This window comes from Pseudoalteromonas sp. 2CM28B, from assembly GCF_023161935.1.
On sequence record NZ_JALNTH010000012.1, the window covers coordinates 1 to 115,343 of the forward strand.

Annotated in this window: 102 protein-coding genes and 4 pseudogenes (1 of these 106 running past the window's edge); 36 read left to right on the forward strand and 70 right to left on the reverse strand. The window is 39.5% G+C overall.

The features are described 5' to 3' along the window. Positions 1–733: 733 nt before the first annotated feature. Complete coding sequence (gene katG / locus MTN96_RS16515) at positions 734–2,914, reverse strand: catalase/peroxidase HPI (RefSeq protein ID WP_248532247.1); 2,181 nt, start codon at positions 2,912–2,914, stop codon at positions 734–736. A gap of 632 nt (positions 2,915–3,546) precedes the next feature. On the opposite strand from katG, the gene MTN96_RS16520 reads away from it, so the two are divergent. Continuing rightward, on the forward strand, positions 3,547–4,431 hold the full coding sequence (locus MTN96_RS16520; protein WP_069439065.1) for a tetratricopeptide repeat protein: 885 nt from the start codon (positions 3,547–3,549) through the stop codon (positions 4,429–4,431). On the opposite strand, the gene MTN96_RS16525 is transcribed toward MTN96_RS16520, so the two are convergent. The 5 genes from MTN96_RS16525 to MTN96_RS16545 all read right to left on the reverse strand — a co-directional run bounded on the left by MTN96_RS16525 (position 4,428) and on the right by MTN96_RS16545 (position 9,133). Next, positions 4,428–4,748 carry a hypothetical protein gene (locus tag MTN96_RS16525; RefSeq protein WP_248532248.1) on the reverse strand — a complete coding sequence of 107 codons (321 nt, stop codon included), beginning with the start codon at positions 4,746–4,748 and terminating at the stop codon, positions 4,428–4,430. The genes MTN96_RS16520 and MTN96_RS16525 overlap by 4 nt on opposite strands. A gap of 9 nt (positions 4,749–4,757) precedes the next feature. Then, a complete protein-coding gene (locus MTN96_RS16530; RefSeq protein ID WP_248532249.1) occupies positions 4,758–5,459 on the reverse strand; it encodes a nuclear transport factor 2 family protein in 702 nt (233 codons plus the stop codon). 90 nt (positions 5,460–5,549) lie between these two features. Then, on the reverse strand, positions 5,550–6,293 hold the full coding sequence (locus tag MTN96_RS16535; protein ID WP_036983620.1) for a ferredoxin--NADP reductase: 744 nt from the start codon (positions 6,291–6,293) through the stop codon (positions 5,550–5,552). 855 nt (positions 6,294–7,148) lie between these two features. Then, positions 7,149–7,850, reverse strand: a complete 702-nt coding sequence (gene deoD / locus MTN96_RS16540; RefSeq protein WP_036955453.1) for a purine-nucleoside phosphorylase — start codon at positions 7,848–7,850, stop codon at positions 7,149–7,151. A 65-nt stretch (positions 7,851–7,915) separates the two neighbouring features. Beyond that, positions 7,916–9,133: a phosphopentomutase gene (locus MTN96_RS16545; protein WP_069439061.1), complete on the reverse strand. Its 1,218-nt coding sequence runs from the start codon at positions 9,131–9,133 to the stop codon at positions 7,916–7,918. Positions 9,134–9,325: 192 nt separating this feature from the next. Here MTN96_RS16545 and udk point away from each other — a divergent pair, with 192 nt between their 5' ends. Next, on the forward strand, positions 9,326–9,955 hold the full coding sequence (gene udk, locus MTN96_RS16550) for a uridine kinase (protein WP_008110733.1): 630 nt from the start codon (positions 9,326–9,328) through the stop codon (positions 9,953–9,955). Between the two features lie 17 nt (positions 9,956–9,972). Continuing rightward, the gene (locus tag MTN96_RS16555; protein WP_069439060.1) at positions 9,973–11,196 is read left to right on the forward strand and encodes a NupC/NupG family nucleoside CNT transporter; all 1,224 of its coding nucleotides are present in this window, start codon (positions 9,973–9,975) and stop codon (positions 11,194–11,196) included. 495 nt (positions 11,197–11,691) lie between these two features. Here MTN96_RS16555 and MTN96_RS16560 read toward each other — a convergent pair whose 3' ends face one another. The 13 genes from MTN96_RS16560 to MTN96_RS16620 all read right to left on the reverse strand — a co-directional run bounded on the left by MTN96_RS16560 (position 11,692) and on the right by MTN96_RS16620 (position 22,948). After that, positions 11,692–12,450 carry an ABC transporter substrate-binding protein gene (locus MTN96_RS16560; RefSeq protein WP_248532250.1) on the reverse strand — a complete coding sequence of 253 codons (759 nt, stop codon included), beginning with the start codon at positions 12,448–12,450 and terminating at the stop codon, positions 11,692–11,694. 363 nt (positions 12,451–12,813) lie between these two features. Further along, a complete protein-coding gene (locus tag MTN96_RS16565; protein WP_008467029.1) occupies positions 12,814–13,023 on the reverse strand; it encodes a cold-shock protein in 210 nt (69 codons plus the stop codon). A gap of 260 nt (positions 13,024–13,283) precedes the next feature. Next, complete coding sequence (locus MTN96_RS16570) at positions 13,284–13,997, reverse strand: hypothetical protein (protein ID WP_248474830.1); 714 nt, start codon at positions 13,995–13,997, stop codon at positions 13,284–13,286. Further along, on the reverse strand, positions 13,994–14,734 hold the full coding sequence (locus MTN96_RS16575; RefSeq protein WP_036983615.1) for a hypothetical protein: 741 nt from the start codon (positions 14,732–14,734) through the stop codon (positions 13,994–13,996). The genes MTN96_RS16570 and MTN96_RS16575 overlap by 4 nt, the downstream gene beginning before the upstream one ends. Next, positions 14,721–15,074: a cupredoxin domain-containing protein gene (locus MTN96_RS16580; protein WP_248532251.1), complete on the reverse strand. Its 354-nt coding sequence runs from the start codon at positions 15,072–15,074 to the stop codon at positions 14,721–14,723. Before MTN96_RS16580 ends, MTN96_RS16575 begins: the two co-directional genes overlap by 14 nt. Next, positions 15,067–16,368, reverse strand: a complete 1,302-nt coding sequence (locus MTN96_RS16585) for an ATP-binding protein (protein ID WP_248532252.1) — start codon at positions 16,366–16,368, stop codon at positions 15,067–15,069. Before MTN96_RS16585 ends, MTN96_RS16580 begins: the two co-directional genes overlap by 8 nt. 62 nt (positions 16,369–16,430) lie before the next feature. Beyond that, on the reverse strand, positions 16,431–17,090 hold the full coding sequence (locus tag MTN96_RS16590; protein ID WP_013462838.1) for a response regulator transcription factor: 660 nt from the start codon (positions 17,088–17,090) through the stop codon (positions 16,431–16,433). A gap of 11 nt (positions 17,091–17,101) precedes the next feature. Further along, positions 17,102–17,749, reverse strand: a complete 648-nt coding sequence (locus tag MTN96_RS16595; protein WP_248532254.1) for a hypothetical protein — start codon at positions 17,747–17,749, stop codon at positions 17,102–17,104. Between the two features lie 13 nt (positions 17,750–17,762). Next, the gene (locus MTN96_RS16600) at positions 17,763–18,533 is read right to left on the reverse strand and encodes an SDR family oxidoreductase (RefSeq protein WP_248532255.1); all 771 of its coding nucleotides are present in this window, start codon (positions 18,531–18,533) and stop codon (positions 17,763–17,765) included. After that, positions 18,530–19,219: a TenA family transcriptional regulator gene (locus tag MTN96_RS16605; RefSeq protein ID WP_248532256.1), complete on the reverse strand. Its 690-nt coding sequence runs from the start codon at positions 19,217–19,219 to the stop codon at positions 18,530–18,532. Before MTN96_RS16605 ends, MTN96_RS16600 begins: the two co-directional genes overlap by 4 nt. Further along, the gene (locus MTN96_RS16610) at positions 19,212–20,690 is read right to left on the reverse strand and encodes an AMP-binding protein (RefSeq protein ID WP_248532258.1); all 1,479 of its coding nucleotides are present in this window, start codon (positions 20,688–20,690) and stop codon (positions 19,212–19,214) included. The genes MTN96_RS16605 and MTN96_RS16610 overlap by 8 nt, the downstream gene beginning before the upstream one ends. Next, the gene (locus tag MTN96_RS16615; RefSeq protein WP_248532259.1) at positions 20,687–21,340 is read right to left on the reverse strand and encodes a thermostable hemolysin; all 654 of its coding nucleotides are present in this window, start codon (positions 21,338–21,340) and stop codon (positions 20,687–20,689) included. The genes MTN96_RS16610 and MTN96_RS16615 overlap by 4 nt, the downstream gene beginning before the upstream one ends. A gap of 87 nt (positions 21,341–21,427) precedes the next feature. Beyond that, positions 21,428–22,948 carry a sensor domain-containing diguanylate cyclase gene (locus MTN96_RS16620; protein ID WP_248532260.1) on the reverse strand — a complete coding sequence of 507 codons (1,521 nt, stop codon included), beginning with the start codon at positions 22,946–22,948 and terminating at the stop codon, positions 21,428–21,430. Positions 22,949–23,251: 303 nt separating this feature from the next. Between MTN96_RS16620 and MTN96_RS16625 the strand changes: the two genes are divergently transcribed. From MTN96_RS16625 to MTN96_RS16635, 3 genes and pseudogenes are all read left to right on the forward strand, one after another. Next, positions 23,252–25,063 carry a glycoside hydrolase family 3 protein gene (locus MTN96_RS16625; RefSeq protein ID WP_248532261.1) on the forward strand — a complete coding sequence of 604 codons (1,812 nt, stop codon included), beginning with the start codon at positions 23,252–23,254 and terminating at the stop codon, positions 25,061–25,063. A 1-nt stretch (position 25,064) separates the two neighbouring features. After that, positions 25,065–25,799, forward strand: coding sequence for a 5-oxoprolinase subunit PxpA (locus tag MTN96_RS16630; RefSeq protein ID WP_036983606.1), 735 nt, complete (start codon positions 25,065–25,067; stop codon positions 25,797–25,799). 154 nt (positions 25,800–25,953) lie between these two features. Then, positions 25,954–27,971, forward strand: a pseudogene (locus tag MTN96_RS16635) (prolyl oligopeptidase family serine peptidase). Positions 27,972–28,667: 696 nt separating this feature from the next. On the opposite strand, the gene MTN96_RS16640 reads toward MTN96_RS16635, so the two are convergent. After that, positions 28,668–30,269, reverse strand: coding sequence for an isocitrate lyase (locus MTN96_RS16640; protein ID WP_248532262.1), 1,602 nt, complete (start codon positions 30,267–30,269; stop codon positions 28,668–28,670). 239 nt (positions 30,270–30,508) lie between these two features. On the opposite strand from MTN96_RS16640, the gene MTN96_RS16645 reads away from it, so the two are divergent. After that, on the forward strand, positions 30,509–32,686 hold the full coding sequence (locus MTN96_RS16645) for a malate synthase G (RefSeq protein WP_248532263.1): 2,178 nt from the start codon (positions 30,509–30,511) through the stop codon (positions 32,684–32,686). A gap of 91 nt (positions 32,687–32,777) precedes the next feature. Here the strand turns inward: MTN96_RS16645 and MTN96_RS16650 are convergent, their stop codons facing one another. The 4 genes from MTN96_RS16650 to MTN96_RS16665 all read right to left on the reverse strand — a co-directional run bounded on the left by MTN96_RS16650 (position 32,778) and on the right by MTN96_RS16665 (position 38,095). Further along, positions 32,778–33,503: a YebC/PmpR family DNA-binding transcriptional regulator gene (locus tag MTN96_RS16650; RefSeq protein WP_036983603.1), complete on the reverse strand. Its 726-nt coding sequence runs from the start codon at positions 33,501–33,503 to the stop codon at positions 32,778–32,780. A 776-nt stretch (positions 33,504–34,279) separates the two neighbouring features. Further along, a complete protein-coding gene (locus MTN96_RS16655) occupies positions 34,280–34,903 on the reverse strand; it encodes an HAD family hydrolase (protein ID WP_036983602.1) in 624 nt (207 codons plus the stop codon). 250 nt (positions 34,904–35,153) lie between these two features. Beyond that, positions 35,154–35,648 (reverse strand): DUF6702 family protein, encoded by a 495-nt coding sequence (locus MTN96_RS16660; protein WP_069439048.1) that lies wholly within the window; start codon positions 35,646–35,648, stop codon positions 35,154–35,156. 2 nt (positions 35,649–35,650) lie between these two features. Beyond that, complete coding sequence (locus tag MTN96_RS16665; protein WP_069439047.1) at positions 35,651–38,095, reverse strand: M1 family metallopeptidase; 2,445 nt, start codon at positions 38,093–38,095, stop codon at positions 35,651–35,653. Positions 38,096–38,499: 404 nt separating this feature from the next. Here MTN96_RS16665 and MTN96_RS16670 point away from each other — a divergent pair, with 404 nt between their 5' ends. The 4 genes from MTN96_RS16670 (at position 38,500) to MTN96_RS16685 (ending at position 44,363) form a co-directional block, all read left to right on the forward strand. Beyond that, positions 38,500–38,736, forward strand: coding sequence for a hypothetical protein (locus MTN96_RS16670; protein ID WP_069439046.1), 237 nt, complete (start codon positions 38,500–38,502; stop codon positions 38,734–38,736). Positions 38,737–38,802: 66 nt separating this feature from the next. Next, on the forward strand, positions 38,803–40,050 hold the full coding sequence (locus MTN96_RS16675) for an exonuclease SbcCD subunit D C-terminal domain-containing protein (protein ID WP_069439045.1): 1,248 nt from the start codon (positions 38,803–38,805) through the stop codon (positions 40,048–40,050). Continuing rightward, positions 40,047–43,697, forward strand: coding sequence for an AAA family ATPase (locus tag MTN96_RS16680; RefSeq protein WP_248532264.1), 3,651 nt, complete (start codon positions 40,047–40,049; stop codon positions 43,695–43,697). The genes MTN96_RS16675 and MTN96_RS16680 overlap by 4 nt, the downstream gene beginning before the upstream one ends. A 9-nt stretch (positions 43,698–43,706) precedes the next feature. Then, positions 43,707–44,363 carry a class I SAM-dependent methyltransferase gene (locus tag MTN96_RS16685; protein ID WP_214551865.1) on the forward strand — a complete coding sequence of 219 codons (657 nt, stop codon included), beginning with the start codon at positions 43,707–43,709 and terminating at the stop codon, positions 44,361–44,363. Between the two features lie 102 nt (positions 44,364–44,465). Here MTN96_RS16685 and MTN96_RS16690 read toward each other — a convergent pair whose 3' ends face one another. From MTN96_RS16690 to MTN96_RS16700, 3 genes are all read right to left on the reverse strand, one after another. After that, positions 44,466–44,675, reverse strand: a complete 210-nt coding sequence (locus MTN96_RS16690) for a cold-shock protein (RefSeq protein WP_036983594.1) — start codon at positions 44,673–44,675, stop codon at positions 44,466–44,468. A 184-nt stretch (positions 44,676–44,859) separates the two neighbouring features. Next, positions 44,860–45,069 carry a cold-shock protein gene (locus MTN96_RS16695; protein ID WP_008463923.1) on the reverse strand — a complete coding sequence of 70 codons (210 nt, stop codon included), beginning with the start codon at positions 45,067–45,069 and terminating at the stop codon, positions 44,860–44,862. 290 nt (positions 45,070–45,359) lie between these two features. Continuing rightward, a complete protein-coding gene (locus MTN96_RS16700; RefSeq protein WP_013462814.1) occupies positions 45,360–45,812 on the reverse strand; it encodes an Lrp/AsnC family transcriptional regulator in 453 nt (150 codons plus the stop codon). A 114-nt stretch (positions 45,813–45,926) separates the two neighbouring features. Here MTN96_RS16700 and MTN96_RS16705 point away from each other — a divergent pair, with 114 nt between their 5' ends. Then, on the forward strand, positions 45,927–46,571 hold the full coding sequence (locus tag MTN96_RS16705) for a LysE family translocator (RefSeq protein WP_036983592.1): 645 nt from the start codon (positions 45,927–45,929) through the stop codon (positions 46,569–46,571). 14 nt (positions 46,572–46,585) lie between these two features. Here MTN96_RS16705 and MTN96_RS16710 read toward each other — a convergent pair whose 3' ends face one another. Both MTN96_RS16710 and MTN96_RS16715 read right to left on the reverse strand, forming a co-directional pair. Further along, positions 46,586–47,122: a hypothetical protein gene (locus tag MTN96_RS16710; protein WP_036983591.1), complete on the reverse strand. Its 537-nt coding sequence runs from the start codon at positions 47,120–47,122 to the stop codon at positions 46,586–46,588. A gap of 1 nt (position 47,123) precedes the next feature. Then, entirely contained in the window at positions 47,124–47,579 is a 456-nt protein-coding gene (locus tag MTN96_RS16715) for a YaiI/YqxD family protein (protein WP_008110780.1), read from the reverse strand. A gap of 68 nt (positions 47,580–47,647) precedes the next feature. On the opposite strand from MTN96_RS16715, the gene MTN96_RS16720 reads away from it, so the two are divergent. Further along, positions 47,648–48,181: a lipocalin family protein gene (locus tag MTN96_RS16720; RefSeq protein ID WP_036983590.1), complete on the forward strand. Its 534-nt coding sequence runs from the start codon at positions 47,648–47,650 to the stop codon at positions 48,179–48,181. A gap of 205 nt (positions 48,182–48,386) precedes the next feature. On the opposite strand, the gene MTN96_RS16725 is transcribed toward MTN96_RS16720, so the two are convergent. The 4 genes from MTN96_RS16725 to MTN96_RS16740 all read right to left on the reverse strand — a co-directional run bounded on the left by MTN96_RS16725 (position 48,387) and on the right by MTN96_RS16740 (position 52,115). Continuing rightward, entirely contained in the window at positions 48,387–48,728 is a 342-nt protein-coding gene (locus MTN96_RS16725; protein WP_016899981.1) for a DUF3325 domain-containing protein, read from the reverse strand. Continuing rightward, positions 48,725–50,314: a PepSY domain-containing protein gene (locus MTN96_RS16730; RefSeq protein WP_069439040.1), complete on the reverse strand. Its 1,590-nt coding sequence runs from the start codon at positions 50,312–50,314 to the stop codon at positions 48,725–48,727. Before MTN96_RS16730 ends, MTN96_RS16725 begins: the two co-directional genes overlap by 4 nt. Then, positions 50,311–50,655, reverse strand: a complete 345-nt coding sequence (locus MTN96_RS16735; RefSeq protein WP_069439039.1) for a hypothetical protein — start codon at positions 50,653–50,655, stop codon at positions 50,311–50,313. Before MTN96_RS16735 ends, MTN96_RS16730 begins: the two co-directional genes overlap by 4 nt. An 890-nt stretch (positions 50,656–51,545) precedes the next feature. Further along, a complete protein-coding gene (locus tag MTN96_RS16740; RefSeq protein WP_248532265.1) occupies positions 51,546–52,115 on the reverse strand; it encodes a short-chain dehydrogenase in 570 nt (189 codons plus the stop codon). Positions 52,116–52,286: 171 nt separating this feature from the next. Between MTN96_RS16740 and arfB the strand changes: the two genes are divergently transcribed. After that, positions 52,287–52,700, forward strand: a complete 414-nt coding sequence (gene arfB, locus MTN96_RS16745; RefSeq protein ID WP_033103213.1) for an alternative ribosome rescue aminoacyl-tRNA hydrolase ArfB — start codon at positions 52,287–52,289, stop codon at positions 52,698–52,700. Between the two features lie 119 nt (positions 52,701–52,819). Here the strand turns inward: arfB and MTN96_RS16750 are convergent, their stop codons facing one another. From MTN96_RS16750 to MTN96_RS16775, 6 genes are all read right to left on the reverse strand, one after another. Next, positions 52,820–53,869: a DUF2955 domain-containing protein gene (locus tag MTN96_RS16750; RefSeq protein WP_248532266.1), complete on the reverse strand. Its 1,050-nt coding sequence runs from the start codon at positions 53,867–53,869 to the stop codon at positions 52,820–52,822. Positions 53,870–53,880: 11 nt separating this feature from the next. Beyond that, positions 53,881–54,945 carry an HlyD family secretion protein gene (locus MTN96_RS16755; protein ID WP_036983582.1) on the reverse strand — a complete coding sequence of 355 codons (1,065 nt, stop codon included), beginning with the start codon at positions 54,943–54,945 and terminating at the stop codon, positions 53,881–53,883. A 2-nt stretch (positions 54,946–54,947) separates the two neighbouring features. Continuing rightward, positions 54,948–55,424, reverse strand: a complete 477-nt coding sequence (locus MTN96_RS16760; RefSeq protein ID WP_069439037.1) for a MarR family winged helix-turn-helix transcriptional regulator — start codon at positions 55,422–55,424, stop codon at positions 54,948–54,950. A 280-nt stretch (positions 55,425–55,704) separates the two neighbouring features. Then, positions 55,705–55,893 carry a hypothetical protein gene (locus MTN96_RS16765; protein ID WP_248532267.1) on the reverse strand — a complete coding sequence of 63 codons (189 nt, stop codon included), beginning with the start codon at positions 55,891–55,893 and terminating at the stop codon, positions 55,705–55,707. 288 nt (positions 55,894–56,181) lie between these two features. Next, on the reverse strand, positions 56,182–57,078 hold the full coding sequence (locus tag MTN96_RS16770) for a spermidine synthase (RefSeq protein WP_214551869.1): 897 nt from the start codon (positions 57,076–57,078) through the stop codon (positions 56,182–56,184). Beyond that, positions 57,071–57,691, reverse strand: a complete 621-nt coding sequence (locus MTN96_RS16775; protein ID WP_024602440.1) for a fused MFS/spermidine synthase — start codon at positions 57,689–57,691, stop codon at positions 57,071–57,073. Before MTN96_RS16775 ends, MTN96_RS16770 begins: the two co-directional genes overlap by 8 nt. A gap of 76 nt (positions 57,692–57,767) precedes the next feature. Here MTN96_RS16775 and MTN96_RS16780 point away from each other — a divergent pair. Beyond that, positions 57,768–58,298, forward strand: a pseudogene (locus MTN96_RS16780) (TonB-dependent receptor plug domain-containing protein); the annotation flags it as partial. A 225-nt stretch (positions 58,299–58,523) separates the two neighbouring features. After that, positions 58,524–59,132, forward strand: a complete 609-nt coding sequence (locus MTN96_RS16785; protein WP_248532269.1) for a hypothetical protein — start codon at positions 58,524–58,526, stop codon at positions 59,130–59,132. A 291-nt stretch (positions 59,133–59,423) separates the two neighbouring features. Here the strand turns inward: MTN96_RS16785 and MTN96_RS16790 are convergent, their stop codons facing one another. Beyond that, positions 59,424–61,505, reverse strand: a complete 2,082-nt coding sequence (locus tag MTN96_RS16790; RefSeq protein ID WP_069439033.1) for a TonB-dependent hemoglobin/transferrin/lactoferrin family receptor — start codon at positions 61,503–61,505, stop codon at positions 59,424–59,426. A gap of 137 nt (positions 61,506–61,642) precedes the next feature. On the opposite strand from MTN96_RS16790, the gene MTN96_RS16795 reads away from it, so the two are divergent. The 4 genes from MTN96_RS16795 to MTN96_RS16810 are packed head-to-tail and all read left to right on the forward strand — an operon-like array spanning position 61,643 to position 65,002. Continuing rightward, positions 61,643–62,452 carry a hemin ABC transporter substrate-binding protein gene (locus MTN96_RS16795; RefSeq protein WP_069439032.1) on the forward strand — a complete coding sequence of 270 codons (810 nt, stop codon included), beginning with the start codon at positions 61,643–61,645 and terminating at the stop codon, positions 62,450–62,452. After that, positions 62,449–63,501, forward strand: a complete 1,053-nt coding sequence (locus MTN96_RS16800; protein WP_024602445.1) for an iron ABC transporter permease — start codon at positions 62,449–62,451, stop codon at positions 63,499–63,501. Before MTN96_RS16795 ends, MTN96_RS16800 begins: the two co-directional genes overlap by 4 nt. Beyond that, positions 63,498–64,286 (forward strand): heme ABC transporter ATP-binding protein, encoded by a 789-nt coding sequence (locus tag MTN96_RS16805; RefSeq protein WP_248532270.1) that lies wholly within the window; start codon positions 63,498–63,500, stop codon positions 64,284–64,286. The genes MTN96_RS16800 and MTN96_RS16805 overlap by 4 nt, the downstream gene beginning before the upstream one ends. Beyond that, a complete protein-coding gene (locus tag MTN96_RS16810; protein WP_248532271.1) occupies positions 64,283–65,002 on the forward strand; it encodes a HugZ family protein in 720 nt (239 codons plus the stop codon). The genes MTN96_RS16805 and MTN96_RS16810 overlap by 4 nt, the downstream gene beginning before the upstream one ends. 66 nt (positions 65,003–65,068) lie before the next feature. On the opposite strand, the gene MTN96_RS16815 is transcribed toward MTN96_RS16810, so the two are convergent. After that, positions 65,069–66,049, reverse strand: a complete 981-nt coding sequence (locus tag MTN96_RS16815; RefSeq protein ID WP_248532272.1) for a ChaN family lipoprotein — start codon at positions 66,047–66,049, stop codon at positions 65,069–65,071. Positions 66,050–66,154: 105 nt separating this feature from the next. Between MTN96_RS16815 and MTN96_RS16820 the strand changes: the two genes are divergently transcribed. Beyond that, on the forward strand, positions 66,155–66,574 hold the full coding sequence (locus MTN96_RS16820; RefSeq protein WP_214551874.1) for a hypothetical protein: 420 nt from the start codon (positions 66,155–66,157) through the stop codon (positions 66,572–66,574). 38 nt (positions 66,575–66,612) lie between these two features. Here MTN96_RS16820 and MTN96_RS16825 read toward each other — a convergent pair. From MTN96_RS16825 to MTN96_RS16835, 3 genes and pseudogenes are all read right to left on the reverse strand, one after another. Next, a pseudogene (locus MTN96_RS16825) lies at positions 66,613–66,900 on the reverse strand (GNAT family N-acetyltransferase); the annotation flags it as partial. A gap of 204 nt (positions 66,901–67,104) precedes the next feature. Further along, entirely contained in the window at positions 67,105–67,257 is a 153-nt protein-coding gene (locus MTN96_RS16830; RefSeq protein WP_374275438.1) for a hypothetical protein, read from the reverse strand. A gap of 158 nt (positions 67,258–67,415) precedes the next feature. Then, positions 67,416–67,916 carry a lactoylglutathione lyase family protein gene (locus MTN96_RS16835; protein ID WP_248474907.1) on the reverse strand — a complete coding sequence of 167 codons (501 nt, stop codon included), beginning with the start codon at positions 67,914–67,916 and terminating at the stop codon, positions 67,416–67,418. A gap of 104 nt (positions 67,917–68,020) precedes the next feature. Here MTN96_RS16835 and MTN96_RS16840 point away from each other — a divergent pair, with 104 nt between their 5' ends. Next, the gene (locus MTN96_RS16840) at positions 68,021–68,887 is read left to right on the forward strand and encodes a LysR family transcriptional regulator (RefSeq protein ID WP_248532273.1); all 867 of its coding nucleotides are present in this window, start codon (positions 68,021–68,023) and stop codon (positions 68,885–68,887) included. A gap of 37 nt (positions 68,888–68,924) precedes the next feature. Here MTN96_RS16840 and MTN96_RS16845 read toward each other — a convergent pair whose 3' ends face one another. The 3 genes from MTN96_RS16845 to MTN96_RS16855 form a co-directional block, all read right to left on the reverse strand. Continuing rightward, positions 68,925–69,419 (reverse strand): hypothetical protein, encoded by a 495-nt coding sequence (locus MTN96_RS16845; protein WP_248532274.1) that lies wholly within the window; start codon positions 69,417–69,419, stop codon positions 68,925–68,927. Between the two features lie 117 nt (positions 69,420–69,536). After that, positions 69,537–69,986: a heparan-alpha-glucosaminide N-acetyltransferase domain-containing protein gene (locus MTN96_RS16850; RefSeq protein WP_248532275.1), complete on the reverse strand. Its 450-nt coding sequence runs from the start codon at positions 69,984–69,986 to the stop codon at positions 69,537–69,539. After that, the gene (locus MTN96_RS16855) at positions 69,970–70,320 is read right to left on the reverse strand and encodes a hypothetical protein (protein WP_248532277.1); all 351 of its coding nucleotides are present in this window, start codon (positions 70,318–70,320) and stop codon (positions 69,970–69,972) included. The genes MTN96_RS16850 and MTN96_RS16855 overlap by 17 nt, the downstream gene beginning before the upstream one ends. Positions 70,321–70,449: 129 nt before the next feature. Between MTN96_RS16855 and MTN96_RS16860 the strand changes: the two genes are divergently transcribed. Together MTN96_RS16860 and MTN96_RS16865 are read left to right on the forward strand one after the other, a co-directional pair. Next, on the forward strand, positions 70,450–70,599 hold the full coding sequence (locus MTN96_RS16860) for a hypothetical protein (protein ID WP_248532278.1): 150 nt from the start codon (positions 70,450–70,452) through the stop codon (positions 70,597–70,599). Then, a pseudogene (locus tag MTN96_RS16865) lies at positions 70,535–70,669 on the forward strand (IS982 family transposase); the annotation flags it as partial. The gene MTN96_RS16860 and the pseudogene MTN96_RS16865, both read left to right, overlap by 65 nt. A 200-nt stretch (positions 70,670–70,869) precedes the next feature. Here the strand turns inward: MTN96_RS16865 and MTN96_RS16870 are convergent. Together MTN96_RS16870 and MTN96_RS16875 are read right to left on the reverse strand one after the other, a co-directional pair. Continuing rightward, positions 70,870–71,910, reverse strand: coding sequence for a methionine synthase (locus MTN96_RS16870; protein WP_248532279.1), 1,041 nt, complete (start codon positions 71,908–71,910; stop codon positions 70,870–70,872). A gap of 31 nt (positions 71,911–71,941) precedes the next feature. Continuing rightward, on the reverse strand, positions 71,942–72,916 hold the full coding sequence (locus tag MTN96_RS16875) for a DUF1852 domain-containing protein (RefSeq protein WP_248532280.1): 975 nt from the start codon (positions 72,914–72,916) through the stop codon (positions 71,942–71,944). 463 nt (positions 72,917–73,379) lie between these two features. On the opposite strand from MTN96_RS16875, the gene MTN96_RS16880 reads away from it, so the two are divergent. Then, positions 73,380–74,189, forward strand: coding sequence for a sulfite exporter TauE/SafE family protein (locus MTN96_RS16880; RefSeq protein ID WP_248532281.1), 810 nt, complete (start codon positions 73,380–73,382; stop codon positions 74,187–74,189). Between the two features lie 187 nt (positions 74,190–74,376). On the opposite strand, the gene nhaR is transcribed toward MTN96_RS16880, so the two are convergent. Continuing rightward, positions 74,377–75,270 (reverse strand): transcriptional activator NhaR, encoded by an 894-nt coding sequence (gene nhaR, locus MTN96_RS16885; RefSeq protein WP_138627309.1) that lies wholly within the window; start codon positions 75,268–75,270, stop codon positions 74,377–74,379. A gap of 109 nt (positions 75,271–75,379) precedes the next feature. Here nhaR and MTN96_RS16890 point away from each other — a divergent pair, with 109 nt between their 5' ends. After that, the gene (locus MTN96_RS16890) at positions 75,380–75,691 is read left to right on the forward strand and encodes a hypothetical protein (RefSeq protein ID WP_036983562.1); all 312 of its coding nucleotides are present in this window, start codon (positions 75,380–75,382) and stop codon (positions 75,689–75,691) included. 433 nt (positions 75,692–76,124) lie between these two features. Beyond that, on the forward strand, positions 76,125–76,412 hold the full coding sequence (locus MTN96_RS16895) for a helix-turn-helix domain-containing protein (protein ID WP_138627308.1): 288 nt from the start codon (positions 76,125–76,127) through the stop codon (positions 76,410–76,412). A 35-nt stretch (positions 76,413–76,447) separates the two neighbouring features. Here the strand turns inward: MTN96_RS16895 and drt2 are convergent, their stop codons facing one another. From drt2 to MTN96_RS37045, 4 genes are all read right to left on the reverse strand, one after another. After that, positions 76,448–77,728 carry an antiviral reverse transcriptase Drt2 gene (gene drt2, locus MTN96_RS16900; protein WP_138627307.1) on the reverse strand — a complete coding sequence of 427 codons (1,281 nt, stop codon included), beginning with the start codon at positions 77,726–77,728 and terminating at the stop codon, positions 76,448–76,450. Between the two features lie 591 nt (positions 77,729–78,319). Continuing rightward, positions 78,320–80,656 (reverse strand): S9 family peptidase, encoded by a 2,337-nt coding sequence (locus tag MTN96_RS16905; RefSeq protein WP_248532282.1) that lies wholly within the window; start codon positions 80,654–80,656, stop codon positions 78,320–78,322. 134 nt (positions 80,657–80,790) lie between these two features. After that, positions 80,791–81,204, reverse strand: a complete 414-nt coding sequence (locus MTN96_RS37040) for a substrate binding domain-containing protein (protein WP_308200652.1) — start codon at positions 81,202–81,204, stop codon at positions 80,791–80,793. 32 nt (positions 81,205–81,236) lie between these two features. Next, entirely contained in the window at positions 81,237–81,689 is a 453-nt protein-coding gene (locus MTN96_RS37045; protein WP_282452061.1) for a LysR family transcriptional regulator, read from the reverse strand. Between the two features lie 151 nt (positions 81,690–81,840). Between MTN96_RS37045 and MTN96_RS16915 the strand changes: the two genes are divergently transcribed. After that, on the forward strand, positions 81,841–81,990 hold the full coding sequence (locus MTN96_RS16915) for a hypothetical protein (protein WP_248532283.1): 150 nt from the start codon (positions 81,841–81,843) through the stop codon (positions 81,988–81,990). Positions 81,991–82,298: 308 nt separating this feature from the next. Here the strand turns inward: MTN96_RS16915 and MTN96_RS16920 are convergent, their stop codons facing one another. From MTN96_RS16920 to MTN96_RS16940, 5 genes are all read right to left on the reverse strand, one after another. Then, positions 82,299–83,096 (reverse strand): class III extradiol ring-cleavage dioxygenase, encoded by a 798-nt coding sequence (locus MTN96_RS16920; RefSeq protein WP_214551880.1) that lies wholly within the window; start codon positions 83,094–83,096, stop codon positions 82,299–82,301. 104 nt (positions 83,097–83,200) lie between these two features. Continuing rightward, positions 83,201–84,670 (reverse strand): DNA recombination protein RmuC, encoded by a 1,470-nt coding sequence (gene rmuC / locus MTN96_RS16925; protein ID WP_248532285.1) that lies wholly within the window; start codon positions 84,668–84,670, stop codon positions 83,201–83,203. 590 nt (positions 84,671–85,260) lie between these two features. After that, positions 85,261–88,407 carry a DEAD/DEAH box helicase gene (locus MTN96_RS16930; RefSeq protein ID WP_248532286.1) on the reverse strand — a complete coding sequence of 1,049 codons (3,147 nt, stop codon included), beginning with the start codon at positions 88,405–88,407 and terminating at the stop codon, positions 85,261–85,263. A gap of 425 nt (positions 88,408–88,832) precedes the next feature. Continuing rightward, positions 88,833–89,795 carry a transcriptional regulator gene (locus MTN96_RS16935; RefSeq protein ID WP_036983557.1) on the reverse strand — a complete coding sequence of 321 codons (963 nt, stop codon included), beginning with the start codon at positions 89,793–89,795 and terminating at the stop codon, positions 88,833–88,835. Between the two features lie 15 nt (positions 89,796–89,810). Next, positions 89,811–91,049, reverse strand: a complete 1,239-nt coding sequence (locus MTN96_RS16940) for an AAA family ATPase (protein WP_036983556.1) — start codon at positions 91,047–91,049, stop codon at positions 89,811–89,813. A 771-nt stretch (positions 91,050–91,820) separates the two neighbouring features. Here MTN96_RS16940 and MTN96_RS16945 point away from each other — a divergent pair. Further along, the gene (locus MTN96_RS16945) at positions 91,821–93,035 is read left to right on the forward strand and encodes a hypothetical protein (RefSeq protein WP_013463357.1); all 1,215 of its coding nucleotides are present in this window, start codon (positions 91,821–91,823) and stop codon (positions 93,033–93,035) included. Positions 93,036–93,098: 63 nt separating this feature from the next. Here MTN96_RS16945 and MTN96_RS16950 read toward each other — a convergent pair whose 3' ends face one another. After that, complete coding sequence (locus tag MTN96_RS16950; protein ID WP_008464472.1) at positions 93,099–93,974, reverse strand: DNA replication terminus site-binding protein; 876 nt, start codon at positions 93,972–93,974, stop codon at positions 93,099–93,101. 590 nt (positions 93,975–94,564) lie between these two features. Here MTN96_RS16950 and MTN96_RS16955 point away from each other — a divergent pair. Next, positions 94,565–95,914, forward strand: coding sequence for a class II 3-deoxy-7-phosphoheptulonate synthase (locus MTN96_RS16955; protein ID WP_171034713.1), 1,350 nt, complete (start codon positions 94,565–94,567; stop codon positions 95,912–95,914). Positions 95,915–96,049: 135 nt separating this feature from the next. On the opposite strand, the gene MTN96_RS16960 is transcribed toward MTN96_RS16955, so the two are convergent. Then, positions 96,050–96,859: a pyruvate, water dikinase regulatory protein gene (locus MTN96_RS16960; protein WP_008108730.1), complete on the reverse strand. Its 810-nt coding sequence runs from the start codon at positions 96,857–96,859 to the stop codon at positions 96,050–96,052. A 154-nt stretch (positions 96,860–97,013) separates the two neighbouring features. Here MTN96_RS16960 and ppsA point away from each other — a divergent pair, with 154 nt between their 5' ends. Then, complete coding sequence (gene ppsA, locus MTN96_RS16965) at positions 97,014–99,389, forward strand: phosphoenolpyruvate synthase (protein WP_008108727.1); 2,376 nt, start codon at positions 97,014–97,016, stop codon at positions 99,387–99,389. Positions 99,390–99,439: 50 nt separating this feature from the next. Here ppsA and MTN96_RS16970 read toward each other — a convergent pair whose 3' ends face one another. Continuing rightward, the gene (locus tag MTN96_RS16970; RefSeq protein ID WP_248532287.1) at positions 99,440–99,658 is read right to left on the reverse strand and encodes a PGPGW domain-containing protein; all 219 of its coding nucleotides are present in this window, start codon (positions 99,656–99,658) and stop codon (positions 99,440–99,442) included. Positions 99,659–99,802: 144 nt separating this feature from the next. On the opposite strand from MTN96_RS16970, the gene MTN96_RS16975 reads away from it, so the two are divergent. Further along, complete coding sequence (locus tag MTN96_RS16975) at positions 99,803–102,850, forward strand: FAD-binding and (Fe-S)-binding domain-containing protein (RefSeq protein WP_248532288.1); 3,048 nt, start codon at positions 99,803–99,805, stop codon at positions 102,848–102,850. A 74-nt stretch (positions 102,851–102,924) separates the two neighbouring features. On the opposite strand, the gene MTN96_RS16980 is transcribed toward MTN96_RS16975, so the two are convergent. Then, entirely contained in the window at positions 102,925–104,121 is a 1,197-nt protein-coding gene (locus MTN96_RS16980; protein WP_248532289.1) for a sodium:proton antiporter, read from the reverse strand. Then, positions 104,121–105,332, reverse strand: coding sequence for a tyrosine-type recombinase/integrase (locus MTN96_RS16985; RefSeq protein WP_248532290.1), 1,212 nt, complete (start codon positions 105,330–105,332; stop codon positions 104,121–104,123). The genes MTN96_RS16980 and MTN96_RS16985 overlap by 1 nt, the downstream gene beginning before the upstream one ends. Positions 105,333–105,469: 137 nt before the next feature. On the opposite strand from MTN96_RS16985, the gene MTN96_RS16990 reads away from it, so the two are divergent. Then, positions 105,470–106,033 carry a YSC84-related protein gene (locus MTN96_RS16990; protein ID WP_036984047.1) on the forward strand — a complete coding sequence of 188 codons (564 nt, stop codon included), beginning with the start codon at positions 105,470–105,472 and terminating at the stop codon, positions 106,031–106,033. A 751-nt stretch (positions 106,034–106,784) separates the two neighbouring features. On the opposite strand, the gene MTN96_RS16995 is transcribed toward MTN96_RS16990, so the two are convergent. From MTN96_RS16995 to MTN96_RS17010, 4 genes are all read right to left on the reverse strand, one after another. Further along, the gene (locus MTN96_RS16995; RefSeq protein ID WP_248532291.1) at positions 106,785–107,831 is read right to left on the reverse strand and encodes a patatin-like phospholipase family protein; all 1,047 of its coding nucleotides are present in this window, start codon (positions 107,829–107,831) and stop codon (positions 106,785–106,787) included. Between the two features lie 94 nt (positions 107,832–107,925). Next, the gene (locus MTN96_RS17000) at positions 107,926–109,332 is read right to left on the reverse strand and encodes a sodium:alanine symporter family protein (RefSeq protein WP_248532292.1); all 1,407 of its coding nucleotides are present in this window, start codon (positions 109,330–109,332) and stop codon (positions 107,926–107,928) included. Between the two features lie 126 nt (positions 109,333–109,458). Continuing rightward, a complete protein-coding gene (gene ctlX, locus MTN96_RS17005) occupies positions 109,459–110,370 on the reverse strand; it encodes a citrulline utilization hydrolase CtlX (protein ID WP_138561530.1) in 912 nt (303 codons plus the stop codon). Beyond that, positions 110,367–111,449, reverse strand: a complete 1,083-nt coding sequence (locus MTN96_RS17010) for an ornithine cyclodeaminase (protein ID WP_248474654.1) — start codon at positions 111,447–111,449, stop codon at positions 110,367–110,369. The genes ctlX and MTN96_RS17010 overlap by 4 nt, the downstream gene beginning before the upstream one ends. A 164-nt stretch (positions 111,450–111,613) precedes the next feature. Here MTN96_RS17010 and MTN96_RS17015 point away from each other — a divergent pair, with 164 nt between their 5' ends. From MTN96_RS17015 to MTN96_RS17025, 3 genes are all read left to right on the forward strand, one after another. Then, positions 111,614–112,045: an Lrp/AsnC family transcriptional regulator gene (locus MTN96_RS17015; RefSeq protein ID WP_069439756.1), complete on the forward strand. Its 432-nt coding sequence runs from the start codon at positions 111,614–111,616 to the stop codon at positions 112,043–112,045. 75 nt (positions 112,046–112,120) lie between these two features. Beyond that, complete coding sequence (locus tag MTN96_RS17020) at positions 112,121–112,831, forward strand: AraC family transcriptional regulator (RefSeq protein ID WP_138561526.1); 711 nt, start codon at positions 112,121–112,123, stop codon at positions 112,829–112,831. 150 nt (positions 112,832–112,981) lie between these two features. Continuing rightward, the gene (locus tag MTN96_RS17025; protein WP_248532294.1) at positions 112,982–113,839 is read left to right on the forward strand and encodes a DMT family transporter; all 858 of its coding nucleotides are present in this window, start codon (positions 112,982–112,984) and stop codon (positions 113,837–113,839) included. Between the two features lie 72 nt (positions 113,840–113,911). Here MTN96_RS17025 and MTN96_RS17030 read toward each other — a convergent pair whose 3' ends face one another. Beyond that, positions 113,912–114,907: a patatin family protein gene (locus tag MTN96_RS17030; RefSeq protein WP_069439753.1), complete on the reverse strand. Its 996-nt coding sequence runs from the start codon at positions 114,905–114,907 to the stop codon at positions 113,912–113,914. Between the two features lie 224 nt (positions 114,908–115,131). Next, positions 115,132–115,343, reverse strand: partial view of an LLM class flavin-dependent oxidoreductase gene (locus MTN96_RS17035; RefSeq protein ID WP_036984037.1) — the final stretch only. It continues 781 nt past the right edge of the window; the window shows 212 of its 993 coding nt (coding positions 782–993); its start codon lies off the right edge, out of view; its stop codon occupies positions 115,132–115,134.

Here is a 115,343-nt window from a genome sequence, read left to right on the forward strand (position 1 = left end):
GGGTTCGGGGTTCGGGGTTCGGGGTTCGGGGTTCGGGGTTCGGGGTTCGGGGTTCGGGGTTCGGGGTTCGGGGTTCGCCAAAATTATGCTTAGTATTAATTAAAACGCAATTAGTGATTTATTTACCACTGAAGGTTATGAGGCGCTGCATTTTACCCGCGCCTCTCAGCCCGTTGCCCGTTGCCCGCAGCTCGTAACTTTCAAATAATATAAAAAAAGAAGCATTGCTGCTCCTTTTTAAATTTTACTTAGGCCTAGGTCATTAAACACAAAAACGCGGGGTAAACCCGCTGCTACGTGGTGATAATTCTTGGTAGCAGCGATTTTATATCGCGTCAGACCTAGGTCATTAAACACAAAAACGCGGGGTAAACCCGCTGCTACGTGGTGATAACTCTTGGTAGCAGCGATTTTATATCGCGTCAGGCCTAGGTCATTAAACACAAAAATGCGGGGCAAACCCGCTGCTACGTGGTGATAATTCTTGGTAGCAGCGATTTTATATCGCGTCAGACCTAGGTCATTAAACACAAAAACGCGGGGTAAACCCGCTGCTACGTGGTGATAATTCTTGGTAGCAGCGATTTTATATCGCGTCAGACCTAGGTCATTAAACTATACCCGCGCCTCGCACCTCGCACCTCGCAGCTCGTAACCTTTAACCTTTAACCTTTAACCTTTAAATAATATAAAAAAAGGAGCATTGCTGCTCCTTTTTAAATTTTACTTAGGTTTATTTAATATCAAACCGGTCGGCGTTCATCACTTTTACCCATGCGGCGACAAAGTCGTGTACAAAACGAGTTTTGTTATCGTCTTGAGCATAAAACTCTGCCAATGCACGTAAAATTGAGTTTGAACCAAACACTAAATCAACCCGCGTAGCCGTGTACTTGGTTTTACCGCTTGCGCGATCAACTATGTTGTACTCGCCTTTAGCTGCAGGTTCCCAGCGGTTGTTCATGTCGGTTAAATTAACAAAGAAGTCGTTACTCAGTACGCCTACGTTGTCGGTAAATACGCCATGCTCACTATTGCCATAGTTAGTGCCCAGAACACGCATACCAGCTAGTAACACGCTCATTTCTGGTGCGGTTAAGCCCATTAATTGGCTGCGCTCCAGTAATAGCTCCTCAGCGGATACAGCGTAGTCTTTTTTCAACCAGTTTCTAAAACCATCATGAATTGGCTCTAATGGCTCAAATGACTCGGCGTCGGTCATATCATCAGTTGCATCGCCACGCCCTGGGACAAATGGTACGGTTACATCAACCCCGGCCTTTTTAGCGGCTTGCTCTACTGCAGCGGTGCCGCCAAGTACAATTAAATCGGCCATACTTACAGGCTTAGTTAAACTCGCTTGCAGTGTTTCAAGTGCGCTAAGTACTTTAGCTAAACGCGCAGGCTCGTTACCTTGCCAGTTATTTTGCGGAGCAAGGCGAATACGGGCGCCATTTGCACCACCACGGTGATCGGAGCCTCTATAAGTACGTGCGCTATCCCATGCGGTATTAATTAAGTCGGTTTCACTTAATCCACAATTAAGTAGCTTCGCTTTTAAATCGGTTATTTCAGCGTCGCTTAGGGTGTAATTAACTGCAGGAATAGGATCTTGCCAAATTAAATCTTCACTGGGTACATCGGCGCCCAAATAACGTGATTTTGGCCCTAAATCACGGTGGGTTAACTTAAACCATGCGCGGGCAAATACGTCAGTAAAGTACTCAAAATCGTCATTAAAACGCTCAATAATTTTACGGTACGCTGGGTCGAGCTTCATTGCCATGTCGGCATCGGTCATTATTGGGTTTAAACGAATCGATGGGTCTTCCACATCGACGGGTTTATCTTCTTCTTTAATATTAACCGGCTCCCACTGATGAGCACCAGCAGGGCTTTTGGTTAGCTCCCACTCGTAATTAAGCAGCAGTTTACAATAACCGTTGTCCCATTTAGTTGGGTAGGTTGTCCATGCGCCTTCAATACCTGAGGTCATGGTATCGCGGCCAATGCCACGGGTTTTATGGTTATTCCATCCAAGGCCTTGCTCGTGCACATCGGCAGCTTCTGGCTCTGGGCCTAAGTTTTCTTCTTTGCCGTTACCATGCGTTTTACCTACTGTATGGCCACCGACCGTTAGCGCTGCGGTTTCTTCATCGTTCATTGCCATACGTGCAAAGGTTTCGCGCACTTGTTCTGCGGTTTTAAGTGGGTCAGGTTTACCATTTACCCCTTCTGGGTTTACGTAAATTAAACCCATTTGCACTGCCGCTAATGGGTTTTCCATGGTATCGGGTTTATCAACTTGGGTATATCGCTCATCACTTGGCGCAAGCCATTCTTTTTCTGCGCCCCAATAAACGTCTTTTTCTGGATGCCAAATATCTTCACGGCCACCGGCAAAACCAAAGGTTTTTAATCCCATTGATTCGTACGCCATATTACCGGCTAAAATAATTAAATCGGCCCATGAAAGCTTGTTGCCATATTTCTTTTTAATTGGCCATAATAAACGGCGCGCTTTATCTAGGTTGGCATTATCTGGCCACGAATTAAGTGGTGCAAAACGTTGATTACCGGTACCACCACCGCCTCGACCATCAGCTAAACGGTACGAGCCCGCAGAGTGCCATGCCATACGGATCATCAGGCCTCCATAGTGCCCCCAATCAGCTGGCCACCAAGGTTGGCTTTGAGTCATTAAATCTTTTAAATCGGTTTTAAGTGCTTCTAGGTCGAGTGAATTAAACGCGTCGGCGTAATTAAAGTCGCTGTCGTAGGGGCTGGTTTTGCTATCGTGCTGATGAAGAATGTCTAAATTAAGTGAGTTTGGCCACCAATCTGTATTGGTCTTTTCGGTTGTAGTATTACTGCCGTGCATAACCGGGCATTTACCCGCTTTATGATTATCCATATTGAGCTCCTTTTTAAATATAAGTAAAAACGCCCATGCTTACTGCTTTTGGCATTCACCAATTGGGAGCGCTATTATTTTAATGAATGACGTTTATGGTTTCTGCTTATTCAATATACGTGTAGCTGATTTGATACGCTAGGGAAAAGTAATGCTTTAAAACGATTAATCTCATTTATAAATATGATGATGCTGCCAGCGGTGTGCTTAATATTAAAACTTTTTATAAAATAGATGATCGTTATTAAAAATAGCCACGTAATGTCCGCTGAAGGGTTTGAAAGTGACTTAGGTTTTCTTAAGTGCACAGTGGAATACCCCCCTTCGCCATGAAATTATAGTTATAAAAGGTGTATAAGTTACTTATGCACCTTTATTTCTTTCTAATTTTTATCTATTTGAATTTAGTTAAGTAAAAATTCAGGTAGGCAAACATACAATAGCACCTATCTCCTATTATTCCCTTGATATGTTGATGTAGTTTTTTCCAGCCCACCTTGGGCTGGATTTTTTTGCCTGTAATAAAAGATTTTTGAGTTAATTCCAGCTTCCCTATCCTCACCCTAGTACCAATGATGTGCGCATGTTAAAGTTAACAAAGCGATTAACTAATTTTTTAACTAGGCATATCAATGCGTTTTTATTTTTTACTATTTATTGTATTTAGTGGTGTTTTTTCATCTGCGGTGCAAGCTGCTGATAAAAACACCGCAGCACTCAACGAGCAACAACAGCGTGAATTAGCACAGCTAGAAGCCCCTTTGTACAAACCATTACTTGAACGTTATATTCTCGACGAATTAAAGTCGGTACGCCAAGATCAACAAAAACTGCGTGAAGACGTGACCAAACAAGTTACGCATGCACAGTTAGACACCGCCGATCGGGCGCTTACCTACACCACAGATACCATTAATAATGTATTTTTTATTATTACCGCCACCGCGTCTATTTTGGTTTTAGTAGGTTGGAACTCGTTACGTGATGTAAAGAACAAAGTAGAAGATATAGTAAACACCCGAGTGAGTGTTATTACTGATGAATATGAAGATCGCTTGAAAATATTAGAAGAAAAACTGCGAGTACGCTCTGAAGAAATACTCAGTAACCAAGAACGCATATCAATCACTAATGAAGTTCATTCGTTATGGATGCGAGCCAACCTTGAAAGTGATATTGCGAATAAAATTGAAATATTCGATGAAATTTTAAAACGTAAACCAGAAGATGTAGAAGCCATTGCCTACAAAGCGGATGCTTTACTAGAATTAAATGAGACTGAGCAAGCTATTGAGCTGTGTAATCAAGCAATTGATATAGATAGCGACTATGGTTACGCATACTGGCAGCGCGCCTGTGCGTATGCTTTAACGCATGAGCATGCAGATGCTCTAGCCGATATAAAAATGTCGCTTGAATACTCACCCAACTTACGAAACGAGCTACTTCATGAAAGTGCCTTTGCCAGCCTGCATGATAACGATAGTTTTAATGCCATTGTTTCAAACGAAGCTTAGCGTTTAAAGTATAAGTCTATTGCTTTAGTGAGCAGCTCGTCGAGCTGCTCTTCAAAGTCTTCTATGTTGATTTCAAAATGATTTAAATACGCTTTAGCCTGCACTTGAGATAAGTTGCGGTTTTTAACGCTGTATTGCCGCTCATCTTTTTGCTTGTCGTATCGAGGTAAAAATAATAACTGCGCATAATAAGGCGACTTAATATGCTTGTTCGCAAAGCGACAAAAGTCTTCAATGTGGCCTGCGCCATCAGGGCCTAAACAGCCGGGCTCTACACGATACATTACACGAATTTTTTTCTCGTCACTTAGCTGCATAATTAAGAATTACCTAAAAAATAAAACCCTAACCACTTTACCATCTTTGATCTGATAACTTGATATAAGCTCTGAACGTTTATCTATAACGTTCGCATCCGTTGAACAGGTTTCTGACAGTTCATGGTCTATTACAATATCACCATGCACAATACGCTTGATTGGTGATGAGTGCAGACACTTAAGTTTTTTAAACATAATGCCATAACGCGCTATTAGTTTTTCTTTACCTTTAAATAATAGCTCATTCGGGAAAATATAAAACTCAACATCTTCATCATACATACGAATAAATTCTTCAATGTTACGCGCGTTGTAAGCATTTACTAATTGCTCAACAACAGCCAGTGACTCGCGCGACTGTTTTGCTTTGGCTTGTTGCCTTGCTGTGAGTGCTTCTTTTGCTTGTGTAACCGCTTGCTCAGCTTGCGCAACAGCTTGTGCTTTATCTACTTTACTTTTAGGCTGTTCAACCGGCTTTGTTGATTCGCTGCCAAGTACTTGAGAGTCATCGGCTTTAACTTTCTCAACAACTGGCTTTTTTGGTGTATTAGCCTCTTGGCTTAATGTATCAAGCGCGTCTTGTTGTTGCGCTGCATTTTTTTGCTGTGTTTGTTTAGTCTCGTTCAGCGATGTTGATTGCTCTATAGCATGACTGTTAAATGTGAAAGCGGCCAATAAACAGGCACAAATAATAAATAAAGATTTCATGGATTTCCTAAGTACGAAGACTAAATACAATTAAAGCGCAACATAGCAAATTTTACCCTCATGAGATAGTTATTATAACGTTATAGCTCGCTACCAATACTGCTCAACCGTGATATGTCCCGGCTCTTTTCGACGATTACGCTTATAATTTTGAGCCAATAATAACTCTGTGGTGTCTTTAACCATTTGCGGATTACCACACAGCATAAATTGGGCGTTATTTGGTGTAGCGTATAACCCCACGTGCTCATATAAAGCGTTGTTTTCAATCACAGTGGTAATTCTGCCTGCTAAGCCTTGTAAAGGCATCTCACGGCTAACAACCGGAATATAGTTCAGTTGACTAGGGTGTGATTTTATTAGTTTGTTAATAAGCTCCTGATAACTTAAATCGCTATTTTGCCGTACCCCATGCACTAAGTTGATATGTTTGTATTTTTGCCATACCTCACTTTGCTGCAATATAGATAAAAACGGGCCAATGGCGGTGCCGGTGCTAAGCATCCAAAGTTGTTCACTCGCTGGCACTTCGTCAAGGGTAAAAAAACCGCTAGCACGACGCTCCATTAGTACAGTGTCACCTGGGGTAAGTTGTGCTAAATGCGATGACAATTGGCCATCGACTACATTAATTAAATAAAATTCTAAATTTGGATCATCTGGTGCGTTAACATACGAGTAAGCACGAGCAATGCGTTTTTCACCGTCCATAATAGAGAGCTTTGTAAATTGCCCTGCTTTAAACGGTTCTACATCGGCGTTAACCGTTAAGCTAAATAACGATTCATTCCACCATTTAACTGACTTTACTGTGGCATCAATCCAATTAGACATAATTACTCCAGAGTGTAAAACGTGTTTTAGCTATCAGCTAAAACTTTAAAGTGGTTCATTTTAAAAGCAAGTTTTATAACTTAAACATTAGCATTAAGTTATAAATACTGACAGGGAAATTAAATTGGAAGACAGCGAGCTTCGAGTGACGAGCTTCGAGTGGCGAGCTTCGAGTGGCGAGCTTCGAGTGGCGAGCTTCGAGTGGCGAGCTTGTGTAGACATCAAACTGGTAGCAGCGGGTTTACCCCGCGTTTATTTACTCCATAATTTTTAACCTGACGCGATATAAAATCGCTGCTACGAAAGGCACTTACTGCTAAAAACAATTTTTCACCACAGAGGGTTCCGAGGCGCTTCGCGCTACACAGAGGTGAATTGGTATTTTTTTTAAGCATTTCTCTGTGAACTCAGTGTTCTCGGTGGTAAATACATATCTGACGCGATATAAAATCGCTGCTACACCCTGATAGTTGCTTTTTCCTCTAAAAGCGCAGCGTCTCTTCGCCCTCTTTGTCAAAATTCACTAAAACTGTTTGAACAAAGAGAAGGCTACGGGTTTCGAGTATCGAGCTGCGAGCTACTGCTAAAACCTTTAACCTTTAACCTTTGACCTTTGACCTTTAACCTAGAACCTGAAACCTAGGAACATAAAGCCCGTAGCTCGAAGCTCGGTGCTGGCACCTAAATTCAGGCATAAAAAAAGCCGCATAAAATGCGGCTTTGCGGGTTTAGTCTCACTTCACTTTGGGCGTGTCTCCAAAACTTAGTGAATACGTTACCAAGGAACTGTTGTATTTAACCTGAACTCTGGATAGTAAATCTCTTAACCAAAGTTCAGGTTAGTTAAATAGTTAATTAAATTGACTCTAGGGCAATTTTAACCATTTCGTTGAACGTGGTTTGACGCTCATCTGCAGGTGTTGCTTCGCCGGTGATTACATGATCACTAACGGTAAATAATGCCATTGCTTTTGCGCCGTATTCTGCTGCTACGCCGTATAAGCCAGCTGTTTCCATATCAACAGCGAGTACACCTAGTTTGTCTAGATCTTTATAAAACGTGTCGTCTGCTTGATAAAAAGTATCGGTAGTAAATACGTTACCTACTTTTGCATCGATACCTAAATCTTTAGCTGCATTTACGCCGTTTAAAAGTAATTCAAAGTTAGCTATTGCAGCAAAGTCAGTACCACGAACGCGGGCACGATTTACGTTTGAATCTGTGCTTGCACCTTGTGCAAAAATCACGTCGCGAATTTTAATATCGCTTCCGATACCACCACAGGTACCTATACGAATAATATTTTTAACGCCAAAACTGACAATAAGCTCACGAGCATAAATTGACATTGAAGGAATGCCCATGCCAGAACCCATAATGCTCACTGGCTTACCTTTGTAAGTTCCAGTAAAACCGTACATGTTACGTACGCCGGTTACTTGCACTGCATCATCTAAAAAGTTTTCAGCAATATATTGTGCGCGTAGCGGATCGCCTGGCATTAATACTGTTTCGGCAAAATCACCTACGTTTGCACTGATATGCGGAGTACTCATCGATTGTTTTCCTTTTGTTTGGCTAAAAGCCCTATTACTTTAAAAATAGCGAGCGTATTTTTAAGTTACTTAACTGTGTTCAGCTTATCAATAAAGCCATCACCATATTCTAACGCTTCAAGGTTAAACCATTGTGCAAGCGTTTGGCCAATATCGGCAAAGCTATTGCGTTCGCCCAGCGGGGTATTTTTCATCCCTGGCTGATAGGCAATAACCGGCACATATTCACGGGTGTGCTCAGACCCTGGAAAGGTCGGGTCACAGCCATGATCGGCGGTGATCATTAATAAATCATCCGACTTTAATTGCGCTAAAATAGTGGGTAAGTAATCATCAAATTCTTTGAGCGCTTTCGCATAGCCAACAGGATTTCGGCGGTGACCAAACTTTTCATCAAAATCAACTAAATTGGTAAAAATCAAACTGTGATCCGGCGCAGTCGCCACCACTTCGCTGGTTTTTTCTAGCAAGTTAATTAACCCTGGCGCTTTATGCTTTTGGGTAATGCCTTGATGCGCATAAATATCTGAAATTTTACCAATACTGATAACTTCGCCACCGTCTTTTGCAAGTACATCAAGCAATGTTGGCGATGGCGGTAATACTGAATAATCACGACGATTACCTGTTCTGGCAAAATCTTGATTATTAGAACCCAAAAATGGCCGCGCAATCACTCGCCCTATATTCATTTCATCAAGCAGCGCCCGTGCGATTTCGCAAACTTGATAAAGCTTCTCTAGGCCGAATGATTCTTCATGCGCGGCTATTTGAAACACACTGTCAGCTGAGGTGTAACAGATTGGTTTACCTGTTTTTACGTGCTCTTCACCTAGCTGCTCTAAAATCGTGGTACCTGAGGCATGGCAATTGCCTAAAATACCCGGAATACCTGTGCGAGCAATAAACTCGTCTACAAATTCTTGTGGGAAACTCGGCTGTGTTTTAGGGAAGTAACCCCAATCAAATAACACTGGCACGCCTGCCATTTCCCAATGACCCGATGGCGTGTCTTTACCGCTTGAAAGCTCTTTTGCGTAACCCCATGCACCTTGTGGTTTATGTCGCTCAGCAACTAAACAGGGTTCTTTACCAGCGGCTTCACATGCATCCACTAACCCTAATTTTGAAAGGTTAGGAAGCGAAAGCTTACTGCCAGTCTCGTCATAATATGCCTTGAGTAAATGTGCGAATGTATTAGCACCAACATCACCAAATTTATCTGCATCGGGTGCTGCGCCAATTCCTAAACTATCCGCCATTAAGATAATTGCTCTTGCCATTGTGACCTCACATCTGTTCTAGGTGGTTACTTTATCTGCTCTTCGAATTTTCCGTACAGGACATAAGTCCTGTTTCATAAAACCTAAACATTATAAATTTGCACTCTTAAGCGAAGCAAAAGAGATTAATCGTGTCTTTTTTGCTATTGTGATCTACCAACAATATATCCTTCTGTGTGGGTGAGAACTTTAGTGACACGAACTATTATAGCTATTGCAGGCGCATCGGCGTCCGGCAAATCTCTATTTAGCCAAACTATTTACAATGAATTGGTAAATGAGCTTGAACCAGGCGCTATCGCCATTATTGAAGAAGATGCTTATTACAAGGATCAATCGCATTTGCCGATGGCACATCGTACGCAAACGAATTACGACCATCCTGATGCATTTGAACACGAACTAATGCTTGAGCATTTAACACAACTTCGTAATGGCCACTCTGTTGAAGTACCAACTTATGATTATGCCCAACATACACGCAGCGATAAAACGCGCCGTGTGGCTTCGGCTAAAATACTCATTGTAGAAGGTATTTTATTACTGAGCGATAAAGCGCTTAATAAAGAATTTGATATCAAGGTGTTTATAGATACGCCATTGGATATTTGTTTAATGCGCCGAATGCAACGCGACATGGAACAAAGAGGCAGAACATTACAATCTGTTGTTGAGCAATATCAAGCAACTGTTAGACCGATGTTTTATCAATTTATTGAGCCTTCAAAGCATAACGCTGACTTAGTTGTGACTCGAGGCGGTATGAATCGCGTTGCGATTGATATTATAAAAAGTAAAATAAAGTACATTTTACAAGAATAACAACGGGAAACGTTTGTATGACAACATTTATGAGCTTAGTAGGCATGCTAGTGCTACTAGGCATCGCTTTTGCGGCCTCAACTGATCGCAAAGCAATAAAACTAAGAACCGTGGGTATCGCATTTTTAATGCAAGTCATTATCGGCGGTTTTGTACTTTTTTTTGAAGCAGGCAAAAATGTATTAGCGAGTATGTCTCGCGCCGTTTCATCGGTTATTGGGTATGCCAACGATGGAATTGGCTTTTTATTTGGCCCATTAGCATCGCAAGATACACTTGGGTTTATTTTTGCCATTCAAGTATTGCCAGTGATTGTGTTTTTCTCAGCACTTGTTGCTGTGCTTTACCACCTTGGCATTATGGATTGGGTAATTAAAATTTTAGGCGGTGGTTTACAAAAATTATTGAAAACCTCTCGCACCGAGTCGCTTTCAGCCACCGCAAATATTTTTGTTGGCCAAACTGAAGCGCCACTCATTGTTAAACCGTTTATTGCAACCATGACCAAATCTGAGTTATTTGCCGTAATGGTAGGTGGTTTGGCAACCGTAGCAGGCTCTGTAATGGCTGGTTACGTAATTATTGGTGTAGACCTTAAATATTTAATTGCAGCTAGCTTTATGGCAGCACCGGGTGGTTTCTTAATGGCAAAAATGATAGTGCCAGAGACAGAAACACCTAAAGATGATTTAGCCGATATAGATTTAGGCGACGACAAACCGGTTAATGTTATTGACGCAGCAGCATCAGGCGCAGCAAACGGTATGCACTTAGCATTAAACGTAGGTGCCATGCTTTTAGCATTTGTTGCACTGATTGCGTTATTAAACGGTTTATTAGGCGGTATTGGTGAGTTGTTTGATTACCCTACATTAACGCTACAAGAAATTTTAGGCTACTTGTTTGCCCCTGTTGCATGGTTACTCGGTGTACCGTGGAATGAGGCAATTTTAGCCGGCAGCTTTATTGGTCAAAAGTTAGTAGTAAATGAGTTTGTTGCTTACTTAGACTTTATAAATTATCGCGATACGTTAAGTGCGCATACACAAGCAATTGTTACCTTTGCCTTGTGTGGCTTTGCTAACTTATCATCGATAGCCATTTTACTAGGTGGATTAGGCGGTATGGCGCCTAGTCGGCGAAAGGATATCGCACGCTTAGGGCTCAGAGCAGTGTTAGCAGGATCTATGGCTAACCTTATGAGCGCAGCAATTGCTGGGTTTTTCCTCTCGCTAGCTTAGAAACTTAATGAGACGATCCAACTGTTGCAAAACAATAGGATAGCGCTTTAAGGGGTTAAAGCACTATCTGACTTGAACGATACTTCACCAAGGGCCGCAAGGCCCTTTTATCGTTTTAGCCCCCCTACTTTAAACCCTTTTAATATCTTCGTTAATTCTCACGTTCTCTCTACGATTAATACCAATTCGCTTAGTTAAGTAGTCTATTTTGAGGCTGGAAAACGCATTGATCGCAAGGCAGAAAATTGGCTATTTAGTTGTTCTCGGCAATTGCTCCTGCATTGCTCTACCTTCTGCATCCATGCAGTCGTAAATGAGAATTTTTTAACGCAGGTAGCGACACGTTTACCCCCGTAAAATGATTAAGTACTATTGCGGATTGGTATAAATTCAGCACAGGCAAAGTGTTAAAGTCATCAGAAAAAGTGGCCCAGAGGCTAACTAACTAGCGGTGAAATGCTATGCGTTCAACTATGATGTCGGATAGCGATGAATTTAATTTTTAACGTAACGGTTAATATAAGGTTTATACTCAGATTCAGCTTTAAGTTGCTTTAATGCTTGATTAAAGCGTTTTACTACCACAGGTGAAGCGGCTTTATTAAAGCCAATATAGTTGCCTTTAAGTTCATCCACATTAATTTGCTTGAGCTTCACCACGTCATCCCTAGAGTACCCAAATGGCTCAGTTTGATGATCAATAGTAAAGTCAGAGCCAATAATTAAATCGATGCGTTTTTTAAAAAACAATCGCATAAATGAGTCAGCTTCACTAAACAGTAGTAAGTTTTTATCGGTAACAAACCCAAGTCGACGCACCAGCATTTCATAAATGTCGCCTCGCACTATGCCCAACGAGTAGTTTTTAGCTTGTGATATATCATTCATCACAATATGGTCGCTGGTTTTTAATTTAAAAAAGTAGGTTTGGCTCGATACCAAAGGTCCCACCCATTCAAAAAGAGGAATACGTTCTTGCGTTTTTGCTAGAGAAATGATGGCTGAGTGTGGGTTATTTTGCACTAACTGGTAAGCACGCTTCCAAGGTAACATAATAAATTCGCACTCTAGTGCGGCACGATCACAAGCGTCTTTCACTATGTCATGATTAATACCCGCTAGCTGTCCAGCTTCATTTTGAAAATTGTAAGGGGCAAAGCTTTCGGTATAAATAACCAATTTAGGCGCATTAGCCTGAATATTATGGCTAAATAGCAACCCTAACGCTAATAATGTAAATTTAAAAATAAACACCCCCTATAATTTAAGTAATAACCTTAGCGTAGAAAGCATGAAAAAACTATTAGTTTATAGCACTTTTATAATGTTAAAAATAGCAGGTGATTTGAGAATGACTATCGTTAATAATACCAATCCGCAATAATACTCAATCATTTTGCGGGGCTAAACGTGTCGCTATTTGTGTTAAAAAATTCTCATTTAGAACAACTAAATAGCGAATTGTTTGCCTAGCTATCAACCCGTTTTTCCTGCCTCAAAATAGACCGCTTAATTAAGCGAATTGGTATAAATTTACGGATGGTGGGGAGATATCTTAAATTTTAGACACAAAAAAAGCGCCTTAAGCGCTTTTTTTCATTTTACTTAAAAGTAAAATTATAGAGCTGTGATGTTATCAGCTTGAGGACCTTTTTGACCTTGTGAAAGAGTGAACTCTACACGTTGGCCTTCAGCTAAAGTTTTGAAACCTTCGCTTTTGATTGCTGAGAAATGTGCGAAAACGTCTGGACCATTTTCTTGCTCGATGAAACCAAAACCTTTAGACTCGTTGAACCACTTAACTGTACCTGATACGATGTTAGACATAGTATTATTCCTGATATAAAAATTAAATTGTGCCCTAATGGGCGGTGTAGCAAAAAATGAGATGGTACTTAAAAACTTCAGGACGGTACTACAAGTATTACTTATACAACAACGAAATGGAGATTTATAAATTATCATGCTTTCTTTCTAGCTGCGCACTACTATATAGAGTTACAGACTCAAGTCAACCCTTAATGCGATTTAATTTATAAAATAGCTTAAGCAGCCCGCTTTATAAATTAAGTACTTGTTTAAAGAGCTTAAAATTCAAATTCTAGTGCCATTCTAAAGCTATGATTTTTCTCTGACTGGCTGATTTCAGTAATAAAACCGGCTTCCCACTTTAATTGTTTTTGCCCATCAAAGCGATGTAACCCTATAAATCCGGGGCCAATACCGACAAAGTCTTCGCCAAGATAAACCTCAACCGCGGGCTGAAAAGCAGACAAATAGCGGTAGCGATATTGCGCTCTAAATTCGCTTTCCCACTCATTTTGTATATCTTGGCCCCACTCGTACACTAAAAATGCATTCATAGTGAGACTTGCACGACCAAACTCTTTTTCAATCACAAAACCGGTGGTTGCTTCGTATGCGTCGGCGTCATGCTGTTTTTCAAATTCAAATAACGCGCCCCAATCAGCCCATAGCCTACCCTGCTCTATTAACTGCCAACGAAGTTCTAACTCATACGCTTGCAAGCCAAAGTCACCATTATCATCGCGCTCGCCCACTAAATAGCCTTCCAATGCCATGGTGTCGTTAATTGCGCCGCCTAAGCCAACGCGCTGCGCTAAAATATTACCACTGTCGGTTTGATGTGACACAAGCCGCCACTCTAGCTCGCGCTCAAACGGCAAAACATACGGATGATAAACTTTATCAACCACTATGCCATCAGCATAAGTCAGCTTAGGTATTAATAAACAAAAACCAATTAATACAGTGGCTGCAAATAGGTTTATTGCTTTCATGATTGTTCCTTAGTTATTGATTTAGGAATAAAATAACAAACTGATAAAAATAACACGCTGCTCAGCACATAACTTAAAACACTGGTTAAATTAGGCGTAGCCTCATAACCGATAAGTGCGCGCAAAACCCGTCCAAACTCTGAGTTTTCAGTTAAAATAGCACGTAAATCCCATACGGTTGCCGTTGTTGCTATCAAATCAATTTGGCTCGCCAAATCAAGTGCCACAACCAGTTTTGCCGCACTGTTTAACGCTAACAATACCAATAAAGGAATAAGCCCAAAGCGCTGTTTGATTGCACCCAATAAAAAATACAACAACACACTAAAGCTACTGCATATCCCTAAGCCTAAAAAAGTGCCAATAAATAAGCTTTGTGCTGCTTCGTTGTTTTGCCAAAAGCCAATCAGGTAAATAATGTAATGACTTAAATAAAGAGTCATTACGCTGATAATCGCAATCATAAATGCAGGCGTTGCTTGTTTAATGGCGTAGTACAGCGCACTGATAAACACTAAAACACATAAAGCAATTTGGGTATATTCTAAACCCTGATAGTCGAACAAGGGACTGATTAGCGGAGCACTTTTTACAAATAAAAATGATAGCCCCACACCTAAAACAAGCATCCCCAGTACCTTCACTAAACTTTGCCTGGCAATCACTTGGAGTAAAATAAGTAAAATGGCCACCGGCAATAACTGATTGAGGCTCATCACAAGGCTAGTTATTAGCATCAGAACCCTCCTTTTCGGTCGCTATTACAGCACCACGCGCCGTATTGGGTGAAAACTCGCCAAAAAATTCATAACGCCCAGGAGTTAACGGCCCAATATAAATAGCGCTTTTGCGATTAGGGTAAAGTACTTTCTCTCGGTTGAGATCGAAACTGTCGAATTCTTCAGGCGTACTATCTTGATTTTCGATTAACAAGCGTACCTTTTTATTGGCTGGCACCACGATTTCTGCGGGATAAAACAAATGATTTTTAAGTACAATAAGATAGTCTTTACTGGCGGCGTTAAATGATAAAAATACGCAACAATATAAATAGGGGTGAATAAGTCGTTTAATCACATTTAGCTCCTGCAAAAACTACCTGTACTTTTAAGCCGCCCAAATCGCTGTCTGTTAAATTAATTTCAGCGCTATAAATAGCAATAATGTGCTGGACTATTGCCATGCCTAAGCCCGCACCTTGTTCACCCGAAGGATGTTGGTCGCCGCCAACGCGATAAAAACGGTTAAATATCCGTTGTTTTTGATCGTCAGTCATACCTGGACCGCTGTCTTCTATTTGCCAAATACGCTGCCTGTGCATCTGCTTTAGGGTAATTTTTATTTGTCCGTTTGCAGGCGCGTACTTTATAGCATTACTCAGTAGGTTTGAAATCAACGTCACTAAGGTAAACTCATCACCGTTAATAGTAAAGTCATCTCCCTCAAGGCTAATAGTGTGATTTTTAGCCTCTATTTTTTCATACAACTGGCTAACTACCTCTTGCGTGATCGCTAATAATGATTGCTCCTTAAACTGTTTTTGCCACTGCTCTGGCTGAGTACGCCCTAGTATTAGCATTTGCTCTACTATATTGGACAGTCGATTAATACCTTGAGTCATGGCTTGTAATTCTTGGTTATCCCCTTGTTGAGCAGCCAAATTATGCACATTAATTTTTAAACTGCTTAGGGGAGTACGTAATTCATGTGCCGCATCAGAGGCAAAAAAACGCTCTCGTAAATAGGCGGTTTCTACGCGTTTAAATAAATCGTTTAAGCGGCTGATCACTGGTTTTATTTCTTCATCCGTCACCTGCCAATTGATCGCTGTGAAATCATTTGCTTGGCGCAGAGCTAACTGTTTTGATAAACGGGTTAACGGTGCCAGTGCATATTTAACAAAAAAGCTAATAAATAGCGCAAGCAAAGGAACCGCCCATAACATGGGTAACATGGCTGATAAAATCACCGCCTCGGCAAGCTCAAACCGCTTAGTAATCGGCTCGGCAACAATAACGGTGCGTAAAGAAGTAGCAAAAACGAATACCCGCATTCGCTGCCCTGCAATATTAAGCGTTTGAAAACCCGCTTGATACTGGCTCAAATCAAGATTTAATTCGTCAGAACCGCTAAGTAGCTCACCACTTTGCCAAATTTGATACAGTAACTGGGGGCTTTCTTGCATTTTTGGCGCCATAGCGTTTATAGATAGAGGCTGTTGCATCAAGACTCCAGCCACCACTTTTAGCTCACTATCGAGTAATTGCTCACCATGGCTCATACTTTTTTGATAGCCTTTTACTAAAGCTAAAAAGCAAGTTAACACCATCATTGACAGTAAGATAAGTGTTAAACGCTTACGAATTGACATAGCGCATGGTTACCTTTGTAAATTCAAGTTTGTGCAATATAGGGGCGTTTTAATCACGTGAACTATCTCTTTCCCACGACATAGCCAATACCACGGAGAGTTTTAATAAAATCGCTGGGGAATTTTTTTCGTAGGTGATGAATATGCACCTCAATGGTGTTAGAGCCAACCTCTTCACCCCATTGATAGAGTTTATTTTCTAACTGCTGCTTAGATTGTACGCGACCTTGGTTTTCCAGTAACGCTTTTAGCAGCATGTACTCTTTTCGCGGTAGAGAAAGTAGCTCATCGTTAAGTGTGACACTGTGCGCTGACGTATCCATAGTAACATCACCACATTGTAATAAGCTCGACTGAGCTTGATTTACACGTCGGCTCGCTACGCGCAAACGAGCAAATAATTCGGCTGGTTCAAATGGCTTAGCTAAATAATCATCAGCCCCCATATCAAGCCCTTGCACTTTGTCATCTATGCTACTGCGAGCGGTTAGTATCACCACCGGAATGACTTTTTTTTGTGCTTTTATGTGCTTTAAAATTTGCGAACCATCACCATCAGGTAAGCCTAGGTCAAGTATAACCAACTCTATTTCGCCACTGCCTAAACATTGCAACGCATGCTTAACCGTTGCGCTGTGTTCTACACTGTAGCCTTCTTGGCGCAATGAGCGGCAAAGCCCTTGCGCCACAAGATGATCATCTTCAACTAATAATAAATGCATTGTTTTTTTTGTTATCTCTTTAGTTTTTTATCAACTTTAGCTAATAATTGGCTAATTGCTTGCTGACGATATTTGTCCGCTTTAGCGCGAGTATCACGAATACCGGCTGCTTGTGCAACTAACAAATGGGCTTTAGCTTGCTCATATTCACGCTCGTCATATAAAAACTCACCATACAAGTAGTTAGTATCAATGCCTTTTTTGTTAAAAGCGAGCGCTTGCTTAAAAAACTTGTCGGCGGTGTCATCATCACCAAAACCAATAGGCCACCCCGGTACTTTACTGTATAAGGTTGCTAGGCTGGCATACGCTGAGCCACCTAAAGCACTGTCGTCTATTTTAAGGGCTTGCTCTAATGATGCCTTTGCATCTTTGGCATAACCCAACGCCCCTAAGCCGCCTCTTGCACCCGCAAAACTTGCCAGCACAATGCCGTTCCATGTATAGCTATTTGCTGAATCAGGGTAGCTTTCAATAAATTGAGCACTTTGCTCACTTAGTTGAGTAAAGGCTTTGATTTGTGCATCATCTTTAAGCTCATAATTAGCGACAGCCCACTGCTGTTGAATAGCGAGTAAATCGCTTTGTTCGTCTGCAAATACCGGCGATGAAAACACACTAACAATGCTTAAATAAGCTACTAAAGTAAATTTTTTCATAATAAATCCTCTATTAACCTAAAAACTGTTTTATTTTAGGGAGCTGTTTAGCAATTGCGTTATCCACAATACGTGGAAAAACGCCATTGATACGTGCAAAAAGTTTCTCAGGAAAACCAATAAATCGTCTGGTTTTATTTGAGTTTAATAACGCAACTAACTCATCAGCCACCAACTGTGTGGAGTCCATTTGATTACCAAGCGCCCTATTCATTGCTCGGGTTTGTGCATCATTAATATCTGTATCGGTTGCTCTTGGTGCTAAATAACTAACTTTAACGGGTGTATCTGAAAGCTCTCGTGATAGCGCTTCGCTAAAACCACGTAAACCGAACTTACTAGCACAGTAAAGTGTTTGATATGGGTAACCTATGCTGCCAAATGACGACCCAACATTAACTATGGTGCCTCTATTCGCTTGCAGCTGCTCTAAAAACAGCTGGCATAGTTTCATCGGGACGGCTAAATTAGTGCTCAGTAGATTATCAATTTGTTCACTACTACAACTACTTAAGCTTTGCATAACATTAATGCCTGCATTGTTTATGAGTAATTTAGCACCGCCCAATTTTTTGGCTTTAATTGCCAATGCCAGCATGTTTTCTGCAACGGTTAAATCTCCCACAAAAGTCATACTACCTGGGCACTGGCTACTTAGCGCATTTAGCGCATCGCCATTACGCCCTACTAATAGTAATTGCCAACCTTGTGCGTGCAGTGTTTTGGCAATCGCTTGGCCAATTCCCCCTGTGGCTCCTGTTAACACACATAAGCCGGTATTCATGCGTGTTGCTCTTGTGCTGATGCTTTAAAGAACGGCTCGTCATCTAAAGCGCGGAAAATATCACCGTACAAACGATAAAAACATTTTGCGCCATGTAAAATGGCTTGCTGATCGGCCTCATTAGTAATTTTGTTCATCAAGTCTTCAAAAAACTTTACGTGCTCTATATCAAGCGCACCATGAGAGGTTAAATAGCTAAATGCTTTTTTAGGTAAACCAACTGCATCAGCAATATTTGAAGCTGCGCCATCAGCCAGGGCAATTGAAGTCCCTTCGAGTACATGGACCATGCCAAAAAAGCTTAATGGATTTTTACGAGCGATACTGTCATAGGCATACGAGACCATCATTTCGGTAGCAAATTGTGGCTTACTATGGCGCACGCTTTCTTTATCAAAACCACACGCGGCAATATCGTTAAGCACCCATTCTTGATGGCCAATTTCCTCTTCAATGTATTCGGCTACGGCTTCACGTAACCATTCTTGTTCGTCGGTCAAACGGGCACCTAACGACATCATTAATGGCACAGTGTGTTTTACATGGTGGTAGGCTTGCGCTAAAAATGACGCATACTCTTCAAGTGATGCTTGGCCTTTAAAAACGCGCTGTATAATTGGCGCAGCTAATAAGTACTCACGCTCGTTTTGAGTTTGTGCTTTTAATGTATTAAAAAAGTCAGTCATGGATCACTTCTCCAAGTCGGTAAAATTGTTCAAAAATAAGGTCAAATTGCTGGCTAATAGCCTGTCGTTTAGGACGATTATTGGTCGTTAGTAACCCTTGCTGAACACTTAAAGGCTGAGCTAACCGATGCCACTTTTTAACTTGTGCATAATCGGGTAACTGTTGATTTATAAATTTCATATGCTCACTGAGTTGTTGCTCACTCAACTCAGGAATTGCATAAATAATCGCGGTTAAAAAAGGTTTGCCTTCACCAAAAACAACGGCTTGTATAATCGCGCTTTGACTCAATATTAATGACTCAGGCCATTCAGCACTGACATTACGGCCCATGCTGGTAATAATCAGGTTTTTAAGTCGCCCTTTTATGAAGAGCTTATTGCCATGCTGGGTCACTAAATCGCCTGTTGCATACCAGTTATTTGGGTTATGCGGCGCTTGATTTAAATACCCTAAAAATAGCTCACCCTTTATGTACAACTGGCCTTTTTCGATTTTAATTTGTATGTGCGGTAGTACAGTACCGGCACTCTTTAAATCATCATTTTTGGGCGTATTTAAACTTACGACAGATGCCGCCTCTGATAATCCATACCCCTGATAAACAGGTAAATTAAGCTCTCTGGCGGTGGCAATTAAAGCATCACTCACGAGCGCTCCGCCAACTGCAATAAACTGTAATGACTTTGACGGCTGCCAACCTTGCTTTGCAAACGCAATTAAACACGTTAATAACTCAGGCACTAAAATAAGGGTATTAGGTTTTACACTGTCAATTGCACTAATAAGTTTTTCAGGATTTTTTAACCCTGAGCCAACAAAACCCAATTCGTTTAACGGCATTAAATGTACACAACCGCCACTTAATAATGGTGCATAAATACCTGCAATATTTTCCAGTAATACAGGTAATGGCAGTAAACATAAGTGAGTTGGTTTACTTATACCTATTTGCTCACATAACGAGTGTGCAACTTGCATTTGGCTATGAGTTGATAAACACACACCTTTTGGCTCGCCTGTAGAGCCTGACGTGAAGGTGATTTTTTGCGTGCCCTCAAAGTAACTAATCGGTTCTTTAACGTTGAGCTGATAAATATATAAAGTGTAATGATCAAACAAAGTAATAGACAATGTATGCGCACCCAAAGAAAGCCTTGGCATATCACTTATGAACAGTTGTGCACCACACTGTGCCAACACATATTGCGTTTGTTGTTGACTAAAGAAATGGGCAATCGGTATAGCCACTTTATTAGCAACGCTGGTCGCAGCATCAAGTACCAACCAAGCAGGTGTGTTATCAAGTTGAAATGCAATTGCATCAGCATCTGAATTTGCAAAAATTTCCGCAACTTTATTAATCTCTTGAAGCAGCTCAGTGCCTGTTAACTGTTGTGTTTGATTCGCAAAATGCGCGACAACCGCCGGCTCAATACCTAAGTCATTTAAGCTATTTAACATACTCATACCGTCTCCAGCGCGTTGATTAATGCCGTAATTCCATTTGCATTTTGTTGTTTAATATCAAGTAGCATTGGCGTATTAAGTACTTGTAGATGTGCTTGCTCTAAATTAACAATGCATACTGTAGGCTGGTTAGCGTAGTAGCTTCCCCAGCTTTTTGGTTGCTCAACAACACTGCTGTTAGCCAATGCAATTTCATTACACGTTACCCCTAATAAACGCAATAAAGCGCGTACCTGTTTGGTGGCACAAAAAACCAAATTAGTAGCACCAATAGCTCTTAAAGCCTCATTAACAATAATAAAATGCGATAACGTGGCTTTTCTGTGTGTTGAATAGAGATTACCTAACTCAAACACTTTACTGCGCTGTGTGCCCATTGGTAAAAACTGCTCAATGGGCGCTGCTAAATATTGTTCAATAAATAAAGGAGAAGTGGCGTTTCTAAGCCCTAAAGTGCAATGCCCTTGCTGAGTTTTATACTGACAGAGTAATGGCATAAATGAAGTTAGGCTGGCATTGTACGCAGCTAAAAAGCCTTGTTTTACTGTATCTTCAAGGCGCTGACGATGTTCATCACATTCTCTGGCGCTCACACACTGTGTGAACGACTGAAAAAGTGTTGATGCTGACTGTTGTTGAGCTAATTGCATAAAAGCATCGCCTGTATCAAATCTATAGGTAGAATTTAATAGGCGAAACTTAAATAAAACTTAAGGTAAATTAATTTTTTAAAAAATTTAATTTAGACTGGCAATAACGGTTTTATTACGGCCCGTTTCTTTTGCATGATAGAGCGCTTTGTCAGCACATTTGTATACTTGATCAATATCATCACTGTGCTGCGGCCATGTAGCAATGCCGATGGAGACATTTATACAACCAACTTTGACCATCGGTGTATTCGCCACTTCATTACGTAACCGCTCAGCAATAACAAACGCACTATCGCTATTTTCGTTCGGTAATATAAGTAAGAATTCCTCCCCACCAGTTCGCGCGACAATATCATCTTTGCGAGATACCTGCTTGATCACACACGTTAAAGTTTTTAGTACCTCATCGCCCACATCATGACCAAAAGTGTCATTAACCCGTTTAAAAAAGTCGATATCTATTTCTAGAACCGCAAAGGGGATCTGTTCTTGAATTAATTTATCTAACAATAAATACAAACCTCGCCGATTATGCGCACCAGTTAGCGGATCGGTGAGTGCATCTTGGCGTAATTGACCCATTTTCGACTGCAGTATATTAACTCCTTCTAACATGGCTGCTTTAAGTTGCTGACTTTCAAAATACCAAGATTTAATACTTTTAAGATTCGCTACGTTTTGTTGATCAGTCGATAAATTTGCACTGTCAGCTAGTAACCTAAGGGGCTTAGCAATAAAATGCGCTAACACACCAATCAATACAAAAGTAATTAATACAATTGGTAGCATTCGCTTAAGCACCAGCCCTTGAAAAGTATCTAACGTGGCAAGTGTTGCCACCTCACTACGCTGGGCAACTACGCCCCAATTAGCAAGTTTAACGGGCGAATATCCAGCAAGCATAGACACGCCTTGGCTATTTAAAACCCGGGCGTATCCATCTTCGCTTTGCAAAACACGCTCTATTACTGGGTTATTAATGACTTGTTCGCCAATCCGCTCAGTCTCAGGATGATAAAGTAAGGTTTTATTATCAGCCACCACATAAAAGTATGCCCCGCCATCGTAACTATGCTGTTTTAATAAGGCGTTTAAAATGCTCTGTTGCTCTAAATAAAAGCTACCGCCAATATAGCCATAGTAGTTACCCATCTCGTCAAATAAAGGATAAGAAAGTACAACAATTAAGTTATTCGCAAGCGATACATAAGGACGACTAACTAATGGACGCTGTAGTTTAAAGGCTTGTTTAGATTGAGTTGAATTAACGGTTTTATTAATAATATTTAATGAAACAGGTGAGGCCGCTTTAACGACACCTTGCATGTTAATTGCTACCGAATTAAAGCTATGTGTTTGGTTTAAAAGGCGGTTGGTTTCAGCTTGGAGTAACGCAGTATTGGTAATATCTTTAGCAATTATTTTGGCTGAAAACTCAAGTTGCTGCATCGCGGCGGCTAAAAAGTGTTCGGTCGCCGAGGCAAGCTTACTAGCAAATACATGGTTACTTTTGAGAGTATCTTCTATTACCCGTTCTTTTTGTACTTGGTAACTAATGTATGAACCACTGAACAAAATAGTGGCTGTAGCAGTGATAGCTAACAACAGAATTAATTGCCTAAGTTTAAAAGTAAATGGTGATCGAAAACGCAACTTATTATCATCCTAAGCAAATAAAAACGACTGCTATGTACTACATATATCCTAAATATAATACAGAAATTAAACTAAGTAGCCTAATTTTTGTTATTTTTGGAATAACAAAATGACATTTATTATATATGTCGGGTTTTGCAGTTAAGCTCAATAATAGTTAAGCTGCAAGCACTTTATTTTTATTTAGCCTTGAGGTGTGTGTTGCTAAATAAGTACCTGTTGTCGTCTTCTCTTTTTTTAATCGGATGTTTCATGCCAATAAAATCTTCTTTTGCCGATTCTGCGCTGTCACTTGAACAGCAACTTGGGCAAAAGCTCATGCTCGATTTACGCTATTTTTGTCACCAAGGCAGCAGTGAGCGCTGCAGAACAGCGTTAACTGAATTACCAGATACACTAGCCAAAGCGATTAGCCGTTATGATATTGGCGGGGTTATTTTATTTTCTGAAAACACCCAAAGCATCGAACAAATAATTAGCCTTAATCAGCAACTGCAACAAGCTGCGTCTCAGTCTAAATCAGGCTTACCGCTTTTTATTTCAATTGACCAAGAAGGTGGACGCGTAGCACGACTGCCACGTGATGTGGCCACTTCATTTACCGGTAATATGTCAATTGGCGCCACCTATCCAGAGCATGGCACTTATTTCGCAACTCAAACCGCGAATGTTCTTGCCACGGAGCTCTCAGCATTGGGGATTAATGTAAATTACGCGCCAACCGTTGATGTAAACATGAACCCAGACAATCCGGTAATTAATGTCCGCTCTTTTAGTGAAAACCCAAATGATGTAGCAGTATTAGGTGCCGCACAAGTTAGTGAATTTGAAAAAAATGGCATTATTAGCGCACTAAAGCATTTTCCTGGGCATGGCGACACCAATGTAGATAGTCATACCGGCTTGCCTAAAGTGATGCATTCAAAAGAGGTGATTTACGCACAAGATTTAGCGCCCTTTAAACACATTATTGAGCAGCACAGTCCGGGCATGATAATGACTGCGCATATTCAGTATCCAGAGCTCGATAGCAGTACCTTGACTAATGTTGATGGCAAACAAATGATCAAGCCCGCGACAATGTCGCGTAAAATCATGACCGATATTCTACGTAAAGAACTTAACTATCAAGGTGTGGTGGTAACCGATGCACTTGATATGGCAGGTATTAGTCACTTTTTTAGTCCAACTCAAGCAATTATAAACACCTTTGCTGCTGGGGTTGATATTGCGCTTATGCCAATAGAGATTAGAACGCCAGATGACATTAAAAAGCTCGATGCTCTCATTGAGTCATTAGTCAGTGCGGTTAAATCAGAGCAACTAAACGCACAGGAAATTGCGCATTCAGCACAGCGTATTATCTCACTTAAAAGTAAATTTAAATTAAACGCTTCGCCTGTTCCCATCAAAGCATTAGCCAATGCCAAGCACATTATTGGTAAAAAAGCACATCGCGAATTAGAAGCGTCACTGGCCTTAGCGGCGATCACCCAAATAAAAAATAACAACAACACCTTGCCACTTAAGCTTAATGCTGGCCAACACATTCATATTATTATGCCCGATACGCGTAAATGTATGGCCATACAACAAGCCATAATGACGCTCAGCTCACACGCATTAGTTTATAGCTGTAGCAGTTTACAAGGTTTTGATCCTGTTGATGCTCAGCGTAATATAAACCAAGCTGATATTATTATTGCCGGGAATGCCACGCCTAATCAAAGCGCAGTGGAAATTGGCGGGATGGATGATTTAGCCGATAACCCAGACTTTGCCCTCAATAACGCAGAGCAACCTAAAGCACTTGAATCATTACTTAAAATGGCTAACAAGCAACAAATACCCACCGTGTTTATTAGTTTGCGAGCTCCTTATGATATTGCGCAGTTTGGCAGCTCTGCCGATGCAGTATTAGCTTCATATGCTTATAATATTGACGTAGACAAAAACGAGCAAGTATCTGGGCCTGCATTTACAGCACTTGCTAAAGTATTACTCGGTCAAGCCCCTGCTAAAGGCAGCTTACCGGTAACTATTAAACAATCAAAGAGCCACTAATATGAAACTCAATTGTGATTTAGGTGAAAGCTTTGGCGCGTGGAAAATGGGGCTTGATGATCAAGTAATGCCGCATATTGATATGGCAAACATTGCCTGTGGTTTTCATGCGGGCGATCCTAGTGTTATGGCCAATACTCTTAAGCTCGCTAAACAGCATAATGTTATGATTGGCGCTCACCCAAGCTACCCCGATAAACAAGGATTTGGCAGACGCTCAATGAATCTGAGTGTGGCCGAGCTCACTCAGTGTTTACACTACCAAATAGCTGCTCTTGATGGCATGGCAAAGGCACAAGGATTAACCCTTAGCTATGTTAAACCCCATGGTGCGCTTTACAACGACATGATGAAACACCAGCCACTACTTAGTGCTGTGATGGGCGCGGTTGCCAGCTACCCTGCTGACCTAAAATTAATGATACTGGCCACGGCCGATGCTAAACACCACCATACAATGGCACGTCATCTTGGACTAACGCTTGTTTTAGAAGCGTTCGCAGACAGGCTATATACTGATCAAGGGCACCTCGTAGCAAGAAATATAGCAGGCAGTGTGCATGATAAAGCAGCATTATTGGCACAAGTTAAACAGCTTTTAACTAGTAACAGTGTGACTACCCAGTCAGGAAAATCGTTAAAACTTAACGCCGATAGTATTTGTGTGCACGGTGATAACGCCCAAGGTGTTGCGCTTATTGAAGACATAAAGGCTCTTTGCAGCGCAAGCGTATAACTTCCTCTAAGCTGTAAACCCCCTTTACAGCTTTTACTTTCTTTTATCATCTTCATTCATTGGTAGTTTTAAATACTGGCCTCGTTGCATCTGACTGTTAATTATCCCTCTCCTACCCTATAAATAGAGCAGTGATTTAAAACAGGGATAAATAATGAAAACGCTTTTAGCTATGAGTCTTATATTGGGCAGCAGTCAATTAGCTGTTGCCAATACCGATACATTACAACTTCAAGATATCTTCAATCTTGAATATGCCAACCAAATAGACATAACAGAAGACGGTAAAACCGTGTATTTTGTCCGCAACCGCATGGATATTAAAACCGACCGTAAAGTAGGCAATATTTGGTCTGTTGATTACAGCACAGGGCAACTACAACCATTAACTTCTGGTGTATATATGGATTACTCGCCAGTAGTCTCTCCTGACGGACAGCGACTTGCTTTCATATCAAACCGAGATGGTAGCAACCAAATATATATTAAATGGTTAAAAACAGGGGCTATCGCTAAGGTTAGTAATTTAACTAGCAATCCAAGCTCACTAACTTGGACTCCTGATTCAAACCAGCTGGTATTTAGTATGTTTGTTCCAATGGCGACGTCTGCGCCTGTCAGCTTAACTGGAAAACCAAAAGGTGCCACGTGGGCAGAGCCTGCTAAATATATTGACGATGTTTATTATCGTGCCGATGGAGGGGGTTATACTGAAAAAGGGTTTAGTCAATTATTTACACTTGATGCCAATGGCGGTAATGCTCAACAACTCACCAACGATAATTTTAATAATGGTGGGGAAGTCAGCTTTAGTAAAGACGGTAAAACTTTGTATTTTTCTGCTAATCGCAATGAAAATAATGAATTGAAGCCCACTAACACTGAGCTCTATCAACTCGATTTAGACTCGCTAGCCATTTTCCCTCTAACTGAGCGTAATGGGCCCGATCAACAACCTAAAGTGTCACCCGATGGCAAATACCTTGCCTATACAGGGTATGACGACAAGCGTACTAATTACGAAAACACCCAACTCTATATTCGCGATTTAAAAACAGGGAATACTCAAAGCCTAACCACCGATTTTGATAGAAGTGTTGGCCAAATTAAGTGGAGCGCGAACTCAAAAGGGCTTTATTTTAGCTATGCCGATGAAGGGCAAACTGCGCTGGCTTATCAACCTCGAAGTGGCAAACGCAAAGTGATTACCGACAAATAGGCAGTGTTGCGTTTGGTCGCCCTTATTCCGGTGGCGATTTCGATATTAGTGAAAATGGTCATGTTGCATTTACATTGGCCGATACCCAGCGTCCTGCTGATGTAGCCACAATAAAGCGTGGTAAAGCGCAGCGCTTAACTGATTTAAATTCTGATGCACTCGCAACCAAGCAACTCGCTGAGGTTGAAGAATTATGGCTTAAATCAAGCCACGATGAGCTGCCAATACAAGGCTGGGTTGCTTACCCACCGGGTTTTGATAAATCAAAAAAATACCCACTAGTGCTTGAAATTCATGGTGGCCCTGTCGCTAATTATGGCCCGCACTTTAGTGCCGAAGTACAACTATTTGCCGCTAAAGGGAACGTGGTTTTATACATGAACCCACGTGGTAGTGATTCATACGGTAAAGAGTTTGCGCAAACCATTCATCATAATTACCCAAGCAATGACTACGATGATTTAATGACGGGTGTTGATGCACTCGTTGCCAAAGGGTTTATTGATGAATCTAAGTTGTTCGTAACCGGTGGTTCTGGCGGCGGTGTATTAACCGCGTGGATTGTAGGTCATACAGATCGCTTTGCTGCAGCTGTGGTTGCCAAACCAGTAATTAATTGGATCAGCTTTGTACTCACTGCCGACTTCTATCCTTTCTTTGCCGATTATTGGTTTCCGGGCAAACCTTGGGATCATATTGAGCATTACATGAAACGCTCACCCATCAGTTATGTTGGCAATGTTAAAACCCCGACCATGTTACTCACGGGTGAGGCAGACTACCGTACGCCTATTTCAGAAACAGAGCAGTTTTATCAAGCCTTAAAACTTCAAGGTGTTGATACCGCGATGGTGCGTATTCCAAACGCATCACATGGTATTACTGCCCGTCCATCTAACTTAATGACCAAAGTGGCATATATTCAATGGTGGTTTGATAAGCATTCGAAATAAAACGCAGAGTTATGAGTGACGAGCTATATAAGCTCGTTGCTCGAAGCTCACAAGTGTAAACCCCCTTTACAGCAATAATGTGAGTAATCCCTTACATACTTTAGCTAAATATCGGACTTAGCTTCAAACTGAGTTGGTAAAAATTCGGTTTATACTAACTCAACCCCTTTGAGTTAGTAAAAATTCGGTTTGAGTCACTGTTTATAAGCCCTCAGTTAGTAAAAAAATGTTTTATAAGTAGCGACAGTTAGTAAAAAATCGGTTTATTACTTTCTAAATCCTAGTTAAAAATCTTTAAATTAAGCGTTTAGATGCTCAAATTGAGGATTAGAAAGGCAAATCTACCCTTAATGATGAAGAGAATGGCTGTTTTTATCATGGTTAGTTAAAACCTGATCTGTATTTTAACTAGCTAGTTAAATCGTGATCTGCTTTCACTATGTTAGTTAAACTCTGATCTATATACGGCAAAAACAGTTAATTTATCGTGCTTATACATGTTAAAGCGTAACCAGACTATCAAGCCCTCCAGCCGAGGATAAACATCCTTTAAATTTTATTTACACTTTTAACCTGCATTGCATTGAAAACTCTCACTAACCAAATGGCTAGTAAAATACTGATCTATTAAATTTTGCCTTTATGCAGGCATAAAAAAAGGGCCTTGCGGCCCTTAAGTAACACTATCTAGTTGAATTAAAATTGGTTCATGGTGTTAGCTTCACCACCGGCTTTAAGTGCATTCTCACCTGAGAAGTACTCTTTGTGTGTATCACCAATGTTTGAGCCTGCAAGGTCTTGGTGTTTAACAGACGCTTGCTCACGACGGATTTCTTGACGCTGTACGTCACGTACATAAGCCAGCATACCTAAGTCACCAAAGTAACCTTCAGATAGAATATCTGTGCTTAATGCTGCTGTGTGGTACGTTGGTAACGTGATTAGGTGGTGGAAAATACCCGCTTCACGTGCACCATCGCGTTGGAAGTTTTGTACCAGTAAGTCTGCAGCTGCAGCAAGCTCTGTTGAATCCATTTCTGGAGCCATAAGCGCTTTGTTATCATCAAGACTTGGGTAAGCGCTAAGGTCACGGCCTGCTTCTTGCCACTCTTGGTATACTTGCTCACGGAACTTAAGCGTCCAGTTGAACGACGGTGAGTTGTTGTATACTAATTTAGCATCTGGAACTTGTTCTTTAACGCGATTTACCAGCTCTGCAATTTGTTTTACGTGTGGTTTTTCTGTTTCAATCCACAGTAAATCAGCGCCTGACTGTAGACTAGTTACACAATCTAGTACTACACGGTCTTTTTCAGTGCCTTCGCGGAACTGGTATAAACCATTGTCTAGGCGTGTAGGCTTACAAAGTTGGCCATTAAGCTTCATTGCTGTTTCGCCTTCATTCAAGTCATCAACACTGTTTACTGGGGTTGTTTCTAAAAATGCATTGTATTGGCTTGCTAAGTCACCTGGTTTTTTTGAAACCGGTACTTTTTGCGTAAGGCTTGCACCTAGTGAATCGGTACGCGCAACGATAATACCGTTATCAATACCTAGCTCTAAAAACGCGTAACGTACTGCATTAATTTTAGCTAAAAAGTCTTCATGAGGAACGGTCACTTTACCTGCTTGGTGACCACATTGCTTAGCGTCTGATACTTGGTTTTCGATTTGAATAGCACATGCACCCGCTTCAATCATCTTTTTAGCAAGTAGGTAAGTCGCTTCTTCGTTACCAAAACCAGCGTCAATATCAGCAATGATTGGCACAACATGCGTTTCAAAGTTATCAATTTTATTAAGCACTGCTTGAACGTCGCCGCCGTTTGCTTTTGCATCGTCTAGCTCGTTAAATAAATGGTCAAGTTCACGTGCATCCGCTTGCTTTAAGAAAGTGTAGATTTCTTCGATAAGTGCAGGTACTGATGTTTTCTCGTGCATACTTTGATCTGGAAGTGGACCAAACTCAGAGCGAAGCGCTGCAACCATCCAACCACTTAGGTATACGTAACTGCGTTTAGTTGTTTTTTGATGACGCTTGATTGCCATCATCATTTGTTGCGCAGTAAAACCATGCCAACAACCTAAAGACTGTGTGTACTGGCTTGTGTCTTTATCGTATGCAGCCATGTCTTCACGCATGATGTCTGCTGTAAATTGTGCAATATCAACACCAGAGCGAAAACGATTTTGTAAACGCATACGTGTTGCGTATTCAGGATTAATTGTTTTCCATGCACTGCCTTGTGATTGGCATAATGTTGCTAGTGTATCTGTTTCGCCTTGATATGTTGTCATAATAAAGTCCTTCGAACGGGTATTAATATTTATTGTTGAGAGAGTGACTACATCACGTTAGCTCTGTAGCGCTTAATTAAACATTAGGCTTATTTTTTAGATTTAGTAAATTTATAGTTTTTATTGCGGCTATACATATAGTGAATGACTAAAAAGCATTCAAAGCCACTTTTTTGCGATATGGTAGGTGTACGCATATAAAAAATTGCACACTGTCGGACCGTTTAAGGATATTAATTATGAGCCACACTCTCACCCATTCAGGACTCAGCGTTGATAAGCAACTTGCTGAATTTGTTAAAAAACAATTATTACCTGGTACCCATCTTGATGAACACCAGTTTTGGAAAAGCTTTGCCCACATAGTGCAAACACTTACACCATTGAACAAATCACTACTGGCTAAGCGTGAACAACTACAAAAGCAAATTGATGACTACCACCTTGCAAATAAAAATGCTGACCAAGCTCAGTATCAAGCGTTTTTAAAAGATATTGGCTACCTAGTTGATGAGCCTGAAAACTTTAGTATTGAAACTCAAAATGTAGAGCCAGAAATAGCGTTGACTGCAGGGCCACAGCTAGTGGTGCCGGTTAGTAATGCACGCTTTGCGCTTAATGCTGCTAATGCACGTTGGGGGTCGTTATACGATGCTTTATATGGAACCGATGTTTTAAGCGAAGACGATGGCGCCGAAAAAGGCAGCCAATACAACCCTGTTCGTGGCTTTAAAGTAATGGCTTACGCAAGGCAGTTTTTAGACAAAGCATTACCGCTTGAAAATGGCTCGCATATTGAAAGTACTAACTATTCTATTGTTGACGGCGCCCTTGCTATTACCCTGCGCGACAGTTCGCACACCACACTTAAAAACCCTGAGCAACTGATTGGCTATCAAGGTGAAGCACAAAACCCGAGTGTTATTTTACTTAAAAACAATGGATTGCATATTGAGCTGCAAATAGACCATCACCATCCTATTGGTCAAGCAGATAAAGCAGGGCTAAAAGATGTGGTGCTAGAAGCCGCACTAACAACCATTATGGATTGTGAAGACTCGGTTGCCGCAGTGGATGCAGAAGATAAAGTACACGTTTACAAAAACTGGCTTGGTTTAATGCAAGGCAACTTGGTTGAAACGTTTAGAAAAGGCGACAAAATGGTCGACCGCACGTTACAAGCTGACCGACAATATACAGGTCTTGATGGCCAAAAACTGACCCTCAAAGGGCGCAGTATGATGTTTGTGCGTAACGTGGGACATTTAATGACAAATCCAGCCATTACGGATGTAAGCGGCAATGATGTGTTTGAAGGCATTATGGATGCCATGTTCACCGCAACAGCTGCTTTGCACGATTTAAACACTAAAAACACGATTAAAAATTCAACCGCGCAAAGTATTAATATTGTAAAACCGAAAATGCATGGCCCTGATGAAGTCGCCTTTGCTAATACCTTGTTTGGTATGGTTGAAGAGGCACTGAGTTTGCCTAAAAACACCCTTAAAATGGGTATTATGGATGAAGAACGTCGTACATCAGCCAACTTAAAAGCCTGTATTCATGCAGCAAAAGAGCGTGTTGTGTTTATTAACACTGGCTTTTTAGACCGCACTGGCGATGAAATTCATACCTCAATGCAAGCGGGTGTTGTGCTGCCGAAAGCGGCTATTAAAGCACAGCCTTGGATCAGCGCTTACGAAGATCGCAACGTTGATATTGGCCTAGCCTGTGGCTTAAGCCATAAAGCGCAAATTGGTAAAGGTATGTGGGCAATGCCAGATAAAATGGCGATGATGATGGAGCAAAAAATAGCGCACCCTCAATCTGGCGCAAATACCGCTTGGGTGCCCTCCCCTACTGCCGCCACATTACACGCAATGCATTATCATGATGTTGATGTATTTAGCCTGCAGCAAAGCATTGCCACGCGTCAAATAGCAAGCCTAGAGAGCTTACTTACACCGCCGCTCATGCCAAACCCTAAAACGCTATCAAAAGAAGATATTCAAAGCGAGCTTGAAAACAACGCGCAAGGTATTTTAGGGTACGTAGTACGTTGGATTGACCAAGGAATAGGCTGCTCTAAAGTGCCTGACATTAATCATATTGGTTTAATGGAAGACAGAGCCACCTTACGTATTTCAAGCCAACATATCGCCAACTGGCTACATCATGGTGTATGTAGCAAAGAGCAAGTACAAAAAGTGATGGCAAAAATGGCTAAGGTTGTTGATGGCCAAAATGAACATGACAGCCTTTACATTCCCATGGCAACTAATGAGCAGACATTAGCTAAAAGTATTGCGTATCAAGCTGCTTTAGCACTGGTATTTGAAGGGGTTAGTCAACCGAGCGGTTACACAGAGCCGCTACTACACAGCTACCGCTTAAAATATAAAGCACAGCACTAACTTAAAACTTAACCTAAAAATAAAAAATCAGCTTTACTAAGCTGATTTTTTTTATAACGCTAGTGAATAATCACTATTCACTAGCTACAAATTAATTTTTAATAGTCGCGTTGTGATAAACATTTTGTACGTCATCGCAATCTTCAAGCATATTGATAAATTTATCAAAGTTGGCAATGACTTCTTCATCAGTGATTTCAACATGTACTTGTGGCACAAAGGTAATTTCATCAACTTCAAAGTTAATGCCTTCAAATGCTTCTTCTAATGCCTTTTTAGCTTTAAAATACTCAGTATGCGGTGCAAATACCGACACCTTGCCATCTTCGGCTTCTACATCGGTTACATCAACGTCAGCCATCATCAGGGCTTCTAACACAACTTCGTCGTCATCGCCTGCAAATCCTAAAACAGCAAGGTGATCAAACATATGTGCAACACACCCAGGTGTACCTATTTTTGAATCTGTTTTAGTAAACGGTAAACGTACATCTTTAATTGTGCGGTTTGGGTTATCGGTTAAACAGTCAACAATCACCATACAATTACCCGGGCCGTAGCCTTCGTAACGGGCTGAAGAGTAATCTTCCCCTGCCCCGCCGGCTGCTTTTTCAATTGCTTTTTCGATTACGTGCGCAGGGACTTGGTCTTTTTTGGCTTTTTCAATTAAGCGGCGCAATGTTTGATTTACATCGGGATCAGGTTCACCACTTTTGGCTGCAACGTAAATTTCTTTACCGTACTTTGAATTTACTTTAGTTTTCGCATTGGCTGTTTTTGCCATCGAATTTTTGCGGACTTCAAATGCTCTGCCCATCTTGTGCCTCTATTGAATACGTTCTGTTTTTGATATTTTACCAATTCAAAGCGTATTGGGCTAGTGGTTCAACATGTTATGCTGTGCAAAAGCAGCGGGGGATTAATTTAAATAATACCCAATGCCATTAAATAAATAAAAACGAAGCTCAATTTAACATAATCATGATCTGTTAACCTTTGCGGATTGCTATTTGTTCAAACTAGGGACAATTTAATCGCGGCGCGAGGTTTGTAACCTAGTGGGCTCGATAACTGCTCCTGCGTTATTCTACTGACTTACATCCATGTAAGAATAAGTCAAAACCGAGCAAAGCTTCCGCGTCCTGCTCACGCCCCTTACCTACATCCATGTAGGCAACAAAGAGTTAATTGCCCCTAGGCAGAACCCTCCGGGCAACGCCTGTTTGGCATTGATGCTGCGTTATCGCCTATTTATGGGGAATACCACATTATACCCAAATTGCCTTAATATACAGAATTCAGCGTTTCACGGGGACTTAATATCAAGGCGTTCCCTTTGCAATAATGGTCGTCCCTTTTAAAAAGGAACAACGAAGGGAGTAAGTTTCTGTGAAACGCCCTACGGGTTGGTTTAAAAGCTATTTATACTGCGTTATTGATTTTAACAAGGGAATAACCATTATTTTCAATCAATGCCTTGTCAAAATAGCTTTTAATTCCAACTGAAACTCGCAGATTAAGGTAATTTGGGTATAGATAGGCTCTGCCTTGCCTAAATACCAAACAGACTGCTGCAAATTCAACCTTGAAAGGTCAACAGACCCTCACTTTTTCAGCATAATTGTCAATTAATGTTACCAATTCATCAAACGCATGAATGACAAAATCGGCTTGCTCGGCATAGGCAGGGGTTAGGGTTGCATCAGGAGCATATAAACAGGCTCGCATTTTTGCATTATGAGCAGCTTGTATGTCATATAAATAATCACCAACGTAAATAACATTATCAACGGGCATGGACCACTGCCTTGCAATCATTAATAAAGCACTCGGATCGGGTTTGGCCGGAGCTTCAGTTCGAGTGAGTACCATTTCTATTGGCAATGGGTTGTGTTGCAACTTTAGTGTGGCCGCTTTATCAAAATTACGTGTAACAATGGCCATAGGTATGTTTTTAGCTTGTAACGCTTTAACAGCCTCTAAAACGCCAGGTAGAAGCTTAGCCGATTGTGCATCTAACAACTCATGCTGATGCACTATATTCATTGCTTCTTCACGCATATAGGGGGAAGGTAGTTGTTCTATATAATCGAGTAAGTCTTGCTCTGCAGGGCAACCTACTTGGGCTTTTATCAATGAAAAGTTTAATTCTGAAGATACTAAAGTTCCGTCTAAATCAAAAATAACACCTTTGATTGCCTCAATTTGCGTTTTCATTTCATTCCTTGCGCTAAATAATTAGCTCAGTATGCTAGATTTGGCTTAGGTTATCTAAATCTTTAATAAAAAGTATATCAATAAACATATAAAAACAGCTCAGTCCATTGAAATTTAATTATAGTTAGTTTGATAACATAATAGTTTGGGTTTGTATAACTGGTATAGTAAAGACTTTACGATGCAATTAATTAACTCGATCAGCTATAAAGGAAAGTGCGCACCCTCTAAAGGTGCGCAATAATAGTGGTTATTTCGGCTCAAATTTCGCTTCAAGCCAGGTATCGTCTTGGCTAAAGTTTAAGGTTTTGATCTGTCCTCGCCCTTCAACGTTCACCATATTCACTTGTGCAGGCCACAAATCACGCAGTGCACCATGACTCATTCTAATGCCCTCAATTTTATCGGGAATAGCAGCTTCTTGGTACACCCAAAAAAACTTACCATCCACTTGTGCACCTACATAATTAAGGGGGAGGGGCTCACCGCTCAAGGTTTGTAAGGCAACATGAGATTCAACATACTTGGCAAAGCGTTTTTGGTCACGCTTGTTACTCATAATATCCACTTTGCCTTTAAACAAGTTACTAACAGCATGCTCTGTATCATGTAAATAAAAACGATGCATCAATTCAATATTGTGCGTACGCTGATTAAATAACACCGTTGTAACGGATGATTTTAATTGATGCGCCATACTTGGCGCAGCAATTAAAAAACAAACAATAATAAGCAAAAAGCGCATTATTATTGATCCTCGCCGTTATTTTTTTCGTCTTTTGGCTCGTCTTTTTTCAGCTCTGTTTTGATATCTTGCATAATATCACGGCTTACTTTTGCCTTGCTCTTTTCACGTTTGTAGACTTCAATACGCGAAGGAATAATACGGCGTGGGTAGTGGTTATTTTCTACATCAACATCCGCGGTTTCCCAACCTGGATCAACCGTTACTGAGGTAAGCGGTTTGTTTTTGTCGGTAATAATCAGCTTTTGTACGTTTTTGTGATTACGACGCCAAATTTCTGCAGGAATATAACGTTCCTCTTTAGTGCCATCTTCATACGTTAGCTCTAAAAGAATTGGCATCACTAAGCCACCGAGGTTTGAAAACTCCATCACGTAGTAGTTTTTGTCTTCTTCTAGCGCGCGTTCGAGGGTTTTACGCTCCCACGGTTTTAAGCCTTTTAAAAATTTATTGTATGAATTACGTTCTTTATTGGTAACCGTAAAGCGATCATTTTCGTCATAAAAATCGGTTACATCTGGGTTTTTCTCAACCCAGGTTTTTTTACCTTCAGCGCGATTACGCTCAACAAATAATGAACTTGGCTTATTTGCTTCAATATCACGTAAACGTTTAAAGTCGATATCAGGGTTTTTTGTGTCTAACCGTAATTGATATACTTTATCAAGCGAGATATCAACATGGTCTGTGGTGTAGAACCAACCACGCCAGAACCAATCTAAATCAACACCTGACGCTTCTTCCATAGTACGGAAAAAATCAGCCGGAGTAGGGCGCTTATATTTCCAGCGCTGAGCATATTCTTTAAACGCAAAATCAAATAATTCACGCCCTAAAATCACTTCACGTAAAATATTTAATGCCGCAGCTGGTTTAGTATAGGCGTTAGGGCCTAAACGAAGCACACTGTCTGATTGCGTCATGATAGGCACTTGAGTCTCTGACTTCATGTAGGCCACAATGTCACGTGGTTCAACACCCCAAGGAATGGTTGGATCCCATTCACGCCCAGCCACACCGTCTAAAAAGCTATTTAAACCTTCATCCATCCAAGTCCATTGGCGCTCATCTGAGTTTACAATCATTGGGAAGTAAATATGCCCCACCTCGTGGATAACAACCCCAATTAAAAAGCGCTTTTCTGCTTGAGAGTAAGTGCGTGTACCATCGTCTTGTAAATCTGTACGTGGACCATTAAAGGTGATCATTGGGTATTCCATCCCCCCTACAGGGCCATTAACTGACTGCGCAGTTGGGTATGGGTAATCAAATGAATATTGTGAATACACTTCCATCGTGTGTACAACCGCTTCAGTTGAGTATTTCTTCCATAAGTCGCCACCTTCTTTAGGGAAGAACGACATCGCCATAACGAGTGGCTGTTCATCACCACCTTGCTGGTAACCTTTAGCATCCCACATAAATTTACGTGATGATGCCCAAGCAAAGTCACGAACATTTTCTGCTTTAAAATGCCATGTTTTTGTTTTGTCTGTACCGGCTTTTTCGTTTTCGAGCGCTTCTTCTTCGGTAACAACAAACACAGGGCGTTTTGCTGTTTCAGCTTCTTTTAAACGCTTGCGCTGAGTGCTGGTCAATACCGAGCTTGGGTTATCAAGCTTACCAGTTGCTGATACAATATGATCCGCAGGAACCGTAATTTCAACATCGTAGTCACCAAACTCTAAAGTGAACTCACCACTGCCTAAAAACGGTTTGTTTGTCCATGCTTCGTAATCGGTGTAAGCCGCTAAGCGAGGAAACCACTGTGCAACTAAGAAAATATCGTTACCGTCTTCTTCAAAATGCTCGTAACCTGCACGTGCGCCTACCGCGTCTTCTTCAACGAGGTTAAACGCAAAGTCCATACTAAACTCAACATCTTTACCTGGTTTAAGTGGCGTGTTTAAATCTATACGCATTAGAGTATCAACAACCGTTACACGCAGCGCTTTACCATCTTCATCTTTAACATTGCTAATGGTGTAACCCAGCTCGTTGTCGTTCATAAACTGCTGACGACGTAAATCACCTAAACTTAATTTAGCAGGCTTAGCATCAGGCTCGTTTTGTAGGGTACTTTTAAAAGTTTGCGTGGTTTCTGCAATCGAGTCATTTTTAAAAATGTTTTGGTCAAGTTGAAGCCATAAATATTTAAGCGTATGGGGTGAGTTATTTTTATATTCAATTGTTTGACTCCCCGTTAAGCGACGCTTTTGCTCATCAAGCTTTACATCAATATCGTAATCAACCCGTTGTTGCCAGTAATTTTCTGCTGGTGCACCTGCGGCACTGCGGTAAACATTAGGGGTAGGTAAAGCTTCATCTAGTTGACGAAACTTATCAACATAACTGCCTTTAGTCTGTTCAACAGATGAGGCCATCACAGAGCTCGCCATTGCCAAAGGCAATACAAATGCACTCAATGTAAATAAATTTTTCTTCATTGTTAATCCTGATCGATTTTAGTGACGCTACTGTGACAAATTTACAGCTAAGCTTCAATAAAATAGCGATAAAACCCTACTTTTATAGGGTGATATTCCACACCTTTATGCAAATATAAAAAACACGGTTTTACACAACAACATTTAACTAAATTGTTTAGCAATTTACATAAAAAACTAAGCTGTAAAGGGGGTTTACAAAATAGGCTGAGTATCACTAAAAGTAGAGATAAAATGAAAAAACACAGCTATTTTCATTAAAAATACTAAAAAACGCAGTTTTAGGTTGATCTTTACTATGGTTTGTAATTAGAATCGCCCACTTTTTTAATTTGAGGGTACTTTTTTAGTGTTTCTCTCAAATATTTTTTGTTCTAACTAGTCGTATTAAGTGTGGTGAGTTTATGGATTTTTATGTCCTAAAAAAGCAGCAAAAACTAATTGCAATACCTGCAGACGTGCAAAATTGTAAGCAGTATATTAACTCAGGCTACCTGTATATTGATAAAGTGGCTGCTTGTAATGAAACAAACGCACTAGCAGTATTACAGGCCAAAAAAGCGAAGGCATTAAAGTGGCCTTTAACAATAGCCCTTGCTGCTTTGCCCCTTATTTTTATTGCTTGGTATACTTTAACCTAAAGCGATACTTGCATCTTTAATTGCCTTGGGTATATTGGCGCTCTTATGGTTTTTTAAGAGCGCAAAATGAAAGTTCTTCACACTTCAGACTGGCACTTAGGTCAGCAGTTTTATGAACATGATCGCCGTCATGAACATCATGCTTTTTTCTCTTGGTTATTAACCACCCTCGTTAGCCAACAAATCGATTTATTGCTTGTTGCAGGCGATATTTATCATACCGCCACCCCCAGTGCTAGCGCCGAAAACCAACTCTATCAATTTATAAAAAACGCCAAAGCCCAGTGCCCACAATTACACGTTGTTATTATTGCGGGTAATCATGACTCCGCTAATCGTATTTTGGCTGCACAGCCCTTATTAGCCCAGTTTGATACTTATGTGGTAGGGCGGTTTGATCCTGCTAAACCCAGTGACGTTGTGATAACGATTAATAACGATGATAAACGCGCTGTGGTACTTGCTATGCCTTTTTTACGCACCAGTGACATAAGCACGCTTAGCCAAACCAAAGATGGCCCTAGTTACGCACAAGGCGTTGCAAAAGCCTATGAACTTGCTCTTGAACATGCGCTAACACTTAACGCTGAAAATACGCCTTTAATTGTTATGGGTCATTTGCATGCAAAAGGCGGTAATATTTCCAATGACTCTGAACGTAATTTGGTCATTGGCGGTGAAGAAGCTATTTCAGCGTCGGTATTTGGTAAACATGCCAATTACGTCGCACTAGGCCATTTACATAAAGCCCAACTAGTAGCTAAAAATGAGCAAATACGTTACAGCGGCACGCCTATTCCAATGTCGTTTTCAGAGAGAAAGTATACCCATCTAGTAAATGTGGTTGAATTTAGCGCGCAAAAAAACCAACCGTTAAACACCACTGTAAACCCCCTTTACATTCCGCGTTTAGCTGAAGTAATTGTACTTCCTGAAGGAGAATGTGTACCTTTAGCGCAGCTGTGTGAGCAAATAAAAGCACTCGATACAGAGCAATACGACATGGCTCCCTACTTACGAGTAAAACTTAAATCAAGTGATATCGATACCACCTTTCGAGAACAAATTGAGCAAGCACTTAAAGGAAAACAAGTTAATTTTTGTGGCATAGAGCGAGTTCGTGACCAGCAAATGAGTAATTCCTCAGAAACGGTATTTGAAGATTTAAGCTTTGTTGAAATGCTCAACCCAATTAGCTTACTCGAACAAGCATTTAATAATGATAAAGATATGGCCGCAGCAACCGTGCCAAATGAATTAAAAGCACTGTTAACCGAGGTAATTGAAGAACTTGAACAGGATCAACTGCTATGAAAATAACGGCTGTTCGTATTCATAATTTAGCCTCCATTGCCGATGCCGAAATCGACTTTTTAGCCTCGCCACTCAAAGACGCAGGCCTCTTTGCCATTACAGGTGACACCGGCGCAGGTAAAAGCACCGTACTCGATGCTATCTGCTTAGCGCTTTATACAAAAACTGCGCGTTTGAAAGGCGATAAAGGTAACTTAATTGATTTTAATGGCGATAACATCAAGCTTAACGATGCCCGCAATTTATTGCGCCGTGGCAAATGGGAAGGGTACGCCGAAGTAGATTTTAGTGGCCAAGACCAACAACTTTACAGAGCACGTTATAGTATTCAACGTACACATAAAAAAGTAACCGGCAAACTTAAAGTGGCCGAACATACTTTACATAGCCTACCCGATGAAACCTTAATTGCTGACAAAAGTGGCACCTTAAAAGCCATAGAAAATAAAATAGGTTTAACCTTTGAGCAGTTCTCGCGTGCGGTGTTACTAGCACAACATGAGTTTGCCGCCTTTTTAAAAGCCACTGGCGATGAGCGCGCGCAGCTTTTAGAGTGCCTGACTGGCACCGATAAATTTAGTCGAATAGGGCAGCGTATATTTGAGCGCAACAAAGCTATTAAAGATAAATTTGAATTACTAACGGCAAGTTTAGCCAGTTATACGTTATTGTCTGACGATGAGCTGAGTGAAAAACAACAAACACTGGCTGATTTAAAACAACAAATTGAACACACTAAAACAACTTTAGCAACGACAGAGCAAGGCGTTAATTGGTATAAGCAAGCACATAGCTTGGAGCTGGCATTAAAAAATGCTCAGCAAAGCGAGCAACAAGCACATGCCGCACTCAATGCTGTTAAAGCGCAAACTGAGCAAGCAAAACAAGCGCAAAGTGCGCTTGAAATTAAAGATAACCGCCAGCGCTGTAAACGCTTAACAGCGCAAAATAGCCAGTTAAATACACAAATAAAACAATTAAACGAGCTTGATCACAACGCGCTGATCACCGAGCAAGCCAATAACGTTAAAAAACAGCAAAACGAATTAGATACAGCAAAACAACAAAAGCTAACAGCAGAGCCTCTGATTGCAAAAGCGCGAGTGCTCGACAGCCAATTAGCAATATATAACCAAACTATAAAAAGTCTGACTCAACAAAGTACCAAAGAGCAGCAACAATTAAGCGATTTACAACAGCAGCTACAACAAAACAAAATAAGTGCAGAGCAAGCCACAACGCAAATCGCAGGGCATCAGCACTGGTTAAACGAGCAGAGTCAATTAAAGCCATTGGCAACTGATTGGAACTATTTTCATCATAGCTTTAAGCAGTTTTTTAATACTCAGACACAACTAAAAACAACCCAGCAGCAAGCCCAGTCTCATGCAGAGCAACAAACAATACTCACAGCGAAACTTAGCGAGCAAAATAAACAACTCGAACAAGCAGAGCAAACGCTTACAACGCAGCAGCAAAGCCTAAATAAGCTAAACCAGCAGCACGCTCAATTTAATATTGAACAATGCGACAGTAAGCTTAAAAACATTGATTATTTAAAAGATCAGCGCACACACTATAAGCAGTTTAACCAAGAATTAAAACACACGGTGCAACAGCAACGTGATGTGGCAGAAAAGCTCAGCCACAGCGAACACACTAAAACTACGCTGCTTACGCATTTAACCAGTAAAGAGCAGGCACTTAAACACGCAGAGCAAGCACTCAATCAAGCGCGGCTTCGTGCCAGTGAGCATGTTGAGCATTTACGCGCACAACTGGTTCCAAATGAGTCGTGTGCCGTTTGTGGGGCTACAGAGCACCCGTTCGCGAGCAATCAAAGCCAACCTTTTACAAACCTAATAACCGACTTTGAAAATGCATATAATAACGAAAAGCAACAACACCAAAATGCTCAAACACAGCTTCATCAACACCAAACACAACACGCGGTTTTGGTGGCAGAGCATGCTCAGTACAGCCAAGCTATTAGTGATGCACAAGCCAAAATGCTGGAAATTAAAAATACCATGCAAGCGGCTAAAACCGAGCTTAATGAGTTAACAGTTGAGCAGCTTGATGAAACTTATAAGCAATTAAGTGCACAAAAAACAGAGTATTTTTCGGCGCAAAAACAGCTCAGTAATTTGCAAGAAACTGTTAACCAGCTGCAAAGCACAGTTAAAAAAGAACAAGCGACACAGCAACATTTAAATACACAGCATGTTGAGCTGAGCAATCAGCAATCTCAGCTTAATAACAAATGCGATGAACTAGCAACTCAAAGCGAAGCGCTTATAAAAGAGCTCAATTTACATTTTGAACACAGTGATTTTTGGCACGCATTGCAAGCAGGCTCGTTACCGCTTAGCGATTTAGCTCAGCAGGTAGAACAATATCAGCAAATCCAAGCACAGCTTGAGCAAAGTCAAAAACAATTCGACAGCGCCAATGTACAGTTACAACAACTAACACCGCTTATAACCAAAGCAGAGCAGCGAGTTAACACGCTCAATGAAGAATTAACTCAAACACAGCAACAGCACAATAATACGCAGCAACAGCGCTTAGCCTTATTTGATAACCAAACTATTAGCGCTGATGACTACCAAGCTAAACTGTCAGCACAGCTAGAGCACTGCCAAAATCAATTAAGTGCCAGCCAACAAGCACACGACAGTGCCGTAAAACAGCGCGATGAACACGCCATCACGCTTAAAAACCTTGAGCATCGTCTGGCAGATAACCACCAAGAGTTAGTGATGCTTGAAACGCGTTACAACGACTGGTTTAAAGAATTTAACATCCTTCATGGCGATATCAGTCATGAACAAGTCACATTTTTACTAACTATCAGCAACGACGATATTAAAACTCAGTTAAAGCAAGGCGAGCAACTATCGCAAGCAGTCGTTGATGCCAGTGCCGCGTTAAAACAACAGCAACAAGCTAATGAACAGCATCAACAAAATAATCAGCCAACGCAAAGCGAAGCACAGCTAATTGAGCAACAAACCCACTTAAATACCCAGCAAACACAATTGCAAAATAGCTTACTCACCATCAACACCGCGATTGAGCAGCACAACCAAAACGCAAAAGCGCTTGAGGGCAAACAAGCTGAACTGAGCCAGCTCAAGCAACAAGTCGACCAATGGCATTTACTTAATAAAGTACTAGGTGATGCCACAGGGAAAACAATGCGCAATTTAGCGCAAACACAAACACTCAAAATATTGCTGCATTATGCTAATAGCCATTTAAAAACCCTTAACAAGCGTTATGAGCTCACTGCAATTGCTGAGTCACTTGATATAGCCATTATCGACCGAGATATGGCCGATGAACAACGCTCGGTCAATACACTATCTGGCGGTGAATCGTTTTTAGTGTCGTTGGCATTAGCACTGGGACTTGCCTCACTATCTTCGAACAAAGTGCAAATTAACTCGTTATTTGTTGACGAGGGCTTTGGAACACTAGATAGTGAAACACTCAGTATTGCCATGGACGCGCTAGATTCATTGCAAGCGCAAGGTAGAAAGGTCGGTGTAATTTCACATGTAAGTGAAATGAGCGAACGCGTTGCTACGCAAATTCATGTCGCTAAAAAACCGGGTGGATACTCCACCATAAACGTAATTTAAGGAGACAGCATGCCCACTTTCACAGGCGAAGAAGCACAAGAATATGATAACCGCATTACCCGTTTAGTCCCAGGCTATGAGCTACTTCATCAACTAACCAATGCACAACTGCAAACCACGTTAAGCGACGATGCACACATTTTAGTGATTGGTGCCGGCACAGGTAAGGAAGTATTAGCATTAGCACAAATAAATCCTAAATGGCAGTTTACTGCCCAAGACATCTCCAGTGATATGCTCGATATTGCAAAACAGCGCTTTGCAGAGCAAGGTATTGATAGCCGTGTCACTATTGAATGTAGCCCAGTTGATAAAGTAAAAGCGAAAGCAGACGCCGTATTATGTTTACTGGTGATGCATTTTGTAGAAGATAACGGCGACAAAAAACAAATTCTTAAAAGCATTAAAGCTAACCTTAAAAAAGGAGCGAATCTTTATATTGCTGATTTAATGCGCCCAGAAACAACATTTGAGCGTGAGTCACAATTAAACACCTGTGCTCAATTAGGCCTAACTGAAGCAGGCAAAACTCAAATGGGGCATAACCTCGAAAGAGAGTTTTACCCCCTAGATCGTATGCGCTTTAGTGAACTACTGAATGAATGTGGATTTGGTATTCCAAAGCTTTATTTTAAAGCACTTGGCTTTAGCGGTTACGTTGTATAAAATTTTGTCAAAAAAAAAGCTAATATCATAATGATATTAGCTTTATTGCTTAACACGAGTTTAAGCGGAGTGAGTGCGCTTTAAAGCCCACTCCCTCTATAATTAGATGCAAACGATGTTTTCAGCTTGCGGGCCTTTTTGACCTTGCGTTACAGTAAACTGTACTTTTTGGCCTTCGGCTAATGTTTTGAAACCGTCGCCAGAGATAGCACTGAAATGTGCGAAAACGTCAGCGCCAGATTCTTGCTCGATAAAACCAAAACCTTTTGCTTCGTTAAACCATTTTACTGAACCAGTAGTTGTATTAGACATAATATGTATCCTAAAAATTAATTAAAGTGTGCCTGAAAAGAGGCAATTGAGCCGAAAAAATAGTTAACTTGAGGATATCGCGTAGGATTATTACTAAAACAACGGGGTACTAACAAATAAAACAAAACTTCTTTCAAACTTATAAGTATTGATGGGTTAACACTAACCCATCAATTAAAACTATTTAGATGCAAACGATGTTTTCAGCTTGCGGGCCTTTTTGACCTTGCGTTACAGTAAACTGTACTTTTTGGCCTTCGGCTAATGTTTTGAAACCGTCGCCAGAGATAGCACTGAAATGTGCGAAAACGTCTGCGCCAGATTCTTGCTCAATAAAACCAAAACCTTTTGCTTCATTGAAAAATTTTACTGTACCAGTAGTTGTATTAGACATAATAATATCCTAAAAAAAATAATAAAAAATTTGCCTTAAAATAGGCGTTTAACAGGAAGAAAACAAACATTTAACTTGAGGATATCGCGAAGGATTATTACTAATAACAACGAGGTACTTACAAATAAACAGGGCTTTCTATCAACCCGATGGCAAGCAGAATAACAGCAATACACTTTATAACAAGCTTTATTTACACTTTATTTTTACCTATTTAGGCAAAGCCCGCTGCCATAGGCTTTGCAGCGTCATCGGCTTAACTTTTTAAAGTTCGTGTAAAACATAACCTGTTAAAAGTGCAAGTTACGCGCTCTTACAATATCTTTCATCACAATGGTTGAGGTTAAACGTTGTACACCCGGTAAGGCTGATAGCTTGTCATCGTAGAGTTGCTGAAACGCGGCTAAATCTTTAGTAACGACGTGTAATAAGTAATCAGGGGTGCCAAATAAGCGTTGTGCATTGGTGATCTGAGGGATAGCATCGACTGCTTGCTCTAATTTGCTTAACGACGCTTTATCACCTTCTTTAATAGTAATAAATACTAACGCAGAAAAGTTTAAACCAACCTTCTCCGGTGATATTTCTGTTCTGTAGCCAACAATTGCTTTGCTTTTCTCAAGCTCTTTTACACGACGATGACAAGGTGACACGCTTAGCCCAACACGATCAGCCAATTCAGAAAGGGTGAGCCTGCCATCAACTTGCAACTCAGCAAGAATTTTCCTATCTATGGTATCCATAGTTGATTATTTCCTAAAATGAACGCTTATGTCAGTAAAATACAGTAACTTTTACTCATCAGAAAGAAATAAAATAGCAGCTCACTTATTTTGGGTTTTAGCGCATGGATACGTATGGATATTAATATTATTTTTTCTTTTTGGCTGGTATCAATCTTGTTTGTACTTACCCCCGGTGCCGATTGGGCTTATACAATCAGTGCAGGTATAGCGGGTGATAAAATCATTCCTGCGGTGTCAGGATTAATACTTGGGCATTTAATGGCCAGTTTAATAGTGGTGGTAGGTTTAGGCGCGTTATTAGCATCGCATGCCATGTTTATAAAGCTGTTAACCTTATTTGGTGCTTTGTATATCATTTGGATTGCCGTATCACTGTACCGATTTCCTCCAATGCCTGCAGCCTATAACGATGGCCAAGAACACACCTCAGACACGCCCCTAAAGTGGATGAGAAAGGGCTTTATAATTAGTGGCTTGAATCCCAAAGTGATGCTGTTATTTTTAGCCTTATTGCCGCAGTTTGTTTTACCAACACTGTCATTTTCTATTACTGAACAATTGCTGGTACTTAGCATTATTCATTTAGTTGGCTGTGCGCTGGTATATTGGTTAATAGGGGTAAGTGCCAGAAAAATCCTCAGCAATAATCCGGCGCTCTCACTAAAATTTGGCCGTGCATCGGCCTGCATCCTATTTATTTTGGGCTCGCTTATGCTAGTTGATAGCGCTAACACACTGAGCGTAACACTTACCTAAAAAACGAAAGTGGCTTAGATTATTCGCAACTGAGCCACTAATTCACTCAAACGGGCAATTTTAATATTACTCAGCTGCCTATAATCAAAATAGGGGCATACAATAATATTCTGGCTTTTATCTATAGCAAACTCATCATCAAGCCAATCAAGTTGGGCGTTTAACTTACCTTGTTGTATCAAGTTTTTAGCGTGAGTTCGCCCTGCAATAATGTGCAATTGATTTTTATGCTCAGTAAGCACCGGCGCACTAAATAGTAATGCAGTACCGCTATGTTGCTGTAACAACAGCTCATCGCGATATGCTTGCCAACTCACGGCTTGTTTAGCAAAAGCGTAATACTCGCTTGGCAGCGCAAATAACACCTTGGCGTACACATTAAAGACTTTTCGCCAGCCATTGCCACAGTGCTGGTTTATGCTATTTATTTGCCCACTAACTACAGGCTCTAGCTGCGCAAGTGTTTCAAAGTAAGGCATAGGGGGCGCTTTTGCTACATACACAGCAACACTGAATGAATTATCACCTAACCCTATTAACTGGCTGCTCACTTTAACTGCTCTTATTTTGCGCTAAAATACGATCAAGATTGTTAGCAAAGTTTTGTCTGTCACTTTGGCTTAATGGAGGCGGCCCACCACTCATTTCTACACCACTTGAGCGCATAGTATCCATAAAATCGCGTACATTTAGTAATGAACGAATGTTTTCAGTGGTGTAAAGCTCACCGCGCGGATTAAGTGCTTGGCCGCCATTATCAATCACTTCACTTGCCAGCGGAATATCTCCTGTGATCACTAAATCGCCTTTTTCTATTCGTTTTACTATTTCATCATCAGCCACATCAAAGCCCGATGACACTTGTAGTCGGCTAATAAATTTTGACGGTGGGATGCGCATGGCATGATTTGCAACCAGTATAGTTTCTGTTTGCGTACGCTCTGCGGCTCTAAATAAAATTTCTTTTATTACCACCGGACAAGCGTCAGCATCAACCCAAATTTTCATGCTAAGTTCTTTAAATTGCTTTAGTATTAAGACGATCCTATAGCAATTTCTAAAGAAAAGGAAACAACATGAAACTCGCTTTTAAAACCGCATTATTTATTACCACCGTGTTTTTACTCAGTGCCTGTACCAGCGCCCCCGAAGGAATAACCCCTGTTAAAAACTTTGATTTAGAGAAATACCAAGGCAAGTGGTATGAAATAGCACGATTAGACCACTCTTTTGAACAAGGAATGGAGCAAGTAACAGCCACTTATTCAATTAACGATGATGGAACGGTAAAGGTATTAAACAAAGGGTTTATTAGTAAAGAACAAAAATGGGACGAAGCTGAAGGCTTAGCTAAATTTGTAGAAAACGCCGATACAGGGCATTTTAAAGTGTCATTTTTTGGCCCGTTTTATGGTGCCTATATTATTTTTGAGCTCGACCAACCTGATTATCAATATGCGTTTATTACAAGTTATAGCAAAGATTACTTATGGTTTTTATCGAGAACACCTACAGTGAGTAAAGAGCTCAAGCAGCACTTTTTAAACCAAGTAAAAGCGCTTGGTTTTGCAACTGATGAGATTATATGGGTAAATCAAAAATCGCTGTAAAGGGGGTTTACACCCCTAGGTTGTAATAAAACGTTCACCTTACTGTAAGGTAAACTAAATAAAGAGGGGCTATATTAGCCCCACTTGCAAAAGGAAAGGCAAGTACAAGACATAATGACAATCCCCCTTTTTAATTGGCAAGCCTGATGGCTTGCCATTTTTTTACCTCAATTTAGCCTATTCTTTGGGATCAGGTTTTTACTAACTAAAGCCCATTTAAACCAAAAAATAACGTACTCGTGGCCAATATCAATAATACAAGCAAGTTAAAAAGCTTAGTTAGATTGACTAAAAAACTATAAAAAATCATTATAATTAAAGCACTTAACGACATAAACCCGCAAAACTGTAGAGCGCCATAGCCGTGTAATTCGCTAACGCAAAGCAGCAAACTTAGTAAAATACTGATCCAAGCAACACTCAATAAAATTAAACGCTGCTGATCAGTCGGGCGCTTGTTAAAAACATCCTTAAAATGATTAAACTTAGCCAGTGCAAAGCAGTTAAAAGCCACCAAACATAAACTAAAAGGGAGCAATGCCATCATACTTTTTGCTCCTGAGTGTTTATCGGGCTAGGTTTTTTAGCTTGCAGTGCAGTACGTAATTTTTCGGTTTGTAACAAAAACAACAAACCAAATAACAAAAAGAGACTATCAAACATAAATAAAGCCCACTGCTCATTACGTAAATAACTGATTATATTACCTTGCGTTGTTAGCGCATTAACCACTGGCACACTAAAACAAGCAATGCTGTTTATGGCCGCCATAACACACCACTGCAGCTTGTCACGCTTTACAAAAGCGATAATAAGTACACACAGCCAAGTTAAAAAGAAGGCAAGTATCTCTTTATCCGCGCGCTCCATTGCGCGTGTGCTGATTAATCGGTTTGCTAAAAAGAACGCAGACGTTGCCAAGGGCAATCCCATTAAAGTTCCTAAATTAAGCGCTTCGACGAGTTTTAAACCCCATGATGGCCGGGCATTTTTTTTCATTCGCTCTCGAATGCGCTTTGCCCACATAATACAGCCCGTGGCTATCATTATGCAGCCAGCAATGCCGCCTAAAAAGTACAAAACACGTAATAATGGCTCTGCTAAACGCCCAGTGTGCATTGAATTTAGTGACTCATACAGCGCTTTACTGCCGGTAAGTTCATCATCAGTTTGAGCAACAAGCTCACCACTCGCTCCACTAAATATCAAACGCGGTGCTTGATCCCTTAATGTTTTTCCAGGACTGACCAAAACCATAATAGTCGCAGCGGCCTTATTCGGCTTATTTATAATCACCCGAGTTATATCAGCCTCTGGCCACTTAGTATAAACCTGATCCAAAACAGTATTGATAGGCACTAACGGCGCAGTGCCTTGCAACGCCTCTGTTGCAGGACTACTTGGCGAAACATCATTAAAAAAGCCTCGTATTCCATCCTCATAAACGGTTTGCGCGGGGTAGGGGAAAATCATAAATATCAGGGTAATAATACCCGTATAAGTAATCATTAAATGAAAAGGTAAGGCAAATACCGAACTTAAATTATGCACATCTAACCAGCTACGGCTGCCTTTATTAGCTCTAAAAACAAACATATCTTTAAAAATACGTTTGTGAATAACGATGCCAGATATCAATGCAATGAGCATAAATAAACTAGCAAAACAGACAATCCAACGTGCCGTTTTTACATCAATATAATGCAAATCAAAATGCAGGCGATAAAAGAAATTCCCCCCTCGAGTATCTACAAAGGGTGCTAAAGGCTGCATATTATTTGGATCTAAACGGGTATTTTCAAAAGAGGCTCTGCGCTGTCCAGGCTCTTTTGGTTTTGCATAACCATACGTTAAATATGGTATACGCTCCTCAGGAAGCGTTATACGCCAATTAGGCGCATTAGGTGCTTGCGCATTTAAATACTCAACACCCGACACGATTTGTTGTTTTTGCGCGCCAATACGATCTGCCTGCTGCTCAATATTATGGACACTTGGCTGATTCCATAAGCTCACTTCATCTCTAAAAAAACTAATAGTGCCTGCAAAAAATATTAAATACAGTAACCAACACACGAGCAAACCCACCCATGTATGTAACCACGTCATTGAACGAAAAAAACTCCCTTTCATAACCATCCCTTCAATAGCGACAATACGACAAGTTGCGCTGCAATACTTAGTAAAATACTGATCCAAACAGTTTTTAATGAATGAATATAAAAGCTATAAATAAACACCAGGGCATAAATTAAAATACTCGCAGACACACTAAGCAAAACCGCGTCAACTTTAGGCACAGGCACTACTACACTTAATAGCGACACACTAACGGCTGTAAAAAAATACCCGCCAACAATGGCAATAAAAAAACGCGATAAAACCGCTAATTCATAGCTAAAGCGTTGCATAAATTGCCATAACATAGAAAAAACGGGTTTGGGAAAGTCTAAAAGACGGTTGGAGGCCTGCATAAACTGCAAATTCCTTTTAAACATAGCTAAAAAAAGATGGTGATATTATAACGCCAACAAATACAAAAGATAGTAGTTCTTATTTGCATTTGAATAAAATAGGCTCTTTTAATACTGTTAGTTAAATAGTGATCTGAAATAAGGCACCTGAACAAACAGTTATAACCGCTGCAAACGGCTATATAGCGATGCTTTAGTCCCATTATTTGCTATTAACATACGCTCCCTTTGGGATTACTACTATTTTAGCTTTGTAATACTAAAGCCTAACCACCTAATTTATAATAACTTTATTTAAAAACACCGAAAGGATCACGATTTTACTAACTACTTTTCAAAATTGTTAAAATAAACCGATTTTTTACTAACTCAACCGTATAAAAATTAAAAAAGGCTAATAAACAAACAAAAATAAGCTAGCTGAAAGCAAATATACCGTCATTTACTACTTAAGTTGATAAATGGCTGATCTGTATAAAACAACAACTTGTTAGTAGCAACTAACTTAATACCAATTGTGTTAAGTTACTGACCATTGATAGCGACAAATAAATGGAGTGATAACAAGGCGTAAATTTTGACATGTAGTTGTTCTACTTGAAAAAAATTATAACGCAGTTAGCGCTTTATTTAGCTCGCTAAAATGGTTAAATATTTAAGTCGATTGGTATAGCTTCAGCACCAAACAAAACGCAGCCTTAGCGTAAGTAAAATTAGGGTTTATTTATTACTTTTTATTTTTTTAGCGCAAGCGAAATAACGCCTTAATCATAGCCGTAAAGGGGGTTTACAGCATTAAAACTGAAGCCATTATTTAAACTTAAAATACATGAGACTGGAAAAGTAAGTATAAAAAAGGTGGCCAATGCCACCTCTATAAACAATAACTTTTACAACATTGAAAACAGCTTTTTAAGTTGTGGCATGTATTCGCTCACAAGTGCTAGGTTATTTTCACTGACTACAGGCTCTGCCGATTGGGCTTCGCTTGATGCCTTGCCAAACGATCCCATTAATGAACTAACGCCTTTGTCTTTACTACTTTGCATACTTTGTAAGCCACCCATTAATTTATTGGCGGTTTCTTTATGTTCATCTGATAAACCTGATTTTAGGTTTTCAATGTAAGCCATTGAAACTTCCGATCCTACAGCAATTAATTGTTCAGGCGTAAAACCATATTGGCTAGTTACGTTGGCAAAGCTTTTATATAAGTCTTGCTGTTTGATCATGCTAAGTGCGCTGTTGGCTAACGAGCTTTGCTCAGTGATCGTTTGATCTGCCGATGCGCCCAGCATATTCGCTAAATCTAAGCCTTTTAACGACTCTTGATTGCTTGCCCAACTTGTAACTGCGGGTAATGCCTTAATGTAGCTTTGTAATTGACCTTCGTTAATGTCTTGTGCAAAGCTTGAGAAGCTCATCGCTAACAAGCTGATTGATAACAGTAATTTTTTCATTAAGCATTTCCTAATAGTAAAGTAGCGTTAATTAAAAACTAATTAACGGCTATTGCCAATACAAAGCGTAAATTAATAAATTATTATTTACTCAGGTGTGAGTTTAAGTTGATTCACCACAACGCAATGTACTGATGATATAATACATTTTTGCAAAAAGAGCGGGACACTATGTTAACTATTTCAAACAGCGTAACCATTGATGAATGGGAAGTAGAGCTCAGCGCTATTCGCTCGCAAGGCGCAGGCGGGCAAAATGTTAATAAAGTAGCCAGTGCTATACATTTACGCTTTGATATTAATCGCTCTAAATTACCTGACTTTTATAAAGAACGATTACTTGCTTTGAAAGATTCAAGGATCACCAAAGAAGGGGTATTGGTTATTAAAGCGCAAAGCCATCGCACCCAAGAGCTCAACAGAGAAGATGCGCTAAAACGGCTAAAAGATTTAATTTTAAGCGCCACTAAGGTTAATAAAGCACGCCGTGCCACTAAACCTAGCCGTAACTCACAGCGTAAACGCATGGATAAAAAAACCAAACACGGCCAAACTAAAGCCCTACGCGGTAATATAAAGCTATAACTTAAGTAATCTGAACTCTGGATAATAAATCTATCTCAAGCAGCTATTTCCAGCGCTAACTGCGTTGAATTTACTTGCAATAGGCTAGTATAAAAAAGGCTGCAAATGCAGCCTTTAATTTAATCATAAGTATGATGGCGGGTGACGCTAAATCGGTTGAGGATTCGATGCACTACATACACTGCGCTTAAGCTTAGCGTAACCGCAACGGCCACCGAGCTAAATCGATACAAAGCACTGTATATTAAATCTTGCCCTGGGCCTAACGACTGACCAAATAAAATGCCAAACGTGGTTAATACCCCAAACCCAACACCCGGTGGACCACCACCTAAAATATGAAAACGACTGAATATAAAAGACAAAATCCATAATATAGCCACCGGAAAAAGCAAAACGTCGGTATGATTATACAAAAACAACTGCGAAACCAAAGCAGCATTACAGCCTATCAGTGTACCAATAATACGTTGCCAACTTGCGGTGCCCGCTGCCTTAAAACACAACGAAAATAAAATTAAAATAGACGCCGCTTGCGCCGAAATTGAATCTTGTAAATCAAGTACCTGAAAAACTACGAATGATAAAGTCGCAACGCTAGCGCATAGCAACACCTCGTGACGAATACTTTCTTTGTCCTTGTGTGGCACAGCGCGCATGGGCCGCGCTGTCACATCAGGAAACAAACCATGCATCAAGAGCGCAATAATAATAGTAATAAAAATAGCCATACCATTACTTAAAATAAGCGGGTAAATGCTGCTTGCTTGATCAACATGGCTGGCAAAGTGCAACTGAATCGATAAGCTCACCGCACCTAACGCACCAAATAAAAACGCGCCGCCACTACTCATTAAATAAAATAACACGCAAAAACTAGCAAAAGTAATGAGCGTCATTAACACCGGTAAGTGTGAAAATAAGCCCTGCAAAACAAGCACAATAAACGCACTGTAGGCAGCACTGGCAACAAATTGACGGATCACACCTTTGTTAATACTTGGCACTAAACCCAGTAATAACATAGGGTAAACTGTAAAAAATATTCCATTTGGCCAATTCATTAACTTACATAAAGTAAAACCAATAGTGCAACCACCGGCAATCCGCAGCGCTTGGCGTAAGCCATTTGAATCGAGTTGTGGCGCTTGGCTAACATGTTGTGTCATTACTCGCCCCACTAATAAATGTAATGTAACCAACTAATAAAGCGGATCTGTACTGACCCCAACCATTGACCTATTGCCGATTGTGGGAGTAACTGCACGGTGGCACGCGCACCACTGGGCATATTATTTATAAGCTGAGTGTTATTTGGTAGCACTAAATGAATACGCTGGCGCTGAGCGTCACGAACCCAGCGGTTGCTGGTTTCGGTGGTGCTAAGTAATCCATTCGCACTAAGTTGCCCGTCACTGACACCGGCCTCAAAAGTTTCAATTTTAGCGTCGAATACTTCACCAGGTCGGCTATCAAACACTACTTTTGCTAAACTCCCAGGCTGCATATTTAATAGTGACTTTTCACGAAAATCAGCCACTAAATCTGCTTTTTTTGCCACAATAGCAAGTAATGGCTTACCCGCAACCGCATAGGAACCCTCAAGTAACTGTAAATTAGCCACTACACCATCGCTTAAAGCACGCACTTGTGTATAGGATAAGTTAAGCTCGGCTTGCGCTAACTGATTGGCCGCATGGCGCAGCGCTAAATTATTTTGCCCCGAGTCGCCACGCGCTAAAACAGCTTCAGCAAGCTGTGCTTCAAAAGCAGCTAAATTAGATTGACTTGCTGCAAAGTTAGCACGAATGCTTTCAAGCTCTTGTTCCGAAATAGAGTTTTGTTTATAGAGTGTTTCGCCACGCTTTTTTAATAGCTGCTGCTCATGCAATTTAGCGTTAGCTGCACTTATTTGTGCCTCCAGCGCTTTTACATTGGTATCAAGGCGTTTATTTTGTAGTTTGGCATCATCAAGCGCGAGCTGTGCTTGTTCAAGTGCCAGCTGATAGGTGTTTTTATCTATCTCAAATAATACATCACCCGCTTTAACCGCTTGGTTATTACTGACCAAAACATCGGTAACACGGCCATTTATTTGCGGTGATATTTGTACAACCGGATGATAAACCCGTGCCTGTGGCGTAACCGGCAACCATACATCGGCAACAATATAATAAAAAAAGACAACAATAAAACCAACAAGCGAAACTTTAACGTAGCGGGCAAATTTTTGATCAGGTGTCATACTTATTTATCTCCAGATAAGCTTGCAATACAACGCCGCGCGTTTTCTTCCATTTGCACTAAACTGTGCGCCATACCATCAAGTTGCTCAGTACTTAAACCGGCATATAAACGCTGTTTAATATCGCTTGTTAGCTCTTTTAAATGTTCTAATAACTTTATACCCTCATCGGTAAAGTACAATTTTTTACTACGTTTATCGTGTTCATCAACTTGTCGAATAACCAGATTTTGCTGCTCTAATTGCTTAATGGTGCGCGTTAATGAGGGCATTTCAATACCTAAACTAGTCGCCAGCGCTTGCTGCGTTGCTCCTAAGGGTAAATGATATAAGTGGATCATTGCCGTCCAGCGTGACTGAGTTAAACCTAGCGGCTCAACCGCCAGTGTCACCGCTTCTCGACATAAGCGGTGCACTCGGCCCATATTGCCGCATAAGGTTAAATCGAGTGTTTCATGAAAAGGAATAGTACTACTCATAGGAACTCTTACTTGTGAATATACGGCAAATTTTAGCATTAGTTAGCAGGCTAAGTAAATGTTTGGCATTTTAACTTCACGTAAATAACCTGAACTTTGGTTAAGAGATTTACTAACGTATTGAATCAAAATTGATATTTATGTTTATTTTCTCTAGCCAGAGATTTCCAGTGAAAACAAGGCGAAATTACGCGTCAATAGCTCGCCTATTGCAAGTAAATTCAACGTAGTTAGCGCTGTAAATAGCTGCTTGAGATAGATTTATTATCCAGAGTTCAGGTTAAATAAGTATTATTTTGATAAATAAGTGCGCAGCAAGCTTTTCTAAGAAAGTATAAAGCTTATTGTTCATTTCACTATAGTCATGACTTAAGAGCTTTTCGGGCTGTTCAACAAAGCGGTAATTATGGGCATTGGTTAAATCATCGTTGGCAATGAGGAGGGTAACCACCTCGGTGGTCAATTCCATGTAGCATTGAAAACCAAAGACTAAATCGCTATAAGCGACTATTTGCCTTGGACAACCTTCGCTATTGGCAATAATACTGGCTGTAGTAGTCAGCCTGGCATATCGTTATGCCAATGCCCCACATTAAGCTCACTGCCAAAATGGCTAAATAACGGATGATTCAAACCTGCATCAGTGAGGGTAATCGCAAACTTACCAATTTCCTTTTCTGGACTAGGTTGGCTTCCTTAAAATATTATCTTTTTAATAAGTAATGGCCACCGGATATAAGTGACCATGTAATAGCAATCAAAAATTAAGTAAATTAGCTGGAGAGTATTGATCTGTCAGCACCTTAGTATCACTTGGCCAATCTTTACCATTTTTAGTGAAAAACATACGCTGGCTAATTGCCTTTATATCTACGTCATAAGGAGCAAGTAACGGAGCTAGCTGCGTCACCCGCTGTGCTATTTGTTGCTCTGTAGGGATATTGCTATAACCAGCCAAAATAATACGATTACTGTTATTATTGGCTGTTACATTAATAAAATCGCCAAATACCGCATGATAGGTTGCCGACTCATGTTCATAGAGTTTACTTGATGAAAACGTGTTAGCAGCAACAATTCCGCCTTCGGCTAATACGCTTTTTATCTCTTCAAAAAACTCTTTTGTGAGTAAGTGCTCAGGAATGTAGTCGCCATTAAACGCATCCAAAATAATCCAATCAAATTGCTGTTTTTTAAGCGCCGCACGTTTAATAAAAATACGCCCATCTTGCACTTTAGCAGTTACGTTATCGGTTTCTATAAAGTTAAAATAATCGCGCGCCACTTTAATTACCGCAGGGTCTATTTCAACATTTTCAATGTGTGCCTTTGGGTATAGCTCATGAATCATATTAGAAAGCGTACCGCCACCTAAACCAATAATGAGCACTTTTTTAGGGTTATCAATCAGTAACAAACTAGAAAAAGCCAGCTTAGTGTAGTTAAACACGAGTTTTTTAGGGTCGCTAATGTACATGCAACTTTGGCTGCTTTGTCGGGTTTTTTCATCAAACTTTAAACAGCGTAAATCGCCAGTTTCTTCAACAAGTAGATTTCGATACAAGGAGCGCTCTTTATGCACAACATTAGCTGCACTGTATGATGAAAACAGTAGCGCCGTAATACAAACAAACAGGGATTTAAACTTAAGCATAAACGGCCTCTCGTACTTTAAGTTTGTCAAAGGTAATGGCAATTAGCCCAAGCGTGCCTAATACACCAGCAAAACCTAAAATAATCGCGTTAACATCAAACGCCAATACCATATAAAAAGAGGTTATAATGGTGCCCAGTGCGCTGCCTAAGGTACTTACAAAATAAAGGCCACCTGCCACTTGGCCGCTGCGCTCACTGTTTGTAACCAGCAAACGTACGGAGTAGGGCGAAATCATGCCTAAAATAATGGTAGGTATAAAAAATAACGCGGTTGAGGCGAGTAACGAGCCATAGCGACTGTCTTCAATATGCGAAAAAATAAATGCCATAATTGGCTCAGCAAACAAAGCAATGGGTAGTACCATAATACTGGCAACTAAAAAGATTAACCCATATTTGGTCAACGAAGGATGACGAATAGACAGCTTACCCCCCAGTAAATACCCAAATGATAAGCTAAGCATAAATACAGTAATAATACTGCCCCAGATATGTACACTACTGCCAAAGTAAGGCGCTAAAATGCGCCCACCTAATAGCTCTATTCCCATAATACTAAAGCCACTACTAAACGCTAAAAAGTAAATTAATGCATTTGTTTTTGTTAACATTATATTGTTCTTATTGTGTTATTTTTACCCATCTTAACGTGATAGCTGCATAGTCGCTAGTGTAAAAATTAGACGCATACATAGAGCGCAAAAAACATTTTGTGCAAGCGCACAAAGCATTGCCCAAAGTCAACCAATAGAGAAAATTGCGGTTACATATAAACAAGCTTACCGAGGCGATATTCCTCAAAAGCAAATGCCACAATCAATCGAAACCCTCGATAACGCAGTACTTGATCAAAAAGGAATAACTCAATTACAAGATGCGCTGGATTTTTCTGCCAGTATTTCACGTAAAAATAACAGTGGCGCGTTATGGGATAGCTTTTCGATTCGTGGATTATCGGGTAACGAAAACATGCCATCGGGTTACTTAATTAATGGTTTTAGCGGTGGACGCGGATTCAGCGGCCCTCGTGATGTATCAAACATTGAGTACATTGAAGTATTAAAAGGTCCAGGCTCCGCACTTTATGGCCGCTCAGAGCCCGACGGTACAGTTAATATCGTGACCAAAAAACCTCAATTTGAGCAACAGGGTGAGCTAAAACTTAGCTTAGGTAGTGATAATATTAACCGCGTTGAAGGTGACTATACAACCAGCATTTTTAACGTCTAGTTATTTATAGTTTTTCATCCAAAGCGTCTTAATGTAGTGATTAAGGCGCTTTTTTTTGGATAATAAGTAGCTGCTTACCATCTTTAAAGATACTTTTACTCTTTTAGGTAGCTATCTTGTTTATAACATTTTAGGTACGCTGTATTTTAAATTATGTTATAAATATTACACTAAAAATACAGCGACTCCGGTTAGATTAAAGGACAAAAATCAATGGATAAAAGCAGCAATAATGTCTCGTTAATTATCTTTCTTATTACGGCATGTTTATTGTTACCCTTTCTGGAGAGTATGCATGGTGGAGCGCTTTGGGGTTTAAATTGGCACTCTCCAAGGCTTATGGATACATTAAGCCATAATTTACTTTATATAAAATTGGTGTTGGTAATTACAGGTTTAATATTACTGCTCGCCAAATCTGAAAAAATTAAAAGCATAATTAAAAATAAAATCGCTCAGTGGTTGTTCTTTATCATTCTTACATTAGTCGGTGTAATACAAATTCCTTTTTTGTGTTTAGGGATTTTATTCAATGGTTCTTCATTATCAACCCCTGATTATATTCATAAACAAAGCACGTTTACTGATCGTACTATTTATATTTACACCGCAGACCCTGGCGCGATGGGGAAAGCCTACCATTATGCGTATTTAAATTGCCCGCTAGCATTTGGCCGTTATGAGCTAAAACAAATTGCTAAACTCAATTGGATGCGCGAATACACTTTTTACATTGAAAAGAATAACCTAATAGTAATTGATAAAGATCCTGCTGGTTTAACGCATACTTTCGATATGAGTGACGTAACCTGTTCGAGCTAATACCTCCTTTTTATAATTAGCTTAGGTTTCTGGTGTTAAATACGCATGCCTTAAGTGCCTTTAGTAAACCAATATTTATTTAAGCGCACTCTTTTGAAAATGTATGAATAGTGTTATTGAAAGATATGAGCAGTACAAAGATCACGGGGCGTAAACCCCCTTTACACTATGGCGCAATACGCCGTGTTTTTGGTGCTTTATATACCAATCAGCTTAGACATAGAAAAATTCAATCCGTTAAATTATTCAGATATTTATGCTGATTGGTATATACACAACTTTTAATATTAATTAAAACTGATAGCTTATCCGAGCCGAAACATTACGTCCTGGTTGGCTATATTGGCTAAAATCAGTGCCTTTGGATTGACCAGCAATAAGTTCAAACGGTACGTACTCTTTATCGAGTAGGTTAAGTAAACCTACATTCATTTGCCATGCTTGCCACTGATAATTTGCATATAAATCAACAACACCATAACCGTTACCTTGTGTTGTTTTATTACCATTAGTATCAAGTACTACATCAGACTGCGCCTTAGCTAAACGCCAAGCAGCGGTCCAATTAACATTGCCAAACTCAGTGCTTACCAATATAGAACCATTTAACGGGCTAATACTAGTGAGTGGCTGGTCAGAGTCTTTGTTTTCACCATCTACGTAAGCAACATTGGCCTCTAATAAAATATCGTCGGTAACATACATAGCAATACCAGCTTCTACACCGCTGATCTGGGTTTCGCTAATATTTTGGTATTGGTAAAATGTTTTATTTACATTAGGAATATAAGTTGGTTCAACACCCGCAATTGCCGTTTCGATAAAGTCATCATAGGCAGCATAAAAAGTACTTAGATTTACACTAATATCGCTACTAGCGTATCTTAATCCGATCTCAAATGAGTCACTGCTTTCAGGGTCTAAATCTGCGTTTGGTAATATTTGATAAAATGGCTCAACACCATGGCTTTGATAGGCTTGGTCGTGTGGGGGTATTTTAAAGCCTCGAACATATTGCCCATACCAAGATAAATTATCGTCTACCTGATAAATCACACCCAGCTTTGGTGAAAACGCAGATTCGGTAATATCATCAAGCTCGGTGTCAGCGTATAGCGCATCTTTTTTAGCTTCAAGTGCATAATAATCGTAACGAATACCCGCAACTAACGACCAATCAGTCTCATTAAATTTAATACTGTCTTGCATATATACACCAACTAAAGAAGTATCGGCGCCAGGAAATGCTTTTTGTTTTTCATTCGTAAAATCAACAGTACCATCATTTAATACACGGGTTTTTAAGCGTGGTCGTGTTGTATCATATAAATCAATATCGATTCCATAAACAAATTCATGCTTGGTATTTTCTCCTTTAATTTCCTTATTAAATACCGCTTTTAGGCCTAAAATATCTTGCTCAAACCCGTAGTCATTATAATCAATGTAATTTCTAGCCGCGCTTATTTGGTCACTTTGTTGCTCGTAACGACTATAGGATAGTTGCCCATACCATTTATCAAATATGACTGTTGCCATATTTGAATCATAATCGAGTGCAAATGAGATATTTGTATCTTCGTCTTCGGTTTCTTGAATGGATGGAGTGATTACTTGCTCTGTCGTTTGGTTAAAGTAATCTAAGGTGTACTTAAGGGTTCGTTTTTCATCAAATTTTTGCTCAACTTTAAGCAGTAAAGCGTCCGAGCGGGCATCGTAACCTGGTAAATTTTCAACGTAATTTTGTACTTCTTCACTATCGCGATGGCTATAAACAGCGCTAATAGCAAAGTCACCTAAATCTTTTGCTGCTGTAATATCAGCAGCAACCTGATTGCTTTGGCCTTGGTAGCCTAACGCTACTTTTACCAAGCTTTGTTGATCCACTAAATAATCACTTGGATCTTTAGTTGTTATTACTACAATTCCCCCTAGTGCATCAGAACCATATAGCGATGATGCCGCCCCTTTTGCAACTTCAACTTGTTTAACACCAGCAACATCAAAGTAGTTTCGACCCACTAAATAACCGCCGCCGCCAGCGTAGCCATCGTTTGTGCGTCTTCCATCTTTAATAAAAACAACTCTATTGCCACCAACACCCCGTACAGTTAATGTTTGCGCGCCTGCGCCACTGCCAGTACTTGAGATACTTGGATCATATTTAAACATCGTTTGTAAATCTACAGCGAGTTGACGCTCAATATCTTGTTCGGTAATAACCGTTACTGAGCCAGCCACATCTTCTAGCTTTTGTTCAAAGCGAGAACCACTAACCACAATATGATCGTCAATAATATTTTCGGCCAGTGCGCTACCAGAGCTAATTAACAAAGAGGCTAATGCTGTAAATTTAAAAGAAAAGGGATTCATCTCCACTCCAAATGATAATAGTTATTATTTACTTTTAAATGTTACAACTAACCCAAAATAAGATCAATTAATTATGATAATCATTTTCATTTAGATTAAAGTGGTTATAATACTAAAAAATAAAATCGGAGTTTGTTATGAAGTACCTCATTTTTTTTCTGGCTTTAGCCACTCAATCAGCACTCGCTAAAGAGCGTGTGATCAGTGCTGGCGGCACATTAACTGAAATAATCTACGCACTAGAAAAACAAAATAGTTTAGTAGCGGTTGACCAATCGAGTATGTATCCGCAACAAGCAACACAATTGCCACAGGTAGGTTACTATCGAGACCTAGCCGCTGAGGGAGTGCTTTCAATGCATCCAACTGCGTTACTTGCACTTGAAGGTGCAGGAAGAGAGCAGGCGCTCAAGCAAATAGAAGCGACCGGAGTGAAGGTTATTCACTATAAAAAGCCGACTTCTGTAAATGAACTACTTGAACTAATTAAGCACCTTGGTAGTGATTTAGATGCAAACCTAAAAGCTCAAAACCTAATTACTAAAATAAAAAAATCGTTACCTAATAAAGTAAAAACACAGACTCACAACGCTTTGTTTTTACTTTCAGCTAATGAGCGTGGGCTCGTCGCAGCAGGACAAGAAACGGTGCCCAACTTACTGTTTAACTATGCGGGCATTACCAATATAGCTGCTACGCATACAGGCTTTAAAGCAATTAACAGTGAAGTACTGGCTGTAAATCAGCCCGATTTTTTAGTAGCGCCAGCGCATGTTGTGCAAAGCCTTGGTGGTAAACAAGCCTTTTGTAAACAGCCTACACTTCGCTTATTAAAAGCAGCGCAAGAGTGTCAATTACTGGTCATGGACAGCTTACTTTCACTGGGCATATCGCCGCGTATTGCAACTGCGATTCAAGCATTGCATGAGTATAAAACACGCTTATGAGCACGTTAACTTTGAATCGTTTTAACGCCATAACACTGAGTAATCCGCATAAGTGGATGCTATTAAGTTATGGCTGCATTTTTGCTTTAGCATTACTTAGCATAGGCTATGGAGCGGCAGGGTGGGATTGGCGTTTAGCGATTGCATGGCTAGCTCCTGAACATTTTAGTCAATTTGATGCGCTACAAATCAATGTGGTTACACAAATACGCCTGCCTCGTTTTGTCCTTGCAGTGATGGTGGGTTTAGTACTTGCACAAACAGGAGCTGCAACTCAAGCGCTGTGTCGTAACCCGCTTGCTGATCCTTCTATTATTGGTATAAGCGCAGGCGCTGCAATGGTCGCGGTTGCTTTTATTGCTCTTAGTGCACAATTTAATTTTAACGCCCAACACTACTTACCTTATGCCTCATTTTTGGGCGCACTATCAGTAACATCGCTGGTATATTTAGTCTCAAAACAACAAAAACAAATTAATATAAATACACTTATATTAGTCGGTGTCGCCATTAATGCATTGGCATTCGCTGTTATTGGATTATTAAGTTTTTATGCCGATGACAGCGCACTGCGATTAATTAACTATTGGACCATGGGCTCATTAGGCGGTGCAAGCTGGGATAATATAAAACAGGCGAGTCCTTTGCTATTACTGAGTCTTATCGGGCTATGGCGATTAAAAGAGCCAATGAATCTACTTCTTATCGGTGAATCACAAGCCCAATACTTAGGAGTGGATACCAGCAAGCTTAAATTATACGTCATTATATTAGTTGCATTGGGCGTAGGTGCGGTGGTTGCGCTAACAGGTTTAATTGGCTTTGTTGGTTTAGTTGTCCCTCACATCGCACGCCTCATGGTTGGCCCACACTTACGGAATATGCTGCCACTTTGTATGCTTTTAGGTGTCATAGTGTTGCTACTTTCAGATTGGTTAGCACGCTTGGTTGTTATGCCTGCGGAGCTGCCGATAGGCATTATAACGGCGTTACTTGGGGCTCCTCTGTTTATATATTTGATCATTAAAAATAAGCGAGATTGGTCATGATCACGTTTAACAACCTCAATATAGGCTTTAACACGCATCGTGTTTTAGAGGATATTAGCGGCAATATCCAAGCAGGACAACTTGTCGCTCTGATAGGCGAAAATGGTGCAGGTAAATCAACCTTACTGCATACTTTGGCAGGCATGCATCCCTTTGAGGGAGATATACTATTTAATACCAAGCCTTTGCATTCATTTTCTAAAGAGCAATTAGCTAGCAAGCGCGCTGTAATGATGCAAAGTAACCATGTTGGCTTTGATTTTAGTGTATTTGAACTCATTGCTATGGGTCGCTATCCCTATACAGAGTCTCTTAAAACACAAGCCAATAAAGTTCAAAAATATGCCTCACTTATGGATTTAACCCATTACCTAACACGTCGAATGAGTGCGCTTTCGGGCGGCGAACAACAGCGTGTTCATATGGCGCGCACATTAGCCCAGTTAGATGCTTTTACTGCGCAAACTGAGCCTAAATTAATGTTACTCGATGAGCCAACATCAGCGCTAGATATGCGTCATCAACATACCTTACTTAGCTGTGTTAGAACCTTTGTAAAGCAAGGAAACAGCGCCATTATTGCTATACACGATCTTAATTTAGCAAGCCTTTATGCAACCAACGCTATCTTATTACACAACCAAAAAGTGCTGCAAAGCGGGTCTATAAATACCGTTTTAACAGCACAAAACTTACAACAAATGTACGCCATGAAATTGCACGTTAACCCTCATCCTTATAACGATGCGCCCATGGTTTTTTCTCAACGTCAGGAGTTTTCATGAGAGAACAAGCATTAAACGACGCACGCACGCTCGTTTTTAAAACCCATGCCGGCGTAATGTCGACCATTTCAAATAATTTACGCGGCTATCCGTTTGGCTCTGTTACACCTTATATGTGTGACGAACAAGGCCGCATCTACTTTTTTATTAGTGACATAGCTCAGCACACCAAAAATTTAAAACAGGACTCACGCATGAGTCTGACTATTTTTGATGCCGCCGATTATGGCGATCAAAACGAACATGGGCGAGTAACACTCGTAGGTGATGGCTCTATTGTGGCAAAAGAGCAAAGCGAAGTGCTACTTGATAAATATATAGCTTTGTACCCTGAGGCTGCAAGCTATCGCAATGCGCATGATTTTCAGCTTTGGCAATTAGATGTAGTGCGGGTGCGTTATATTGGCGGTTTTGGAAAAATATTTTGGCTTGAGCAAAACGAGTGGCAAGCTCAGCCTAAAAAGTGGGATGAAAGCCAGCAGCAAAGCATGATCACTCATATGAATGAAGATCATCAAGATGCTATGTCGCTGATATTAATGCAGCACTATAACGTAGCCGATAACACCCCAATAATGAGCGGCCTACTACCCACAGGCTTTTATATACAAAGCCACAAGCGTAATTACTTTATTAATTTTGCGAACGAGTGCGATAGCCCATTAGAGATACGTAAAGCGCTGGTTGAGCTAACCAACCAAGCTCGAAGTAAATAAACTAAATACATGACGACATAGTTAACCTGAGCCCTGTTTAAGAAATTCACTAACTATGTCGTTATTTTATAAGCAGGCTGTTTGCTCGCCTCGTTTAGCTAACGCTTTAAATGCAGCTTGTTGATGTGCTTTTTGCACATAGCGAGCAGGCAAAGCGTTGACTTCTAATTGATAACCACTTTGCTCAGATTGTACTTTTGATACTGGCGATATCCATACAATATTAAGCTCTGGGGCAATTCGCTTAATTACCCGCGCTATGCCTTCACCATTTCTCACATGAAAGTCACCGGCTAAATGTATAACCTGCGTGCCCTTATTTTGACTAATATAGTTAACGATAGACTCAGCCATGGTTTCGTCCCAAGTAACTTGCGCGGCGTATAGTTTTTCGTTTTTACTCGCCGTTCCATGATGCATGGATTGCATAAAGCGTTCTTTATAAAGGCTTGGAGAAATATCTATCTCTTTTGCAATAAAACTACGCTGTTGTGCGTCGAGCTTATTAATATAATTAATACCTTGGCGACCAATACAGGTAACAATATGCTTAGGCGCATTTGCAGCTATTACATCGCTATTTTGCATCTTCGCCAATTCCACTAACGCACGATAATCACTCTTATAATTAGCCCAAGCCTTAGTATTATCAATTAGGTATTGTTCACCTATTTTACTCTCAAGATAAAGGTTTAGTGTTTGCTGATCAGCGCGGCTAAATTGCTCAAGCGATAAGGCAATAGGCTTATTTTGCGTGCTTAATTGCTGAAATAGCTCAGCTTGAAATAAGTGCACACCGGGGTGTGTATGCCACTCACCAACTAAAACAACATCGGCATTCAAAAGCGTGGACTCTGACAATATTGAATTAACTCGCTGGCCATTTGCGTTATAAAGCCCGTAATTATACAAGGATGAACTTTGAGATACTGATACTGTGTTTATACTGCAGCCTGATAATCCACTGAATAAAACAAGTGCTAAAAATGGGTTTTTCATATCGGTTTTTATAAAAATAAGAATCAAAACAATGAAGTTAGTATACACAACAAACTGCTTCAAACCCACAAATGCAAATAAAAACAATTATCATTTGATGTTTTGGAGTTTCTGTTTTACAGTCTTAAAAAATATACAAATATGGAACGTACCATGGCCTTACCTTTTTTATGTGCTCGACACAAACAACATGTTTTATGTCAACCAGAACAAGCAATTATAGATATTCAAAACGCGCAGCTAAGTGGCGAAGCGCTGTTTAAACGATACCAATTTGCACAAGCATTGCCGTACTTGGGGTGTGCACTTGAAAGTGCGTCCTTGTTAGCTCAAATGTATAATTGTGCAAACAAACAGCAAGTAGTACAAATTACCTCACTTACAGAGCGCCTTTATTCCACACTTCACTTTTTAGGCGAACAAAGTGCTGCGCACAATGCACTCATACAATCTATTAATCTGCTAAACGAGATATTGTATAGTGACGATGAATATCATGATTTAGCGCTTTCATGTATTACACAGCTAAAAAAATTAGCACTGCAACATCCTCCACACCTTACTAAGCACTAATTTTTATGGCAATAAGCAACGCGCTAAACAAAATTGGGTTAACTTTTTATATTAATAATGGCTAACATATCTTCTTCGTCTTCATCTAGGCCAACTTCTTCAAACCCAAAACTAGAATAAAAATCCTTAGCAACAGGGTTTTGCGGGTTATAACAAATCTCGATTTGTTCAAGCTTAGAAGTCGTTTTAATCTCTGCAATTGCCATGAATAGTGCTTGGCGGCCAATACCTTTATTTTGATGATGTTTATCTACCATAAAACGCCAAATAGAAACCTTTGTAGGGGTTTCTTACACCCACATAAAAAAGCCTACAGGCTTATTATTTTTGCTAAATAATCTGAACTCTGGTTAAGGGATTTACTAACGTATTGAGTCAAAATTGATATTTATGCTTATTCTCTCTAGCCAGAGATTTTCAGTGAAAATAAGGCGAAATTACGCGTCAATAGCTAGCCTATTGCAATTAAATTCAACGAAGTTAGCGCTGAAAATAGCTGCTTGAGATAGATTTATTATCCAGAGTTCAGGTTAATTCGCTTTACAGGTATACCCAACATTATAATGAGACTCAACTAACGACCACATATTACTCGCTACGTAATCTTGTTGCGCTTTGGTAACGTCTAAATCGCATACCTCTTCGTAATTAGCAGAGGTGACATCTTCCAATGAAATGTTCATTATTGTCCTTAATTTAAAACATGGAGTTATAAGTAGTTTTGTTTTATCACGTTATCAGCACTAATTCACCTAGGCAATGTATTCTTTTTAGGCACAAAAAGCCGCAGTAATAAATACTGCGGCCTTTGTTTTTACTAAATACTTTAAGCTATGTGCTTTTAGTAAGCGCCTGCGCTGTATATAAGCTCGTAGCTGTGGCTGTAAATCTCAAGGATGTTACCAAATGGGTCTTCCATGTAGATCATGCGGTACGGCTTTTCGCCAGGGTAGTAGTAACGTGGCTCTGGCATACGCTTTTTACCACCTGCAGCAACAATACGATCCGCTAAGCCTTCAACATCTGGGTCTTGTACACAGAAATGAAAGATACCGGTTTTCCAGTATTCAAAGTTGTCTTTAGGGTTTTCTTGGTCTTTAAATTCAAAAATTTCTACCCCAACACGGTCGCCTGTTGAAAGGTGCGCTATTTTAAATTTTTCCCAATTTGGACCAAATACATCGGTACACATTTCGCCAATTGGGCTGTTGTCTTCAGTGATCACGGTAGGCTCCATTATGGTGTACCAGCCCATCACCTTAGTGTAAAACTCTACGGCTTTTTCAACATCCGGTACTGAAATACCAATGTGCGAAAAACTACGTGGATATGTATGACTCATAATAAATACTCCTACTTAACTATGTTTAGTTGATGGAATTAGTTTACGAACCGACCAACATTAAGTAAAATTATCATTAATCATCATTTTGAGTATGTTTTGTAATGATAAATCCTACATGGTTAAACACGTTTTGTACTTTAGTTGAGGTAAACCATTTTACCCAAACCGCCGAGCGCCTTTATATGACCCAGTCAGGCGTAAGCCAACATATAAAAAAGTTAGAGCAGCAAGTAAATTGCGCCTTGCTTGAGCGCCACGGTAAACAATTTACCCTTACCGTTCAGGGTCAAAATTTATATCAGCAGGGTAGTCAGTTACTCAAAGAATGGCAGTTTTTAGAGCAGCAATTAAAAGATGATTCACCTTGCAGCGGTTTAGTTAAAATACAATCGCCAGGCAGTTGCGGGCTGCAGTTTTACAATCAACTATTAGCATTGCAAGTAGAGCACAAGGAGCTAATTATAGATTACCGCTTTGCTCCAAATACCAGTGTAGAGCAAGCTGTGGCAAACCACAGCGCCGATATTGGCTTTTTAACTCAAGCGCCTACCCTTAGCGAAGTTACTAGCCATAAAATAGGCCAAGAACCTTTACTATTGGTAACACCGGCCGCAATAAAAAATCCAACATGGAGCGCATTAAATGAACTGGGTTTTATTAGCCACCCCGATGCAAAACACCACGCGCAGCTTTTACTTAGCGAAAACTACAGTGAGTTTGAACATGTTGATCAAATTAAGCGCACGGGGTTTTCTAACCAAATAAGTTTAATACTAGAGCCGGTAAGTTTAGGGCTCGGTTTTACGGTTTTACCCGCACACGCAGTAAGTGCTTTTAATAAACCTGCGCTTATTAAAACGCATCATTTAACCAAACCAATTAGCGAAAATATTTATGTGTGCCATCACCGAAATAGGCCGTTAGCAAAGCGTATGCATAGCGTTATTGACGCAATAAAAGCAAGCTAGGGCACCCAAATCAGCGTCCGTAAAGCCCCTTTACAGTTTATGCTGCACGTTTAGATTTTTGCTTAAAACCAAGTAGGGTTAACTTAGTTTGCAAATACATTTTGTGTATTGCAAAAGTGAGTAAACTCATAAGCGCCATTAGACACAAGGTTGGCACAAGCGACTGCGTATGATAACCAAACACACCCATAAACCAGCAAATAAGGACCCACTGAATAACATACAAAGCGGTAACATGTTTACTGGCATATAAAAGAGCACGTGTAATAGGGCCATTATATTTATCAGCAAAAATATACTGTATAGCCGCTAGGGCACATAAATTTAAGCCAATTAAATAGCTAATACCGCCGCCATTTAAATTGAAAAATTTGCCAAACTGACCTTTAAAATCAATGGCTAACCATATGCCGCCAATAACTAGTAAAGCAGCACCAAGTTGTGCACATACTTTATATAAGTAATCGGCACATTGGTGGTTACTACTGTATAAACGACAAAGTACATACCCCGTTAATATCGCACTTATCAAAAGAAATACCGGAAAATGCACCTGATAGTTATTAGCAAAAAAACAAATCGCTAAAATAAGGTGAAAGCGTAAATTGCAGCCGCCTTACAAACTGGCTCAAAACTGCAATTGCAATGGCTAAACCCGCAATCCATGTTGTTTTCCAACGGTCAATATTAAGCACACCAAACAGCAATAAGCTAACTCCAGCCAGTTGTAAAATAATTGTAACTGCCCAGCACTGAGCGGACTTTGCCAGCCATACGCATTTATAAACGCCTCAGGCATGGTATTAAATACTTCAATAGGCAGCCAGGACTTGACCGCATTCATAAAATAAGCAAGCAGTAAAAGCTGTATGCCACGCTTAATTAATAGCAAGGGTGTTTGCCTGCGCGAAAGCGCCATAAATAGCCCCATAGCCACCAAAAACGAGGCGGTGCCTTTGCCAAGTATATGTACAACCGTACCAAATGCGCTTTCACTTTGAAGCGTTGTGGAGGCATACATCCATAAGGTATGCACAATAATCATAATGAAAACGCTCGCACCACGCACAAGATCAATCGTTTTAAGACGTTGGTTCATTGGTATTAATGTCCTTTTTAGGGCAGGTTTGGCATTTGCTATAACAGGCTAAATAATAGCGGCAACAGGCTAAACGCTGGTTTTTTTCAGTAAATGGCGCATCAAGATTAAAGTGTTCACAAATAACGGTGTGCAGCTGACGATGGCAATTGTTGATATGTAAAGTAGTAGCAAGGGCTAAACTATGAGCTCGATCAATGGCGCTACTTAATGAATCGAGTAATAACCGTGCTTGTTCTTTTTTATCCAGCGCGTAGTCGGTATTTATCCATTCACCAACTTGGCTTATAAAATGAGTAAACGCTTTGGTTTGCTCAGTTTTACTTACTAACACGTCGTTATTCAGGTTAAACCCACGACAAGAAGCGTAAATAACCTGAGCTGCACATAAGAAATGGAACTAAATGCCCTTGCGGTGATCAGATCTTTCGACTAAGAAACACAAGGTTACCGAGGCAAGGGCATGAATAACTTAGATGCAATTTACCTAGATGTCGATGATTTTTGTTTATTGTTTGAACCTCAATGGCTTAAACACCTAATAGAGTCAGCTGAAAAATATGGCTCAAATAGACCACACAAGGCACCGCAGCGGCATCTCATTTATGGTTAATTTAATGGCTGGATTAATTGCCTATACTTTTCAGACTAAAAAGCCGAGTATAAAAGTGACTCGGCTTTAATTCTTATGCAGTTCTGAGGTTAATTACGCTAGGTTTGCTGCACTCACCCAACCAATATTCAACGAACTTAAACCTTTTCCCTTTCACCTTTGACTTTGACCTTGCACTTTAACTGTAACCCCCCCTTACATTTTGATTAAAAAAGCCACACCTCAACATGTGTTAAGGCGTGGCTTTTTTACAGCTGCTTTAACTAAGAATTAAGCGACATTCGCTGCTAACAGTTCGTTACGTACTAGCTCTGCGCCTTTGCTAAGAGCGTTTAGCTTACCGTTTGCTATATCGCGGGGTAGGGGTGCCATGCCGCAGTTGGTACAGGGGTAGAGTTTGTCGGCATCAACGTATTTAAGCGCTTCGCGTAGGGTTTTGGCCACCTCTTCGGGTGTTTCTATAGTATTGGTGGCTACATCGATTGCGCCCACCATTATTTTTTTACCGCGCACCAGTTCGAGTAGCTCTATGGGTACATGTGAGTTTTGACATTCGAGCGAAATAATATCAATATTCGATTTTTGCAGCTTAGGGAATACTTCTTCGTATTGTCGCCACTCGGTGCCAAGGGTTTTCTTCCAATCGGTGTTGGCTTTAATGCCGTAGCCGTAGCAAATATGCACGGCGGTTTCGCATTTTAACCCTTCTATGGCTCGCTCTAGGCAGGCTATGCCCCAGTCGTTTACTTCGTCAAAAAACACGTTAAAAGCGGGTTCATCAAATTGAATTATATCAACCCCTGCGGCTTCTAGCTCTTTGGCTTCTTGGTTAAGTATTTTAGCAAATTCCCATGCCAGTTTTTCACGGCTTTTATAGTGATCGTCATACAGGGTGTCGATCATAGTCATGGGCCCAGGCAGTGCCCATTTAATTGGTTGGCTGGTTTGCTGGCGTAAAAACTTAGCGTCTTCAACAAATACCGATTTAGTGCGAGACACAGGGCCAATCACTGTGGGTACGCTGGCGTCGTAACGGTCGCGAATTTTAACTGTTTTACGGTTTTCAAAATCAACGCCATTTAAGTGCTCAATAAAGGTGGTTACAAAGTGTTGGCGAGTTTGTTCGCCATCGCTGACTATATCTACGCCTGCGGTTTGTTGCTCGTGCAGGGAAATACACAGGGCGTCGTGTTTGCCATCAACCAGCTCGCTACCTTTTAATTTCCATGGCGACCATAAGGTTTCGGGCTCAGCAAGCCATGACGGTTTTGGCAAGCTGCCAGCTGATGATGTGGGTAATAGTTTTTTCATAATAAATGCTGCCTTTAATTTTGTTGTGTGATTAAGCGATACTTGCTGAGAACTGCTGCAGCACTGATTGATAAGGCTTAATAAAATGCTGCTCGGTAAATTTGCCTTGCTCAACCGCTAATTGACCTCGCTCTGCGCGGTCATACACAATTTGCGTTAATGAATGATCGTCATTTTTTAAATTAGGTTTATAACGGCTGCCTGCAGCGGCATTAGCGTTATAAATTTCTGGACGATAAATTTTTTGAAACGTTTCCATGGTGCTAATAGTGCTAATTAGCTCAAGGTTGCTGTAGTCGTTAAGGAGGTCACCAAAAAAGTAAAAGGCTAACGGTGCAGCGCTGTTTGGTGGCATAAAGTAGCGCACTTGTAAGCCCATTTTTTTAAAATATTGCTCTGTTAACGACGACTCATTAGGCTGATACTCTACGCCTAAAATGGGGTGTAGATTTTCGGTTTGCTGATAGGTTTTGTTATCAGACACGCTTAAGCAAATAACTGGTGGCTTTTTAAAATGCTGTTTATAGGTATCTGAGTTTACAAAGCATTTAAACAACTTGCCGTGTAAGTCACCAAAGTTATCGGGAATACTAAATTGCGGTTTGCTTTTGTTATGCTCAAGCAATAACACACTAAAATCGTAGTCGCGCACATAGGATGAAAAGTTATTACCCACTATGCCTTCTATTCGCTCGTTAGTTTGGTGGTCAATAATATTGGTTTTTAATACCTCAATTGACGGAAATGCTTGGCCACTGCCTGCAATGTTTAAATCAACCGAAATGATCTTGAGCTCAACCGCGTAACGATCCCCTTCTGGGTTATCCCAACTGGCCAGTGCATTAAAACGATTGTTGATCATTTTTAGGGTATTACGCAGGTTTTGTTGGCGGCTTTCACCCCTTGCTAAATTAGCGAAATTGGTCGTAATACGTGTGTTATTTGATGGATGATAGTTTTCATCCAAATTAGTGCTTTTAATCGTAAATGTAAGATCAGTGCTCATAGCCGTATCCTTTCAATCTGAGTTATTACTGCTTTTATCAATGACACATTACTTGCTGTTAAAACCAAACTAACGGGATAACTGTAATGGTGCTGTGCAGAGTTAATAAATTTATACGCGGTATGTAGCATGAAGAAAAACGGTATTATTTCAGGTAAAACATGAGCCAGATTCACTCTCTTACTAAGTTGCATGAATAAATTAGGCTAGTAGACGCCCCCCCTGCGACAAAACCCACTTTAGAAGTCTAGATTTCTAGATGTTTTTACGGATATTGTGATTTATTCATACAAAACGTGAGTATTATTCAATGCTTATAGGCACTTAAAGTGGGATTTGCATAAACGGTTGTTGATATACTCGACTAAACCTTGGTGAGCTTAGCTGTTTTATTAAACGTTTTTTACACGCAACTCACCGCCACAGAGCATAACAACCCCTAACATAAGAAGAGACAAAAGGAATGAGTGATTTAATAGTGTTAATTATTTACTGCGCCATACTTGGCAGTGGTGTTGGTTTTTTAGCAGGCTTATTAGGAATAGGGGGCGGGCTGGTTATTGTACCCATACTCAGCATGATATTACTGCACTTTAATGCTTTGCCACCTGAACAAGTGGTGGTGGTTGCCATTGCGACCTCGCTGGCCTCTATTTTATTTACTTCGACCTCGTCGGCTATTGCGCATCATAAAAATGGCAATGTGCCCTGGGATATTGCACCTTGGGTTATGGCAGGCGTTGCCTTTGGCGCGCTTATTAGTGGCTTTATGGCTGCGCTGTTACCTGAGCATGTAGTGCGTTTGGTGTTTGCTGTAAGCGTAGTGCTAATTGCACTTAAAATGATTTTTTCAGGTAAGAGTGATTCCGCAATAGCGCGCCCGTTACCAAACAAAGGGCTACTGAGTGTTTATACGACCATAACCGGTGGCTTGTCTGCCATGATTGGCATTGGCGGCGGGGCAGTATTAGTGCCGCTACTAACGTTTTTTTCTGTTGATATGAAAAAAGCCATTGGCTGCGCCTCGGCCTCAGGCATTGTGATAGCGCTGTTTGGTTCAATGGGTTATATCAGCTCAGGCAGCCAGTTATTTAGCCTAAAACAAGGATTTGCAGGCCTTGTGTATTTGCCCGCTTTATTGGGTATTGTATGCACCTCATGGTTTACTGCGCCACTCGGTGCTAAAGCCACGCATTACTTACCGGTTTCAACAATTAAAAAAATATTTGCCGGCTTATTAATAATAATGGCAATCAATATGTTTACTCGATAAGAGCATTTATATGAGCCTTAAAAACACGCGGCATAAAGCCGCTGCTACCTAGAATATTAGCGACTAGTAGCAGCGGGTTCATCTCGCGTAGGTGTTGAGCGTTAGAGTCCGAATCCTTTAACCTTTAACCTTTAACCTTTAACCTTTAACCTTTAACCTTTAACATCTTAAGGCGATTAACTAAAATCTACGTCATTTGCGCGTGCTTTATAAATTCGTCATAAATACTGTCTTTAATGAGCCTGTCGGGCGTAAAGGCATAATAATGCTGATAAACATTATCAATTGTACCAATGTAATTTACGCCGTAATGGCGCTCTACTTCGGCTCTTACCAAAATAGGCGCAGGGAATATCCCAAACCCTTGCTCACCGAGTGACTTCATTAATGCGCTGTCGTCAACATGGCCAGCTATTGTCATTTCAATGTCTTGCTCTTGCAGCCAATAATAAATAGCCCGCGCGACAGGGCTTTCTTTTGCGGGGAGCACTAAGGGCTTGTTATTTAAAGACTGCGGAAACTGCTTATGTAACTGCGAATGCCATGTTTCGTTACCAAAAAGAGCGATTTGGCTTTTACCTATTTCATGACAAAACGCCTTAAATGGCAAGGTGGTATCGAGTGGTTTATCGGCTAACACTAAGTCGAGCTTATGAATCGCCATTTGTGCAAGCAGCTCATCTTGTTGGCCGTCAATACAGTGCAAGTTGGTAATACGGTCGTTATTAATTAAAGGCGCTAGCCACTTCGACACCAGTGATTTAGGCAACACGTCTGAAATACCCACCTTTAACGTTCGTGAGTATTGCGTGGTATCACCTTGCGTGGTTTCTAGCCATTCGTGAGCAATAGCAAACATATCATTGGTGTATTGCTGAGTTACATGGCCAAATTCCGTTAACTGTAGGCCTCGCCCTTGGCGAACAAACAGTGGTTTTCCTAATCGTTGCTCTAAGTTAGTAATTTGTGAGCTGACCGTTTGCGGCGTTAAATTAAGTATTTTACTCGCCGCTGCAATACTTCCATGCTTACTTACCTGCCAAAAATAATATAAGTGATTGTAGTTAATGTTGGTAATCATTCGAAAATACCTGTTTTAAAGTAAGAAATAATCAGCTTTTTCCTTTGCCACTAAGTTAGTAGATTACAGTCATGCCTGCAACATAGTTACTATTAAAAGGTGTAATTGCATGAAGCTAAAACTTACAGTTAAAAACAAGATAATTAACGCAAGTGAAAAGATGTCGCTTTTGAAGTTGATAAAAAGCCAATTGGCAAAACATGCTTTAAATATTCGTAAAGTTGAGATTCAAATAAATGATCTTTCGAGTGAGCGCCACGGCACTTTGCAGCAATGCAAAATTAATATTCTTTTGCCTGGACTACCCAGTATTAATGTAAATACAAAAGGAAGAAGTATGCTGCAAGCGATAAAGCGGGCACTAAAAAGTTTGCAGCAAATTCTCGTTAATAAGTATCAACCTTCGCAACCAAGCTCATAGTTTTTATTAATATCGCACTTGCAGTAGCATGGATGCTACTCTTTTTATTTCTATTCTCGTACCAAGCTGTGTTTAACATTAAACGATTCACTTATTACCTATTGAGCAGTATTTCCTTGTTGGGTTTTGTTGTACTCTACCCAACTTACCATGACTAAAATTCTTTGACCTTGTTCCTTTAACCTTTGACCTCAGCTGTAAACCCCTCACACCATTTTGATTAAAAAGAGAGTGAAATTTTCAATTACCTAAATTCATAGTTTATTGTGAATTTATTAGGTTCATGCCTATTAATTTACTAATTCACAAAATACTGTGAATTTATCCTTTAGTGAGTTAACTTTCGCTGTAATTCACAAAATATTGTGAATTATTAGCTTTTTTGTACTTTTTTAACTATTATTCACAAAACACTGTGAATTTTGGATTGGTAATGGAAGTCACGATAAAGTCAGCAAAACAATTAGGTAAATTGGCAAGCATTGTGAGAAAAAGCCAAAAGCTTGACCAAAAAACTGCGGGAGATTTCTCCGGTATTAGTATTAATACAGTAAGTGATTTTGAAAATGGCACAGGTTCGTTATCAATTGGCCGCGCGTTTGATTTAATGGAAGCTTTAGGTTTAGAGGTAAAAATAGATGTGGTTATACCTCAACACGATGAAAAGGCTAAAAGTAAATTAATAACGCAAATCCAGAACATGGTGGCTGGCCATGAATAAACTAATACAGCGCCAATATGGCTAACCTGCACTAGTTAATCCTTATCCAATTCTTCATGAAAGCGTCGCCATAATGGTTTTAATTGCTTTTTAATTGTATTACTTTCCATTTTATTAGCAGCCCTAAGCCCATATGTAATAAAATTACGTCCCCCTAGGTGAGTATAACGGCTATAAAGCTTTTTTTTATAAAGAGCTTTTTCATCAGCTCCTTTCATAGCTCTGATATCATTATATTTTCTCATTGTTTGCTTCGCGAGACTAACACCCCTTCTCATTTTTTCCGAGTATCTAGCTAGGGAAGAAGAACGTAAGTAAATATTTTCACCGTCAAAAATAAAGCCAAGATATTGCAATGTATTATCAGCTTTAAGAATATTTCCTACCTTATTAAATTGTCTGATCTCTGTTTTATCTGGATTAATACGTACTTTTAACTTTGATATATGCTTTTGAGCAAACCCTGCTACTTTGTTTTTAAGCCTTTTAGGCATAATAAACAGCATATCATCACAATATCTAAAGTAGTAACCACCATGTATATCAGCATATTTTTTCATTTCTAAATCAAAGTCCAACATATAAATATTGGATAAAAGCGCACTGATAGGAGAGCCTTGAGGTATGCCATACCCACATAAATTTGGTTTTATTAAACCTTCTGCCCGTACCTTTGTTCTAAAGTCCTCAGAGCTACAAATCCGTTTATGTTGATTTCTAGGTTTATTTTTTGAAATTGAGAATAATTTATATAGCTCCAACTTATCTACCGTCGAGAACTTAGTAATTGATTTAAAAACATTGAAGTGATCGGGTGGAAGTTTTTCTTGGCCGAGAAGTTTACACCAAGATTTTTTAAGTAAATTATGATCTAAAGTATCAAAAAACTTAGAAAAATCGAGCGCTACAGCGCTGCATTCTCCCATTTCTTTTATTTTAAGAAATGCTTCATAAGCAAAATCTATATTACTTTTTCCTAAATTTCTGAAAGCAAGAACAGACTTATCGAGACCATTATCTTTTAATGTCCCTTCATATAGTTCACTCAATTTTTCAGCATAAAAAGCATAAATATGACTATCAACATGGGACGAATAAGCTATTGGTCGCATTTTATTCTTAACCAAAAGCTTGCCTGATAATTTATCTTTATTTATTTTTTTTGAACTAACCTCATAATTTATCAAGGGATAAAATGAGTGCTTTTTTACGAAGCTAGGATTGGAGGTTAAGCTAATTGCTTTCTTTGTACCAATAGGTAGATCAAAGTGAAGATAACCTCTTCTTCGATACCAGCTGGGGTGATTATCGTCCATAATAAACTCTCTAGCAAAACCGAGGCAGACTTAGAACTGCGGCAATTCCAATCGCCTTACCTCGGCTTAACCAAGTTACTTAAGTAACCATCTTGTAAAACGTCGCCGCGTAATGTTAGACATGAATTATAATATAACTATTAACTTGGAGGTATCCATAAACATTCAGAAGACCTTAGTCCATGTAATCTTATCGTTCTTATCGTTTGCCTGTTGTGGCGTTCCGATAGTACTTGACAACATGTTATAAACCTCCGAGCCTAATTGGAGTGTTCTCCTCATCTCGAAGCACATATAAGATAATTGATAAAATGATATATATCAATCAACAATTTGCCCCTCATTCTGACGATATCACTAAACTCTATTTGCAACCAATTGAAGGAGAGTACGGGGACATCTTGATCCTGCCAATAACGTTGTATTTTTGTTGGGTTTCGTTGCACTCTACCTAACCTATCGTAATTAAAAACCTTTGGCCTTGCTCCTTTAACCTTTCAACCCTGCTGTAAACCCCCGTTACACTTTGATTAAAAAATCCGCACACTAATAATTAGTGTGCGGCTTTAGTATTTTATTTTTTTAAAGCGATTACTTGTTTAGTAAGTGCTTTTCAAAAAAATCAGCCATCATAGTGTGGTAATGCAAAGTGGTGCCTTTGCCTTCACGTAGGCTATGTGAGCGGTTAGGGTATGAGAAAAACTCAAACTGCTTGTTATGCTTTACAAGCTCGTCAATTAAGCGCTCTGAGCCTTGATAATGCACGTTATCATCGCCTGTGCCGTGAATAAGCAATAACTTACCGGTTAGGTTTTTAGCAAAGGTAATCGGCGAGGTGTTATCGTAACTCTCAGGATCTATGTTTGGGTTGCCCGCATAACGCTCTTGGTAAATGGTGTCGTATAAACGAATGTCCGGCACGGGTGCTGAGGCAATGCCTACTTTAAATTTATCACCATGGCGGAACAATAAGTTAAGGGTTGAGCTACCGCCGCCTGAGTGTCCCCATACGCCAACGCGGTCTGTGTCTATTACATTCCAACGTTTAGCCATGGCATCTAGGGCGTCGACTTGGTCTTGCACGGTAATAGAGCCAATTTTTTTATAAATCGATTTGCGCCAATCGCGGCCTTTTGGTGCACGTGTACCGCGGTTATCAACCGATGCCACAATAAAGCCTTTTTGCGTTAGTAACGATTTATATAAGTAACTGTTACCTTCCCAGCGGTCTTGCACGGTAGAGCCCCATGGTTCACCGTATACGTAAAACACAATTGGGTATTTTTTACTTTTATCCATGTTCTCTGGGAACATAATGTAGCCGTCAAGCTCGGTACCATCTTGCGCGTTTACTTTAAAGAACTCATGCTTTGGTAAGCTTTGCTCAGCAAGCTTTTGTTTGAGCTTTGTATTTTCAACTAAGGTTTTTACATTACTGTGATCGCTCACTTTAATGATCTCTTTAGTCGGTGGCGTACCAAATTTTGAGTAAGTATGCATTGCCCATGAGGCATCTTTTGACATGTAGTAGCTGTTTGAGCCCTCAAACTCAGCAGGTGTTACCCGTACCGGTTTACTGCTGCCATCAAGCGGTGTGCTGTATAAATAACGCTGACCAGGATCGTTTGGCGAGGCAATAAAATACATTACGTTTTTGTCTTCATTGATGGTAAGCATATCAATAATGTCGTAATCGCCTGGGGTTAGGTCGATAATAGTTTTGCCATCGCGCGATACACGGTAAAGATGACGCCAACCGTCGCGTTCGCTATGCCAAATAAAAAACTCACCGTCTTTTGACCAGTTGGCTTTATAAAACCATTCGATAAACGCATCGTCTTTGTCTTCTAAAATTTTGGTCAGTTGCTGCTTTTGCCAATCAAACAACCACACTTTGTTATGGTTTTGTGGGCGGTTTAAGTCTTGGATCATTAATTCATTACCGGTGCCCGCCCAACTAATACGCGGAATATAACGGTCGCGGTTATCGCCCTCAAGCTCAGCCCAACGGGTTTGTTTATCACTAAGGCTTACCACACCAACACGCACGGCAGAGTTGGTTTCACCGGCTTTAGGATAAGGGAATTCTTTAAGGGTAGGGTACAGTTCGTCGGTGTTGTTAATCATAGTGAAAAATTTAACGTCACTGGTATCAAGCTGCCAATAGGCGATTGATTTGTTGTCGGGGCTCCAACGAAAACCATCGGCAATAGTGAACTCTTCTTCGTATACCCAATCAAAATTACCGTTAACAATGGTGGCACTGCCATCGGTTGTGAGCGCGGTTACATCGTTACTACCAACCGCTTGCATATAAATATTGTTATCGCGTACGTAAGCCACTTTTGAGCTATCTGGCGAGAACTTAGCAAACATTAACTTAGTTGGCTCAACGTCTTTACCACCTAATTGCTGTAATTGGTTTGTCTCAAGGTTAAGTAACCAAAAGTCGCCTCGGCTGCGCGAACGCCAAACTTGCTCACTGTTGGTAAATACCATCAGCCATTTACCGTCTTTTGACCACTGATAGCTTTCGATTGCAAATGGCTCGTCTGCGCCCTCTGGCAACAGCTTTTCAAACTCAACCAGTACTTTACGGCCTGTGCCGTCAGCATTGTAAAATACAATGTCGTTGCCTTTTACGCCGTGCTCTTTTTCGTCATCGACGTTGTTATCGTCTGCTTTTTCTTTTTCACTTTCGCGCTCTTCAAGCACAGTGTAGCCGGTACCATCGTCTAGCCACTTAAAATAAGTGCTACGCTGGGTTTTAAATTCTTTGTCTTTATAAATTTGCGCTAGGCTTAATGGATTATTCACGGTACTCATCGCTGCATTGTTGTTGGTTGATATGCTAGTACTTGAACATGCTTGCAAGCCTAAGCCCGCAACAATGGCCAGTGCCAAGCCCGATGTTTTGATCAGATTCATTGTTATTGTTCCTTCGGTCTTTTGACCTTTATAGATTAAGGCGCTTATTACATTTACTGTAACAAAATAACGTACACAATATCAGCATGTTTAACGCACAAAGCCATGGTTTAAACCCAAACTTTTATAATTAATTACCATGCTGGATTTTTAAATTCTTCACTGAGCGTGTCGATTAGCGTTCTTACTGTTGTCGATATATGCTGACAAGAAGGGTAAAGCACATAAATTTTCATTGGGTTTAATGTCCATGGCGCTAATACACGCTGCAAGCGACCATCCAGTAAATATTGATTTGCTAAATACGTAGGCTGCACTGAAATACCACCACCGGCTATGGCTGCATGAAGTAATGTGGTGGCCTCGTTTGCACTTAAATTACATTTAACATCAACCGATTGAAATTCATCCCCGTTGTGTAAATGCCAAATATATCGGTCAAAGTTTTTATAGCCTAAACACTGATGAGTGCTTAACTGTTGTGGTGTCGTTATTGGCGGATAATCTGTAAGGTAATCAGCTGAGGCCACCCACTGATATAGATTCACACTCGGCAATAGGTTTACCTATTAACGAAGGATCAGGATTGGCTGCAATACGTATAGCCATGCTTTATTAGATCTGTGGTTGAGTCTTTAAGATCTATGTCTATTTGCACGTTAGGGTGACGTTTCATAAAGCGTGTAAATATAGGGGCTAATTGTGCAAAACCTAACGACATACTGGTCACTACTCGTATTTTACCTGACAACTGTTGCTGGCTTTTAGTTTGTTCAACTAAACGGTTAGCCTGTGCTAACCATTGCTCTATTTCGGGTAAAGAGGCCTCGCCAGCGGTGGTAAGTGTAATTTTGCGGGTAGTTCGGTGTAGCAAACGAGTATTGAGCCATGCCTCTGCCGACTCAATACGACGAGTAACCATAGGGCGTGACATTTCAAGCCGTTCGGCAGTGGCAGTAAAACTGCCTGAGTAGGCAACATCAACAAAAACCTGCGCTGCGGTGAGTTTATCCATAGTATTTACACGACTCATGAAACAATGATGCTAATTATTGGTTGTTTTTCTGAACATATCAAACCTTTATTATGCTCGCATTAGCAACCAATGATGAGAATACCATGAACCTACGCATGCTTTAATCAGCAATATCGCCATTGCAGACGAAACCGCATTAACCCTTGATGTGTATAACGCTGACAGCAATAGCTTTCATGTTAATGCCACGCTGGTTTATGGCCGTACCGTTGCAATTTTAATTGATACCGGATTTACCAAAGCCGATGCACAAACTCAGGCAGAGCAAATGCATGGGCAAAGCAACTTAATGAAATGAAAGCATTCAACCCTGACGTGGTGATCTCTTGGCATAAGAAAGCAGGCACCTAATTAGATGCTGCAAATATTGATTTTTCAATCCAGTATTTAAAGGATTTTGCACACGCTAAGCAAAGTAGTGATAGCAGTAAGCTGCTGATAGATAAAATGATCAACTCATACCCAGAGACTGTATTGCCTATGGGTCTTAGCATTGGCGCTAAAGTTCATAAAGGCGAAATGAAATGGTAATTGCTTACGCTTAACCACTGTAATAAATACAGTAGAACCAAAAAACACGCCTAGCAAAGTCTGGCGTGTTTTTTATTATTGCCACAAATACATACTGGCTCGCTTATTGGCAATATTTAATTCAAATACCTCAGTGCTTGCACACATAGCAGCGCCATAGCATACATGAAGCGGTAACAAGTGCTCCTCTCTGGGGTGATTAAAGCGTGCAGCTGGAGCTTGCTGCCATGCTAATAATTGCTGTTCACGCTGTTGCTCGGTTAATGTTTGATCTGCGATTGTGCTTACCAACCAATTTTCAAATGCCTGATTTTGCTGGTTAACATCGTTTGATTGGGTAACACCAAAAGCGCGCATATTATGGAAGGTAAAGCCTGAGCCTATAATTAATAAGTTATCGTAATCAATACTTTGCAACGCTTTACCAATTTCAACATGCAACAGCGGATCAAGGCCTGGGTGCAAGGATATTTGCACACAGGGAATATCGGCCTCTGGATACATAATTTTTAACGGTACAAACATACCGTGATCAAAACCACGCTGTGGATCGAGTTTTGAGTCAATATTATGTGTTGCGAGCGCTTGCTGTACTAAATTAGCAAGTTGCGGCTGGCCAGCACAAGGGTAAGTTAATTGGTACGCCTGCTTAGGAAAACCGTAGTAATCGTAAATAAGCGGTGGTGAGGAGTGCGCCGTTATACTAATTGGTTGAGCTTCCCAATGCGCGCTGATCATTAAAATAGCAGAAGGCTTTGGGATTGTAGCGGCAACTTGTTCTAAGCAGGCTCGCATTTCTGCATGGTTGGCATCACCTAGTAATGGCATTGGGCCGCCACCATGAGAAATGAAAAAAACGGTTGGGCGTTGCATGTGGTTAATCCTAAAGGACAGATATTATTATAGTGCCTGCGCAGTTAGTAAATAACTAGCCACATAAACGCACAACCTCCGTGCGAAAATATTATATGTGGTGTTTATTCATCAAGCTCTAAGTGAGCGCGTTCAACGCTTTCTTGAGGTAACTCTTTTTGCACCGATACACCCAGCTCTTTAAATTCTGAGGCTTGTTTAATTAAGTTACCTTTACCACGGTATAACTGAGAAAATGCTTTATCGTAGGTTTCTTTGGCTTTATCGAGCTGTTTACCCACCCCTTCCATACTGGTTAAAAAGCCGTTGAGCTTACTGTAAAAACGCTCAGCACGATTAGCCAGCTCTTTTGAATATTTAGTTTGCTCTTCAAAGCGCCATAACTGCTTAACAATATTTAAACTGGTTAGCAGGGTAGTAGGAGTTGCAACCAAAATGTTCTTTTCTATTGCTTGCTGGTAAATGTCGCTTTGGTATTTAAGTGCTTCTACAAAGGCGGATTCAATCGGTACAAACATAATAACAACCTCAGGCGAGTTTATCCCTGGTAAACGGTCATACGATTTACTGGCCAACTCATTTATACGGGCAGTTACGGCATTTACATGCTCTTTAATCGCTTGTTGAGATTCCAGCTCTGTTTCGGCATTTACGTAGCGGGTATAGGCATTTAACGATGTTTTTGCATCAATCACTAAGTGCCGACCTTGGGGTAAATACACCACCACATCAGGACGAAGACGACCATCTTCGGTATTAAACGACACTTCGCGTTTATAGTCTGTGCCAGCTCGAAGTCCTGCGCTATCAAGCACGTTTTCAAGCATGAGTTCGCCCCAATTACCTTGGGTTTTCTTTTGCCCTTGTAAGGCATTGCTTAGCTTGTCAGCCTGCTCGGTAATGGCTTGGCTTTTGGCTTGTAAATGTAATAGCTCGGTTTTAAGTGCTGCACGTTGTTTTAAGTCTTCAACGTGAATAGATTCCATTTTATCTCTAAAGCCTTTTAGCTCACCTTGAACCGGCTTGAGTAACTGCTCTATGCTTTCTTGATTGAGGGTTTTAAATTTTTGCGATTTTTCTTCTAAGATTTGATTGGCTAAATTTTCGAATTCTTTTTTAAGCGTTTCTTTACTTTGCTCTATGTGAGCCAGTTGCTCGCTGAAATGTTGCTGCTTTTGCTCAAGGGTAGTGCGTATATTATTAAGCTCGACATCGCGCAGATTGTATTGCTCGCGCAGGGCGGTTAGCTCGGCTTCGGCTTTACGCCAATATTGATTATAAAGTTGGCTTTGTTTTTCTTGCTCAGTTAATCGCGTTTTAAAATGTTGCGCCTGATCACGTTGCTCTTGATGAGTAAGCCCTAACAAGTCGTGCTCTTCCACTAAAGAGGCATATTGATTTTGCGTATGCTCATACTGGCTTTGTAATAACAATAACTCTTGCTGCAGCTCACTCACTTGGCGCTTTATTTTTTTGCTTAACTGGACTGATACAACGCTGAAAATAGCCATACCGGCTAAAGCGCCAGTAGCAACACTTAACCAATCTAAATGGGATAAAAACGAAGTAAACATAGAATAAACTTTTAAAATTTAGTGACATGCCATCATAACGAATTACGCTCTTTAGCAGTAGGGTAAAACACTAAATTAAGCGCATAAAAAAAGCCAGCTAGTAAAGCTGGCTCAATATTACTAAATTAGTAATCAAACAGGGAAATCAACATGAAACTTGTAAAACAACATATCAACTACAAGCTTAATAGTAGACGCGCTGCATTTAAATTAGTTCAAAATAATTTTAAAAAAAGTTGAATTTGAGGCATAAAAAAAGCCAGCTAATAGAGCTGGCTCAGTATTACTAAATTAGTAATCAAACAGGGAAATCAACATGAAACTTGTATAACAACACATCAACTACAAGCATAATAATAGACCCAGCCATTTGTGATTAGTTCAAAATAAATTAAATAAAAAAATAAATATTTTTAAAAGCAAAAAAAAGCCAGCGCATTACTGGCTGGCTTAATCATTACTATGTCTAGTAACTACTATATGGGATATCAACATGAAAGCTTGGAGAAACTGCAATTTAACCAAGCATATTAATAGACGCCCACAATTTAAATAAGTTCAAAAACTCGTCATGATTTTTTAAAGTTATTTTAGCTTTTAATTAAAGACAGCATTTGTTGTTCGTCAAACTGGGTAAAACTCATTGATTTTTCGGTAAATAATGCATCTACAAGCGCTTGCTTATCTTGCTGCATTTGAAATACTTTTTGTTCAATAGAGTTAGCCATAATTAGTTTATAAACAAACACTGGGTTTGTTTGTCCAATTCGATAAGCACGATCGGTGGCTTGTTTTTCAACGGCTGGGTTCCACCATGGATCAAAATGAATAACGGTGTCGGCTTGGGTTAAATTAAGCCCTGTACCACCGGCTTTTAAGCTAATTAAAAACACGGAAGTGTTACCACTGGTAAATTCGTCTATTACTTTGTCGCGATGACGCGTTTGCCCAGTTAGCATACTAAAATTAATATTTAGCTCATTTAAACGCTCGGCAATTAAATCAAGGGCAGAGGTAAACTGGCTAAATATAATCACTCTACGGCCAAGGCTAAGCATTAAAGGTAAGTGGCTCGATAACCATTCTAATTTAGCACTGGCTGCCTCAGTTTCAGGTTCAATGAGTTTAGGATGACAACAAATTTGGCGTAACTTTAATAAAGCTTCTAAAAAAGCGAGTTTACTTTTTTGTACGCCTTGCTCGGCAAATAAATCAATGAGTTTCTCTTCAAGCGCACGGGTTATACCTTGGTACATGTCTTTTTGTTTAGGTTCAAACTCAAACTCTTTTATAAGTTCGGTTTTTTGCGGCAGCTCTTGAGCCACTTGGGCTTTAGTACGGCGCAAAATAAACGGCATAATTAACGCTTTTAGTTGCTCTGCACGTTCAATATTGCTTTCGCGTTCAATAGGGCCTTGAAAATGCTGCTTAAAGTGCGCCTGTGAACCTAAAAGCGAGGGCATTGCAAAGTCGAGCAATGACTTTAATTCAAATAAATTGTTTTCAATTGGGGTGCCACTTAAACAAAGCTTAAAGTCGGCATTTAAACGTTTTACCAGCCGCGAAACTTGTGCGGTATCGTTTTTAATATACTGGGCTTCATCAAGAATAATGTTTTCAAAATACAGCGGTGAGTAATAAGCAATGTCACGTTTTAATAGCGGATACGTGGTTAAAATACACTGCGCTTGTGCCAAATGCTGCAACGAATCATTTCGGTGTGCACCAAAAATAGTGGTCACTTTTAAGCTTTTTGCGAACTTGGTAATTTCGTTTTGCCAATTACTCACTAAACTTGTAGGGCACACAATAAGCGTAGGCCCTGCTTGCGGTGTATTGTATGAGCTTGCTAAGTAGGCAATCACTTGTAACGTTTTACCCAAGCCCATATCATCCGCTAAAATCCCACCTAACTGATTACGCTTTAAAAAGTTAAGCCAAGCCACGCCTTTTTGCTGATACTCTCTTAATACTACAGAATCGTGTAAGCCATGAATGGCAGTTTTCGGTGATAGCAGTGCATCGTTATTTAGTTCTTCAAGGTAACGCTCTAATGACGGGTCATGTAGCTCTACATCAATAGCTGTGTGCTGAACTAATTCAGGTAAGTATGAAAGCGGAATGTTAAATTCGTCACGGGTTTTAATAAATTCAAATCGCATTTTAAATTCAATTAATAAATTAAACGCTGCTTTATCAATAACCCCAAATTGACGGCCAACAGGGTAGTAATAAAATAATTCACTTTGACGGTTTAACGATTCATAAAGTTTATTATTTACATTTAATAGGGTAGCTACTTTGGTATCGTTTAGCATTACTTTACTATGCATTTGATGATTTGCAGCTCTGTTTACATGCAATGAGATTTGGCTTTTAGTATCAGCAACATTAACTTTGCTCATTGATACTTGCCAACCGCGTTGTTTAAAGCTGGGCAGTACCTCGTGAACTAGCCAATGTAAGTGAATAGCCGATTCCTGACTAAAAATAAACTCGCTGTGTAAACCCCCTTTACAAAAATCGAAGCCTAAGTTGACTAACTCATTGGTAACGGTGTTTTCGAAGGCGCTATTAATTAACTTTGCAGGCGCTGTGCCCGCTAAATAGTTTTTATTTTTATACTTAAACGATAACGAAATAGCCATTACTGAGCCCGACATGCTGACTTTAAGTATGGCATTACTCAACGACTTAACAGGCGTGCTTGGTGTATTAGTAGGGTGGGGAATAACACCTACTCCAAAGTTATCAGCAAGCTGCTTATAAATTCGGTCAAAGTTTGTATCGTGCAGCGCCGGTATAGTTTGTAAGTGCGCAATTTCATCAGCACTGAGGGGCGTACGAATACGGCCTAATTTATATTTATCTAAATCTAAGTAGATAGGCGGCGTTGTTTTAATTAACGCCCAATTAGGAATTTGATCCAAGTGAATTTTTAACTGGGTTACCTCTTTTTGTTTTTCCCAAACAAAGTTAAGAGGTAAACCAGGTTGCGCTTTAATAGGTACTCGAGAGCGTTGTAAAAATAATCGGTCTGTGGCTAGTAATTGCTGCAGCGCATTAAATCCCCATTGCCCTTTAAGCTCAATATTACCGACCGCATTTTGCGATCGGATCCAGCTATATAATCTAAAATCACTTTCGAGCAAATCGCTAGGGGTTACAAAACTATTAAGCTGTTGCTCAGTTAAATTTCGCCCAAGTGCATAATTATTATTTTTATCGTAGTTGGCAATTTTAGGGGTTAAAAATACTTTGTTGTTTTCTATGTCTAATACAAACAGTAATACTTGCGAGGGTTGAGCTTGGTCGGTGTTTTTAAGTGCGCTTAGTTCACTAAACCAATCATTAATAAAATAATCTTCACCGTACTCACCAGAATGCTCAATTTTAAGCTTTAACAAAATAGCGGCCAAATGGCGGCATTTAGTTTTAACATTACAGGTACAATGAGTATCGACCGAATAACCAGTTGGTAATTTACTGATCTCAATACGTTGGTTAAACGCGAATCCTTTATCACCTAGCACCGTGGAGTCAACCACAGAAAAATCTGCATTATGTTCTAACCAACTGATTTGGCCGTTTTTATAGTACGATTTTCCTTTGGCCAACACCGCGGGTTTAAATAATTTTTTTATGAATCGCTCAGAAAGAGGAAACTGGGTAGCCTGCTCATTTTTAATTTCTTCAAAAATAGCCATTAAATCATTTTTTGATAAGTTAGCAGACATGTCACTCAAAGTATTAAAATTTAAAAATAATTTTCCCAGTATATGCCTTATCAGCGCTGAGCTAAAGCAATATTATTTTTAAAATAAACTGGTTGGATCTGATTGGTTAGTAAAAAATTGGTTTATAGCGAATTGGCGATCATTGTTTAATTTTCACCACTAAAAAAACACATTTAAATTACAAAAGAAAAACAATTAATTAACTTTGGCAGGAGATTTAGTTAGGCTTAGATCAGGTTTTTACTAACAAGCAAAAAATGGCATTAAAAGGAAGTGTTTAGTTAGTAAAAATATGATCCTTGATGGTTTAAGCCATGTTTTTAGCCTTTATATGCCACTAAAGATCAGATTTTTACCAACTGACAAAGGGGGTTGGATCATGATTTAACTAACTCAACCCCTTTTACAGATCACGATATTACTAACTAATTAAAGGCACTTAATAACTTAGTAAGTTGCTCTAAGCGCTTGTCTGTCATCACTTTATTATTTATTTTAATTGAAACGTCACCACTTTTAAGGTTGCGTTGCACACTAATAAAGTCATTTTCTAAAACCGCTTCACGTTTTGATGCTGTTTTAGGCTCTGCAGTTAGGTATTTAGTAATTAGCATAGCGCGCTTGTCGTCGGCTTCTAAGGCGTTAATTTCATCATTGCTGGCAAGTGCAACAACTAACTCGTTAAATGCTTCCTCATCGCGCTCCTTTGCGTTAATCAACTTTTTAGCAACTTCTCTACCAACATGATTAGCTGTTGGGTAAAGGGCTATAACATCTGCAGATATTTGCTCATACGCTTTTATCGCATCAGCAATCGCTGTATGCGATACCCCTTCAATAACAGCAATTTCACGGTACGAGCCTTTTTTGCCTTGTTGAATAAGATCGTTTCTAGTTTGTTGATACGCTTGACCCAACTCCCAAAGACTAGGGGCAATGTATTGATCTGATGAAACCGCAAGTACTTTGGCATCTTGCTCGCTAAAGTCACTAGAACTCAATACGAGGTAGTCTGCGCCACCTAAAATACAGGCTTTACGACGTCTAGAGCCAGCTAATACAAGGCTTGTATCACCTTGCTCCCATAATAGGGCAGGGTGCTGATTACGGCCATCTTCTTTAATAGCAGGAAGAATATCTGCGACTGACTTTTCGTTTAAAAGCGCTTGTACGCGACGATTTTTACCATAAACTTGGGTCGATTTTTCAATTTCGTTGTGAGCAATCACTTTACAAACAAGCGTTATTTCCCGATTAGGATCACTGGGTGCAGGCATACGGATAACGTCGCCTGCATTGGCTTGCTCTAAAAGGGCATCTAAGCTGCTACTGCCAACAGCGGTTGCAAAGGGATCTAAGCGGGTGTCATTTTTACGTTTTTTAGCCATTTTTAGTCAACATCCTTACTTAGGCGTATTTAATTTAGATTGAGTGGATTGCCAATTAGAACGAATTAGCATTTCGAGTTCATCAACTACATCTTTGATATTTTCTTGTGCGCGCATTAATGACTCTCTACTCGCTAAACTATCAGACGCTTTTTGATCAAAAATGGTATTAAACGAGGATGAACTCGCAGTAATTGCTGAACTGTGATTAATAGGGTAGCTCATGACTTGGCGACCAAAGGCACTTCTCACATCTTTAACAATGTCACGTTGTGAGTGGTTACCTTTTACATAGTTAGTAACCAAAAATTGCATGAAATCCCAACCATCGTGGCCAAGGGCTGCAACAGTATGGTAAATCTCACCTAAACGTTTTAAATATTTATTATTAGCATCAAAGTCTACCGCTTCAGGGTGAACCGGAATAAGCATGGCTGTGGAGGCCATTAATGCATTATAAAACATAAAATTAAGAGTAGGCGCTGTATCAATTAATAAAATATCAAACTCATCTTTTACTGGTTCAATAACGCGCTCTAGTAACTTATGGTAATGGCGCGTTTGCTCATAGTTTGAGGTATCTTTAAGCAAAGTTGCGGTTTCGTGTTCAAAATAAAAATCGTCCATACCAGATGGCAAAACACGAATATTAGGAATATGAGTTGGTAAAAAAGAATTTGACACAAATTCAGGCCAGGTTTCACCTTCTTCAAGATCAATGCAATCACGCATCAAATCACCGACAGTAATTGGATCGGGCTCAGAGGATGGGAAAAAGCTTGATGATGACCCCTGAGGATCTAAATCAATAATACCGATGCGATAACGTTTTATGTTGGTAGTGGCAAGTGCAGCAGCAATATTAACCATGCTAGTTGTTTTACCACAACCACCTTTTAAAGAATTAATAACAATAACTTGGAGTTTGTCTGTCGGTGCACGGTGATCAGGCTTTATATCCATTGTATCGGCCATAGCAAAAATATTAACCAACGTATATGCGTAATGACCGTTTGCACCGCGTTTTATATTTAAATCGTCAAAGTCACCATTATCATGACGTCTTTTTAAGGTACGATTATTACAGCCAAGTAAATCAGCTGCTGCTTTTTGGGTGTAAGTTCTTAATTCTTTTTCTTCAGATTTAAGATGGGCGCGGTAATGTTGGATACGTCCTTCTAGTGATTTTTCAGCAACTTCTGCGGTTGCTTTCAAAAGTCGGTAGGTATCTAGCGCATTATTATTGATAGACATACTTTATTCCTCAAAGTTAGGCGTTTAGTATAATGTCCATTCAATTAGCTGTAAACAACTATTTAAGGCGACATACATTTTAAATACATGACATATAAAATAATTTTACGCCTTTAATATTGTTTAGTATAAATAAAGAAGTTTAAGTATGGTTAAGTATATAAGGTATTAAAGGCTAAGGGCTTGAAATACGCATTTAACTTTATGATTTATATGAATAATGTTTAAGAAAGTGGATCAGTATTATACGTGGTTAAGATCAGATCCTTATTTACTGGCAGATCACCTTTATACTAAGCAAATATTTAGTAGCTGAGTTACGCACAGGTTAAGCACTGAGTTACTCACAAAGTAGATGGTATAGATCATGTTTTTACTAAGTAAATTATAAAGTTATGCACCCACCATCAGAGATAATACGTGCTTTAATTAGTATAGATCTGATCTATAGTAAGTACAGATCAGATCTATGCTAACTCGAACTAAGCTTATCCACAGGCCTCTAATTTTTGCAGTAATTTGTCGTGCTAAATTTCAAAAAAATCACTTTGCAATGGACAAATTTATTATTCAGTTAGTAAAAAATCGTTTTATAAAAGCATTGTTAGTAAAAATGTGATCTGAAATCTTTTGTATTAACTTTTTCTTAGTAAAATACTGATCTGAGCATTTTATTTGAAATCAGATCACTTTTATACTAACTTAAACATTTAACTTTTGTGGCTTTATGTGTTGTTATTAGTTGCCACAATAAAAACGGAAATAAAAACCATGAGCCGAAAGGTCAACATCTCGGTAGATAACTTGCCTGATACACTTAGAGGCCAAATTCACGGGGTGGAAAGTGCAATTGATAACGAAAGTTTAGCACTATTTACAGATAACAAAGATGTGCGAATTTCGATAGAAAATGCAGCCCATGGGTTACGCGCTTACTCTAACACATTTAATCATTATGATCTGTGGGGACGCTTTGTTCGCTCAGGACATAAAAAGCTGCCACTTGAAGAAGCCCCTAAAAAAACCATTATTACACGTAAGATATCTGAGAAAGTAGACGGTATTTTATACGATGGTGAAATTAAAATAACACCGGCTGTGGTAAGTACTCGTAAAGATGGTGAAGACGTAGAATACCTAGTTTGGCCATCAGACAGAGAAGAAAAAGTTGAGCGTGCACTAATTCGCCTTGCTTCAAAAGGTAAAATAGTAAAAATTAATTTTAAATCCGGTATTCAATATGCTGTTGTGTTTTCTATGAACGAATTAGCACAAGAACTCAAAGCGGTTGGTCAGTCTATGCCATATCCGCAAATTAAAGAATCGCTTGAAGCATTGCAAGGTTCAAAACTTTCATTTAAATATTCTGCCACTGACACTAAAAATTCTGATATTGATGATTCGTTTTACGAGTCAAACATGAACTTTTTATCGTCTTTACACTTTAGCGGTAAAAAAGGCCAAGGCGGAAATGTTAAATGTGTGGCGTGTTTAAATGCGTTTGTTCATAACATGATCGATAACCTTGAATATAAAGGTTATTATTTTAATAGTGCTCAAGAATTAAAGCGCGGGTTATCGCGTTGGATGATGTTACGTTTATATCACTTATGGCGTTATGCTGCCCCAGGAAAAACGTATCATTTTAGACTGTTATCTATTATGGAAAAATATGGCTCTATTTATTCAACGGATGATATTACCGAAAATAAACTAAAAGCACTGCGTCGTGACATGACTACCACGATGAAAGATTTAATTGAAAAAGGGGCAATATCTGAGTACAGCATAACTAATGTAAAAGATGATAAAACAGGTAATATTGTAGATTACACCTATGAAATGCATCCATCTGATCAATTTTGTGATGAGATACTGGCATTAAATAAACACAACAAGCGTATAGAAATACAAGGTGGTAAACGCATTGTTGAAAATGCAGTATTAATTGATGAAGATAAGCTGGAAGAAATTGTAGAAAAATAATTATATTAATATTTACCAGTCCCGTTGTATTAAAGGCCACATTATGTGGCCTTTTTAACATAATTATTTTGTTACTTGTTCTAAATATAAACGGTCTACCAGAAAGTCATACTCTCGTTTTCGTGGATGTGATAAGGGCTTTTGGTAACTCGGTAGTTCGCCAAATTTTACGTCGGGTTGTGGGTTAATTAGTATAAAAGGTAAAGCAGCACTAACATGATAGCGATTTTGTGCAGTGTACCTCACATTAACTTGAGGACTAACTCGAGTAGGGCGCCTAATTCGCAATTTTTCTTTTTCACCCAAACTGGCTACTCGAACCTGTTCTTGTGCAACCAGTGACTGCCATTTTTGCTGATCAATCATTCGCGGGTTTTTATAGCCTGCCGATTTTTCTAACATTTCAAGCGCCATTTTTTTTGTAAGTGTTTTGGTTGCGTGTTTATGCATCCAAGTAAAGCGAACAGAAAAAGGGGATTCAATTTCACTATGAATTTTACGATATGCCGCAAGCGTTATTAAATTTGGCATTGCATTATGCACAGCTTCAAATCGCGCGTCGTTATTATCTATTGCTAAAATACAATTTTTAAAAGCTGCTTTTGCACTATTTACCTGTGCTATGCGATCAATAATGGCTTGTTTATTCGCCTCTTTTATTACTAGCAAACCAGGGTGTCGCTTTAATACTCGGCTGCTTAGCCCTGGCTTTTTATACATATCTGAGAAAGCATTTAAAATTGCCTTATGTGCCAATTCCCCTGTTATTTTTGAAACGCTTATAGACTCAGGGATTATATTTTCTTCAGTACTACTAATCTCAGGTAATTGAAAATACTCTGCTTTAGCAAAGCCAACCTCTTTAAGCTCATCAATTAAGCTAAGTGTTAATTCATTGAGTAAATCAAACTGACTTCTTATTTGTACCTTTGTAACCATTAGCTATCTACCTAGAACACATCTTACTGAGTCACTATTTTCGCAAACAACCTTTTCTTTTGATAGATTTTTCTCAAATAAAATTCTTTTGCTAAGATTTTTCAATAATTTAAGTAATGTATGATGTGTTCTTTGTGGTCTTTTAAAGTATTTTGCTTCATATACTTTAAAGGAAATAATAGAAGGGGTGAGTTAAGGTACTGAACTTTGTATGCAGCATTAGCATAAATATTTAAAAGCGCATAATTGAGCAGCATTCTTTTTTAAACCTTCCGTAAAGTTAAGATTACATTAGAACAAATTAAGTATGATGTGTTCCTGTAGCTATCTGTATCACCATCGCTTAGCTGTTAAGCTTCTACTCAAGCCATTATAATGCACACTCTATTTACTTAGATTGCTGTTTTTAAATGTTTATTTGTTTTTACTTTATAAACTTGCTCATTAAAAGTAACTCAAAATAGGCTCTTAAATCTTATTAAAATTTAACTAATAACTAAATAATTGGTAAATAGTCGATTTAGTCCTTGAACAAAGCCCTCTGCATACGTTAATTTCAATGCATCAGGTAATAGGAATGAGGAATGAGCATGCAATCGTGGAACCCAAATAGTTGGAGAGAACTGCCAATACTGCAGCAACCACAGTACCCAGATCAAAACGTATTAAAGTCGGTAGAAAGCCAGTTGAAAAGTGCACCGCCTTTAGTATTTGCCGAAGAAACAAGAAGTTTATTTAAACAACTTGAAGACGTATGCGAAGGCCGTGCCTTTTTACTTCAAGGTGGAGATTGTGCAGAATCGTTTAGCGACTTTAATGCCGCTAATATTCGCGATACATTTAAAACCATCTTACAAATGGCTGTAGTATTAACCTATGGTGGAAAGTGCCCGGTTGTTAAAATTGCACGTATGGCAGGTCAATACGCTAAGCCACGTTCAGCCGACTTAGAAACAATAGACGGCGTTTCGTTGCCATCTTACCGTGGTGATATAGTAAATAACTTTGAGTTTACTGAAGAAGCACGTATTCCAGACCCTCAACGTTTAATGACTGCATATCATCACAGTGCGGCAACGCTAAATTTGCTACGCGCTTTTGCACAAGGTGGACTTGCCGACTTACATCAAGTTAACCGTTGGAACATGGGCTTTGTTGCTGCTAATCCACAAAAAGCAAAATACCAACAGCTTGCAGACAAAATTCAAGACGCGTTAGAATTTATGGAAGTGTGTGGTATTAATTCAACTATAGCGCCAAGCTTAAAAGAAACTGATTTATACACGTCACACGAAGCGTTATTACTAGGCTACGAAGAAGCATTAACACGTAGAGACCATTTATCTGGTGACTGGTACGATTGTTCAGCACACTTTGTTTGGATTGGTGAACGTACTCGCCAGCTAGACCATGCCCATATTGAATTTTTTAAAGGTATTAAAAACCCAATTGGTGTTAAAGTTGGACCAGGTATGGATCCAGACGAGCTTATCCGTTTAATCGATGCGCTTAACCCAGATAACATTCCTGGTAGATTAACGCTCATTACACGAATGGGTGCAGATGTATTGCCAGAGAAGCTACCAGCGCTGGTGCGTAAAGTACAGCAAGAAGGTCGCAAAGTTATTTGGAGTTCAGATCCAATGCATGGCAATACTGAAAAAGCCAGCTCAGGTTACAAAACACGTAGCTTTGATAACATTATGCGCGAAATTAGTCAGTTCTTCGCTGTTCACAAAGCTGAAGGCTCATACGCAGGCGGTGTTCATTTAGAAATGACCGGCCAACATGTAACAGAGTGTACTGGCGGTGCATACGGTTTATCTGATGATGACCTTGCTCAGCGCTACAAAACACAATGTGACCCACGCTTAAATGCTGATCAAGTATTAGAGCTTGGCTTTTTAGTAGCTGATTTACTAAAAGATGCGCGTAAATAATACCCGCTCATAAATACCAAAAGCCGCTTTTATTTAGTAACACCACTCGTTTAAGAACGAGTGGTGCTTTACTATTATTTAGCGGCTTTTTTGTGTGTTGAGTGTAATTACATGCTTAAATCATATGTTAGTTTGTTAGTACTTACGACGCTCAAGACCTGTATCAGAAATGATTTTTGCTGAGATCTCTTCAACCGAATGGTGGGTAGAATTTAAATGAGCAATTTTATGCTTCTTATAGAGCATTTCTACTTCGCGCACTTCAATACGACACTGTCTAATTGATGCATATTTTGAATTTGCCATTCGTCTATCTCTGATCGCAGCAAGTCTCTCAGGGTCTATAGTTAAACCAAACAGTTTATGCTTATAAGGCACTAAGCACTTGGGTAACCCTTCGCTTTCTAAATCATCTTCTGTGATCGGATAGTTGGCCGCTTTAATACCGTATTGCAGGGCTAAATAGAGGCTTGTTGGCGTTTTACCGCTTCGACTAACGCCAACTAAAATAATATCAGCCTCAGCAAAGTTTTTAATATTACCGCCGTCGTCATTCATTAAAGCATAGTTAACTGCATCAATTCTAAAGTCATAACTTTTTTCGTGTATTGAATGGGTTCTATGTACTTTAGGTACTGGGGCAACGTTTAATTCGCTTTCAATTTTTTCGCTATACGTTGTTAAAAAGTCATACGAGACAGCATCTGCAGAGCGAATAATTTCCGATAATTTATGATTCACAAAAGTAAAAAACACTAGAGGCTTCTCACCTTGCTTAGACGATGTGGCGTTAATAAGCGCTTTGATTTCATGCGCTTTTTCTTCGGTTTCTACAAAAGGAATTGTTTTATGATTAAATTCGACAGGAAATAAAGACAAGGTCGCATGACCAAACACTTCAGATGTGATTGCCGTACCATCTGAAATATAAAACGCAGTTCTCATAAAGCCTCTTTTTTATTACATTTAATTTTAAAATAAGTGTATCACGGTTTACGTGAGGACGTTTGCCAGTGTAGAATGGGGGCGACCTTTATGAAAGGTTTTCTTTCTTAACTCTCACAGTTAGTACTACAATTTGTTTTTTGGAGAAAGATCCGTGCAAGAATACGTTCTCTGGTATCAAGAGCTTGGTATGCAAGATGTTCCTCGAGTTGGTGGTAAAAATGCCTCACTTGGTGAAATGATTTCAAACTTAGCTAACGCAGGTGTGCAAGTCCCAGGTGGTTTTGCTACTACCTCAGACGCTTTTAACGAGTTTTTAGAACAATCAGGACTCAACGCAAAAATTCACGACATTTTAGATACTCTTGATGTTGATGATGTAAACACACTCGCCAAAGTCGGCGCCGATATCCGTCAGTGGATTATCGATACCCCATTCCAACCTAGTCTAGATAAAGCAATCCGCGATGCATACAGCCAACTTCATGGTGACGCTTCTGCAGATGTTTCATTCGCTGTTCGTTCATCAGCTACTGCTGAAGATATGCCAGACGCCTCGTTTGCAGGCCAACAAGAAACGTTTTTAAACGTTGTTGGTATTGATTCTGTAATGACTGCTATTAAACACGTATTCGCTTCGTTATTTAACGACCGCGCTATTTCTTATCGTGTTCACCAAGGCTACGATCACCGTGGTGTAGCGCTATCAGCGGGTATTCAACGCATGGTACGCTCTGATAAATCAGCATCAGGTGTTATGTTTAGTATTGATACTGAATCGGGCTTTGAAGATGTAGTCTTTATCACATCAAGCTATGGTTTGGGTGAAATGGTTGTACAGGGTGCGGTTAACCCAGATGAATTTTATGTTCATAAACCAACGCTACTTAAAAACAAGCCAGCTGTGGTACGTCGTAACATTGGCTCTAAAGCCATTCAAATGATTTACTCTCAAGACAAAGCTCATGGCAAACAAGTAGAAATTGTTGACGTAGACTCAGCACTTTCAAACAAATTTTCGATTACAGATGAAGAAGTGCAAGATCTTGCCAAACAAGCTGTAATCATTGAAAAGCATTACGGTCGTCCAATGGACATCGAATGGGCAAAAGATGGTAACGATGGCAAACTATATATAGTTCAAGCGCGTCCAGAAACTGTTCGTTCAAACGAAGACACAAACGTAATGGAACGCTTCCAACTAAATGGCAGCAGCAATGTTGTTGTTGAAGGCCGTGCAATTGGTCATAAAATTGGTAGTGGTGTTGTACGCGTGCTTGATTCAATCAAAGAGATGGACCAAGTACAAGTAGGTGACATTTTAGTTACCGACATGACAGACCCTGATTGGGAACCTATTATGAAACGCGCGGCTGCGATTGTTACAAATCGTGGTGGTCGTACATGTCATGCTGCAATCATTGCACGTGAGTTAGGTATTCCAGCCGTTGTTGGTTGTGGTAATGCAACAGACTTAATTAAAGCAGGTCAAGAAGTTACTGTATCATGTGCCGAAGGCGATACAGGTTTCATCTACGAAGGTATTTTAGACTTTGAAGTACTTACTTCACGTGTTGACGAAATGCCTGAACTTCCAATGAAAGTAATGATGAACGTAGGTAACCCAGATCGCGCATTCGATTTTGCACGTTTACCACATTCAGGTGTAGGCCTTGCGCGCGTTGAGTTTATCATCAACCGTATGATTGGCGTTCACCCTAAAGCGTTATTAAATTTTGATGCACAAACAGATGCATTAAAAGCAGAAATCACAGACATGATTGCCGGTTACGAATCACCTGTTGAATTCTACATCGGTAAACTAGTTGAAGGTATTTCTACCTTAGGTTGTGCGTTTGCACCAGAGCGTGTAATTGTTCGTATGTCTGATTTTAAATCAAACGAATATGCTAACTTAGTGGGCGGCCAGCAATACGAGCCAGAAGAAGAAAACCCAATGATTGGTTTCCGTGGCGCTGCACGTTATATCTCTGAAGACTTCCGTGATTGTTTTGCACTTGAGTGTGAAGCTATAAAACGCGTAAGAAACAGCATGGATATGACCAACATCGAAATCATGATCCCATTCGTACGTACCCTTGAAGAAGGTAAACGCGTTATTGAATTACTTGAAGAACATGGCCTTAAACGTGGCGAAAATGGTCTTAAAGTAATCATGATGTGTGAGCTTCCGTCAAATGCATTAATGGCTGAAGAATTCTTAGAATACTTCGATGGTTTCTCTATCGGTTCTAACGATTTAACACAGTTAACGCTTGGTCTTGATCGCGACTCAGGTTTAATTGCGCACCTATTTGATGAGCGTGATCCTGCAATCAAAAAGCTACTTTCTATGGCTATTAAAACAGCCAAAGAAAAAGGTAAATATGTAGGTATTTGTGGTCAAGGTCCTTCAGATCATGAAGACTTTGCAGCATGGTTAGTAGAGCAGGGCATTGATTCTGTTTCGCTTAACCCAGATACAGTACTAGAAACATGGTTATATTTAGCAGACAAACTTGCAAAATAAATTACCTTGTTAAAAAAATGCCAGCATCTGCTGGCATTTTTTATGGCTTATTAAAATGTATGTTTTACTAATTTTTTATCTAAATAAGCACATGATCGAGTAAGTGCTTTTTGACACCACGCTAAATAACCTCTCGCTTTTGGGTAATACATAGAAAAGCACAGTAAACCTGCAATAAAAAATATTAACGAAGGCCCTGGTACTACGGCAAATAGTAGTCCTAATAAAATAAACAGTGTCCCGCTGATCTGTATAAGTAGTTTTTTCATATAAACCTCATAGTAGGCGTTTAACTTGATTATAATTACAGCTGCTCAAATTTCGATTAAAAGAGTGTTAAAAACTGTAAAATCTTCAATTTCTATTAGCCATCACCATGATATAATTACACAAATGCATTAAATAGCGCCGCCATGATAGCAACGATCACACAACAAGATGCCGCGACCGAGCTGGTTGCAAATTACTTAAATACCATAAAAAATCAAGGGTTTACTGGAGATACAGACGCCAGTTATGCAACCAGACTGACTGCATCAACCGATAACAGTATTTATCAGCAGCTTCCGCAAGGTGTTATTTTTCCAAAAAGCGAAAAAGACATACAAATTGCCTTACAAACGGCATCTCATGACCCGTTTTTGTCGTTAACTTTTGGTCCTCGCGGTGGCGGCACAGGCACAAACGGACAGTCTTTAACCCCAGGTATTGTGGTTGATTTATCACGTTACATGCGTGAAATCCTCGAAATAAATGTAGAAGAGGGTTGGGTAAGAGTTCAAACGGGCGTGATAAAAGATCAACTTAACGACTTTTTAAAACCGTATGGATTTTTCTTTTCACCCGATTTATCTACTAGTAACCGCGCCACTATTGGCGGCATGATCAGTACAGATGCATCTGGCCAAGGGTCATTAGTTTATGGCAAAACCAGCGACCATGTTTTAGGGTTAACCACGTATTTGGTCGACGGCACAGCAATGTCTACCAGCCCAATAGATATAGAAAAAGCAAAAATAATTGCCGATCAAGACACATTAATTGGGCAAATATACAAAACAGTTTTAGATATTTCAATTAATGAACGCGACGCTATATTAGCCAAATTCCCACGATTAAATCGCTTCTTAACTGGGTATGATTTAGAACATGTGCTAAGTGAAGACTTACAAACTTTTGACATGAGTCGACTAATTACAGGCTCTGAAGGCTCATTAGGTATAGTCACTGAAGCAAAATTAAACCTAACACCCATTGCTGAATTTAAAACACTCATCAATATAAAATATGACAGTTTTGATTCTGCACTTCGCCATTCACCATTTCTGGTTGATGCCCGAGCTACCTCAGTTGAAACCGTTGACAGCAAAGTTTTGAATCTTGCGCGCGAAGACATTATTTGGCATTCAGTATCGAACTTAATAACCGATGTACCAAATAAAGATATGCAAGGACTCAACATGGTTGAGTTTAATGCAGTATCACCACAAGACATAAAAGACAAAGTAGACACTTTATGTAAATTATTAGATGAGTGCGTTGAAAACCAAACTAATGGGGTTATTGGCTATCAGTTAACCAGCGATAAAAGCGATATACTAAAAATTTATGCAATGCGTAAAAAATCAGTGGGTTTACTCGGTAATGTAAAAGGAAGCCAAAAACCCCTCGCGTTTGCCGAGGATACTGCCGTACCGCCTGAAAATTTAGCCGATTACATTGTTGAATTTAGAGCGCTACTTGATAGCCATAATTTACAATATGGTATGTTTGGCCATGTTGATGCCGGTGTATTACATGTTAGGCCCGCGCTTGATATGTGCGATCCAGAACAAGAAAAATTATTACGCACAATCTCAGATGAGGTAGTAAAACTCACCGCTAAATACGGTGGATTAATGTGGGGCGAGCATGGTAAAGGCTACCGAAGTGAATACGGCCCTGAATTTTTTGGTGAGCATTTATTTACTCAATTACGCAAAATAAAATCTGTGTTTGACCCAAACAACAAAATAAACCCCGGTAAAATATGTACACCTATTGAAAGTAAAGACTCACTTGTGAGTGTAGATGGGCAGAAACGTTCTTACTTCGATAAGCAAATTTCAATTGATGTTAAAACCAGTTTTAATAATGCAATGACCTGTAATGGTAACGGCTTGTGTTTTAATTATGATGAAAACTCGCCAATGTGCCCATCTTATAAAGTGACCGGCGATCGCCGTAATTCACCTAAAGGTCGCGCGGGTTTAATGCGTGAATGGTTACGACTTCAAGAGTCAAAAGATGTTAATTTGCTTGAAGTAGAAAAAGAACTTAACAAAGGCGAAGTTATCACCTGGTGGGAGCGTTTTGTTCATAGCCGTAACAAAAACAAAGGCGTTTACGATTTTTCTCACGAAGTAAAAGCATCAATGGACGAATGTTTAGCATGTAAAGCGTGTACTACCGCTTGCCCAATAAAGGTAGATGTACCAACATTTCGATCTCGTTTTTTAAATTATTACCATAGTTATTATGCGCGCCCACTCAAAGATTATTTAGTAGGTAATATCGAAAATAGCGCACCGTTAATGGCAAAGTTTGCTCGGATTATTAACCCAATTGTAAAAACATCATTGGTTAGTAGCATCATTAAAAAAACGGTCGGTTATGTTGATACCCCGCAGCTAAGTATTCCGGCACTCGGTAAACGTGTAAACAAAGCGCAAAAATTCGATTTAGATTTACTTAAAAAGTTAAGCGCCAATGAGCAAAATGAGTATGTACTCATTGTTCAAGACCCATTCACCAGCTTTTACGAAGCTGAATTGGTTGAGAGCTTTATTACACTGATCACACAGCTTGGAAAAAAACCCATGTTGTTACCATTTAAACCCAATGGTAAGCCCCAACATGTTAAAGGTTTTTTACATGAGTTTAAAGTGACAGCTAAAAATGCTGCAGAATTTCTAAATCAACTTAACGAAATCAATGCGCCATTAGTAGGTTTAGATGCTTCTTTAGTGATGTGTTATCGCGATGAATATAATACAATTTTAGAAAATAACCGTGGTGATTTTCATGTGCTACTTGCTCATGAATGGCTAGAAACACAATCGTTTAAACAGTTAACGGCTAAACAAAATTTAAATACTGAATTTACATTATTGAGCCACTGCACTGAAACAACCGCTTTACCAAAAGCGGCAAGTGTTTGGAAAACTATTTTTGATGAACTTGGTTTAACATTAAACACTACAAATACGGGTTGTTGTGGAATGGCAGGTACGTATGGCCACGAAGCACAAAACCAAGATAACTCTCGATCGCTTTACGAAATGAGTTGGAAACCTATTGTTGATAAAAATAAACCTGAGCAACTTTTATCAACTGGCTTTTCATGTCGTAGCCAAGTTAAACGTTTTGAAAAGTTTAAACCCAAGCATCCAATAGAGTTACTGGCAAATGTACTTAGTTAATAATTTAACTAAGTAAACTGAAAAATAAAAAGGCGCAACTTATTATTAAGTTACGCCTTTTTGTTTATATTTATTTAGTTTTTTTTAGAAAAACTGTCTGCAATGGGTTTTGTACTAATACCATGAATAAATACACTAAATAAAATTGTGGTCATAGCAATGGTCGCAATTTGAAATTTATTTTCTATTTTTGTGTCTATTACCATTAAGGTAAAAACAATTGAGGCCAATCCTCTTGGCCCAAACCAAGCAAATGTAAAACGCTCTTTAATTGTTAGCGCTGTAAATTGCAATGACAGCATAACCGGTATTATTCTAATTAAAGTCGTACTTAATAATGCATACGTTATTATCGCTAAATTTAATTTAGGTAAAACTAAATAAGCACATACAAATCCAAACAAACACCAGATCATTAAAGAGGAAAAGTCAGCTATATGCTCTGAGTCTTCAATCAGCTCTTTGTTTATTTTAGTACTCGCGTATTTATCAAATAATAAACCCGCAACAAACACCGCAATAAATCCACTGCCATGAAAATATTGCGTAATCGAAAACACCGCCATAGCAAAACCTAATAATAAAAAAGGACTCGTGTTTTGCGCAAAGTAATGTCGCTTCATTGCAAAATTTAAACACGGAATAAAAATAGCAATACTTGTAAAGGCAATTAATAAGGCTAAACCAAGTTCTCTGCCAAACACACTTAACGCTTGCGTTGCTGTAATTGCAGATTCTGGATTTTTTGCCAGTAATATAAATATTAAAAAAATAGGAACACATAAACCATCATTCAAACCACTTTCGGTATTTATTCCTTCACGAATTTTTTCAGGTACTTTTGTATTGCTTAATAATCCCTTACTTAAAGCCGCATCGGTTGGGGTTAATATAATTGCGATAAGTGCTGCTTGAATTAATGAAAGCTCAGCAAATAAAAATAACGCGGTAGCAACCCCGAGTAATAGAGTTAATGGTAAGGCAACAAATAAAAGTAAACTTGGATATTGAAAACTATGCCTTAATACTCCTAATTTTGACTTTGCTGCATCGGTAAATAAAAAGATACTGAGCGTTAATTCTATAAAGGGTAGTAAATACCGTAAGCCATTTTTAAAATTTTCACTTTCGTTCGGAGCTATCAATGCTAGCAGTATCCCCCCTATAACAAAAAACATCGGCCCGGTAATTTCTGTTTTTTCTAATTGGCGTAGTGTTATAGAATAAATTAAAAATAATGCACCAATAAAAGCAATAACTAAGTATTCCATTAAATTTTCCTTTTTATTCCAGATTTTGCCCGTTCTTTAATATTTGTTTGAATATAAATTTGATCGGTTGTAGCAATTTTTGCGTGGCCTAAATCTTCAGATAAATGTTTTAAAGGTCGAGTTTGTGCGTCATGCGTTGCCCCCGTATGGCGTAACCAATGCGCAGTGGCCGCTTCTAATTGTTCCGCGTCATCTTTAAATCCATCATCAAGTAAAGATTGTTGCGCAATATCGAAACTTTGTTGTACCAATCTGCGAATTTGTCTTACGGTCATTCCACCTTGACCACGAATTTTATGCACTAACGGGTCGGATTCGTCAACCCGGGGCAGGGCAGGTAAACCACGGCATAACCGATAACGTTTTAAATACTCAAGAAAATCATCACTTAAAGTTACATCGCGTAACTTATTTCCTTTACCCATTATTCGTAAAAACCAAAAGCCATCATTATCTTGCCAAAAATGAGACATAACAGGTGACCATTGTGGTCGCTCTGATAATTCTGAAATACGAAGGTAGAGTCCTTTTAAACAGGCGAGGGTAAATAAGTTTCTTTCATACTCTGGTTTTTTTTCGCATATATCTCGGGTAACGCCAAATACATATTCCCATTGAATATCACTTAATGTATCGGGGATTTGTATTTGCGATTGCACAACCAAGTAGGGACTATTTTTTTTAACAACAGGTACAAAGTTAGCAAAGGTTTTTTCTTCTAAAATAGCGAATTTATAAAATACATTGAGGGCAGTAAACATGGCCGATAATGTTTGCTGACTCGCAATAGATTCTTTTAACATGAAAGGGCGCCAATTTTGATTTAACCGACGAATTCCTTGCTCATCTTTATAACGCCATTGAACAGATGTAGATGCCCATTTTTTATCCGGTTCAACCATAAAATCAATATAGGCTTCAATATCTTCACGCTTAAGTTCAAATACAGATTTTTCAGCTATAAGCCATGACCATAAATAAAACCGTTCCAACTCATTACGAAAACGGCTATAGGTTGCCTCAGATTTTCGGCCATAAACATATAAAAACTGGTATAAAAAATTAAGATCAGCCTTTGATTCAGTTACAGTCAAGCTGACTTGCTGTATAAAAGAGGCTAGTTCTGGATATTCTGATGAGAGTGTATTATCTTCAAGATGAGCTATTTGATAACGTAATTGTTTAAATGTATCGACCAGAGCAACAAGCATAATAGTAAAATATATAAGAAAATAATAGACTTATAGGTTAACCTTAAAGTCCGATACTGTCTAGTATTGGACATAGTAAAAATGTATTTATTTAAACATTGTTGTGTTTTGGTATGAATCTTATCAAGGAAAGTTTTATGAAAAAATTTATAGTGTTAGGCCTACTTACAATAAGTGTATTACTAACAGGTTGTGCTACTACAGGCAGTGCTTCCCCTGGAGAAAAACGTGCTTTAGTACAAAGTATGAAATCGAATACACTAACTGCTCTATACGAAAAAAAACCAGATGTTAAAACCCAAATCGCCAACTCTGCCGGATATGCTGTTTTTGATAATGCCAATGTAAATGTTATTTTAGCCAGTTTTGGTGGTGGGTACGGTGTAGTAAAAAATAACCTAACCGGAAAATCTACCTATATGAATATGGGTGAAGCTGGTTTAGGCTTAGGTTTAGGTGTTAAAGATTTCAATATTGTGATGGTTTTTCACGATCAAGCAGCGTTAAATAGATTTATTAAACATGGTTGGGCGTTTGGTGGTAATGCCGATGCTGCTGCAAAATACCAAGATAAAGGTGGCGCTTTAGTTGCCGAAGCTATTGCTGACCAAGTAACTGTTTACTCTTTAACCGAAAGCGGCCTTGCACTGCAAGCCGTTTTAAAAGGTACTAAATTTTGGGTAGATTCTGAACTAAATTAACACTTAATGACTCTCCTAAAAGCGGGCTGTTTTGTATAATCACGCTCGCTTTCTTATAAACTAGACTATTTAACATAACGTAATTTATAGGTTGTATTATTTAAATGCATCATTGAGCGTTAGCATACGTCAATAACAGCCATTAAAATGGTGATCAAAAATATACACATTTACTTCCATCAATAGAATTATTGAAAAAATTATAGAATTTTCTATTATAACAGTATAATGTCACCAGCTTATTGTAAGTTAAAGCATAAAACCAATAGTCATTTGATTTACAAATTAATTACTAGATGTTGTAGTTTAACAGGAAGCTCAACAGATTATAAAAAACACAAACAAACATCTGAATATTTCAAATTTCTTCATTCAGGCCTTGCTGCAATCTCTTTATTTTTTATTTCGTTGTTAGGTAATAGTTTATTTGTTTATTTACATTATAGCTCTAGCAAATTATCTTTGAAAATTGCTTACCTGTACAATGAAACTTCTTGGTTTTATGTTTTTGTAAACATGGCAAATAGGACAGCTTATTTTGCAATTGCCTGTGTTACTTATTATTTTTACAGTAAAATGGCAATTTTTACTTCATGATAAATTATTTATTAAAAAGAATTTTTAGCAGGTACCCATTTAATGATATTTAGTGAATTTAAAATTAACTAAATCTATTAGTAAAAAAGCTCTACACCTTTAGTTTTCATTTTACGAACAGGAATTGATGGGTACTATAATTTCATATAATAAATTACAAATACGACTTCCAATCAAATTTATCTTTAAATAATCTCTTATCCAACGCTTCAGCCAATTTTTCAGTTTCACTAAAAACGGTATTCCAATATTTAATACGTGTGTCTGCATCGAGATCGGTAAAATCGTTTCTGTCTGGGATTTTTCCGTAAGGTAAGCCGGCTATAAATTCTTTTGATGGGGAGATCATCACCACGTTATCGTAATTTTGTGGCGCCACTTTACGTTTTAAATTTTTATCAAACCACCCTGCTTTTGGATCTGAATTAAAATGCGGATACAAAATTAAGCCTGGGTTATTAATTTTTAAATCAAAGTGGTAATCAATAATGCCGCCATCGCGGTAAATTCCTGGTGGCGAACCGGCAATATTTTTTATGCCTTGCATTACTAGTGGTATAGAGCCCGATGCTAATAAGGCATCTTTTAAATTTGTTTGGCTAAGTGGTATGTTTTGCGTTTTAAAATTATAACTGTCGGTTATTGATAAATTGCTGTTTAGCGCACCAAAAATAAATCGCTCGTACTGCGAGCCTAATAATTTTCGGTTAACCCGATTAAGCATGTAACTTTTTGATAAACCTAAAAGTTGAATTAATTTATTTTCACTAGCAATAAAGCCATTCGATTTTGCCACTATAAAATGCGCTTTAAAAATAGGATTATTTAAAATTTCGGTTACGCCGTGCTCCCCAAATACATCATCTAATAATGAGCGAGCTTTTAGTGTAATTTCAGCGGGTGTTGGTTTATTACTAGAATACCGCGTTTGCGAATACGATTTTGCTAAACGCTCAATGGCAGCAACAGGCTCGTTTTGTGCAAAACACGCAGAACGAAAAGCCCCTGCCGATGATCCAATTAAATTAAGCGGTTGAGTACGGTGTTTAAAAAATTCGCCAAATATATATTTATCTAAACCAAACAAGGTAAACCATTTAGGGCCACCACTTGCCCCTAAAAACGAGGTAAAAAGCTCAGGTTTAAACCCTTGTTCGTTTATTATTTTTGCTGCAGTTTTACCTGCATAAATGTCGATCATCTAAAAATACTACCTGTAGAGTCGCAGCTTAATGTTGTTTAAGCCAAACTTAAAAGTGAATACTTATGCAATATACAACTTTTAAACTTTAATCTTAATCCCAAATTCCGTCTTCACATTCGCCCTGCACTTTTACGTTTTTTACCTTAAACTCTGGCTCTATGCCTTTGTCTCTTTGTGCGTGGTAGTCGTTAGTAACAGACAAAATAGTTGGCGTGAGTAATATAATAGCGATTACGTTAACCACTGTCATTAACCCTAATGCAATATCGGCTAAGTCCCAGACTTCTTTTAATGATGCCGATGCGCCCCAAAGCATCATTGATAAATAAAGTAATGTATAAATTGTGCGCCCTACTTTGTTGTCGAGCTTAAATAAATGCAGGTTACTTTCGGCGTAAGCGTAGTTGGCCACCACCGAGGTAAAAGCAAATAAGGTAATGGCTGCCGCAACAAAATATACGCCGCCTTGTGCTAAGTGTGCGGTCATGGCGCTTTGCGTTAAACGTATGCCTTCCATTTCGCCGCTAATATCTATATCTGCTAATAAAATAACAACGGCTGTACAGCTACAAAGTACAATGGTGTCAAAAAACACGCCAAGCATTTGTATATAGCCTTGTGTTACTGGGTGATTAGGAATCGGGCTTGCGCTTGCTGCAGCATGGGGCACACTCCCCGCGCCGGCTTCGTTAGAGTATAAACCACGTTGAATACCATTTTTAATGGCTGCGCCCATTGCACCTGCGCCGGCTTCTTGCAGGCCAAACGCTGATAAAAACACATCTTTGAGCATGGCAGGTACTTGCGGTAAATTTATAAGCGTTATAATTACGGCGGCGGCAACAAATAATATGCCCATTAATGGCACTACACGTTCAGCAAAGCGAGCTATTGCTTTAAAGCCGCCAAGTATAATTGAGCCTGCTAATACAGTAATAACTAAACCAGAGTAAAAGGTAGGTACTTCAAATGCATAGTTAAGTGCGTCTGTAATGGTGTTGGTTTGCATGGCGCTAAAGGTAAAACCATAACCTAAAAATAAACACGCGGCAAACACAATGGCAAAGGCACGGCTGCCTAAACCTTGCTGAATATAATATGCAGGGCCGCCTCTAAACTCGCCACTACTATCGCGTACTTTATACACCTGTCCTAATACACTTTCGGCAAAGCCGGTTGCCATGCCAAGTATGGCAATAACCCACATCCAAAATATGGCGCCGCTTCCGCCTAGTGATATGGCAACGGCTACCCCAGCTAAATTACCTGTACCTACTCGTGCACATAGCCCGGTACATAATGCCTGAAATGATGAAATGTCGTTTTTTTTACACTTGCTACTGCCTTTTAAAAGGCTAAACATGTGTTTAAATTTTATTAGTTGAATTGCTTTTAACCGTACCGAAAACCATATACCTGCAAACAGTAGTATGTAAATCAGTATTTGACCGTCTCCCCATAGTAGGCCATTTACACTTTTTACAACGGTATCGAACATGGGCTAATCCTTTTATATTTATTATGTTTTTACTCAAACTTTTTAGAGTGTGAGGCATTTTATTATGCATGTTAGCCATAGATTAAGGCAGCTTAGCTGCCTTAAATATGTAGACTTAGTGGTAGGTTATTTACTTTTCAGGTGTATGCCAGCAATCATGCATCTAACCGAACCTCCCGCCGACTCTATGGTTGGTATAGGTAACGAAACAAGTTTAGCTGTTTGTTGTATTGCTGCTTTTTGTTCGGTTGTAAGTGCATTAAACGCCGTTTGTGAGAGTGCTAAAATACGGCCATTTGTACCTTGTAGCTCTATTGCGTTGCCGCAAAAGCTATTTATTTGCTCATTTGTTAAGTTGATAACTTCTAAATGGCTTTGTAAAAAATGGCTAGTTAATTGTTTATGCTGACTTATTGGCACCATATCTAGGCTGATCATGGCAAACTCTGTTGCTACACACATTAATACATTAGTATGATAAATCGCAGTGCCTTGTTCGTCATAAGCATTAAATACAACAGGTTTGAGCTTAAGTTGTTCACACACTGTATCTACCACAGTTTTTGTAGTGCGCTTAGATTCTACTGCATAAGCAAGCTTATGTGGGTGATCAATAACAAGCGACCCGGTGCCTTCTAAAAACGCATTTTCTTTCACTAAAAATGAATAATCAGTCAGAGATGACACTTTATAGTGATTAGTCAAAAAATCAATAATATCTTTTCGATATTCTAATCTTCTGTTTTCTGCATACATTGGATAAACAACTAGCTCACCACTTTGATGTGTTGAAAACCAGTTATTAGGAAACACTGAGTCCGGCGTGTGTGTATGCTCATCTTCAAATAAATGAACAGTGACGCCTTCGTTTTGTAATAATTTAACCGCATTAGTAACTTCGTCAAAAGCGAGCTGCCCCTGATTTTTTGAGTTACAGGTGCTTTGAAACGTGTTGTCTAACATAGTTTGTGGGTTAGATGTAAAGTGATGCGGTCGCACCATAACCACAGCGCTTGGTGCTTGCTTTATATAACTCATGCCACTTGCTCTTGCTTGGTTATGCTAGGTGTATCAGCCGTATTTAGTACCGAAAATAGATTACGGGGATCGGCTTGTTGTGTAATTAAATCAAGTAGTTCAAACTCACCAGCAGCCACCAGCGCGTCTTTAATATACACCAGCGCGGTAAAGTCTTCGCTTGCAAAACCTACCCCATCAAAAATAGTAAGCTCGTTGTTACTTGTACGCCCAGGTGCTTGTTTATTAATTACTTTATGAAACTCTGTTACGGCAAAGGTATCGCTCATTTGCTGTATTTCGCCCTCTATTCTGGTTTGCGGTTCGTACTCTACAAACACATTTGCGCGCGCTAATAATTGTGAATCAAGCTCTGTTTTACCAGGGCAATCGCCACCAATGGCATTTAAATGCACGCCCTGGGGGATCATATCGCTGGTTAAAATAGTGGCATTTTTTTTATCGGCTGTGCAGGTGGTAATAATGTGCGCGCCTTGCACGGCTTCTTCTGCGCTATTGCATAGAGTTACATTTAAGCCATAGTCAATTAAATTGTTGTAGGCTTTTTGTGAGGCATTTTTATCAATATCGTATAAGCGAATGTGAGTAATACCTAATACGGCTTTAAAAGCGAGTGCCTGAAACTCAGACTGTGCACCATTACCAATTAATGTCAGCGTTGTTGAATTTTTAGGTGCCAAGTATTTAGCCACCAATGCTGATGTAGCTGCGGTACGTAGTGCAGTCAGTAAACACATTTCACTGATCATAACCGGATAGCCACTATCAACATCCGATAAAATACCAAAGGCCGCGACGGTTTGAAGCTCCTTAAAGGTGTTTTTTGGGTGGCCATTTACATATTTACAGCTAAACATTTTGCCATCGCTTACGGGCATAAGCTCTATTACGCCATCAGGAGAGTGCGCTGCATAACGTGGTGATTTATCAAATTCGTGCCAGCGAGCAAAGTCTTGCTTTAATTTTTGGGTGAGCTCTAATAGCACATTTTCTATGCCTACTTTATTTATAAGTTTAGCCATTGCCTGTACGCTAACAAATGGAACACCTTGTTTTGGCTGTACGATAAAGTGACTCATGTATACCTCTGTAATAAAAATATGAACTAATTGAAATAAGTTTATCGACTACAGATGCCAGTTAAAATGCCAATATTTTATACAAATGATATTATTTTTTATCATTTTGCTATGCTTTAATGTGCAAATTTAGTAATTTGTATCGAAAAATAGCGAGACTTTTTATGACCCCTTATATTTACGACTCATTAGATAACGCGTTAATAGCTGAATTAAGAAAAGATGGCCGTGCTTCTATTTCTGCTTTAGCTGATGTTTTAAAAGTGTCGCGCGGGACGGTACAAAACCGCTTAGACCGTTTGGTTTCATCGGGTGCTATATTAGGCTTTACGGTGCGTGTACACGAACACATAGAAACCGAAGCGGTAAGAGCAATAATGATGGTGGAAGTGGTTGGTAAATCTACATCGCAGGTAATTAAAGCCATGCGCGGTATACCCGAGCTAACAAAGTTACATACCACCAATGGCGCTTGGGATTTAGTGGCTGAAATACAGGCGGCAAATTTAGGTGAGTTTGATGGCATACTCAGGCAAGTACGCGAAATAGAAGGCATTTTAAATAGCGAAACCAGTATATTATTATCATCTACTTAGGGTTTATTAACGCTATGTTTTACTAAAAGTATTTTAGGCAATACTCGGTTTATGTATTAGATATTGGAGTAGGCAATGAATAAGCTTTCTATTCGGTATTATTCGCAAGATATAAAGCGCCACCAGCATAATTACCATCAACTCGTGTTACCCCTACACGGTGAAATACACATAACATTAAATAATGACTTTAAAACAACGGTTAGTACGGGTAGTTGTATCATTATAGAGAAAAACGTGGTGCATGCCTTTACGGCCGATGAATCCGCGCGTTTTATTGTGGCAGATTTAGACGCGCTACCTCAAAACCTTATTCATCTTTTATGCCCTAAAATCTCAATAGATAGCCGTTTATTAAGTTACTTACAATTTATAGAGCAGCAATTGCTTTTTGTTAACGACGACAAGCTTACTAGTTCAACCTTTGATTTATTTTACTTATTACTTTGTGAGCAAAGTAGCCACAGTAATATTGATAAGCGAATAGATAATGTAATAACCATTGTTAAGCAAAATTTAGCGTACCCCTACACGTTAAAAGAGCTGGCTGATATAGCCTGTTTAAGCGTTACGCAATTTAAAACTGTATTTAAAAAAAGTACCACTATGAGTGCACTGCAATATTTAACTATGTTGCGAATGCAGCACGCTCGCGCCCTTTTAACCCATTCAGACTTACCGATTGCTTTAGTAGGCGAGCGCATTGGTTATAACGATGCCTCTGCGTTTAGCCGCCGGTTTAATTTATACTTTGGGCAGCCACCTAAAGCATTTGCAAAGCAGTAATGTAGATAATCTAAACACGAGATAATAAATCAAGCTTAAGCATAACTTAGGTTAAATTGCGTCATAACAAACAATAGCACCGTCTTTTTAGCACATTTTTAAAAGCCTCAACTGATACACTTAGTAAATAGTATTTACGGAGGGTAATTAATGGCAACATACATAGGTTTTTTAGCAATATTTTCGTGGGGGCTTTTAGCTTTACTGGGTAATTTAACCAAAGCACTCCCGGCTTTTCAGTTACTTTTTATGTGCTTTGCACTCTCTTTTATTATTTTATTAGTAAAACGTTTTGCTTCAAAACAGCCATTATTAACCCCTCCTAAGCTTTCTAAAAAACATCTTATAATAGGTGTTACTGGCTTATTTGGTTTTCACTTTTGTTATTTTATGGCTTTAAAATACGGCCCTTTAATTGAGGTAAGTTTAATAGTGTATCTTTGGCCATTATTACTGGGTGTATTTGTGGCTACCCCAGGGTCTAAATTTAAAGCAATATTGGGCGGATTATTGGGGTTTTTAGGTACGCTTAGTTTAATTACCGATGGCAGTGTATTATCTATCAATAGTGAGTATTACTTAGGGTATTTTTTTGCAGGTTGCTGCGCGGTACTGTGGTCTAGTTATTCTTATTTAATGTCGCAATTTGATAGCCATGTAGATGACATAGGCTGGCTTTCACTTATTGTGGCAGTGCTTGCCCTTTTTGCACATTTTTATTTTGAAACAACCGTTATTAGATTGTCTGTCTCACAATGTCTAGGTGCTATTTTATTGGGATTAGGCCCAGTGGGTGGTGCATTTTATTTATGGGATCATGGTTTAAAGTTCGGTAACCGATCGCTATTAGCCTCATTGAGTTTTTTAACGCCGGTGCTCTCTACCTTTATTTTAATACTCGCCTCGCAGGCTCCCTTTAGTTGGTCAGTATTTATAGCTTTAGTACTTATTTTATTAGGGGCGACGATTAGCAATAAAAAGCCATCGATAAGTTTAAAAAAAGCATAGTTTTAATTTTCCGAGGTATTTTACCAACGCTTAAACTTAAGTGGTAATTTAAGTTTAAGCGTTAATATACAGCTACGCTATGTAGCTGTGTTTATAATCATCCTGAGCTGGGTGATGGTTTTTTAAGTAGTTATGGCCTGCTGCTAAACCAAGTTTATAGTCAAATCGTAAGTCATCATTTGAGCTGCCTAATAACTTACTATAAAGCTTTTGATTTGCAAAAATTTGGATTATTTCTACATCTTTTGGTGGGTTAGCAATAAATGCTAACTCATCTTCGTAGGCTTGCTCATGTTGTAATAAGTAATCTATTGTTTTTGGGCAATAGCCAGATACTTCAACAAATGATTTTAATTTACTTATCCATGCTGATTGAGCCTGAAAAGCTTCATCAACGGTGCGTATAACCACAATTTTGCGTGCGCCACGATTATAGGCTTCGCGTACAGGAAGCGGTGCGGCAAGGCCACCGTCTAAGTAAAAATCAGACTCTGACTGTATCTCGGTTTTACCTAATTCATTTGCGGCTAATGCATTTAACCACGGCGTCAATTTTACACCTTGCTTATATAAAAATGGCAGTGCACTTGACGCTTTTAATAGCTCTCGCCATTGTTGGCCTTCCCCTGTTGGGGATAAAAAATAAGGTTTGCGATCACGGGCATTAGTTGCGGTAATTAATAGCTCACGGTCACCTAAACTGGCTTTTGCGGTTTTAAAATCAAGCGCTCTGTTCACTTCGGTAGTTTTATCAAAGTACCAATCTAGGTCAACAATATGTTTGCCCATTAGGCCGCGACCTAATTGAAAAAAACGTTTATGACGCGAAAGGCCTCTGATCAGGCGTTTAGCATAGCCTTTTTGACGTGCCAAATAGCTCGTTAAGTTTTGAGAGCCTGCAGATGTGCCAATAAACAAGTCAAATGGATCATACTCTTGCTCCAACCAAGCATCGAGTACACCCGCGGTAAATATCCCTCGTTGTCCGCCACCTTCTGCTATCAGCGCTACTTTTGGCTGCACTGAGTCGTTGCATGAATGGGGTGTCGTACTGTTTTGAGATTTCACGCTTTACCTTCCTATTTATTTAGCTGAATTGTGTTGCATACCCTTATAATAATCGCTCAATATTCATAATTAAAATTGATTGTTTAAATCAGTTCTATTGAAAAAACAGAACAAGCTTTTTCATTGCCACTTTTTAAAATAATGTAAAATGGCCCCGACGTAATCAACTTTAATCTGTTTAATAGCATAACAAGCGTTGAGTGTACGCTTGCTTAACCAATTGCTTATCCGTGTTTTATTTGCATTAAAATTTCAAGCGCCTTATGGCGTTTTTCATTATCAAATAAGTCATTGGTGAATATAAGCTCATCGACCCCTAATTGATTTACGATCATTTCTAACTTGTGTTTAATACTGGCTGGCCCACCGGTAACACTTAACCCTAAAAAGCTCTCAACATGAGCGCGCTCTTGTTCGCTCCACAAACCTTCCATTG

Coding starts and splice junctions, on each gene's coding strand:
- katG (WP_248532247.1), bottom strand. CDS start 2,914: ATGGATAATCATAAAGCGGGTAAATGCCCGGTTATGCACGGCAGTAAT.
- MTN96_RS16520 (WP_069439065.1), top strand. CDS start 3,547: ATGCGTTTTTATTTTTTACTATTTATTGTATTTAGTGGTGTTTTTTCA.
- MTN96_RS16525 (WP_248532248.1), bottom strand. CDS start 4,748: ATGCAGCTAAGTGACGAGAAAAAAATTCGTGTAATGTATCGTGTAGAG.
- MTN96_RS16530 (WP_248532249.1), bottom strand. CDS start 5,459: ATGAAATCTTTATTTATTATTTGTGCCTGTTTATTGGCCGCTTTCACA.
- MTN96_RS16535 (WP_036983620.1), bottom strand. CDS start 6,293: ATGTCTAATTGGATTGATGCCACAGTAAAGTCAGTTAAATGGTGGAAT.
- deoD (WP_036955453.1), bottom strand. CDS start 7,850: ATGAGTACTCCGCATATCAGTGCAAACGTAGGTGATTTTGCCGAAACA.
- MTN96_RS16545 (WP_069439061.1), bottom strand. CDS start 9,133: ATGGCAAGAGCAATTATCTTAATGGCGGATAGTTTAGGAATTGGCGCA.
- MTN96_RS16555 (WP_069439060.1), top strand. CDS start 9,973: ATGACAACATTTATGAGCTTAGTAGGCATGCTAGTGCTACTAGGCATC.
- MTN96_RS16565 (WP_008467029.1), bottom strand. CDS start 13,023: ATGTCTAACATCGTATCAGGTACAGTTAAGTGGTTCAACGAGTCTAAA.
- MTN96_RS16570 (WP_248474830.1), bottom strand. CDS start 13,997: ATGAAAGCAATAAACCTATTTGCAGCCACTGTATTAATTGGTTTTTGT.
- MTN96_RS16575 (WP_036983615.1), bottom strand. CDS start 14,734: ATGCTAATAACTAGCCTTGTGATGAGCCTCAATCAGTTATTGCCGGTG.
- MTN96_RS16585 (WP_248532252.1), bottom strand. CDS start 16,368: ATGTCAATTCGTAAGCGTTTAACACTTATCTTACTGTCAATGATGGTG.
- MTN96_RS16590 (WP_013462838.1), bottom strand. CDS start 17,090: ATGCATTTATTATTAGTTGAAGATGATCATCTTGTGGCGCAAGGGCTT.
- MTN96_RS16595 (WP_248532254.1), bottom strand. CDS start 17,749: ATGAAAAAATTTACTTTAGTAGCTTATTTAAGCATTGTTAGTGTGTTT.
- MTN96_RS16600 (WP_248532255.1), bottom strand. CDS start 18,533: ATGAATACCGGCTTATGTGTGTTAACAGGAGCCACAGGGGGAATTGGC.
- MTN96_RS16605 (WP_248532256.1), bottom strand. CDS start 19,219: ATGACTGACTTTTTTAATACATTAAAAGCACAAACTCAAAACGAGCGT.
- MTN96_RS16610 (WP_248532258.1), bottom strand. CDS start 20,690: ATGAGTATGTTAAATAGCTTAAATGACTTAGGTATTGAGCCGGCGGTT.
- MTN96_RS16615 (WP_248532259.1), bottom strand. CDS start 21,340: ATGCAATTAGCTCAACAACAGTCAGCATCAACACTTTTTCAGTCGTTC.
- MTN96_RS16625 (WP_248532261.1), top strand. CDS start 23,252: ATGCCAATAAAATCTTCTTTTGCCGATTCTGCGCTGTCACTTGAACAG.
- MTN96_RS16630 (WP_036983606.1), top strand. CDS start 25,065: ATGAAACTCAATTGTGATTTAGGTGAAAGCTTTGGCGCGTGGAAAATG.
- MTN96_RS16640 (WP_248532262.1), bottom strand. CDS start 30,269: ATGACAACATATCAAGGCGAAACAGATACACTAGCAACATTATGCCAA.
- MTN96_RS16645 (WP_248532263.1), top strand. CDS start 30,509: ATGAGCCACACTCTCACCCATTCAGGACTCAGCGTTGATAAGCAACTT.
- MTN96_RS16650 (WP_036983603.1), bottom strand. CDS start 33,503: ATGGGCAGAGCATTTGAAGTCCGCAAAAATTCGATGGCAAAAACAGCC.
- MTN96_RS16655 (WP_036983602.1), bottom strand. CDS start 34,903: ATGAAAACGCAAATTGAGGCAATCAAAGGTGTTATTTTTGATTTAGAC.
- MTN96_RS16660 (WP_069439048.1), bottom strand. CDS start 35,648: ATGCGCTTTTTGCTTATTATTGTTTGTTTTTTAATTGCTGCGCCAAGT.
- MTN96_RS16665 (WP_069439047.1), bottom strand. CDS start 38,095: ATGAAGAAAAATTTATTTACATTGAGTGCATTTGTATTGCCTTTGGCA.
- MTN96_RS16670 (WP_069439046.1), top strand. CDS start 38,500: ATGGATTTTTATGTCCTAAAAAAGCAGCAAAAACTAATTGCAATACCT.
- MTN96_RS16675 (WP_069439045.1), top strand. CDS start 38,803: ATGAAAGTTCTTCACACTTCAGACTGGCACTTAGGTCAGCAGTTTTAT.
- MTN96_RS16680 (WP_248532264.1), top strand. CDS start 40,047: ATGAAAATAACGGCTGTTCGTATTCATAATTTAGCCTCCATTGCCGAT.
- MTN96_RS16685 (WP_214551865.1), top strand. CDS start 43,707: ATGCCCACTTTCACAGGCGAAGAAGCACAAGAATATGATAACCGCATT.
- MTN96_RS16690 (WP_036983594.1), bottom strand. CDS start 44,675: ATGTCTAATACAACTACTGGTTCAGTAAAATGGTTTAACGAAGCAAAA.
- MTN96_RS16695 (WP_008463923.1), bottom strand. CDS start 45,069: ATGTCTAATACAACTACTGGTACAGTAAAATTTTTCAATGAAGCAAAA.
- MTN96_RS16700 (WP_013462814.1), bottom strand. CDS start 45,812: ATGGATACCATAGATAGGAAAATTCTTGCTGAGTTGCAAGTTGATGGC.
- MTN96_RS16705 (WP_036983592.1), top strand. CDS start 45,927: ATGGATATTAATATTATTTTTTCTTTTTGGCTGGTATCAATCTTGTTT.
- MTN96_RS16715 (WP_008110780.1), bottom strand. CDS start 47,579: ATGAAAATTTGGGTTGATGCTGACGCTTGTCCGGTGGTAATAAAAGAA.
- MTN96_RS16720 (WP_036983590.1), top strand. CDS start 47,648: ATGAAACTCGCTTTTAAAACCGCATTATTTATTACCACCGTGTTTTTA.
- MTN96_RS16725 (WP_016899981.1), bottom strand. CDS start 48,728: ATGATGGCATTGCTCCCTTTTAGTTTATGTTTGGTGGCTTTTAACTGC.
- MTN96_RS16730 (WP_069439040.1), bottom strand. CDS start 50,314: ATGAAAGGGAGTTTTTTTCGTTCAATGACGTGGTTACATACATGGGTG.
- MTN96_RS16735 (WP_069439039.1), bottom strand. CDS start 50,655: ATGCAGGCCTCCAACCGTCTTTTAGACTTTCCCAAACCCGTTTTTTCT.
- MTN96_RS16740 (WP_248532265.1), bottom strand. CDS start 52,115: ATGAAAAAATTACTGTTATCAATCAGCTTGTTAGCGATGAGCTTCTCA.
- arfB (WP_033103213.1), top strand. CDS start 52,287: ATGTTAACTATTTCAAACAGCGTAACCATTGATGAATGGGAAGTAGAG.
- MTN96_RS16750 (WP_248532266.1), bottom strand. CDS start 53,869: ATGACACAACATGTTAGCCAAGCGCCACAACTCGATTCAAATGGCTTA.
- MTN96_RS16755 (WP_036983582.1), bottom strand. CDS start 54,945: ATGACACCTGATCAAAAATTTGCCCGCTACGTTAAAGTTTCGCTTGTT.
- MTN96_RS16760 (WP_069439037.1), bottom strand. CDS start 55,424: ATGAGTAGTACTATTCCTTTTCATGAAACACTCGATTTAACCTTATGC.
- MTN96_RS16765 (WP_248532267.1), bottom strand. CDS start 55,893: ATGGAATTGACCACCGAGGTGGTTACCCTCCTCATTGCCAACGATGAT.
- MTN96_RS16770 (WP_214551869.1), bottom strand. CDS start 57,078: ATGCTTAAGTTTAAATCCCTGTTTGTTTGTATTACGGCGCTACTGTTT.
- MTN96_RS16775 (WP_024602440.1), bottom strand. CDS start 57,691: ATGTTAACAAAAACAAATGCATTAATTTACTTTTTAGCGTTTAGTAGT.
- MTN96_RS16785 (WP_248532269.1), top strand. CDS start 58,524: ATGGATAAAAGCAGCAATAATGTCTCGTTAATTATCTTTCTTATTACG.
- MTN96_RS16790 (WP_069439033.1), bottom strand. CDS start 61,505: ATGAATCCCTTTTCTTTTAAATTTACAGCATTAGCCTCTTTGTTAATT.
- MTN96_RS16795 (WP_069439032.1), top strand. CDS start 61,643: ATGAAGTACCTCATTTTTTTTCTGGCTTTAGCCACTCAATCAGCACTC.
- MTN96_RS16800 (WP_024602445.1), top strand. CDS start 62,449: ATGAGCACGTTAACTTTGAATCGTTTTAACGCCATAACACTGAGTAAT.
- MTN96_RS16805 (WP_248532270.1), top strand. CDS start 63,498: ATGATCACGTTTAACAACCTCAATATAGGCTTTAACACGCATCGTGTT.
- MTN96_RS16810 (WP_248532271.1), top strand. CDS start 64,283: ATGAGAGAACAAGCATTAAACGACGCACGCACGCTCGTTTTTAAAACC.
- MTN96_RS16820 (WP_214551874.1), top strand. CDS start 66,155: ATGGCCTTACCTTTTTTATGTGCTCGACACAAACAACATGTTTTATGT.
- MTN96_RS16830 (WP_374275438.1), bottom strand. CDS start 67,257: ATGAACATTTCATTGGAAGATGTCACCTCTGCTAATTACGAAGAGGTA.
- MTN96_RS16835 (WP_248474907.1), bottom strand. CDS start 67,916: ATGAGTCATACATATCCACGTAGTTTTTCGCACATTGGTATTTCAGTA.
- MTN96_RS16840 (WP_248532273.1), top strand. CDS start 68,021: ATGATAAATCCTACATGGTTAAACACGTTTTGTACTTTAGTTGAGGTA.
- MTN96_RS16850 (WP_248532275.1), bottom strand. CDS start 69,986: ATGAACCAACGTCTTAAAACGATTGATCTTGTGCGTGGTGCGAGCGTT.
- MTN96_RS16860 (WP_248532278.1), top strand. CDS start 70,450: ATGAATAACTTAGATGCAATTTACCTAGATGTCGATGATTTTTGTTTA.
- MTN96_RS16870 (WP_248532279.1), bottom strand. CDS start 71,910: ATGAAAAAACTATTACCCACATCATCAGCTGGCAGCTTGCCAAAACCG.
- MTN96_RS16875 (WP_248532280.1), bottom strand. CDS start 72,916: ATGAGCACTGATCTTACATTTACGATTAAAAGCACTAATTTGGATGAA.
- MTN96_RS16880 (WP_248532281.1), top strand. CDS start 73,380: ATGAGTGATTTAATAGTGTTAATTATTTACTGCGCCATACTTGGCAGT.
- nhaR (WP_138627309.1), bottom strand. CDS start 75,270: ATGATTACCAACATTAACTACAATCACTTATATTATTTTTGGCAGGTA.
- MTN96_RS16890 (WP_036983562.1), top strand. CDS start 75,380: ATGAAGCTAAAACTTACAGTTAAAAACAAGATAATTAACGCAAGTGAA.
- MTN96_RS16895 (WP_138627308.1), top strand. CDS start 76,125: ATGGAAGTCACGATAAAGTCAGCAAAACAATTAGGTAAATTGGCAAGC.
- drt2 (WP_138627307.1), bottom strand. CDS start 77,728: ATGGACGATAATCACCCCAGCTGGTATCGAAGAAGAGGTTATCTTCAC.
- MTN96_RS16905 (WP_248532282.1), bottom strand. CDS start 80,656: ATGAATCTGATCAAAACATCGGGCTTGGCACTGGCCATTGTTGCGGGC.
- MTN96_RS37045 (WP_282452061.1), bottom strand. CDS start 81,689: ATGAGTCGTGTAAATACTATGGATAAACTCACCGCAGCGCAGGTTTTT.
- MTN96_RS16920 (WP_214551880.1), bottom strand. CDS start 83,096: ATGCAACGCCCAACCGTTTTTTTCATTTCTCATGGTGGCGGCCCAATG.
- rmuC (WP_248532285.1), bottom strand. CDS start 84,670: ATGTTTACTTCGTTTTTATCCCATTTAGATTGGTTAAGTGTTGCTACT.
- MTN96_RS16930 (WP_248532286.1), bottom strand. CDS start 88,407: ATGTCTGCTAACTTATCAAAAAATGATTTAATGGCTATTTTTGAAGAA.
- MTN96_RS16935 (WP_036983557.1), bottom strand. CDS start 89,795: ATGGCTAAAAAACGTAAAAATGACACCCGCTTAGATCCCTTTGCAACC.
- MTN96_RS16940 (WP_036983556.1), bottom strand. CDS start 91,049: ATGTCTATCAATAATAATGCGCTAGATACCTACCGACTTTTGAAAGCA.
- MTN96_RS16945 (WP_013463357.1), top strand. CDS start 91,821: ATGAGCCGAAAGGTCAACATCTCGGTAGATAACTTGCCTGATACACTT.
- MTN96_RS16950 (WP_008464472.1), bottom strand. CDS start 93,974: ATGGTTACAAAGGTACAAATAAGAAGTCAGTTTGATTTACTCAATGAA.
- MTN96_RS16955 (WP_171034713.1), top strand. CDS start 94,565: ATGCAATCGTGGAACCCAAATAGTTGGAGAGAACTGCCAATACTGCAG.
- MTN96_RS16960 (WP_008108730.1), bottom strand. CDS start 96,859: ATGAGAACTGCGTTTTATATTTCAGATGGTACGGCAATCACATCTGAA.
- MTN96_RS16970 (WP_248532287.1), bottom strand. CDS start 99,658: ATGAAAAAACTACTTATACAGATCAGCGGGACACTGTTTATTTTATTA.
- MTN96_RS16975 (WP_248532288.1), top strand. CDS start 99,803: ATGATAGCAACGATCACACAACAAGATGCCGCGACCGAGCTGGTTGCA.
- MTN96_RS16980 (WP_248532289.1), bottom strand. CDS start 104,121: ATGGAATACTTAGTTATTGCTTTTATTGGTGCATTATTTTTAATTTAT.
- MTN96_RS16985 (WP_248532290.1), bottom strand. CDS start 105,332: ATGCTTGTTGCTCTGGTCGATACATTTAAACAATTACGTTATCAAATA.
- MTN96_RS16990 (WP_036984047.1), top strand. CDS start 105,470: ATGAAAAAATTTATAGTGTTAGGCCTACTTACAATAAGTGTATTACTA.
- MTN96_RS16995 (WP_248532291.1), bottom strand. CDS start 107,831: ATGATCGACATTTATGCAGGTAAAACTGCAGCAAAAATAATAAACGAA.
- MTN96_RS17000 (WP_248532292.1), bottom strand. CDS start 109,332: ATGTTCGATACCGTTGTAAAAAGTGTAAATGGCCTACTATGGGGAGAC.
- ctlX (WP_138561530.1), bottom strand. CDS start 110,370: ATGAGTTATATAAAGCAAGCACCAAGCGCTGTGGTTATGGTGCGACCG.
- MTN96_RS17010 (WP_248474654.1), bottom strand. CDS start 111,449: ATGAGTCACTTTATCGTACAGCCAAAACAAGGTGTTCCATTTGTTAGC.
- MTN96_RS17015 (WP_069439756.1), top strand. CDS start 111,614: ATGACCCCTTATATTTACGACTCATTAGATAACGCGTTAATAGCTGAA.
- MTN96_RS17020 (WP_138561526.1), top strand. CDS start 112,121: ATGAATAAGCTTTCTATTCGGTATTATTCGCAAGATATAAAGCGCCAC.
- MTN96_RS17025 (WP_248532294.1), top strand. CDS start 112,982: ATGGCAACATACATAGGTTTTTTAGCAATATTTTCGTGGGGGCTTTTA.